Genomic DNA, 115343 nt, shown 5'->3' with positions numbered 1-115343 from the left:
TTATAATCCCGCCCATCAACGACTACTGCGGTAGTATTGTTATTCTCTAACAGGATGGCACCATCACTGATAACACCCTGCGCACCACCGGTAACTTTTACCCCTACCGCCTGTTCCCCTTTAACGTGAATTTGAGCATCACCGGTTAGCAGTCTTGAGGCCGTTGAACCATCCCGTCCATTCGTGTGTACCGCAACAGACCCTACTCCGCTGACAGTCAGGTCATAAGGGTTTGCCAGACTACCGGTAGAGGTACCGGTAAAACTGGCCCCATGGTCGATAGCAAACAGAATAGTTCCCGCTTGCCCATTATCACCCAAGGTAGCGGTAGCCAGATCGATCTCTGCCTGTGGACCATAGGCGTAATAGTCGATCTGATTTTCACCGTTAAACTGAATAGTGGCTGAGGGTTGAACATTAATCAGTGCATTACCCCGGGCGTGAACCCCTACCGCACCATTAGCATTCAGAATTATTTGTGAGGCGATATTTGCACTGGCTCGATAACCATTGTCCCCTTCAACGAAGGCGGCAAAATTACGGTAATTCAGATCGCCAGAGCCATCCACGGTTATCGTGCCGCTTAAAGACTAGACATCCGCATTGGCTTTATTTGCCAACACGTTTAATGCAACGTTGTTATCCCCGTTGACATAAATATCGCCGTTATTTCTCACCGTAGTGGTATCAATCGCCGACAGACCAAAGTTCTGTGCGACATAGCCAAGTACCTTCGAGCCCAGAACTTCAATACGCCCGTTATTGACCACCAGACCACTGGCACCGTTGACCAACATGCCAACCGCATTACGAACTTTCGACCCCAGAATAATGGTACCGTTATTGGTTACGTCACCACTACTACTGGTACGAACACCGGCAGCTTGAGAGGCACCACCAATCATATTGACGTCGGAATACCCATCGGTCATCGAAGTTTGCGCCTGAGTACCTACATAAATCTCGCCGCTGGCACTGTTTACAAAGGTTGAGCTACCGCTGATATCCGCACCATAACCAGAGGCTTTACCTGTGGGATTATGGCTATTGCTGACAATGTTAATTCGACCATCGTTAGTCGCCTGAGTATTCCCCTCTGCCAGCATACCGGCGGCGCTGTCGCTATCACCATTGGTTAATGCGACATTGATAAGTGAGCTATTACTTAAAGTACTATTGCCCTTACCATGCATAGCATAAGAGCCATTGTTATTAACGTTCTGATTAGTGCCATTCTTCTCTATAAACAGGCCGGCGTTAATCGTACCGAGGTTAGTCGCTCTGGAATCTTCTGCCAGCATGCCGTCAGACAGCGGGCTGCTGCCGCTTTCGCGCCAGGCGTTTAAAGCACCTTGGTTAATTAACGTGGCGTTATCTTTAGCATGCATCACCGAACTTGCACCGCTAACTGCCAGGCTGCCTTCAGAAGTAATGATCCCTGACGCATTAGAACCGGTCGCCAGAATGACATTCAGCTCACCGGTATCCAGAGTGCCATTATTACTGTGTGCCAGTCCGTCCTGCCAGATATGGTATTCCCAATCAACTCTGTCGGTTTCCCGCAGGGCCAGAACAGATAAGAGCAGGGAGTTGTAAGCATCCTGCGCAGTTTTGGCAGAGTTAATCACCTTACCGTCGCTGCTGGTAACTTCGCCATCTAACCAAAGTTGAACCTGACTGGGAGTAGTGCCATCATCTTGAATTAACCAGTCATTCAACGTGGCAATATCGGCGGCGGATTGAATGGTAAACGTTTTGTCCGCCAGACGAACCACGTCACCGGACGCATCCAAACCATAAGCAGGTACACTAATTTCCTGACTGTATTTAGTGCTGCTTACCGTTCCGGTTTGAGTATCTGAAGGGAGAACGATCGCCGGTGCAAAATTAATACGGTTATCGGAATACCAGTTAACATCGCTGGTTGCGGATCCGGTACCTTCAGCGGCTGCCAGTGTCGTATGTTTACTGAGCAATGAGATAGTGTTAGACGCATCAGAAATTGCAGTGGCGCTGTTAGTATCTGCACCTAAATAGACATTAACTGTCCCGCCTACCGGAGCAATACGGGCAATGCCCAAATTGTTATAAATCTTAATGGAAGAAGGATCATAAGTTGGCAACTGAATAGCACCAACCTGTTCAGAAGTATTGGTACCAAAAGTCGAAGAATCATACACTTTTAGTACCGACTGGCTCCCTTCCAGACCGGGAATGGTTACATTGACTTCCTGATTTTGTTGCGGCTGCCCCGCAGAAGTAGAATAGAAAAAACTATCTATATTATCTGCAGTGATCTGCTCAGTCTGCTGGCTACTTGACAGGGCCTGAATGGTTTTTATTCTGCCCTGAAGCAATAAATCTTTTAGCGTTGCATTAATAATGTTGCCATTGCTACCCGTTTCCAACACCGGTATTGGCCCTACAATATTCAGTACCGTACCTGCCAGATAATGCTGATCGTTAGCGGTATTATCATTCTGATCTATACCATCAATATTAAAATGCACCCCAGTTTGAAACTGTTGGTCAGGGCTTTGTGCAGGAAAGGTGTAATTACCTATCCATGATTGGTTAATGGTAGCACTATGGGAAATAAGCGGAAACATGCTCAGAGCTAGTATTAGTGCGGCTTTCAGTGTTGTTCGTCCAGAACCTTTCTTTCTTCCTTTTGTTGTTTCAGGGGCTACCACCATGGCATTAAGAGCGTCACTCCAGACCAGTCTATAAATGGTGTTCATATATTATTACCTATTGGACAAACAAATACTCACAAATACAGGGGGTATTCAATATAAATATTATATTCAACAACCCATTCCCATTAGTCATAAAGAAAAAGAGGTTTAGTTATTAAGGTCATACTATAAAAAATAGCCTATGTATTTTATACAACAAGTTTATAGATATTAAATATTAAGAGAATTCTTTTTAAATAAAGTATTTTCTTCATAGTATCGTTATTGATACTTCACCAACAAGAAAGTGTAATAATTTGTTTTTTATGAATTTTGATGAGAAATAAGAATAAACAAATACGTGTTTTTTATACATACAACCATAATATAAACATGGTTTATTTATAATAAAAATACACTCACAGCTCAAAAAACAACCTGATTATATAAGTCCATTATTATTTTTTAATAAAAAATAGTTTTTTAGTAACCATACAGTCTATTTTAATTTATTGACTTTATTAACCATATTATATTCAATGAATTAACAACCAAATTAAAATAATACCAGGTGTAAACTAATATTTACCCCTCCAAAAAAAGCCTTAGAATCACTAAGGTAACTCGAGGCTCTTTCTGTAAATGACCAAAATTTCAGCGTTATCATGTTGCCTGATAATTAAATAAAGCACTTATTTCTGAATCACCGACTGAGTATTGACGTTTTAATCGAGCTACGTAATAGTCATAAATAAATCATTTCGCAAATATTCAATATAAAAAGATTGCCCATATGATTAGCACGATCATTATTTGTATATTTACTTAATAGGATCACATGCAAAGCTTCCTTCTTCCTCTCTGGCATCAAATTGTCCTTTCTGCACCGCTGTTTATTCTGGCCATATTGGGATATGCCCTCATTCGCTGGGCAAAATGGAGCAAAAACGTAGCTGATGGCCTGACTAAATTCGTTTTCTCCGTGGCCCTACCCGCCATGTTATTTCGTATGATGTGTAACTTCTCTAAGCAACCGCCGGTCGATGCACGTTTGCTTATTGCCTTTTTTGGTAGTTGTCTGATTGTTTTTGTGATTGGACGAGTACTGGCTGCAAAGATGCTGAAACTGGACGGAACCTCGGGTTCAGTATTTGCACTGGGTGGAATCTTCTCCAACAACGTCATGTTGGGTATTCCGGTGGCGACGGTGGCACTTGGCGAGGCTTCTCTGCCTTCTGTCGCACTGGTATTAGTATTTAACGGTTTAATCCTCTGGACTCTGGTTACCGTATCGGTTGAATGGTCGCGCAGTGGTTCTCTCTCTATCAATGGTTTTGCCAAAACCGCCGCCAACGTGCTGAAAAATCCACTAATTATTGGCATTATCTCCGGCACGCTGTTCAGTTTGACCGGCTATGATTTACCTGCAGTTGTTGATCAACCGGTAAGCATGCTCGGGCAAATTGCTGCTCCCATGTCACTGGTTGCTTTGGGTATGGGATTAGCTGAATATCGCATTCGTGATGGCTGGCAAATCAGTTCCGTGATTTGTACCTTAAAGCTTATCGTACAGCCCTTTATTGTCTGGCTGCTGGCGGTAGCGCTTAATCTTCCCCCCATGGAAACGCAGGTTGTCGTGTTGTTAGGATCAATGGCGGTTGGCGTTAATGTCTATCTGATGGCGCGTCAGTTCAACGTTATTGTTGGTCCGGCTGCATCCAGTATGGTGATCTCCACCATTCTGTCAGCCATTACCACACCGCTGATTCTGACGCTGATTGGCGTTCGGGTTTAACCAACGGAAAAAAATTTAGCCTACAATGAAATACTGAAGTGTTTAATTATTCATTGATAATCAGGAGAAGCTCATCATGTATCAGCTGTATATTGCCAATAAAAATTACTCCTCATGGTCGCTTCGCCCCTGGATTTTACTCAGTCAGTTAGGCATTCCTTTTGAAGAACGTATCGTTCCATTTGATACCGGCTCTAACTGGGAGAAATTTCGTCGCTTCTCGCCGTCAGGAAAGGTACCTTGTCTGGTTGACGATCAAACCATCGTCTGGGACTCTCTGGCTATTGCCGAGTATCTTGCAGAGTCTTATCCTGAAGCCTGGCCAGACTCTCGTGAAGCTCGCGCCTGGGCCCGCTGTGCCAGCGCAGAAATGCACTCCGGGTTCGGTGTACTACGCAACAGTTGTCCAATGAGTGTAGGCATACGAATCCGCCCGCATCAATTATCAGAGCAATTAATCACTGAACTGGCTCGACTAAGCGAACTGTGGGAACAAGGACTAAATCAATTTGGCGGCCCTTTTCTGGCAGGTAAAAAATTCACCGCCGTAGATGCCTTTTTTGCACCGGTCGCTTTCAGAATCCAAAGCTACGACTTACCGGTTTCTCCAACCGCTAAAGCCTACGCTGAACGTCTGCTAAACCTTCAGTCAATGATGGAGTGGGAAGAAGAGGTACTAAAAGAAGTCTGGCGATAGGCATACTGCTAAATGATTTAAGAGCCAGATAAATTCAGAAACAATACGACCAGCATCAATGCTGGTCGTATCATTGATGACAAACTCTGATAGATCAGTTTAGCACCTTAAGATAGCTAATCGTTGGGAGGGACGGGTGTTGGGGTCGACTTGGCGTAAGCCAACGAAGCGCCCCTAACCCGGCCAGGCCCAACGCACACCACTGCTAAGTACAGATGGTTTACCGACCGTTACCGATAGTGGATATAAGCACGGTGTTTTTACGGTCGGAATATTTTCAGGTGCTGATTTATTAAGTTTGTCAGCAGATAAAATACTACTCTCCGCGCTGGCGCACAATCTCAAACAGGCATATGCCGGTCGCCACCGATACGTTTAGCGATGACACACTTCCCGCCATTGGAATACTAATCAGTTCATCACAGTGTTCACGAGTCAGGCGGCGCATGCCCTCACCTTCAGCCCCCATAACTAAAGCCACCGGACCGGTACACTTGGTCTGATACAGTGTATGGTCAGCTTCTCCGGCAGTTCCCACAATCCAGATATTTTGCTCTTGCAGATAACGCAAAGTACGAGCCAGATTAGTCACCCGAATTAAAGGAACGGTTTCTGCCGCGCCGCTGGCGACTTTTTTCGCCGTTGCGTTTAGTTGGGCTGAACGGTCACGAGGAACAATTACTGCATGGACGCCGGCGGCATCAGCACTACGCAAACAAGCCCCCAAATTATGAGGATCGGTAACGCCATCCAGTACTAACAGGAATGGTTTCTCCAGTCCTTCAAGCAGGTCCGGCAGATCGTTTTCCTGATACTGGCGCCCCTCTTTAACTCGAGCGACAATTCCCTGATGTACTGCCCCTTCGGCCTTATTATCCAGCCACTGACGATTAGCTACCTGAACCGAAATACCGTTTTGTTCAATTTGCTGAATCAGCGGCAGCAGGCGACGATCTTCACGACCTTTAAGAATAAATACTTCAATAAAACGTTGAGGATCGCGCTCTAACAGCGATTGAACAGCATGGATCCCGTAAATAATTTCACTCATGTCTCAGTTCTTCTTCAATACCATATAAAAGCAGGGCGACACTCTGGCCGCCCTGCGATAATGACCGGACAGATTAAAGATCGGCGGCTTTCTTAGCCCGTTTACTCTTTAATGCCGCAGTTATCTTTTTAGTTTTTGCTGAAGGTTTAACCTTCGCTTTAGTTTTAGATTTAGCCGGAGCTTTAGCTTTGCTTCCCGCCTCTTCCTGCTTAGGCTTACTTCTTCTTGGCGCTTTTACCCGCACATTACTGTCAGCAGCAAAGCTATCAGCTTTAGAACGGGCCGCTTTTTTGCCCCGCTCTTTTTCCGTTTTACCTTCACCACGCGGACGACGCTCACTGGAAACCAGAGAAAAATCTATTTTGCGCTCATCCAGATGAACAGCCTCGACTTTTATCTCAACTTTATCGCCAAGACGGAAGGCCTGACCAGAAGACTCACCAATTAAGCGCTGGCCGACATTATCAAACCGATAGTAGTCATTTTCCAGCGTAGATACATGCACTAAACCATCGATATACAGATCGTCCAGACGGACAAAGAAGCCGAAGCCAGTCACGCTGGAAATAGTACCTTTAAATACTTCACCCACGTGATCCTGCATAAAGTCACACTTCAGCCAATCGGCTACGTCACGCGTGGCTTCATCAGCACGACGTTCAGTCATAGAACAGTGCTCACCCAATTGCAGCATCTCTTCCATGGAGTAGTGCCAACCGCCGCTGGAAGTTGAACCGCCTTTCTTACCGGACAGTACAAACTTGATTGCCCGGTGTAAAGAGAGGTCCGGATAACGACGAATTGGCGAAGTAAAGTGAGCGTAAGCATCCAAGGCTAAACCAAAGTGACCGCGATTTTCCGGGTCATAAACCGCTTGTTTCATCGAACGCAGCAACATGGTTTGCAACATTTCACGGTCCGGACGATCGGCCACCGCATCCATCAGCTTGGCATAGTCTTTCGGTGCCGGTTCTAAACCACCACCCAGAGTTAATCCCAATTCAGACAGCACGCTGCGTAACGAACCCAGATTGTCACCTTTAGGACGATCGTGAATACGGAACACGGCTGGCTCTTCTGCGCGCTCAACAAAACGAGCAGCAGAAATGTTTGCCAGAATCATGCACTCTTCAATGATCTTATGCGCATCATTACGCACCAGAGGCTCAATGCGTTCGATACGACGTTCAGCATTAAAGATAAACTTCGGTTCTTCAGTTTCAAACGAAATACCACCACGCTGTTCGCGAGACTTATCCAGCACTTGATACAGCTTATGCAGCTCTTCCAGCATAGGAACCAACGGTTGATAATGCTGGCGTAGATCCGCATCACCCTCCAGAATATGTGCAACCTTGGTATAGGTCAGACGAGCATGGGAATTCATCACCGCTTCATAGAATTCAAATGACGTCAGCTTACCGGTTTTGGATACCGTCATTTCGCAAACCATACACAGACGGTCGACCTGAGGGTTCAGCGAGCAGAGGCCGTTAGATAATACTTCCGGCAACATCGGAATAACCTGTGACGGGAAATAGACGGAGTTACCGCGGCTACGCGCTTCTGCATCCAGCGAGGTTCCCGGTCGCACGTAGTAACTAACATCAGCAATGGCAACCCACAGGCGCCAACCTCCGCCACTTTTTTTCTCACAGCATACCGCATCATCAAAGTCGCGGGCATCTTCGCCATCGATGGTAACCAGCGGTAAATCACGCAGATCAACCCGCCCTTTTTTGGCTTTTTCTGGTACCTGTTCTTTCAAAACTTCAACTTCACTCAATACCGCTTCAGGCCAGACGTAAGGAATTTCATGGGTACGCAGAGCAATATCTACCGCCATTGAAGTACCCATATTGTCGCCCAGTACTTCAATAATATTACCGATAGCTTTGGTACGACGGGTTGGTCGCTGAGTCAGTTCCACCACCACTACATAGCCCATGCGGGCACCCATAATGCTTTCTGGTGGAATCAAAATATCGAAGTTCAGACGGCTGTCGTCCGGCACCACAAAACCTATTCCGGCATCAGTGAAATAGCGTCCGACAATATGGCTGGTTTTTGGTACTAAAACTCGTACCACACGTGCTTCGCGACGGCCTTTACGGTCTAATTCCATCGGCTGGGCTAAAATCACATCCCCGTGGATGGTGAGTTTCATCTGTTCAGGTGAAAGGTATAAATCGTCTTTGCTCCCTTCAACCCGTAAAAATCCATAGCCATCACGATGGCCGATTACCGTACCTTTCACCATATCTAGGCGTTCCGGCAGGGCATAACATTGGCGACGGGTGAAAACCAGTTGGCCATCACGCTCCATCGCTCTTAAACGGCGACGCAGCGCCTCTTGTTGTTCTTCGCTTTCCAGTCCCAGCGCTTCTACCAGTTCATCACGACTGGCTGGCGTCTGACGCTTTGATAATAAATCGAGAATATATTCGCGGCTGGGAATGGGATCCCCGTACTTTTCAGTTTCACGGGCTAAGAAAGGATCTTTTGTCATTATTTATCCTTATTATTTATTGACCGATATGGCAGGATGCTCCATAAACAGCAGTGTTTGCAGTCCAGTATTATCAACCACCATATCAGCGAGAGTATGACTATCAAGTTCGTGTAAAAAAGCCTTTACCGCATTATCCAATACTATTTTTAAGCGGCAGGAAGGCGTGATATGGCAGAATTGCGGACTACAGTTAACCAGAGCCAATGGCTCCATGGCTCGAACCACATCACCAATTCGGATATCTTCTGCGGCCTTACCTAAACGAATACCACCATTTTTTCCGCGCACGGCATCCACCAGGCCGACACGACTCAACTGATTAATAATCTTCACCATATGGTTACGCGAAACGCCATAGACTTCGGTGACCTCAGTAATATTGGTCAACTCACCCTCTGGTAACGACGCCATATATATTAAGGCCCTCAGGCCATAATCGGTAAAACTGGTTAATTGCACAAACACCTCATAACAATAATTACGTTCCAGACAGCCATTAGCATCCTGTCGGCTGTATATCGCGGGTTTAACGATTCACCCGCATTTCTGGCGCTTTTTTCTCCTTGCGCCAAATAAAAGAACTCACTTCTCTCTTTTTAGAATAGCAAACATGTTGACTATGCGCTTGAAAATTATCCGGTTTGCATATTATGCATACAAATGTCGTTGTTCATTATCGGCATATAGTAAACGATAGCTGGCAAAGCGGATAACTTTCCTGATAAAAAAACCGGGCTGATTAGCCCGGTTTTTACCTGTACATCAATAATGAAACTTACGCATCGAATGGATCGCGTAAAATCATGGTTTCAGTACGGTCAGGACCGGTAGAAACGATATCTACAGGTACACCGGTTAACTCCTCAACGCGCTTAATATAGTTACGCGCGGCCTGAGGCAGTTTATCAAACTCTTTAACACCAAAAGTGGTTTCAGACCAGCCAGGCATGCTTTCATATACTGGTTCGATACCTTCCCAGGCGTCAGCATCCAGCGGCGTAGTTTCAACAACCCGACCATCTGGCATGCGATAACCAACACAGATTTTCACTTCTTTCAGGCCATCCAGCACGTCCAGTTTGGTCATACAGAAGCCGGAAAGAGAGTTAAGCAGTACCGCACGACGAACGGCGATAGCATCTAACCAGCCGGTACGACGGCGACGACCAGTCGTTGCGCCAAATTCATTGCCTTTCTGGCAAAGGAATTCACCCACATCATCAAACAGTTCTGTCGGGAATGGACCAGCACCAACGCGAGTCGAATAGGCTTTTACAATACCTAATACGTAATCGACATAACGAGGGCCTAAGCCAGAACCGGTAGCAACACCACCAGCGGTGGTATTCGAAGAGGTCACATACGGGAATGAACCGTGGTCAATATCCAGCAGTGTACCCTGGGCCCCTTCAAACATCATCAACTCGCCTTTTTTGCGCGCGTTGTCCAGCAGGTCAGATACATCAACCACCATAGAGGTCAAAATATCTGCAACTGCCATGACATCATCCAGAACGGTTTGATAATCAACAGCGTCAACTTTGTAGTAATTCACTAATTGGAAGTTGTGATATTCCACTACTTCTTTCAGCTTAGCTGCGAACGTCTCTTTGTTAAATAAGTCGCTGACGCGCAGAGCACGACGAGCAGCCTTATCTTCATAAGCAGGCCCGATACCACGTCCTGTGGTGCCAATCGCTTTTGAACCGCGTGCTTTCTCACGAGCTACATCGAGAGCGACATGATAAGGAAGGATCAGCGGGCAAGCGCCTGACAGGAGCAGACGCTCGCGCACAGGAATACCGCGTTCTTCCAATTCACGCATCTCTTTCATTAAAGCTTCTGGAGATAACACCACACCGTTACCAATGACGCTGATAACGTTTTCGCGAAGAATACCGGAAGGAATCAAATGAAGAACGGTTTTTTCACCGTTGATAACCAGAGTATGACCTGCGTTGTGTCCGCCCTGATAGCGTACAACATACTTAGCCCGTTCAGTCAGCAGGTCAACGACCTTACCCTTACCTTCGTCACCCCATTGAGTGCCCAGTACGACGACGTTTTTGCCCATCTCACTATTCACCAAGTCAGTTAAAAAAGAATTCTACCATTACATTTCGTTGCTTTCAGTATTTTTTAACACACTTATTCAAACTCGGACCAGATAAAAACCTGAGTAGCTTAAAAGATCGCCATTTCTTTGTTCTGGCGCAAGTAATCGATTGCCTGATAACCCTCTTCCATGAAGGTTTTTCATCAGGCGGTTCTTTTAATAAGAAAAATGAATAAAGCAGACTTGGCGTCAGCAAATCCCATATCTTCTCTCCGTTTCGTTATAAATAAGTTAAAAAATGTGCGTAATGTCAAAAAAATGAAATCAGGTCATAAAGAAAACTTGCATAAATAGCGAACAGCGAAGATATTTCACGAAAAGATTCAGCATTGATAAACCAATAAGTTATGGTAAGTCAGTGCTTATTTTTCGATTAAAAGCTGAAACGATTCAGTCATTTGTGAGGGAAATATGTATCAATTACCGATTAAGAACATCCATTTAAATGCATCCGCAGCCAATAAACAGCAGGCCATTGAACAAATTGCATCTGCACTGGCTCAATCTGGCTATGTGACTTCAGAATATCTTAACGGCATGTTACAGCGGGAACAGCAAACATCGACCTATTTGGGGAATGGTATCGCTATTCCCCATGGCACAACGGATACCCGTCATCTGGTATTAAATACGGGTGTACAGGTCTTTCAATTTCCTCAGGGAATTGAATGGGGAGAAGGTCAGACAGCTTATATTGTCATTGGTATTGCGGCCTGTTCTGATGAACATTTGTCTCTGCTACGCCAGTTAGCTCATGTCCTGAGCGATGAAAGTCTGGCACACCAACTTGCCAACACAGATTCAGCAGAGCAACTTCGCAGTTTATTAATAGGAGAGAAGCAATCAGCGGAGTTCCGGTTTGATGCCTCGATGATTGTGCTGGATATAGATGTGGATAATATCGTTACGCTACAGGCACTCAATGCAGGACGGTTACAGCAAATTAATGCTGTTGATCACCATTTTATCGCCGATGTTCTCAGCCATCCGCCGGTTAGTTTAGGGCAAGGTATTTGGCTATGTGACAGCCTTAAGGGCAATCTGCTCAGTGCAGCAACCGTCAGCCGCCCCATCCGCACGTTTAATCTCAACGGTGAACCTGTAGGAATGTTACTGACCATCTCCGTTGCCGATCGTCAACCAAACCCATTACTAAATCGACTGGGTAGCCTGTTAATCGCACAACAGGCAAAACGTCTGCTAACCGCAGATACAGCAACACTATTAGCGCTGTTAACCAGCGACACCATGCCTGATGAACAAGCGCTTAGTGCTGAATTTGTCATCCACAATGAACATGGACTACATGCTCGCCCCAGCACGGTGCTGCTTAATACCATCAAACAATTTAATACTGAAGTGACCGTCGCTAATCTAAACGGCAGCGGCAAACCCGTTAATGGACGCAGCATGATGAAACTGGTTTCTCTGGGGGTGCAAAAAGGCCACCGGTTACGTTTTACCGCCACTGGTAAAGATGCACAAAATGCACTCTCCGCTATTGGTAATGCTATCTCTGCGGGTTTAGGGGAAGGTGTATGAGCAGAAAAGTTGCAACCATTACCCTCAATCCTGCCTACGATTTAGTAGGAAGCTGCTCCGCCCTGGAGTTGGGTGAAGTGAATCATATCCAAACCACCGGATTACACGCCGCAGGGAAAGGGGTAAACGTTGCTCGAGTTCTGAAGAATCTGGGTATTGATGTCACTGTTGGTGGCTTTATCGGGCGGGACAATCAGGATGGCTTTCAACAACTATTTAGTGAATCGGGTATTGCCAATCGTTTTATGGTGGTTCCCGGACGTACCCGGATTAACGTCAAGCTGACAGAAAAATCGAGTGAAGTAACCGATCTGAATTTCTCTGGTTTTAACGTTCCACCACAGGATTGGGAGCGTTTTGTCACAGACTCACTCTCCTGGCTGGGGCAGTTTGACATGATTACTGTGAGTGGCAGTCTGCCTTCAGGTGTTTCTCCGGATGCTTTTACAGAATGGATGCTTCGATTACGCAGCCTCTGTTCCTGCATTATTTTTGACAGCAGTCGTGAAGCGCTGATTGCCGGTCTTAAAGCCTCGCCATGGTTGATTAAACCTAACCGTCGTGAACTGGAAATCTGGGCAAATCGTCCATTACCAACGATGAGTGACATCGTTAATGCTGCCCATGAACTTAGGGCACAGGGTATTGCTCACGTGGTTATCTCCCTCGGTGCGGAAGGGGCGTTATGGGTCAACAACTCCGGCGCATGGCTGGCTAAGCCGCCAATTTGTGAAGTGGTTAGTACCGTTGGTGCCGGTGACTCCATGGTTGCTGGTCTTATCTATGGTTTGCTGATGCGTGAATCCAGTGAACATACATTACGTTTAGCGACTGCGGTTGCGGCTCTCGCGGTTAGCCAAACCAGCGTTGGCATCGGAAATCGTCTTGAATTAGCCGCCATGATGTCGCGAGTTAATTTGATACCCTTTAATTAGAGGCAGGATGCATCATGAAAACATTACTTCTATCAGATAATTCACTGGGTCAGGCCGTTAGCCATCTGGCTAAATTCGCTTTGACTGCAAATATGGAAAAGGCAGGGCTAATTCAGGTAGACATTCTGGATGAGGCCGAACTGGTGATTGTGGTTGGCGATGCCATTCCTGAATCCTATTCGTTGGAAGGTAAAAAAATCTGGCTGGGAAATGCGCAGTTAGCTATCAGTCATCCTGAAGATTTCCTTTATCAGGCGATAACCAATGCCTATTTCCATCATAACAATCAGGCAGCCAGTAGCATCCCCAGTCAGGCTAAACGAATCGTAGCGGTCACCGCCTGCCCTACCGGCGTTGCCCATACTTTTATGGCCGCTGAAGCTATCGAAACCGAAGCTAAAAAACGCGGCTGGGAAGTAAAAGTCGAAACTCGCGGCTCGGTTGGTGCCGGTAATACCATTACGCTAGAAGAAGTAGCACAGGCTGATTTGGTCATAGTTGCGGCTGACATTGAAGTGGATTTAAGCAAGTTTGCCGGTAAACCTATGTATCGGACTTCAACCGGTCTGGCGTTGAAAAAAACCGTTCAGGAACTGGATAAGGCCGTTGAACAGGCACAAATTTTCACTCCACAACAACAAAGTAAGAGCACAGCCAGTAATAAAAAAGAGTCAGCAGGTCCCTATCGCCACCTGCTGACGGGGGTATCTTATATGCTGCCAATGGTAGTGGCTGGAGGATTGTGTATTGCCCTTTCATTCGTTTTTGGTATCACCGCGTTTGAACAACCGGGTACGTTGGCGGCGGCTCTGATGGATATCGGTGGTAAATCTGCTTTTGCCCTGATGGTTCCGGTATTAGCAGGTTACATCGCCTTCTCTATTGCCGATCGCCCCGGACTCACACCGGGTTTAATTGGTGGTATGTTAGCGGTTAGTACTGGTGCCGGATTTCTCGGTGGTATTATCGCGGGCTTTCTTGCTGGCTATATCGCGTTGTTTATCAGCAACAAGTTATATCTGCCGAAAAGCCTGTCAGCCCTGAAACCCATTCTGATTATTCCACTGGTTGCCAGTCTGGTAACAGGTTTGGTAATGATTTATGTGGTAGGTACACCAGTAGCAAAAGTTCTGGCTGCCCTAACCCAATGGCTGAAAGATTTAGGAACAGCCGACGCTGTTATGTTAGGCGCCATTCTGGGTGCCATGATGTGTACCGACATGGGTGGCCCTATTAATAAAGCGTCTTATGCCTTTGGAGTGACTTTGTTAAGCACCAAAATTTATGCTCCTATGGCCGCGATTATGGCTGCGGGGATGGTTCCACCATTGGCTATGGGACTGGCAACTCTGCTGGCAGCACATAAATTCACTAAAAATGAACAGGATGGTGGTAAAGCCGCTCTGGTACTGGGGCTAAGTTTTATTACAGAAGGCGCAATTCCTTTTGCAGCCAAAGATCCGATACGCGTTATCCCTTGCTGTATGGCAGGCGGAGCCCTTACTGGTGCTTTATCGATGATGTTCGGTGCTGAGCTGACGGCACCACACGGTGGCTTATTTGTACTACTGATTCCTGGTGCAGTTCATCCTGTCGTGGGTTATCTGATTGCTATTATCGCTGGCGCGGTGGTAACAGGGGTAACTTATGCAGTGATAAAACGCCGGGATGTTGTGGTGTCGGATGGGGTGATGCAGGTGGCGTAGTGGATTTAGTTTTGAGATGCTCTGGTGTTGGATCAGGGGCATTGCCCCTGACAACCCAAGATTTAACCACTGTTATTGTTTTGGGTTCTTTTTAGTTCTGTGTATATTTCGCCGCCTCAAATTCTGTGACTAACTCAGCCCCGCAGCCCGCGTCGAGTCAGGGGTGTTGAGGGGCGAACACCCCTGACAACCCCCGCCCTTTTTAATCGCCGCTGCCTTCGCAGACTGGTTCTGCGTTTGTACATTAGTCACTGCCTATATGGGCATGCGTGATTCGAGGTTGCGACTTGTGCTTTGATTTGCTTTTCTGAGAAGCATTGAGTAAGACATTTGTCTTTTGTCTTTTGTCTTTTGTCTTTTGTCTTTTGTCTTTTGTCTTTTGTCTTTTGTCTTTTGTCTTTTGTCTTTTGTCTTTTGTCTTTTGTCTTTTAAGTTAAAACATCCGAATGTTGCCGAAGGAAGCAAAAAAATAGCACGACCCGCAGGGATGCGGGTCGAGGCGCAGCGACGTCTGGAGCGGCTCTGCGCCGGTGCGTCATTTTTTTGCTGACTGAGGTTGCCGCCGCAACGCGGCTGTCAACAGTCGGCTGCGCAGGCGCGGGGAGTGCAGAGGGGCGTTCGCCTCAACGCCCCTTTGCTCGACGCAAACTCCACTGCCGAGATAAACACAGCACTTAAAGCGGCGAAACCTACACCGAACCAAACAGCATCAGCTTTTTTATTGTCTGAGGTTGCCGCCGCAACGCGGCGGTCAACAGTCGGCTGCGCAGGCGCGGGGAGTGCAGAGGGGCGTTCGCCCCAACACCCCTTTGCTCGACGCAAACACCATTGCCGAGATAAACACAACACTCAAAGCAGCGAAACTGTCACAAAACACAAAAACCAAACCTCCAAATACAAAAAGGGCCCGGAGTTACCCCCGAGCCCTTCTCAATCCAAAACAAAACTTACTGCTTCAATCCAACCGACGGCGACTTCATATACCGGAAGAACTCACTATCCGGACGAAGTACCATCACATCGCTTCCGCTATTAAAGCTGGTTTCATACGCACGTAAACTACGAATGAAAGCATAGAAGTCAGGATTTTGACTAAAGGCATCAGCAAACAGCTTAGCAGCAGTAGCATCACCAGAACCGCGAGTCATACGTGCTTCACGTTCTGCTTCCGCAATCGTCTTGGTTACACGATAGTCAGCCAGAGCGCGGATTTTTTCAGCCTCTTCCTGACCTTGTGAACGGTGACGACGGGCAACAGCTTCACGCTCTGCACGCATACGCTGATAAATCGCGTCCGACACTTCCGTTGGCAGGTTGATTTGTTTAATCCGCACGTCAATAACCTGAATACCCAGCTCAGCCATACTGTTGGCATTCACTAACGGTAACTTGTTATCAACCGGTAAAGTATCCGCAGTTGCCGGGGCCTTTCTTTCTTCTTGTGAAGAAGCTGAGGCTTCAGTCGCTGCTGGCGCAACTTCAGATGGTTTATCTTCATACCCATTGTTTAATGCATTACGAACGTCCTGCATTAATTGACCACGGGAGTCAGTCACCAGATCTTTAATGTCGCGTTGACCAATTTCAGAACGTAAACGGTCACTCAGTTTACTGTTCAGGATACGCTCTGCGTTGGCGCGGTTACCATCACCGGTTGCCAGATAGTAGCGGCTGAAGTCAATAATCTTCCACTTAACGTATGAGTCAACAATCAGGTCTTTGGTCTCTTTGGTTACAAAGCGGTCAGCCTGGTTGTTCATAGTCTGAATACGTGCATCTAACAGTTTTACCGAATCAATCAGAGGCATTTTAAAATGCAGACCCGGTTGGTAAACCTTTGGATTATCCTGAGAGTCACGTAACACTTTACCGAAGCGCAGAACAATACCACGGCTTCCTTCTTCCACGACAAACAGGGAAGTAAAGATACCGACAACAACAATAACGATAATAGGAATAAGTAATTTACGCATCGGTGATTATCCTCTTCCTAAGCCAAATGAATTAAGACGCTCGTTGTAAGCATCGTTACGCTCTTGCGTAACTTTATTGGTGCTCTGTGATGCCGTTGAACGTCTGGTCGTTTCTGGCTTACTGTTGGTTACTGTCGCGGCCTGAGGTGCTTCAGTTGGCGTTTCAGTACTTGCCTGTGGAGCTACAGGTTGTTGTACTGCTGCGCCACCTTTACCACGCATCAGTTGGTCCAGCGGTAGAACCATCAGGTTATTACTCTTATCATCCACCAATACTTTATTGGTTTTACCCAATACTTTTTCCATGGTTTCAATATACAGACGTTCGCGGGTAATATCCGGAGCGGCTTTATATTCAGGCAATAGCTTGGCAAAACGAGAGACTTCACCTTCTGCTTCCAGAACGGTACGAGCCTCATAAGCTTTGGCATCTTCAATCAGACGCTGAGCTTTACCATTCGCGATTGGCTGTGCTGCGTTAGCATAAGCTTCAGCTTCACGGATATAGCGTTGTTCATCTTCGCGAGCGTTAATCACATCATCAAACGCGGCTTTTACTTCTTCCGGCGGACGAGCTGCCTGGAAGTTAACGTCCAGCACCTTCAGACCCATATCATAAATCTGAATGGTTTTTTCCAGCTCTTGCTTGGTGTCATCACGGACAATGGTACGACCCTGGGTCAGAATACGGTCCATGGTGTACTTACCAATAACAGAACGTAATGCACTGTCGGTCGCCTGACTCAAGCTGTCATCAGCATTGGTCACACGGTACAGATATTTAATCGGATCGGAAACCTGATACTGTACGTTCATCTCTGCACGTACTACGTTTTCGTCAGAAGTCAGCATAATGCCTGATGCTGCCAACCCACGAACCGCTTTGGTATTGACGGGTTTAACCGAGTCGATAAACGTTGGTTTCCAGTTCAGACCCGGCCCAACCATCGCTGGTTGTACCTGACCAAAACGGGTAATTACACCTAATTCACCTTCTTTGATGGTATAGAAACCACTGGCGGCCCAGATAACAACCACAACCACAGCAAGAATGCTGAACAGGCGACCACCCATAACAGGTACGCCAGAATTGCCGCTGTTACCACCACCGCTACCAGATTTACCCAGTAACCCACCTAACTTACTAAAAATATTGTCCAGATTCAGCGACTGCTGGCCACGACCTTTATTCGGTCCACCGCTGTTGTTCCCCCCGGGGTTGTTATTGTTACCACTCCCCCACGGATCGCGGTCCTGGCCATTATTACCGGGCTGATTCCACGCCATGTTTTTGCTCCACTCATTTACGATCGTTTTATCGGGCACAATCTAACAGGTCTCATTCAACAATGAAGTTTTCCAGAGCCTGCTCTTGTTTACAGAGGCGACGCCAGTCAACGATTGGCATCCTAATAACCAAACCGATGCTTCCATCCTCTTCAATCCACTCTTTAATAATGGCCTGAAGCTGATAAAAACGACTGCGTAACCGACCCTGTTCTACAGGCAATTTCAGTTCGTATTGCGCAATCTCACCGGAAAGACGTTCCGTCAATGCACGGAACAATAATTCAATACCATCACCAGACTCGGCTGAAAGCCAAACCCTGACGGGTAAATTGCTTTCATCTCTATCAATACGCGGAGCAAAATCCTCCAGCATATCAATCTTATTCATTACCAGCAGAACTGGTATTTCATGGGCTTCAATTTCAGTTAAAACTTCATTGACCGCTTCAATATTCTCATCGACCCGACCATCTGCCGCATCAATCACATGCAACAATAAAGACGCCTGACGTGTTTCCTGCAAAGTTGCTTTAAACGCGGCCACTAAATCGTGGGGTAAATGGCGAATAAAACCAACGGTATCAGCCAGAACAGTTGCACCCACATCTTCCACCTCAATACGGCGTAAGGTTGGATCCAGTGTCGCAAATAGCTGATCGGCTGCATAAACACCGGCAGTCGTAATACGATTGAAAAGGGTAGATTTCCCTGCGTTGGTATAGCCCACCAGCGATACGGTTGGAATATCGGCTCGCATGCGAGCCCGCCTTCCTTGCTCACGCTGCTTTTCAACTTTTTCAAGTCGGGCAAGGATCTGGCGTATTCGGTCCCGAAGCAAACGACGGTCAGTTTCTAACTGCGTTTCCCCCGGACCGCGTAAACCTATCCCACCTTTTTGACGTTCAAGGTGAGTCCAGCCACGAACTAAGCGGGTTGCCAGATGGCGCAACTGAGCCAACTCAACCTGCAACTTACCTTCGTGAGTTCTTGCGCGTTGGGCAAAAATATCGAGAATCAACCCGGTACGGTCAATTACCCGACACTCACAAAGCCGCTCAAGGTTACGTTCCTGAGCGGGCGAGAGGGAGTGGTTAAACAACACTACCGAAGCACCTGTAGCCTGTACCGCATCAGCAATTTCCTGAGCTTTACCTTCGCCTACAAAGTATTTGGCATGTGGGGCTTTACGGCTGCCAGTAACGACCTGCAACGCCTCCACTCCCGCAGAAGAAACCAGAGATTCAAACTCACTGAGATCTTCCGTATCTTTTTCCTGGGAGAAATAAACATGCACCAGTACCGCCTGCTCACCAGCATCATATCGGTCAAACAAGTGCATGACTCCTCAAATAGAAATAACTGAGTAACTTATTCAGATACATCATCTTCCTGTTGTGACTGCATACCACCCTGGTAATTACCCACGCTTCCAGTTGGCGCATTGCTATGATGCGAAACTGGACGAGAAGGAACTACCGTAGAGATAGCGTGCTTATAAACCATTTGGCTAACCGTATTTTTCAACAGGATAACGAATTGATCGAAAGATTCGATTTGGCCTTGTAACTTAATACCGTTTACCAGATAAATAGAAACTGGAACACGTTCACGCCGCAGTGCGTTTAAAAACGGGTCTTGTAAAGATTGCCCCTTAGCCATTTTTCTTTTCCTTATCTCTTTGTATATATTTGTTGTTTGTTACCAAGAGCCAGAGGCCCTAAAATAAACTGCGTAAAAATGATACATTTCGTACAAAACAAAGCCATTGAGTACATTAAAGTATATAACCTATTAATTGTACACAATCATAAGCCTATACACTAATAGCACGTGTAACTCTTTCCATGGCATTTTTCAGTTGTTCACTATCTAACCAATCGACGTTTTCCCAACCGCGCAACCATGTCATTTGCCGTTTAGAAAGTTGCCGCGTTGCACAAATTCCCCGATAAACCATCTCATCGTGGTCTATCTCTCCATTCAGGTACATCCACATCTGCCTGTAACCCACGCAGCGCATGGAGGGAAGGTCAGTATGTAAGTCGCCACGAGCCATCAATTGTCGAACTTCACCTTCAAAACCCGCTGTAATCATCTGCTGAAAACGTGCTTCAATTCTCTGATGTAACAATTCTCGGGAAGATGGCGCTATAGCAAATTGGTGTACACGATATGGTAACGTTTCACCAGCAATTTGTGTCAACTCTGTTAAAGTTTTACCTGAAATGTAAAAAACTTCCAGTGCTCTGCTTAATCGTTGCGGGTCATTTTGATGAATTCTGGCTGCCGCTATCGGATCAATCTGTTGTAAGCGTTGGTGTAAAACCGCCCACCCCAGCTGCATTGCTTCACTTTCTATTCGTTCACGTACTTCAGGATCTGCTGAAGGCAAAGGCGATAATCCTTCCAGCAGTGCCTTAAAGTACAGCATGGTTCCACCCACCAACAGAGGAATACGCCCACGATTAACAATATCGGCCATCTCGGTTAACGCATCGGCACGAAAATCTGCGGCGGAATACGCTTCTGATGGATCGCGAATATCAATCAGTCGGTGTGGCGTCTCATCCAGTTCTTGCCGGGTTGGTTTGGCAGTACCAATATCCATACCACGATATATCAAAGCGGAGTCAACACTCACTACTTCAACAGGTAAATGTTTGTAAAGCTCTGCCGCTAAAGCTGTTTTTCCTGAAGCCGTTGGCCCCATAAGAAAGATAGCAGTAGGTAATGTATTCATATCGCTATTCACCCTGTAAAGCCTCCAGGGCGAGCTGCAGGTTAATTGGCTGTAGCATATTGGCCGGAGGATTTGCTATCAGCTCAGGGCATAAACGCTCCAGATCTGCCAATAGCTGTATGGCATGGGCCTGAGTCCACTGGGTATTCTCACTGGTAAGTTTACTCGCCAGCCAGTGAGTTAACATTTGCTTATCTACCGCCTCATTTTCCCCCAAGTAACGTAACAGCGCAGGCAGTAACTGCTGTAAATTCTGTTGGCGCAGAGGCAGAGGCACTCCGTGAACCTGAAGGCGGTTACGTTCAATCGAAAGATCGATACCAAAATGATTCAGTAGCGCTTTGTGATTAGTCATCCCCAGCTTCTCTTTATCACCCAGTGTTAATGCCAGTGGAATCAATAAAGGTTGCGGTTTAAGCGGTTCCGACGACAGTAGCAGTTGAGTCTGACGTAAATAATGTTCCGCTATCGGCAGCGATAATAAAGCCAGTACCGTGCCCCGTTCTACAATGGCATGGCAAGGCTGCCATACTGACAGCACGCGCCCAAAACTATGAGCCGCGCCTTTATCCAGCATTGAGGCGGGAATTGGCGATGTTGGCTGTGAGCGGGAAGTAAACTGCGGCATTTTCAGCGTGGTTGCCACATCCGGCAATGGCGCACTTTTTTCTGGAAACAATGATGGTTTAGCCGAGTCAGATGAAGTGTCTGATAAGTTATCATCCGAATTAGCATCGGTTTGCAACAGACGGCGATAAAGCTCGTTTTCACGGGCTACCAATGTCGGTGAGCGTGTAGCTCCCGGGGTATAAGGTGCGGGACTATTACCGCTACCCTGCCCTGAAGAAGACTTATCTCCCGCTGAACGCCTGGCTTCATTTGGCGAATTATTGCTGTCTGCCGGACGATTAAAACGATTCTCCCCGGCAGAGGCGCGATTTTCGGGCTGCCAGTTAACGTCGTCGGCTGAATTATCGCTCAGTGGCAAGGCCGGAGCACCGGACTGTTGCAAAACCGTAACCACTGCCTGATAGATAAAATCATGCACCAGTCGGGATTGATGGAACCTGACCTCATGTTTAGCCGGATGCACATTGACATCCACCTGATGTGGGTCAATCTCCAGATATAAAACATAAGCCGGGGACTGATCTTCAGCCAGTTGGGTCTGATATGCCTGACGTATCGCATGATTTAATAAACGATCGCGCATCATGCGGCCATTAACATAACAATATTGCATATCGGTCAGTGTACGAGCACCAACGGGATCGACAACCCACCCATCGATTTTCAGATCGCCGTGTTGCCATGAGATAGCCAGTGCATGTTGTAAAAACTGAGTACCGCAAATACTACCTAACCTACGCTCACGAGGCTCATTCTCTTTTATTGCCCGATACTGACGGATCATTTTGCCATTGTGCTGCAGGTTAATACTGACATCAAAACGTGCCAGTGCAATACGACGAATCACTTCATCAATATGGGTGAATTCTGTTTTTTCAGTACGTAAGAATTTGCGGCGTGCGGGAGTGTTATAAAACAGATCCAGGACTTCCAGCGTCGTTCCGACAGGGTGAGCGGCTGGCTTAAGCGTGACGTCCATATCCCTGCCTTCCGCATAAGCTTGCCAGGCTTCATTTTGTTCTGCGGTGCGGGAAGTCAGGGTTAAACGAGAAACGGAGCTGATACTGGCTAGCGCTTCACCACGAAATCCGAGGCTGATAATCGCTTCCAGATCGTCAAGAGTGGCAATTTTACTGGTTGCATGGCGAGCCAGTGCCAAAGCGAGTTCATCTTTGTTAATTCCACAGCCGTTATCTCGGATGCGGATAAGTTTAGCGCCGCCTTTCTCAATATCGATATCAATGCGAGTTGCTCCGGCATCCAGGCTGTTTTCAACCAGCTCTTTCACCACGGATGCCGGCCGCTCAACAACTTCTCCAGCGGCAATTTGGTTTGCTAACTGTGGTGGCAAAACCTGAATCGGCATGACAACTCCTGATAATAAACCCGATATTTATGAACTTGATATAGTCAGAACCTGCCCTAAACGAACTTCATCTGACGTCATTTTATTATGCTGCTTTAAATCTGCGATGCTAACGCCGTATTGACTACTGATACCTGACAGAGTATCACCCTGAACCACCTTATGCTTGCGGATATCAGTTGTCTTTTTAACAGATTTAGTCTCTTTTTTACCTACAGAAGCCGCTACCTGATTAGTTATGGGGGCCGTTGCCGGTACTTTCAAGCGCTGACCAACCCAAACTCCCGCTTTTTTCAATGAATTGAGTTCTGTCAGCATTTTGGTGGTTGAACCATAGCTTACTGCAATTTGTGATAAGGTTTCACCGCGTTTCACCACATGAACTGATGTTTTACCGCTATTTTCCTTATTTTTATTGCTTGCCAGTGCTTTGGTTTGCTCAGTTGGTGCTTTACCTTTCTGGATAGCACTGGTCTTTTTCACCGGAGTTGCTGAATCTAGTGGATGGGCCTGAAAATAACTGCGAATACCTTTATAGATAGCCTGTGCCAGTTTATTCTGGAAATCTGCACTACCTAATAAACGCTCTTCACCGGTATTCGAAATAAATCCTGTTTCTACCAGCAAAGAAGGAATATCTGGCGAGCGCAATACGCCTAAACTGGCGTGTTCCGGACTGCGTTTATGCAATGAACCAATACGTCTCATTTCAGTCAAGACTTTCACCGCCACGTCATAGCCCACGCGTTGCGAATGACCAAATTGTAAATCCAGCACTGCCTGACTTAAATAGGGGTTATCTTCGCTGTTTGCCAATACATCTCCTGCGCCACCCAGTAACTCAGATTGCTTTTCATGCTGTTCCAGCCAGCGCCCCAGTTCTGTATTAGCCCGGCGATTAGATAACACCCAAACGGAAGCACCTGTCGCATTGCGGTTAGGTGCCGCATCCGCATGAATAGAAACCAGCAGATGGGCATTTTTATTACGAGCTACGTCGGAACGCCCCATAACAGAAATAAAGTAGTCACCATCGCGGGTTAATACCGCTTTGTAGTCAGGATCGTTATCCAACAGCGCCTTTAGCTTACGGGCAACGGAAAGCGTAACCGTCTTTTCCTGCAGCCCATTTAAACCAACCGCTCCGGAATCTTTTCCACCGTGGCCGGCATCGATAGCAATCACAATCTTTTCACCACTACTATTTCTAACCCGGGCAGGACGACTCTCGGTTTTAACAATCACATCATCTTGTGGTGCCATGGCATCACCAGAGAAAGGATTACGCCCGGTAGTAGCGGTTGAAGTTTTAGACTGGTTAGTTTTAGTGGTAGACGTTTTAGCAGGAGTAGCCTTATTGCTGGTATTGGTCGCCGCTGTTTTTGGTACCGCCTGTTTTTCAGCCTGAATAGTAAACACCACCCAATATTGAGCACCCTGCTTACTGGAACTGGCTTTTACCGTGGCATTCTGTTTGAGTTCAAAAACCAGCTGAATACTGTTGTTGTCTTTTGGGGTACCAGAGCTAATGCGATTCACAATATTTTGACCGCTAAACTTCAGCGGTAATCCCTGAACGGCACGCCCACTTTGACGCACATCGATCAACACTCGGGCCGGGTTTTTCTGGCTGGAATAGGCATATATTGGCTGGCTATCAAACGCCAGCGTCACTTTGGCCTGCGAAGCACTGTTATTCACCTGTACGTCAATTAAAGAGGCTGCTCCGGCAGGCCAGGCGATCACCAACCACACCAGAGTGAGTAATTCAATCCAGATTTTTTTCATTATGCTACTTTCCCTGTAAACCAGACTGGTGAATATCATTAAGACGCGCCAGCATCAGCTCACCTTGTGCGGTCCCCGCTGACAATACCACCTGTCGACCGTCATCATGATAACTGAAGTGTAACTCCAGATCTGGCTGAGGAAACATACCGCTCCCTCGTTGTGGCCATTCAACCAGACACAGACTGTCTGATTGGAAGTAGTCGCGGATCCCCATAAACTCAAGTTCTTCCGGATCGGCCAGGCGATATAAATCAAAGTGATAAACATTGAAATTGCCTAAGTCATAAGGCTCTACCAATGTATAAGTAGGACTTTTTACGTTCCCCTGATGGCCTAAAGCCTGTAGGAAACCACGGCTAAAGGTAGTTTTTCCTGCACCAAGATCGCCCTGTAAAAAAATCACACCTGATTTATCACAGGCACCCGCCAGTGCGGCACCTAAAGCAACCGTAGCTGCTTCGTCGGCTAATGTTAAAACCAATTCTTTCATGTATTCCTGAATATCATTCAATTAATCAAGGGTTCACCAGCTTTGGAATTTCCCGCAGTAAATCCGTTGCTATCATACCTCTTTCCCCCTGTCGCCATGCGACAATATCTGCTGCACCGCCGTGAATAACACAGCCAGCACAGGCAGCATCAAACGGAGAAAGACCCTGTCCGGACAGGCTGGCAATGATACCTGATAACACGTCACCCATGCCGCCAGATGCCATACCCGCATTACCTACGTCGGCAACGGCCAGATGAAGGTTTTCGTCAGCAATAACCGTTCCCGCACCTTTCAGTACTACTACACCACCATAACGTTCAGCCAGCTTCTGAGCTGAAAGTAAGCGGTCGCTTTCAATCTGTTGAATATTACACTGCAAAAGCCGGGCGGCTTCCCCTGGATGGGGCGTAATGATGCGATTTTGCCGTTTATCGGGACTGATTGCCAGCAAGTTAAGCGCATCAGCATCCCAAAGCATTATCTTTTCACTGGCACTCACCTGCTTTATGGCTGCTTTAGCCCATTCAGAGGTACCTAATCCCGGTCCTATCGCGATGACATCAGCCCAGGCGATACCGGCATCCAGACTCTCTTCCGTCAGTTCCTGAACCATCAACTCAGGGCGAGCGGCTAAAACAGGCGCAATATGCTCCGCACGGGTCAATACTCTCACCAATCCTGAACCGGTACGTAACCCAGCTTCTGCCGCCATTCGTATAGCACCACCGGTTCCAATCTCTCCGCCAATCACCAACAGCTTGCCATGGTCGCCTTTATGGGAACAGGGACTACGGGGCTTAATCCACCGTTGAAGATCGGTAACGGTAAGACGTTGAATCGGGGCCTTTTGTTCCCTGATCCAGTCAGATAATCCTAAAGCATCATAATACAGCGCTCCGGTAACGTTTCTGGCTTGTCCGGTTAGCAATCCTGATTTTAGTGCAACAAAAGTTAATGTTTGACTGGCCTGAATAACTGCCCCATTTGCCGAGCCGGTATTAGCATTCAAACCGGAAGGAACATCCAGCGCAACAATAGGAGCAGGATACTGATTGGCTCGATGAATTAAAGTGGAGTAAGGCTCCCACGGTTCAGACTGAATTCCGGTACCTAATAAACCATCGATAATTAGATCGTAATTCTCTGGCCATGCCGCATTCTCTGGCAATACAGAACCATAATTATTGCTCCAGTTATCCCTCGCCTGACGCGCTTCCGGCGGCAATGTGTGCATATCGCCACAGCCAACCAAAGCCACCTCAATACCATATTGTCTGGCATAGCGCCCAATAACATAACCATCGCCACCGTTATTGCCGTGCCCGCATAATATTAACCAGCGCCGGGCATCGGGATAAAGTTTACGACATAAAAGAAATGCCGCTTCACCTGCCCGTTCCATCAGTTGATAGAGAGAAACACCAACGTGCCTGGCACCTGACTTTTCATTTTCACGTACCCAGTCGGCGCTGAAGACAGAATGTGGTAAACTTATGCTGTTCCGTTTCTGCTGATGGTCTGTCATGTCACATCCTCTCGATTTCAATCTATTAGCCCAACATATCAAGCAATGGGGGCAAGCACTAGGTTTTCAACAGGTTGGTATCTGCGACACTGACCTGACGCTGGAAGAACCTCGATTGCAAGCCTGGCTTGATAAACAATACCATGGCGATATGGCGTGGATGGCTCGCTATGGCATGATGCGGGCCAGACCTCATGAACTGGAACCCGGAACGCTGCGCGTTATCAGCGTACGTATGAACTACCTTCCCCCCCATGCATCGTTCGCAAAATCGCTTGCCGATCCGAATATTGGTTACATCAGCCGATACGCGTTAGGCCGCGATTATCATAAAGTATTACGCCAACGATTAAAAAAGCTGGGAGAGAAAATTCAGCAACATTGCGAAAATTTACATTTCCGCCCTTTTGTCGATTCCGCACCTATTATGGAACGGCCTTTAGCGGCTAAAGCAGGAATTGGCTGGACAGGTAAGCACTCACTCATTATTAACCGCGAAGCGGGCTCCTGGTTTTTCCTTGGGGAATTACTGGTTGATCTCCCGCTCCCCATTGACCAGCCGGTAGCTGAAGAATGTGGGCGCTGTATCGCTTGCATGACCTTATGCCCCACCGGTGCCATTGTTGAGCCCTATACGGTAGATGCCCGACGCTGCGTCTCTTATTTAACTATCGAACTGGAAGGCGTCATTCCTGAAGAATTACGTCCGTTGATGGGGAATCGAATATATGGTTGTGACGATTGCCAATTGGGATGCCCATGGAATCGGATAGCACCGCTTACTGAAGAACAAGATTTTCTTCCCCGACCAACGTTGCACCACTCGTCGCTTTTAGAACTATATGCCTGGGATGAGGCTACTTTTCTATCTAAAACCGAGGGTTCTCCTGTTCGCAGAATTGGTCACATGCGGTGGCTAAGAAATATCAGCGTTGCGCTGGGAAATGCACCTTATCAGCCTGAAATTATTGAAGCTTTAAAACAGAGAAAAGGCCTCTACCCGATTGTTGATGAACATATAGAGTGGGCACTTGCTCGCCAATGGGAAAAGCGGGAACAACAAGGTACAGAGGTGCTGGCACCGAAACAGTTAAGGCTTATTCGTTCCGTAGAAAAAGGATTACCCAGAGATGCATAATCCACCTCATAAGAGGGAGAAAAAAGCATAATATAAAACTCCAGTGGTTTGTGCATAAAAAAATCAAAAGGCTTTATCTATCAATCGCGAAAAAAACGTCAAGCGATCAAAACAACAATTTTAAAATTAAAAATCCTTTTAATTTCAACTTATAAAGTTTCTGAAATTTTTAGCTCATTAAGTAATAATCTTATCCCCTGATGGAATAAATCTGTGGATAACTCTGTTGACAATAATGAAAAGGCGTATAAATAAAGACTCACAGAGGTATTTAAAATACCTCTGCAAATAACGAAGAAAAGAGCACTAATAATATTAAAACTAAAAAATAGAATTATTCGCTACCGGCTTTAAATTAAAAACTGTCAGTAGTCGTAAATTTACCGCCACCGCTTGAGGAAGAAGAACTAAAACTCCCACCACCGGATGAAGAGGAGGAACTATATCCTCCACTCCGGGATGAAGACGAGCGACTGGAACTGCTTCGGGAAGACGATGAACGGCTGGAACTCGAGCTGGATGTAGACCAAAAACCCCCGGAAGAACTTGAGCTGGAACTTGAACTCGAGCTGTAGCTGGAAGAACTGGAACTATTATTGCTCGGCACATACCGGACGCTTTTTAATATTTCTAACAGATGGCGGGAACCAAAATCACCGCTAAAAATTGAAACTAAAATAGTTTCGATTTGATTCATACCAATATCATAGTGGTATTTACTACGATTCAAGTCGCTATTAATAAAACTCTGCGCCATTGCATGAATACGATCGTATTCCGTACCAACCCTTACCCATTCCGGATAGAGGGTAGCAATATCATTCTCAAACGAAGCAATACTATTTTTCGTTGCCAGTACTCTTTTTAATAATTCATCATCTAAAGATGATTCTGTTTTTAAGGTCAATGTATTTAATCTATCAAGCGGCAGTGTTTGCATAACCTCAGCAATCTTAGCGGTAACAGATTCAAATAATACCCCGTCCCCGGTGATATTTTTGCGCAGCTCTTCATGCAGCTTTTTAATATTAATGTGGCCTTCATCAAGCACTTTTTCTAACCGGGCCAACTGCTGATTGACCTCCGCCAGACCTACGTTTTGTGCAGCACCGGCAATCATCGTATCGCGTTCAGCAGATAGCGCTTCAAGTCGCTGATTCATCGTCAGTTGACGTTTAGCGATTTCCTGTTTCATCGCATGTAGCATATTGTAATTACGGAAATTACGTGGGAAATCAATCTGACGAGCCAGCCAGTTATCAAGATTACGGAAGATCCACTTTCCCCGATAATCAGGCTGGCCGAACTTACGCTGGATTAAATAATGAAACGAAGCGTTTGAATCATATTCAGTCAACTTGTTATCCGCTTCTTCCTGTATTTGATGACTCAGTTCATCAATTGATAATGCCTCATTATCAACCTGGGTATATTTATTATTCAGGGAGACAAAGGCCGGATCTTGCGACAGCAGGTCGTCACGACGTTTTTCTAACTCTTCGGCTTCCGCCGTTAGCTGGTTATAGTTCTGCTGATCCTTTTCTGCTTTTTGTTTTAACGAACTTAACCGATTATTTAAATCCGCTATCTGGCTTTTCAGTTGGTCTATCAATTGATTGATCTGGTTAATATCCTGAACGTTAGGACTCTCCAGCAGCAGCACTTTAGCCATTTGCTGGTAGATACTCATCAGTTCTCTTTTTAACTCCACGATCTTTTCGCGACTGAACATAATATTGGTATTCAGTTCACGAGATCGTCTTTCCAGCTCAACCTCATGGTTATAGATAAGGTTTGATACTTCAGAAGCTTTCATAACTTACCACTCCATGATGATTTTGCCGTTACTGGAACGAGCATAGCTGAAATTCAGCGAACCAACCGGTTTTCTGCCCGCCAGATTACTTTGAATATGGCCGTCATCCATCTTATCTTTTCTGACTTTCAGATATTCACTTTGCGGTACTTGTAGCCCAAAGATGGTCACCTGTCGGAGTTTGCCGGTTTCAGAATCCGTCAGCCACAGCGGGAAAGGTCTCCCTTGCGGAGTCAATGCTTCGACCACCACATACCAAGTTTTACCGCCACTATCGTCATAGGTTCTTTCCACGCCAGACTTTTCACCAACGCGATCAACAATAGTTAAAGTCAGATTGGTCTGAGCTAGCTGCTTCAAATACTCTAACTGTTGCAGCGCTTCTTTAGCCTGCGCAACACGGAACAGGCTCAGGTCGTTCTGAATTGCATCCGCATAGCCTTTAACCGTCTCTTTATCCTGCTGGGATTTAACCAAGCTATTCAATGAACTCACTACACTATCGGCCTGCAATGCGAGCTTATGGATATCGAGTGCATCTCTGTAGCTGGTTTCCAGTGAAGTGATATCAGCGCCGAGAGTAGGTGTGTTATTAGCCACTGCATAGGTTGCGGTATCAAACGCTTTACGAACCGGCTGATATTTTTGATACAGCTGTTCGAAACTCTTAGCATCAGCAACCTGCTGAATACGCCCGTCATTAGTTGCTACCGATTGATAACGGGTTAGCGTATCGCCCAATGAGCGATAGTCTTTCTCCATCATCTGGTAAATAGCCACCAGATACTCTTTTTGATCCAACAGGGCAGGACGAGAAGATTCGCTCAGATTCAGCGTACGATCGAAAGCAACCTGCTTCTCGCGCAGCTGTGCTATCAGCTTAATCCCCTCGTCTTTCAAAGACTGGCCTTGCGATGTAGCATAGCGCAATGGTTTCTGACTTAGCGAATCAAACTCACGCTGATAACCAGCGATGCTCTTAATAAGCTGCACTTCAGCTTCTTGCTGTTTAACAATCGAATCTTTTACTACCCGAGTCATCATATAACCGGCGCTGAAATAGACGCCCAGCGCAATTAATACAGCGATAAATAGGTAAACAAAGATTCGACGCTTAAGGTAAAGCTTAGCCAGCAGGCGCTGATGCCATGCAGGCTTAATCATTTGAAAACGCAGTCGATCGGAGAACCATTCATTTACGCCCTGTTCTATCAGTTCGTCCTGAATGTTCATGCCTCTCGACTGGTAATACTCTTTGATTTTTTCGGCAATTTTACGGCGTAGCCCGGCAGGATTAAGTTGCTCTTCTAACGCAATCTGCTGCTGATAGAGGTCATCAATAATCGCCATTGCACCTAACTGATCGCTAAGCTTTACTTCACTCATTCAACGGCAGCCTTCAGCACAATTTCAGAGAAACGACGTTTTCCGTCTTCTACGATATTTTCCAGCTCTTTAGCATTGTTGGTTGACTCAACCCGCAGCTCTTCAATTAGCTTATGGCTGGATTCCTGATAGCTGGTAATCGCATTAACCAGCGAGCGAATAGATTCCGCTTTAATAGTAGAACCGTAACCCGCGCGCAGCCCTGCTTCCAGATGCTTGTTACCGGCTTCAGCAATAGTTTCCAGACCTTTGTTGATGCCTTCTTTCATAGCTTCCAGCGTTTTAGTGCTTTCAGACAGGCCGCTTAATGATGTCATCGAGGCTGACAGTGCAGTAAATACGATTTCATTAGTAGAGAAAAACACGACGCTCTGGCGATAAACTCGCTCTTTTACTGATGAAGTTTGCTGTAAACGGGCAAATACTGCTTCCGCAGAGTTATAAGCCACCAGTAAGTTTTCAGTCAGATCTTTTACGATCTGGTAGCGCTCATCTTCTTTTTGCATCAATCGCAGTGCTTCATCGCGGCTTAGCTCTAAACGAGCCAGTTCAGCGGCATCAGTGGTAGTTGCACTCTCTCTGGCATCATGGGCTGCCTGAAGCTGAGTCTTGCACTGTTCCAGACTCTTTTCCGCCAATGTCAGTAGTTCCTGAGCGTCAATCTGCGCCTGTTTTAAACCGAAACGGAAATCCTGATAGGCATCCAGAATGGTACGTTCACGGCTGATTTGCTCAGATGAGGCTTTGGCAACCTCCATATAGGTTTCTTTGATCTTATTGAAACGATCGGGAATTGAACCTCTGACTAATACCATCCAGCCATTCTTCACCCGTTCAACCAGATCCAGCTTACCGTCATCCAGCCAGGTCACCATATTTTGAGCATCATTACGAATCGAATCGAATGCTGCCACAATTGTGCCCTGACGGTTAGCGATATCCATACCCATAATGTTGTCACGCACGATAGCGTTGAAGCTGCTTTGTTGTTGTAGAGTACGGGCAATGGCAACTACACGATTATTATCAAGGTTAGAAATAGCATCCAACAGTGTCATGACCGGTGCTTCAGGCTCTCCGGCAACAATAATGCCAAGTTGTTTAAGTTTTTGAACTGCGCGGTCAGTATATGAAACGATAGAATTCATCAGGTTATCCTTGCTTTAGTGCGATATAAGTACGCTAACAGAGTGTGTTTTTCTGACTGCTCCCCGAAGTATCCCTTTCAGTACATTATCGGAGCTGGTTCCCCAGCATAGTGTCAGCAATCTGATCTGCCGGATGTTATACCATTCCTGAACTTCTATGCCAATAAAAGAGTAAACACCAGAAACAACAAATTCATTATTAATCATTTAGTTATGATTATATATCGGCATGGCATATCTGAATGTTTTCTTTGGAAAGCGTTGTATTTCGATAAATCGATTCACCTCTCCTTTTTGTACTAGTCTTAATAGTTGGGAGGAAAATCACTTAATTTTCCTCCTGCAGGAAATGATTGAGCATAAAAACTCAATGTCATTAGCATCTCTAATATCATGATTTTGAAAGTCAATCTTTAGCAAAGACGTATAAGGAACGAAAAGATGTCAACAACAAATACGATTAAGCTCAAAGATGGAACGACGCTGTACTATAAGGATTGGGGTTATGGTCAACCTGTAGTATTCAGTCATGGCTGGCCACTCTCTTCTGACGCCTTCGAAGATCAAATGTTGTTTCTCGCCTCCCATGATTACCGGGTAATAGCTCACGACCGCCGGGGACACGGGCGCTCTTCGCAGCCATGGGGAGGCCACAATATGGATCAATATGCAGACGATCTGGCTGAATTAACTAAAGCGCTGGATTTACGTGATGCCATACATGTAGGGCATTCAACCGGGGGTGGTGAAGTTGCCCGTTATATAGGGCGTCATGGTACTCAAAGAGTATCAAAAGCGGTATTAATTGGTGCCGTTCCCCCCATTATGTTGAAAACCGACTTCAATCCGGCGGGACTTCCCAAAGAAGTGTTTGATGGTATCCGTAAAGGCGTCCATGACGACCGTTCGCAGTTCTTTAAAGACCTGTCTGAAACCTTCTATGGTTTCAATCGTTCTGATTCAAAACCTTCGCAGGGCCTGCGCGACAGCTTCTGGCTACAAGGGATGTCTGGTTCTATTAAAGCACTTTATGACTGCGTAAAAGCCTTTTCTGAAACCGATCAGCGGGAAGATCTCAAGAAGATGACCATCCCGACACTGGTCATTTATGGTGATGACGATCAGATTGTGCCACCAAAAAGCTCCAGTGAAGCGGCAATCAAGTTGCTGCCAGACCCGCACGTTAAAGTGTATAAAGGTGCATCACACGGCCTTTGCAGCACGCACAAAGACCAGATTAATAAAGATTTACTGGAGTTTATCAGAGGGAAGTAACATTCCTTATTAATTGATAACGAAAGAATTATAGCCCCGGAACACTGGGGCTTTTATTTAGAACTGGCTGTCACTCTCTGACCGACTTGCTACGTTGCCTTTACGTTTAGTGAATAACATCCCGACGCTACCAATTATCAAACCACCTGTTGAGGTTGCGGGATGTAAGATGACTATGGTCTGACACAAGCGTTCCCACAAGGATCCTGCGAATCAATGGCTAAAAGAATATATTGCAAATTCGGTATGACGAAACATCAACAGAGATTGTTGGGAGCGTAGTAAAAAAGTAGGATCGTACGAAGAAAAATTTGGAGCGGGAAACGAGACTCGAACTCGCGACCCCGACCTTGGCAAGGTCGTGCTCTACCAACTGAGCTATTCCCGCATTAGAGAGGTAAATCTGATGCTGTTATCTGAAATTTGGAGCGGGAAACGAGACTCGAACTCGCGACCCCGACCTTGGCAAGGTCGTGCTCTACCAACTGAGCTATTCCCGCATCTCAATGCAGATAACTCCTTACGCAAGATAACTTGTTGTTATAACGCTATGATTATAAAAACAAAATAACTACACCCTGCGTTTGGATGCGCTGCATTATGTACTAAACTCATAACGCTGGCAAGACTTTTAACGAAAATTTTTACTGGTCAAAATAACCGCAAAGCCAACTGTAGCAACCAATGCAGACGATTTTTTCACCAATTGACCAAAATCAGTCCATAGGGATTGTCTGAGTTTGGATATCGTTTTCCTGACGATTACAGAATAGACCAAAGCGCCATTGCATCATTTGTATTGGTAAGTCATCTCTACTCTGGTGTGTATACCGGCTGATGTTTTAGCTCTCCACTAATTTTAACCTGAGTTGGAAATTCATTAAGCCAATACCTTACTCTACTTAATGGATGGTCAGGGAACATGGCATCGTATTCCCTGCTATCTGAAGGAATTTTTCTAACCTCATGGCTACACAGTTTATCAAATAATTCTTCAGCTGAAACTAGTTCAGTGTCCTGCTGTTCAGGCAATCCAGGTTTTTCTGTCGCAACAAATACAGCAGCTTCTCTTATACCTGTAGTTCCTTTTTCCAGCGCTTCATAGTTAATTTGATATAATGCATCCTTAAATGGTATCCAAATAATGCCTAGGTAATACATAGCTAATGAGCCAGTTTCCGGGCTACGATATTTAAAAACTCCTCGTAAAGCCGGGATACCTTCTACTTCGAAGCAATCAATTTCAATCAACACTCCATTTTGCTGTTTTGCACCATCCTGCCAGTAAGCCTCGGCCTGACTGATATCATGACAAAAAAATGGCCAACTACATGGCGGAAATAGCCTTAGCAATGCCGCTTCTCTTTGCTGCGTAAACCATGATGCGCTATTTTCATCCTGACGATAAAGCTCCCAGTCAGGGAGTGCAAAATTAATATGGGAGATATTGTGAATAAATAGCTTTGAAGAAGGCTTATTTTTTTGACGAAAGAAATTGAATAACATGCTATCAGTCCATGATGACAAATAATGAACAATCCGTAACAACCATAAAAATATCAACTTTTCTTTGCCAGATAGTCAACACCGCTATCTCTGTCAGATTGGTTGATATACAAGATGAGTATCTAAATCAATAACATAATCTACCGTTATATTCTCATCATAAGGATAAACATCATAACCATAGCGGATACAAAAGACAGCGACAAAGTCATTTTCACTCACGTCACTTAAAACCGCTATCATTCGTTGTTTTAGTTGCCCGACAGATGCTACTTTGCCTGAAAGTAGTACATCACCGTTTATGCTCTCTATTCCAATTAACATATATCGGCTTTATTTATCTTTTAAAAAATACAGACTGATAGCTTATCTCAAATCTAACGAGACTGACGTTATGATAATACCTAAAGAATCAGACTTACCAATGGTTGTTACCCAAGATAAGGAAGCCAAAGCGGTAATACAAGATGTTACTTCTTATGAGCAAAAACTGGGAGTGCCGACGTTATTAAAGATACTCATCCTCGGTCAGCAGCAAGTTGAAACCAACCAGTTAACATCTGTAGAAGAAATAGTTCAACGCTTAAAAAGCAAAAATAAAAAAGATTAACGACTAAGAAATTAGAAAAACCTGGAGCGGGAAACGAGACTCGAACTCGCGACCCCGACCTTGGCAAGGTCGTGCTCTACCAACTGAGCTATTCCCGCATTTGGAAGGCCGTACGTCATACAGATAACAACGTGACGGGGAGCGCATTATACGAAAACTAATTCGCCCCGCAAGCCCTGTTATCGAAAAAATCGCACATTATTTTTTGTCTGCTTATTAAAGCGACAAAATGCTCTAATAAGCAGCAGACATTAACTATCTGGCCTGATTTTAGCCAGTTTACAGCTTAATGAAATTCTCACGGTAATAAGCCAGCTCGGCAATGGAATCACGAATATCATCCAACGCCTGATGAGTACTCTGCTTGGTAATACCGGCCAATACTTCCGGTTTCCAGCGACGCGCCAGCTCTTTTAACGTGCTGACATCCAGATAGCGGTAATGGAAATAGCGCTCCAGCTCTGGCATATAACGATACAGGAAGCGACGATCCTGACCAATACTGTTACCACAAATAGGCGAACAGCCATGAGGCACCCACTGCTGTAAAAACTCAATGGTCTTTTGCTCGGCAGCCTGTTCATCAAAAGTACTCTGCTTAACCCGCGTCACTAATCCACTTGCAGTATGGGTAGTAGTGTTCCACTCGTCCATCAACGCCATATGTTCATCCGTTTGATGGATAGCGAAAACCGGCCCTTCAGCCAGAATATTCAGGTTAGCATCCGTGACTATCGTGGCGATTTCGATGATGCGATTAATTTCAGGATCTAAACCGGTCATTTCCAGATCGATCCAAATCAGGTTATTCTCATTCCCGGACATGATGTTTCCTGCGTGATTAACTGAACATCAGTGTATCATAGCCGTTTGACGCGTTCCCGGCGACTGTCACTGCTGCTAAAAGGTATTTTTGTGAGTAAGAATAAACTGTCTAAAGGTCAACAACGACGCGTTGCTGCAAACCATCAGCGACGTTTACAGACAACAAATCAAAAACCAGAGCCTGATGACTCGCTGTTTGGCGAGCCTCAGGAAGGCATCGTCATTAGCCGTTTTGGTAAGCACGCCGATGTTGAAGCTCCGGATGCAAGCCTGCACCGCTGCAATATTCGCCGTACTATTGGCTCGTTAGTCACCGGCGATCGTGTCGTATGGCGAGCGGCCATCACAGCACAAGCAAAAGGCGTGATAGAAGCAGTACACGATCGTATTTCTGTCCTTACCCGGCCCGATTTTTATGACGGCATAAAACCCATTGCTGCCAATATCGATCAAATTATTATCGTCTCAGCCATATTACCTGAGCTTTCCCTGAATATTATCGACCGCTATCTGGTGGCTTGCGAAACGTTATCTGTTGAACCGATCATTGTGTTGAATAAAGTCGATTTACTGGATGAGGAAGGCCGTGAGTTTATCAATCAGACCATGCAAATCTATCAGCATATTGGCTATACCGTACTGCAGGTTTCCAGCTATACCGGTGAAGGAATGGTGGAGTTAAAATCTCACCTCGATCATCACATAAGCATTTTTGCTGGTCAATCCGGCGTGGGTAAATCCAGCTTGCTGAATGCCCTGTTGCCTGCCGATGAAGCTAATATCCATGTAGGCGAAGTATCCGATAACTCGGGGCTTGGTCAGCACACCACTACCGCGTCTCGCCTGTATCACCTGCCTGATGGTGGTGACATCATTGATTCACCGGGAGTACGTGAATTTGGCCTGTGGCATCTGGAGCCGGAACAGGTTACAGAAGGTTATATTGAATTTCGTGACTATCTGGGTCACTGTAAATTCCGCGATTGTAAGCATATTGACGATCCCGGTTGTGCTATCCGTGAAGCGGTAGAGCAGGGAAAAATTGCCGAAGAACGTTATGATAACTATCTAAAAATTCTGGATAGCATGGCGGACGTAAAAGTTCGTAAAAACACATTAGAAACTAAAGATTAATAACATATTATTCCCGGAATCGAACCATTAGCGAAATCCGGAGATCCATTGCCTGAAACATTGCCAGTTAGCTGTGGTCATAATCAGGATGAATAACAATGAATAGCGGTATGCGGCAGGTGAATGACTTTATATTTCCGCCCCGCTACAATGCGCGACTTTGATTTAACAGTCATACAGATAATGCAAAGAGGATACCCCGTGCTGGATCGTATAAAAGTACAGTTACAATATTTACTCCCTAAGCAGGGGCTTACTCAACTGGCGGGTTGGGGAGCCAGTAAACAGGCAGGATGGCTAACCCGTCTGGTCGTCAAAGGGTTTGCCAAATATTACCGCGTGGATATGCAGGAAGCTCAACAGCCTGACCCTGAGTCATATGCCACATTTAATGATTTCTTTGTTCGTCCGCTGAAAGAGGGAGCACGCCCGATTGTTGAGGGTGAACGTCAACTGGCGTTGCCTGCCGATGGCGCGGTCAGCCAGTTAGGCGCAATTACTGAAGGCAAATTACTTCAGGCTAAAGGACATGACTATACGTTGGAAGCCCTGCTGGCCTGCAACATGCCAATGGTAGAAAAATTCCGCAATGGTCAATTTGCCACTATCTACCTTTCTCCTCGCGACTACCACCGGGTACATATGCCGTGTAATGGTGTGCTACGTGAAATGCTGTATGTTCCTGGCGATTTGTTCTCGGTCAATCCATTAACGGCAGAAAATGTTCCTAATCTGTTTGCCCGCAATGAACGGGTTATTTGCCTGTTTGATACCGATTTCGGTCCAATGGTACAAATTCTGGTTGGCGCCACTATTGTTGGCAGTATTGAGACCGTATGGGCAGGTACTATTACTCCACCTCGTCAGGGAGTGTTGCAACGCTGGACTTATCCAACCGAAGGTGAAGGATCGGTCATACTGAAAAAAGGCGATGAAATGGGCCGATTTAAATTAGGCTCTACGGTTATTAACCTGTTTGCTGAAAACAGCATCACCTTTTCTCCGGCTCTGCAGTGTAAAACACCAACCCGAATGGGAGAGTTATTCGCGGAAGCCCGTGAATAATAGAGGTGAACTTCACTAACCACTGTAACTTAACCAAAAGCTGAGTAGATGATGAAGCTGACCCGTTTATTATTCACCCTGTTAATAAGCCTGCTGTATCTGGCCCCACTTCAGGCTGCTCCACAGCTTGATGCCGGACAGATCAAGCAGGAGATAAAACTGGTCGAAGCCGATAAGGATATGCCGAATCAAAAAGAGATTCTGGACGCCTATCAAAGTGCCCTGAATTGGGTAACCGAGCGTTCAGACTCTCTTTCTCGCAGCCAGCAATACCGTAAAGCCATTGATGAGTTTCCTAAACTCACCAAAACCCTGCGCGCTCAACTCGAGGCCGATAATGGCGAAGCTCAGCCCCCATCTGAAAATCTGACGCTGGCCGAGCTGGAACAGTTGTCTATTCAGACGAATAGCCAACTGCTGGAACTCAGCCGCCAGCTTCAACAAGAACAAGATCGCGCACGGGAAATCAGTAACTCACTGACTCAACTCCCGTTGCAGCAGGCGTCGACTCGTAAAGCACTTGGCGATCTTGAACGTCGTCTGCCAGAACAAAATAACCAAACTACGCCGCTTAATCAGGCCAAGTCACTGCAACTTCAAGCCGAACAGGCATTCTACAAATCCAAAGCGGATGAACTGGAACTAGAGCAGCTCTCCGCCAGTAACCGACAAGAAATTTCCCGCTTACAGATTGAAGTGGTAAAGAAAAAACAGGCTAAAACTGACAGCCTGCTACAGTTGATAAATAATCAGCTAAACACCCGCCGCCAGTTGGAAACCAAGCAAACGCTGGAACACACCACTCAGTTGGCTGAACAGCATGGCGATTTGCCACTTTCCATCCGTAAACTATTACAAGAAAATCAGGAATTGTCTGAACGCTTAAGCCGGCAGGCAGTACGTTTAGATGAGATCTCAACTGAGCAACGGGCCACGATTTCTAAAATTTTACAGGTTCGTCAGGCGCTCACCTCCCTTAGTGAACAGGCTCAGTGGCTGGGCATGTCTACCGCATTAGGTGAAAGTTTGAGGATGCAGGTTTCCCGCCTGCCAGAAATGCCAAAACCTCAGCCGCTGGATAGCGAAATGGCTGAAATTCGGGTACAGCGTTTAAGTCTGGATGAACAACGCGATAAATTGACTCACATGGCACCCTTGTTACAGGATGACGGACAACCCCTCACCGCTCAACAACAAGAACTCGCCAAACAACAGATCAAAATGCAGCAAGAGCTGCTGTCATCATTGCTTGCCGGGGATGATTCATTAATCCTTGAACTGACTAAGCTTAAAGTCTCCAATAATCAGCTAATCGATGCTCTGGTAGAAATTAAAGATGCCTCCCACCGCTATCTGTTCTGGGTGGCCGACGTTAATACACTAAACCTGAGCTATCCAATTCAGGTTCTGCAAGATCTGAACAAACTGGTATCGCTGGATACGCTTTCTGAGCTTAGCGGTGCTTTTGGCATGATGCTAACCACCAAAGAGTCCGTGGTGCTGATTTTGGCGGCATTGGTGTTGGTGGGCTTTGGCTTTAGTTCCCGTCGCCACTATCAGGCATTTTTGGAACGAGTAGCATCACGCATTGGTAAAGTGACTCAGGACCAATTCTCGTCAACCATTCGTACCGTATTTTGGTCAGTGATTGTTGCAGTTCCGCTGCCGGTACTCTGGTGGGCACTGGCTTATGGTTTACAACATGCCTGGCAATATCCTATCGCGGTAGCCATTGGTGAAGGAGTTAACGCTACCGTACCGCTGATGTGGGTATTTATGATCAGCGCCAGCTTCGCTCACCCGCAAGGGCTATTTATCGCCCATTTCCGCTGGTCGCAAAACCGGGTAGCACGCGCCATGCGCTATTATCGCCTGTCGCTCTGGCTGGTTGTCCCCCTGATTATTGCCTCCATTAGTTTTGATAACTTTAACGATCGTGAGTTTTCAGGCACATTAGGCCGTATTTGCTTCCTTTTACTATGTGGTGCATTAGTCATGATGACCACTAACCTGAGACGAGCCGGCATACCGCTCTATCTCGACCGTAAAGGTTCCGGGGAGAATATGGTTAATCAGGCACTATGGACCTTCCTGATTTGTGCCCCCATTGCTGCTGCGCTATCAGCCACTTTTGGCTACCTGGCTACGGCACAAGCGCTGTTGTTACGGCTGGAAGCCTCCGTTGCCATTTGGTTTGGCTTGCTGGTTATTTATCATATCATCCGCCGTTGGATGCTGATTCAACGACGCAGAATCGAGTTTGACCGAGCCAAACAGCGCCGGGCTGAACGACTGGCACAGCGAGCCAAGGGTGAAGAAGAGAGCCTGCCTACCAGCACTGAAGGACTATTGGATAACGATGATTCGGTGGTGGTCGATCTGGATGCCATTAGTGCCCAGTCGCTACAGTTAGTGCGCTCTATTTTGACCATGGTGGCTCTGGTTTCGCTGATCATCCTCTGGTCAGAAATTCATTCGGCGTTCGCCTTCCTGGAAAATATCCGGTTATGGGATGTGACGTCATCGGTGCAGGGAACAGAGAGCATTCAGGCTATTACTTTAGGTTCTGTGCTGATTGCCGTATTAGTATTTATTGTTACCACCCAGTTAGTTCGTAACTTACCGGCACTGCTGGAGCTGGCGATCCTTCAGCATTTAGATCTGACACCCGGTACCGGTTATGCCATTACCACCATCACCAAATATATTCTAATGCTGATTGGCGGCATGGTGGCCTTCTCAATGATTGGTGTTGACTGGTCTAAACTCCAGTGGCTAGTTGCAGCATTGGGTGTGGGGCTTGGTTTTGGTTTACAACAAATCTTCGCCAACTTTGTCTCTGGCCTGATCATTCTGTTTGAAAAACCTATTCGTATTGGCGACACGGTGACAATTCGTGAATTAACCGGTTCGATTACCAAAATCAACACCCGGGCAACCACCATTGTTGACTGGGATAGAAAAGAAATCATCGTTCCAAATCAGGCATTTATTACCGAACAGTTTGTTAACTGGTCACTGTCTGATTCCGTTACCCGTATTGTTTTAACCGTTCCGGCAACGGCGGAAACCGATCCAAATCTGGTGAAACAGTTACTGGAAGATGCGGCACATAAATGTCAGTTTGTACTGGAAACGCCTGCACCAGACGCCTTCCTGGTAGATATTCAACAGGGTATCCAAATCTTTGAACTGCGGGTATTCGCTGCTGAGATGGGTATGAGAATGCCATTACGTCATGAAATGCATTCGCTGATTCTTAAAGCCTATGCAGATCATGATCTGACGCTGCCATTCCCGCCATTCCAAATGCGCGCCGACGCGCTCTCCCGCGCTGGCCTCAGACCCCGGTTTAAAACCGGAGAAATCTAACCTGATAAAGGTTTGATCCGGACATCAAAAAGGCGCCTAAAGCGCCTTTTTCTATTCAAGCAAATATAAATCATCGGGAGAGGCCGCTTGGGGGGTACTCTGACCCCAAGTACAGATGCCCTTCCGGCCGGGCACAACGTTGATATAGGCAATCTGCCATTACGGGTGGAATATCCTCAGAAGCTAATTTAATAACTTCTCAAAAACCTCAATCTAGGCTCTATCCACCGGAAACGCCATAACCTCACTGATCGACTGCGCTGAGAGCGCAATCATAATCAGACGATCTACACCCAGCGCTACACCGGCACACTCTGGCATACCATAGGTCAAAGCAGCCAAAAAATTCTCATCAATCGGATGAATCGGTAATCCGCGCGCCTCTCGCTTACGGTTTTCCTGCTCAAAACGCTGACGCTGCTCACCGGCATCGGTCAACTCACGGAAGCCGTTTGCCAGCTCAACACCTTTATAATAGACCTCAAAGCGTTCCGCCACGCGGTGATCTTCAGAGCTAATCTCTGCCAGAGCCGCCTGGGATGCAGGAAAGTGATAAACAAAAGTTGGTTTTTCCTGACCGATATGTGGCTCAACACCAAACGCAAACAGCATCTGCAACAAGGTGTCGCGATCCTCTTCCCGGTTAGCCAGCTCTTCCATATCTAATTTAGCCGCCGCAGCTCTTAACTGAGGCTTATCCGCAGAGAGTGGATCAATTTCCAGATGACGAATAAAGATCTGCTGATAAGAGACCACTTCACTGGCTTCGCAATCTAAAATCTGTTGTAACAGATCATCCACCTCGTTCATCAAACGGTACATATCAAAGTGTGGGCGGTACCACTCCAACATGGTGAATTCCGGATTGTGATAACGACCCGCTTCTTCATTACGGAAGCTTTTTCCCATCTGATAGATAGGACCGCTACCCGCAGCCAGCAAACGCTTCATATGAAACTCTGGACTGGTCATTAAAAACAGCGTCATACCATCTGCAGCACCCGGCCCGACAAAACGGGTCTGAAAAGGAAACAGATGAATATCCGTAACCGTTGCCTGACTCATTGCCGGAGTTTCCACTTCCAACACGCCGCGCTCAGAGAAAAACCGTCTGATTTCACTGACAATTTTCGCACGCTTTAATAATTTAGCGATAGAAGCGCTGGGCTGCCAACTGGCCAGGTCGCTCATTTTTTCTACTCCAAAATTAATTTAGTCCGGCAGTCTACCCTTATCTCTTCCGACAGACAAATTTACCCACGGTTTTCTGATTTCAACCATCACCGTTTCCATTAGTTAGGAATGAAATAATATGAAAATACATTTATTTAATATATTGATCACATTTTATTAATATAATCATTTTCAAAAAAAATGAATGGATTATCCTGACTAACTATAAAAAAAATCGATCTCGTCAATATTCGTCTACGCAAGATTAGGTAGAATAGACGTCCTATACTGGATTCATCAACATTTTCGGTGGCTCCAAAGGTTAACATCAGATTTTCCTAACGCTATAGATCTGACTGGCTGGTATAAGACTTACTTTTTTTTATTAAACTGGAACATTTGGAGGAATGCAGTGCAAACCTTTAACGCAGACATTGCTATCATCGGTGCAGGTGGTGGCGGTCTTCGTGCAGCCATTGCCGCTGCCGAAGCGAATCCCAACAGTACCATTGCGCTGATTTCTAAAGTCTACCCCATGCGCAGCCACACCGTGGCCGCCGAAGGCGGGTCCGCTGCCGTTATCAAGCCTGAAGACAGCTTCGAATCTCACTTCCACGACACCGTCGCCGGTGGAGACTGGCTCTGTGAGCAGGACGTCGTTCAGTACTTCGTGGAAAACAGCCCACGTGAAATGGTGCAGATGGAACAGTGGGGATGCCCGTGGAGCCGTAAAGATGATGGCTCCGTCAACGTCCGTCGCTTCGGCGGCATGAAAGTTGAGCGTACCTGGTTTGCCGCCGATAAAACCGGCTTCCATATGCTTCACACCCTTTTCCAGACCTCCCTCAAATACCCTAACATCAAGCGTTTTGATGAACACTTCGTTCTCGACCTGCTCTCTGATGAAGGTCATGTCCGTGGTTTAGTCGCCATGAACATGATGGAAGGCACCCTGATTCAAATCCGTGCCAATGCCGTGGTGATGGCCACCGGTGGTGCCGGACGCGTTTACCGTTACAACACCAACGGCGGTATCGTGACCGGTGACGGTATGGGTATGGCGTTCCGTCACGGCGTTCCGCTACGTGATATGGAATTCGTTCAGTATCACCCGACCGGCCTGCCGGGCTCCGGTATCCTGATGACCGAAGGTTGTCGTGGTGAAGGCGGTATTCTGGTCAACAAAGACGGTTACCGTTATCTGCAGGATTACGGCATGGGTCCTGAGACTCCGCTGGGCAAACCTGAAAACAAATACATGGAGCTGGGTCCGCGTGACAAAGTTTCCCAGGCCTTCTGGCATGAATGGCGCGCCGGTCGTACCATTCCTACTCCGCGCGGCGATGTGGTCTATCTGGACCTGCGTCATCTGGGTGAGAAGAAGCTGCTTGAGCGTCTGCCGTTCATCTGTGAACTCTCCAAAGCCTATGTCGGCGTTGACCCGGTGAAAGAGCCTATTCCGGTTCGTCCTACTGCGCACTACACCATGGGTGGGATTGAGACCAACCAGCAGTGTGAAACCCGTCTGGCTGGTCTGTTTGCCGTGGGCGAATGTTCCTCTGTGGGCATGCACGGTGCTAACCGTCTGGGCTCTAACTCTCTGGCAGAGCTGGTGGTATTCGGTCGTGTGGCCGGTGAACATGCCATTGAGCGTGCCAAATCTGCCGCACCGGCTAACAGCAGCGCGCTGGATGCACAGGTGGCGGACATTGAAGGCCGTCTGCATGCCCTGCTCAAGCAGGAAGGCACCGAGAACTGGTCGAAAATCCGTGATGAGATGGGCCTGAGCATGGAAGAAGGTTGCGGTATCTACCGTACCGAAGAGTTAATGCAGAAGACCGTCGATAAGATTGCTGAACTGAAAGACCGCTTCAAGCGCGTCAGCATTACTGACCGCAGCAGCGTATTCAACACTGACCTGCTGTACACCATTGAGCTGGGTCATGGTCTGGATGTGGCTGACTGTATGGCTCACTCGGCGCTGTTACGTCGTGAATCCCGTGGCGCGCACCAGCGTCTGGATGAAGGCTGTACCGAGCGTGATGATGTGAACTTCCTGAAACATTCACTGGCCTTCTACAGCCCGGACAGCACCACCCCGCGCATTGAGTACAGTGATGTGAAAATTACCACCCTCCCGCCGGCCAAACGTGTATACGGTGCCGAGGCGGAAGCCCAGGCTAAAGAAGAGGCATTAAAGAAGGAGCAGGCGAATGTCTGAGATGAAAACCCTCAAAGTTGAAGTCATGCGCTATAACCCGGAGCGCGACAGTGAACCCCACTTCGAGGCGTATGATGTGCCTTATGATGCGTCCACTTCCCTGCTGGATGCTCTGGGCTATATTAAGGACAACCTGGCTCCGGACCTGTCTTACCGCTGGTCCTGCCGGATGGCGATTTGTGGTTCGTGCGGCATGATGGTGAACAAGGTGCCTAAACTGGCCTGTAAAACCTTCCTGCGGGACTACACCGATGGTCTGAAGGTGGAAGCGCTGGGTAACTTCCCGATTGAGCGCGACCTGGTGGTGGACATGACTCACTTTATTGAGAGTCTGGAAGCCATTAAGCCTTATATCATTAATGACAGTCTGAAGCCGGAGAACGGTCCGACCATTCAGATGCCGGCACAGATGGAGAAATACCATCAGTTTTCCGGTTGTATCAACTGCGGTCTGTGTTATGCCGCCTGTCCTCAGTTTGGTCTGAACCCGGAATTTATTGGTCCGGCAGTGATTACCCTGGGACACCGTTACAACCTGGATACACGTGATAAGGGTAAAGCGGCCCGTATGCCACAGCTTAACGGCAAGAATGGCGTATGGAGTTGTACCTTCGTCGGTTACTGTTCTGAAGTCTGTCCGAAACACGTTGACCCGGCTGCGGCTATTCAGCAGGGCAAGGTGGAAAGTTCGAAAGACTTTATGATTGCCATGCTGAAACCTCAATAAAGGGAGAGGGATACTATTATGATGACCAAACGTAAACCCTATGTCCGCGAGGTGAAAGCTGACTGGTGGAAGAGACTCGGGTTTTATAAGTTTTATATGTTCCGTGAGAGCACGGCGGTACCTGCCGTGTGGTTCAGTCTGGTGCTGATTTTCGGTGTGTTTGCCCTGAGAAGTCCGGAGAGCTGGTATGGCTTTGTGGGCTTTTTAGCCAACCCGGTGGTGATGGTGATTAATATCATTACGCTGATTATGGCGCTGGTTCATACCAAGACCTGGTTTGACCTGGCACCGAAAGCGGCGAACATTGTGGTGGGCACAGAGAAGCTGAGCGCGAAGCCGATTGTGATGTTCTTCTGGGGCGTAACGATTGTGGCGAGCCTGATAATTCTGGCCGTGGCACTGATTTAAGGAGTCGACTGACATGATTGAACAAAATCCGAAGCGCTCTGACGAGCCGGTATTCTGGGGCCTGTTTGGTGCGGGCGGTATGTGGGGAGCGATTATTGCGCCGGTGATTATATTACTGGTGGCGATAATTCTTCCGCTGGGCTGGGCACCGGAGGCGCTGAGTTATCCGCGCATTCTGGCGTTCTGTCAGGGCTTTATTGGCCGTGTGTTTTTACTGCTGATGATAATCCTGCCGATATGGTGTGGCTTACACCGTATGCACCATATGACGCATGACCTGAAGTGGCATGTACCTGCGGGCAAGCTGGTGTTTTACGGTCTGGCGACCGTGCTGAGTGTGATTGCGGTGATTGGGGTGTTTATGCTGTAAGTGGCATACCCCGTTTGACTGTAGTGATACATGTTGTTAAGAAGCGCCCCTGTCGGGGGCGCTTTTTTCGTATAGGGGAAAGGTTTTAGTTTTAAAATTGGCGATTGTGGGTATTCCGGCCGTGGTGGCGATGTACCTATATGGCCTACAGTGTAAGGCCGGAAGGGCATCTGTACTCAGCCACAGAGTGCGTCGGGCCTAGCCGGGCTACGGGCACTTCGTTGGCTCACGCCAAGTCGCCCCCCACGCCCGTCTCTCCCGACGATTGGCTTTGTTGAAAACCAAGACCAAGACCAAAGGCTAACGGCTAACGGCTAACGGCTAACGGCTAACGGCTAACGGCTAACGGCTAACGACCAGAAAAGGATACAAAAGCCAATTTTCATTAAAACCTTCAATCAACCTCCTCCAGATTCAAACGACTAAAAAACCACTATGACATTCAAATCAGATTAGTCCCCTATTCAGGGGCCGTACCCCTGAATACTAACCAATCCCCTGACCTTTAGGAGCACTGGAATTCAGCTGACGACTGAGAGAGGGTAGCACGCCAAACAGGGATGTTTGGCGAGGCGCAGCGACGTAGGGAGCGGCTCTGCGCCGGTGCGTAAGCCCGAAGGAAGGAGGAAGGTAGTCGCCGCAGGCGACCTGAATTCGTGTGCGAAGGCGCGGAGGTGCAGGAGGCGTTCGCCTTAACGCCTCCTGCTCGGCCGCCGCACAACAATTGAGTCAGACTCAACACCATTAGCGGACGAAACCTGCTCAAAACTCAATAAGTACGGAGTACATAGAATTAAGTGAGGACACAGACGAAATACACTCTGTACCAAACACCCTACTTCCCAACACAACAAAAGCCAGCACTTTACCCCAAAATAAAATCAACAAACCAGCTGAAAAAACCGCAATAATCTGAAATAATCAGCACACCAACCCACCCATCAATCAAAATAAGAAGCATCATGCTTTTCTATCTATACATCATCGGTATCACCGCAGAATCAATGACAGGAGCGCTCGCTGCGGGTAGAAGCAAAATGGATATTTTTGGCGTCATCATTATCTCTGCCGTCACTGCCATCGGTGGTGGAACCGTGCGGGATATCATTTTAGGTCACTATCCTTTAGGTTGGGTGGCTCATCCGGAATATGTGTTGATTGTTGCCGCAGCATCAGTGATGACTGTAGCTACCTCGCGCATCATGATCTATTTGAGAAAGTTCTTTTTAGTATTGGATGCCGTAGGTCTGGTGGTGTTCTCTATCATCGGAGCGCAGGTTGCTATGAGTATGAATCTGCCGGTTCTGATCGCAGGAATCGCAGGATTAATTACCGGGGTATTTGGCGGAGTATTGCGGGATATCTTCTGTAATCGCATCCCGTTAGTATTTCAAAAAGAGCTGTATGCCAGCGTCTCTTTTGCTTCAGCTATGTTGTATATTGGATTGATTTATCTGAATATTATGCCGGATGTTGCCGTAATCGCTACGCTAATTTTTGGTTTTATCTTCAGAATGTTAGCCATCTTCTTTAAAATTGGGTTGCCGGTTTTCAGCTATCAGATTGATGACTAACGATGGTATTGACCAATACCGTTTTAATGTAAGAAACGGTATTGGTTGAGTTAACACACGCCAACAGAATCACGTTCCACTAATTCAGGAGTCAGCTCCAGCGTACGCGGTTCGGTGATTTGTTTTTCTAAGCGTTGCAATAACGTATCAATGGCCAGTTTACCCAATGCATCAGTTGGCTGATGGATGGTCGTCAGCGGCGGTGACATAAATTTTGCCAGTTCAATGTCATCGTAGCCAATAACCGCAATATCCTGCCCTACTTTTAATCCTGCCTGATTTATTGCCAGATAGACACCCACCGCCATCGCATCATTGCAGGTAAATATAGCTTTCGGTGGTTCCGGCAATTTGAGCAACTGCTGCATCGCCTCAAGACCACCGGAGAACTCAAAATTACTAAAGATCTGATAGGATTCCGGCGCAATCAACCCGGCATTTTCCATCGCCTGCTGGTAACCCTGTAAACGACGGCGAGCCTGAGTGTTATCCTGCGGTCCGGTAATGCAGGCAATGTGATGATAGCCTCGGGAGATAAGATACTCCGTCGCCAGTTTACCGCCGATCAACGAGTTATCCTGAATGGTATCGCAAACCCCATTAAACGGCGCCCAGTCCATCATGACTACCGGTAAATTAGGATAATGGCAAAACAGCACTTCAGAAATAGGGTTACGGTCATTACACATCAAAATCAGCCCATCAACCCGGCGTTGTAACAGCGTTTCCAGACTGCTTCCCATCCGTTCGGTATTACCTTCGGTGTTGCACAGAATCAGGCTATAACCACGTTCATAACAACTCTCTTCCACGCCCCTGACCACCTCTGCATAAAACGGGTTATTACTGGAGGTCAGAAGCATGCCGATAGTACGAGTTTCTTTAGCCTTCAGGCTACGGGCCACCGCCGAAGGTGAGTAATTAAGTTCAGCAACGGCAGAAAGAATCTTATCCCTGACGGGTTGGCTCACAAACCGGTTATTGTTAATAACGTGAGACACCGTTGATGTCGAGACTCCCGCCAGACGGGCTACATCTTTCATCGTTGCCAAAACACTACTCCTGTCTGGTTGCTAAGAAAGCATCAATCTCTTTACGCCATGGCACGGAAGGCTGTGCACCCCGACGTGTTACCGCAATAGCCGCTGCCGCATGACCAAACTTAACGGCCTGGTACAGTTCCTGGCCTTCAAGCATTGCAGTAATCAAAGCGCCGTTAAAAGTATCTCCCGCAGCAATAGTATCAACAGGTTCAACCTTATAGCCTTCAATCAGGCTACCAATTCCATCAATGCTTACCCAGGCGCCGCGGCTACCCAAGGTGATAATTACCGTGCGAATGCCTTTCGCATGCAATAATCCGGCAGCTTTGTTGGCATCGTCACTGTTAACAATGGTGATACCCGTTAACTGCTCCGCTTCTGTTTCATTAGGCGTAATAATATCGATATTAGCCAGCAGTTCGTCGGATAGTTCACGAGCCGGAGCAGGATTAAGGGCAACCAAGGTGTCGTTCTGCTTCGCCAGTTTGGCGGCTGCCAGAATGGTTTCCAGCGGAGTCTCCAACTGCATTAGCAGCACATCAGCATCAATAACCTGCTGACGGTATTTATTCAGATAGTCAGGAGTAACCGCTGCGTTAGCGCCGGCATCAATAGCAATGACGTTTTCGCCTTTGCCGTTAACAAAAATCATGGCAACACCGGTATTCTTACCGCTGATGCTCTCAATTGGTTGGATATCAATATTATCCAGCTTTAACTGTCGGCACACTTGCTTGCCGATATCATCATCACCTACACAGGCAATAAAGGTAATATTGGCACCGCTGCGGCCTGCAGCTACAGCCTGGTTAGCACCTTTACCACCAAACGAAATTCGGTAATCTTTGCCGGTAATCGTTTCACCCGGGCGGGGAAATTCATTCACATTGAGAATGTGGTCTGCATTAATACTTCCCAGCACCACCAGTTTATTCGCTGACATCATCGCCCCCTTGGGAAAGATCACGCGGTAAATGCGACTTTACCGCGTGTACTACGTACTGATAACGTTCTGTCTGTACAGACTTATTCAGTGATCAGTTTTAATGCTACCGGGTTGCTTGCTTCGACTTTCTCGCCTTTCAGGATCTTGTCAGCAACTTCAACACCCATGCTACCAATCAGCTCTGGCTGTTGAGCAATAGTGGCGCTCATACGGCCACTTTTCACCGCTTTAATACCGTCGTTAGTGCCATCAAAACCGACAATCAGCACATCTTTCTTACCGGCAGTTTGCAGCGCACGCATTGCACCCAGTGCCATTTCGTCGTTCTGAGCAAACACCGCCTGAACATCAGAATGAGCAGTTAACAGGTTTTGCATAACGTTCAGGCCCTTAGTACGGTCGAAGTCTGCTGGTTGGCTGGCTAACAGTTTGAATGGATGTTCAGTCATAGATTGCTTAAAGCCTTCACCACGCTCACGTGCAGCAGAGGTTCCGATGATTCCTTCTAACTGAATGACTTTAGCATCATTGCCTAATTTCTTAGCGATGAACTCACCAGCCATTTTACCGCCAGCAACGTTATCAGAAGCGACATGACTGGCAACTTCACCTTTGTTAGCCGCGCGGTCCAAAGTCACTACAGGGATCTTGGCTTTGTTCGCCATCAATACGGCGTTACCTACCGCATCAGAATCCGTTGGGTTGATCAGCAGCAATTTGGTGCCGCGAACGGTCAGATCCTGCACATTACCTAACTCTTTAGCCGGGTTATTCTGTGAATCCAGCACGATCAGGTTGTAACCCAATTCGTCAGCTTTTTTCTGAGCGCCATCCTTCATGGAGACGAAGAATGGGTTATTAAGAGTGGAGACTACCAGCGCAATGTTATCCTTCGCCATCGCACCAGCACTGACAGAAAGGGTTAACGCGGTAGCAGAAACTAACATAGCCAGCTTTTTCATATTCATCTTCATTATTCCTGTATAAAAAGGTTATTTACTGCTTCTGTTTTCTACTAATACCGCCAGTAAGATGACGGCGCCTTTCACTATCATTTGGAAGTAAGCAGATACGCCTAACAAGTTGAGCGCATTGCTCAGGAATCCCAGAATCAGAGCACCAATCAATGTACCGGTGATCCGTCCTTTTCCTCCAGCCAGACTGGTTCCCCCCAACACTACCGCAGCAATGGCATCTAACTCATAGCCAAGACCTGCCGTTGGTTGCGCTGAGGATAAACGTCCAACTTCAATAATGCCTGCCAGCGCGGTTAACATACCACACAGCGCATACACTATAATTTTAACCCGATCGACACTAATACCCGACAAACGCGTTGCCGATTCATTACCGCCCAGCGCATAAATATAACGCCCCAGGCGAGTATGATTCAGTAAGTACCAGGCGCCAATAAATACGATAACCATAATCCAAATCGGAGCCGGAACACCCAGCGGACGGCCTACACCGAACCATTCAAAAGCTTCTGCCGAGTCGGTAAAGCCCAGGTTTATCGGGCTGCCTTCCGAGTAAACCAGTGTTGCTCCACGCAGCATTAGCATCATCACCAGCGTGGCAATAAACGCTTGTACTTTGCCTTTGGCTACAATCACACCGGTGATGGTACCAATACCAGCACCCAGCACCAGTGCGCCAGCCAGAGCGACAAAAACGTTTAGCTCAAGACCAACCAATGATGCGGCAACGGCACCGGTTAACGCCAATATTGAACCCACCGACAGGTCAATACCTGAAGTTAAGATCACCAGCGTCATACCCACTGCAATAATGGCGTTTACCGACGTCTGCTGCAAAATATTGAACAGGTTATCGATAGTAAAGAAGTTAGGGCTAAGAAAGGAAACCACAATGATCAAAACGATCAAAGCAATCAGCGATTTCTGTTCAAGCAACCACTCCTTATTGAAGCGACTGGTTGAAGGTGTTTTTGAGGTATTCACTGTGTCTTACTCCTGCGTAACACCGTACTGTTTGCCGACCGCCGCCGCCATCAGTACTTCTTGTGTTGCCTGTTCAATAGGGAATTCGCCGCTGATACGGCCTTCATGCATAACCAGAATACGATCGCTCATGCCGATAACTTCCGGCATTTCAGAAGAGATTAAGATGATGCTTAATCCCTCACGTTTGAACTGGTTAATAAGTTGATAGATCTCTTTCTTGGCACCGACATCCACACCGCGCGTTGGCTCATCCAGAATAAGAACGTTTGGACGCGTCATCAGGCCACGGGCAATAGCAATCTTTTGCTGATTACCACCGGACAGCAGGCCAATGGTCTGCATCATTGATGGCGTTTTTATATTGAATAACTTGATGAAATCACTCACAGCCTGCTGCTCTTCGGCATGCTTTAGCGACCCCCACTGCTTGCTGAAATAGCGTAATGCGGTAAGGGACATGTTCTCTTTAACCGACATGCCCAGAACCAAACCATCACCTTTGCGATCTTCGGAAATATAGACGATGCCATTTTTCAGGCCATCCTGCGGGCTATGAACTTTTATAGCATGACCATCAAGAACCACACTGCCAGAGGTATGAGGCAGCGCACCGTAAATCATTTTCATTAATTCAGTACGACCGGCACCCATCAGGCCGGAAACACCCAGAATCTCACTGCGATAAAGATCGAAGCTGACATCATGGACGCCTTTACCGGAAAGATTTTTCACCTGTAAACGCAAATTGCCGCGAGGCTGATCCAGACGAGGATAAAGATCCTCAAGTCGACGACCCACCATCATTTCAATCAGTCGGTCTTCATCTAAATCGGCTACCGGGCGTTCGCCAATGAAAGCACCATCGCGCAGCACCGTCACATCATCACAAATCTCAAAGATCTCTTTCAGACGATGGGAAATGTACACAATACCGCAGCCCTGGGCCCGCAGCTCATTAATCACATTAAACAGCGAAGCGGTTTCGGTATCCGTCAGTGCATCCGTTGGTTCGTCCATAATGATAACTTTGGATTCAAAGCTCAGCACTTTGGCGATCTCCACCATTTGCTGATCGCCAATAGACAGCTCGCTAACCAGACGGCGACTGCTGTAGTCCACATTCAGGCGACGTAGCAGACGGTCAGCTTCCGCATAGGTTTTCTTCCAGTCGATACGGCCAATGGCATTAACGAATTCCCGACCAAGAAAGATATTTTCAGCAATACTCAGCTGTGGAATCAGGTTTAATTCCTGATGAATAATACCGATTCCCGCCTCCTGAGAGGCTTTAGGACCGCTAAAGGCTACGTCTTTACCAAGGTATTCGATAGTTCCGGCATCTTTAGTGTAAATACCCGTCAGTACTTTCATCAGTGTCGATTTACCGGCACCGTTTTCGCCCAGCAATGCCATGACTTTGCCGGGATAAACGCTAAGGCTGGCACCAGATAACGCCTTCACACCGGGGAAGGATTTATCAATGCCGTTTAGTTTAAGCAGAGGTTGCATAGGAGTACCTCAGAACACAACGCCGGAGCACAAAATAATATTGGCGTAAGGGGAACATTCACCCGTACGGACAATGGCCCGGCTGCTATGGGATAAAGCCTTAAACTGTTCATGGGTAACATACTCCAGCGCAATAACATTGCCCTGACACTGTTCCAGTTGTTTAAGACGGGTCAGCAACTCTTGATGAATATGCTGGTTTTTTTCTTTGATTTCACTGGCAATAATCGCTTTTTCAACCTGCATTTCATCCGTTACGGTATCAAATACCTGCAAGAATGAAGGCACTCCAAGCGTTAGTGCTAAATCAATACGCTCAACGGATGCAGGAATGGGTAAACCCGCATCGCCGATAGTCAGCGTATCGGTATGCCCTAACTGCGAAATCACGGAAGAGAGCATGGAGTTAAGCAGCTTACCTTTTTTCATTTATCCCACCTTCTGTTGAACTGATTTGGCGGTTTTACCGTCATCGAAACGTTTCGTTGTTATCGGGAGTATTAGAAAATTCGTCGGGGAAAGCAAAAGGATTTTGGAAAAATTGTGACCTTCATCGAAACGTTTCGATTTATAGCCAATGCCCACTGTGGCTGAAACGGTTAAGTCTAAATTGCGTTATTTCACCCCAAAGTCAGGGTTACCAGAAGTATAGTTGGATAATTTATGTTCAGGACTTAAAAAAGAGTGGTGGGGTCTATTACAGGGTTTATTACACGAAAGATTCGAAAAAAAGTACCATCCGGCTACGCAGGAGGAGAAGCTTTGCCGGATGGTACAAACGGGTAATCAAGGAGTTATTTTGTTAGCTGTCTTATTATAATTTTCAGGCAGTGAGAGACTCTGCAACCACTATCGGTTTGAGTTGCTCATCGATAACAAACTCAGCGTCTGTTTTTGCCCTAATCTCTTCTACCGATACTTCCGGCGCATGCTCAGTGAGCACCAACTGACCATCTTTGAAGCGAAATACCGCCAGTTCGGTAACTATCATCGATACACAGTTTTCTGCGGTTAGCGGCAATGCACACTGTTTAAGAATTTTCGCTGTACCGTTTTTAGCGTTGTGTTCCATGGCAACAATCACTTTGCGCGCTCCGGTGACTAAGTCCATAGCGCCGCCCATACCGGGTACCATCTTGCCCGGTATCATCCAGTTCGCCAGATTGCCTTTTTGATCGACTTCCAGCCCCCCCAAAACACAGGCGTCCACATGACCACCGCGGATCAGGGCAAAAGAAAAAGAGCTGTCAAACGTCGAGCCTCCGGAAATAATGCCGCACGGTTGCCCTCCCGCATTGGCCAAATCAGGGTCAGGATTTGCTTCATCCACCGGGCAGATACCTAAAAAACCGTTTTCCGATTGCAGAACAATATCCACATCATCAGGCAGATAATGGGCCACCAGCGTGGGTAAACCGATACCCAGATTCACAATGTCACCGTCTTTTAGCTCTTGCGCCACGCGACGGGCAATAAACTCTTTTGGACTCATGACTCATCTCCTTTTATCAGGCCGCTGACTAACATACCGGGCGTCATCACCATATCCGGGTCGAGATCGCCAACGTTAACCAGCTCCTCTACCTCAGCAAACACCTGCTCTGCCGCCAGCGCAATAATCGGATTAAAGTTTCTGGCGGAGCGTCGATAGTAGAGGTTACCCGCGGTATCGCCGCGTTTAGCATGAATAACCGCCAGATCGGCTTTCAACGGCATCTCCAATAGATAGTCACGACCGTCAATGGTCATACGCTGCTTACCCTGCTCCACGACAGTTCCAACCCCGGTTGGCGTCAGAAAACCACCTAATCCGGAACCGCCAGCCCGAATACGCTCCACCAGCGTTCCCTGTGGTACCAGTTCGACCTCCATCTCCCCTGCCATCATTTGACGTCCGGTTTCCGGATTAAGCCCGATATGAGAGGCGATCACTTTCTTCACTCGTCCCGCTTCAATCAGAGGTGCCACACCAATACCCGGTATAGCAGTATCGTTGCCAATCAGCGTTAAGTCTTTCACGCCTGATTCAAATAGCATTTTCATAATGGTTGGCGGGGTACCACTCCCCATAAAGCCACCAAACATTACGCTCATACCATCACGGAAATGGCGGGTAATATCATCCTTGCTCATCACTTTGGATTTCATTGCCCTTTCTCCTTTTATATCCGCTCGACAATGACAGAAACACCCTGCCCGCCACCAACACATAGGGTTGCCAGTCCGAAGGTTTTATCCCGTGCCTGTAACGCATGCAGAAGCGTCACCAGAATACGTGCACCAGAGGCACCAATTGGATGGCCCAGCGCAATAGCGCCACCATTGACGTTGGTTTTTTCGACGTCAAAACACAGCTCTCTGCCAACCGCGATAAACTGTGCGGCAAAAGCCTCATTTGCCTCAATCAGATCAATATCGGAAATACTCAGGCGAGCTTTTTCCAACGCCTTAAGCGTTGCCGGAACCGGCCCCATCCCCATAAACGCGGGATCAACACCACCGGAGCCATAGCCGCGAATACGCGCCATTGGTTTTAAACCGAGCGCTTTTGCTTTTTCAGCGCTCATCACTATCAACGCTGCTGCGCCATCATTGATACCGGAGGCATTACCAGCCGTCACGCTCCCATCCGCTTTAAATGCCGGACGTAATTTCGCTAACGCTTCCGCTGACGCGTCAGCCCGTGGGTATTCATCCTTATCAAACAGAATTTCACTTTTTTTCTGACGGATGGTTACCGGCGTAATTTCTTTACCAAAAGCACCGCTGTTAATTGCAGCAATCGCACGCTGCTGGGAACGCAGGGCGACTTCATCCTGCTCAGCGCGACTGATTTGATAGCGTTCGGCAATATTCTCTGCCGTCATTCCCATATGGTATTGATTAAAGGCACAGCTCAATCCGTCATGTACCACCGTATCGACCAAAGTGCCGTTACCCATGCGATAGCCCCAACGAGCCTTATCTAACAGATAGGGGGCTGCTGACATATTCTCCATACCACCAGCCAGAACAGTTTCGGCATCCCCTGCGGCAATCATTTGCGCCGCCATGATCACGCTCTTCAGGCCTGAACCACAAACCACGTTAATGGTGGTTGCCGGTACTCTTTCAGATATTCCTGCATTTAATGCGGCCTGACGAGCGGGGTTTTGACCAAGGCCGGATTGCAGCACATTGCCCAGAATCACTTCATCAATTTCGTTGGCATCAATACCGACACGTTTAATCACATCTTTTGCCACCAATGTACCCAGTTCAGGTGCCGGAACCGAAGCTAAAGCACCGCCGAAACTGCCAATCGCCGTTCTTGACGCGTTAACAATGACGATATCACTCATAATGCTGCTCCTTTCAGGCCCAGAATCTGACGCGCTTCCGCAGGCGTTGCCGTACCCCGGCCAGCCTCATCCGCCAGACGCACCGCACGGGAAACAAACTCTGCATTAGACTGAGCCAGACGGCCTTTACTGTAATAAACGTTATCTTCCATACCGACTCGTACGTGCCCACCTAAAGCCAGCGTTGCCAGCAGAATCGGCATATGGCCTTTACCAATACCAAATGCTGACCAGTGCGCCTCTGGCGGCAACAGATTTTTCAAATACACCAGATTCTCTACCGTGGCAGCCGTACCGCCTGCAGCACCCAGCACTAATTGATAGTAAGCGGGTGTTTTAATCAGGTTTTTCTTGATGTAATAGAGCGAGTTATAGAACATACCGGCATCAAAAATTTCGATTTCTGGTTTTACTCCACTGTCGATCATCACCTGACCAAGCTGCTCTAAAAATTTAGGATGGTTGATAAACAAACCGCTATGGGCCCAGTTCATTGAACCGCAGTCATAAGAAGCCAGTTCAGGTTTCAGGGCCGCCACATGCATCATTCGGGTTTCATCAGTCGCATTCAGATCGCCTGACGTCGTGAGATTAATCACGATGTCGCATTTCTCACGAATCAGGGCTACGGTTTCGGTGAATTTATCGATATTCATCGTCCCTTTTCCCTGATCATCACGCATATGTAAATGCGCAATTGCAGCGCCCGCCTGCCAACACTCATAAACATCATTGGCAATCTCTTTTGGCGTCAGAGGAATATTCGGATTGTCTTCCTTAGTTGGAAAAGCTCCGGTAGTCGCAACGGTAATAATAGTTTTGTTGTTCATGTTAATTTCCTTCCTGCGCTTCAAGATTCGACTGTGCTGCTGTCGGCTGTTTTTTGCCGTCGATATTAGGGAGAGCAAACATCATGAATCCTGCCAGACAGAAGAACACTGCGCAGATCATAATGCCGGTGACTAAGCCATAGCTTTGAGCAATAAAGCCCATGGCAAATGGTGCGAATGCAGATACGCCGCGGCCAATATTGAAACAGAAGCCAGCGCCAATGGTACGTACTCGGGTTGGGAATAATTCAGGGAAATAGGAGCCCATCAATCCGACGAAAGCGGTAAAGAAGGCGTATACCGGCCCCATAATAAGCAGAGCCATTTCCCCGGTCATACTGACATAAATGGGTAAAGTAATAGCGGTACCGATAAACGACCAGATTAAAGCCGTACGACGGCCGACCTTATCTGCCACTACGCCAAAAACGTTATAGCCAACAAACATGCCAACGTTGAGCACCACGAAGAACAGAGACATGTTCTCCAGACTCAGTCCACGATCCTGAGTTAAAAACAGCGGTAACCAGGTGGTACAGCCCCAGTATCCAATCAGACCAAAGCTGGCAACGATAGTGGCAAGTACGGTATTACGCGCCAGTTCTGGTGAGAAAATCTCTGAAATAGATACGCGTTCGCTCTTATTTTTACGTGACTCTTTTTCCTTCTTCCAGGTTTCTGATTCCGGAACAAAAATAAGGAAATAAACTGCCGCAATGATGGCACCCGCGCCACACAAGAAAAGTGCTCTCCAGCCGTAGCTGGGAATGATCAGATATGACAGGAATGCAGCTAGCCCGGCACCAACCGGAAATGAACTCAGTACGAAAGAGGCCGCACGCCCACGCTGTTTCGCCGGCCAGGTTTCAGATATATAAGCAACGATAATGCTCCATACCCCACCCAGCCCCAGACCAGCCAGAAAACGCAGGACTAATATTTCAAACCACGTGCTGGTAAAAGCAATCGCCGCCGTCAGGATGCTAAATAGCATCAGACTCCAGAACAGCGTTTTACGCCGACCATAGTTGTCCGCACACCAGCCAACAACAATACTACTCAGGCCAATACCCACCATGGTTGAGGTCGCCAGCAATCCGCCATCCGCCTTAGAAATACCCAAGTCGGCAATAATCACCGGCATAGAAACCGCAAGCAGCAATATATCGACTGCATCAAACATGTAACCAAAGAAGCCACCAAACAGTACGTGCCATTTGGTATTTTTCTTGCCCGTTGTGGTACTACTGGAATTCGTCATGATGTCGTCTCCCTATCAGAGGTCGAACATGGCAACCGGCCGGCACCAACCGGCGCTGGCGGCCTTAATCTTCACAGGGAAGCAGGCGATCTTGAAACCAAATGGTGGTAACTGGTCAAGATTGTTCATTTTTTCCATGTGGTAATATTCGCGTTCAATACCGGCAAAGTGACCTTCCCATATCAGCGAGGAATCACCGGTTTTCTCAAACTCTTCGGCAATCAGCGATAAAGGACGGTCCCAACTCCAGGCATCGGTTCCCACTACTTTGATGCCCCGTTCCAACAGATATAACGTTGCCTCACGGCTCATGCCACAACCGGCACTGGTGTATGCCGTTGTTCCCCAGTGCTTCATCGCTCCAGTATGAATCACTACGATATCCAGCGGTTTTAAACTGTAACCAATACGCTCCAGCTCAGCCTCCAGATGAGCTACGGTAATTTTGCCGCCCTCACCAGGAACTTCAGAAAAATCGAGTTTGACGCCGTCAGAAAAACACCATTCCAGAGGGATATGGTCAATCGTTCGGGCTGGCTCACCTTTATTCATCGTTGGATGGTAATGCCATGGCGCATCCAGATGGGTGCCGCTATGAGTGGTTAGCTGCACATATTCAATTGACCAGCCAAGGCCTTCTGGTAAATCTTTGTCTGTTGCCGTCGGAAAAAACTGACGCATATGTTCAGCGCCTTTTTCATGGCCCCAATAATCAATTTTGGTAGGCATTGAAGGCGGATCGCAAGGGGTGCTGTCTTCAATAGTTACGCTAAGATCGATAATTTTCATATGACACACTCACTTTTTATTTATCTAAACGGGTATCCACTGCTTTTCTTTAAATCAGGAATTATTATTTGGTCGTACGTCCAACCTATAGATTATTTAGACAGTCGTCCAACCCATTTTTAAAAGATCGTGAAGTGGATCCTGAAAAATCGTTATCAGGTAAATAAAGGGTTTCTAATGTGTTAAAAAATAGGATGATAGAGAGAGGTAATTAAAGCCTGCCCTGAGAGTCAGAATCTGTGAGCAGGTATAGTTGAAGACGGTAAGCGGATAAAATTAGATGTATTTCTGCTATGCGGCTTTATAATGATCAAACGTTTAGCCAGGAAGCCACTGGTCGCCTCTTTGATGGTATCAAAATACGACATGCAAATATCAACATCAGAAAAAATTCTTAATGCCGCCGAAGAACTCTTCGCCCTGAGTAGCTATGATGCCGTATCTATCCGTCAGATAACTCAAAAAGCCGATGTAAAACTGGCTCTGGCCCACTATCATTTTGGTACTAAAGAAGCGCTGTTTGATGCGGTAATTAAACGCAGAATTGGCCTGTTAAGTGAATCTCGCTTGCAGCTTCTTGATTACTTCAGCAATGAAAATGGCGGCAAACCGCTTTCCATTGAGCAAATTGTTCATGCTTTCGTGACGCCCTACCTGTTCTGGCATTTAAACGGCGGTGCAGGTTGGCGCAGCTATGCACGTATCGTATCAACCCTACTGGGTTACAACCTGTCACTATTGCAGGAGCAATTTGATTCTGGTGCTGCACGCTTTCAACAGGAAATGCGTCGTGCTATGCCTGATGCCGATGAAGCCAGTATTCAGTGGGGCTTTGATTTTATGGTAGGTGTAATGTGTAACACTTTCTCGGAAGTCGATCGTATCGGTGGGTTGTCGCAACAGCTCTGTTCAGTGGAAGACAAAGAACAGGCATGTGAATACTTACTCTCATTCATTGTTGCAGGTTTGGAGCGTTTAGCTGCCAACAATAAACAGAACCTTAACCATAGCCTGTCGGTGCTTAAATCTCTTAATCCACTGGATAATACCGCCGAAAAATAAACCCACCCGAAATCAAGAGGTCAGGTGGGTTTATATTATTACGAACTAAACTTCAGGCCGATAATACCGCCAATAATCAGACACAGGCTGATTATTCTCATTACGCTGGCAGACTCTCCCAACAAAACGATCCCAGTTACCGCGGCGCCAACAGCACCAATACCGGTCCAGACTGCATATGCGGTTCCTACAGGTAGCGTTTTCATTGCATTTGCCAACAGAAAAACGCTGGCAGCCATTGCCACTGCGGTAATAATGCTGGGGGTTAAACGGGTAAATCCGTGGCTATATTTCAAACCAATTGCCCATACGACTTCCAGTAAACCGGCAATAAACAGAATAATCCATGCCATAACAGGTACTCCCCTGATACTTTGGGGTCGTCCCCTGAAATGATGATGCGTGATTGGGTCGTCCCAACCAGCCAATAAGCAGATGCTGCTAACCTTATTTCAGTAAATCCTGAAGTAAAATAGTACAGCTTGGTAATTATACCATGATTTTATTCCTGAACATAAAGAACACCGCACCCAGCAGGCACAAGCCAGCCCAAATATAGTCAGTACGAAAAGGTTCTTTAAGTATGTACATGGAAAAAGGAATAAATACCGTCAGGCTAATCACTTCCTGAATAATCTTTAACTGGCCTGCGCTGGCAACTTCATACCCTATTCGGTTGGCCGGCACTTGCAACAGATATTCAAACAGCGCAATGCCCCAACTGACTAACGCGGCAATCACCCAGGTTTTACTATGAAAATATTTTAAATGCCCATACCAGGCAAAAGTCATGAACACGTTGCTCAGCGTCAACATGCAAACAGTGATAATCAATGATGACATGACGGCTATACCCTGATAACAGAATAACCTGAGAAATTAACTTCAGCTGGCTCCACGTTCAATTGCACTACCAACATGGCGGATATCTTCTCCGAAGCCACGGACAGTATTACTGCTGAAACCACAACCAGTGATAAAAAGATAGCACTAATAGCCTTAAACATGCAGCACTCCTTATCGTCAGAATTGTTTTGGAAGGCAGAACAGATAAGGCCGTAAAACGGCCTTATACTGGCGATTAAGATAATTACTTAACGCGGGATACATATTCACCAGAGCGAGTGTCAACTTTAATCACTTCGCCTAACTGAACAAATAATGGAACTTTAACTACCGCGCCGGTAGATAAGGTTGCTGGTTTACCACCGGTACCTGCTGTATCACCTTTCAGACCCGGATCGGTATCAACGATTTCCAGTTCAACAAAGTTAGGTGGAGTTACGGCGATTGGAGAACCATTCCACAGAGTCAGAATACATTCTGCCTGTTCAACCAACCATTTAGCGTTATCACCAACGGCTTTTGCATCCGCAGCTAATTGCTCAAAGGTTTCGTTGTTCATGAAGTGCCAGAAATCGCCGTCGTTATATAAATAAGTCAGGTTCATATCCATAACGTCAGCACCTTCAGCGCTGTCGGTAGATTTGAAGGTTTTCTCTAATAACTTACCAGAAATCAGTTTACGCAGACGAACACGGGCAAAGGCCTGACCTTTACCTGGTTTCACAAATTCACTTTCAATAACGGCACAAGGTTCGCCGTCTAGCATGATTTTAAGACCCGGACGGAAATCGTTGCTAGAATAAGTCGCCATGATGGTCCTCTTTCTTGATTAATTTAGGTAGCTCAGCTAAAAATGGCGCACATTGTAACCTATAACACCGCAACTAGAGAAGGATGGTTGCAACAGTTATCGGATGTTATTACCGATCCTGAAGAATTATTACGTTATTTATCTCTTGAGAATCACCCTGAACTACGTGCAGGTATCGACGCTCGCCGTCTGTTTGCCTTGCGTGTTCCCCGGTCATTTGCAGCCAGAATGAAAAAAGGCGACGCCACTGACCCATTGTTACGGCAGGTCATTACCCTACAGGATGAGTTTTATGAAACGCCAGGTTACAGTGTAGATCCTTTAGAAGAGCAAAGTGCAGCCGTTCCTGGTTTATTGCATAAATATCATAACCGGGCTCTGCTGTTGGTTAAGGGTGGATGCGCCGTTAACTGCCGGTACTGCTTCCGTCGCCATTTCCCTTATCATGATAATCCTGGCAATAAAGAGAGCTGGAAGAACGCGCTAAATTATCTCAGCCAACATACTGAACTGGACGAACTTATCTTTTCCGGTGGCGATCCGTTGATGGCCAAAGATCATGAACTGGACTGGCTGATAACAGAAGTAGAAAAAATCCCTCATCTGCAACGCTTACGCATTCATTCTCGCCTACCTGTAGTTATCCCGGACAGAATAACCGATGAGTTGTGCCAACGTTTTGCCCGTTCGCGCTTACAAATTGTCCTGGTTACCCATATTAATCATGAGAATGAAATTGATTCTGATGTAAAAAACAGCATGCAAAAATTAAAAAATGTTGGAGTAACCTTATTAAATCAAAGCGTATTACTGAAAGGAATTAACGATAATTGCAACGCGTTGGTTAACCTGAGCAATGCATTATTTAGCTCAGGAATATTACCTTATTATCTCCACGTTTTAGATAAAGTTCAGGGGGCGGCTCATTTTATGGTAGATGATAACCAGGCTCGCCATATTATACGAAAAATGTTGGAAACAACGTCGGGTTATCTGGTTCCTAAACTGACCCGTGAAATTGGTGGGCAACCCAGTAAAACCCCATTGGATTTGAATATAATTCCTTTATAATCAATTAAAAAGCATAGATAAATTCATCTAATACAATTAGATGGCAGATGGATTTTTCTATGCAACATGACAATTAATTACCTATTGAAATAATTTACTTTAATATATTTAAATTTAGTAACCATAGTTACTACCTTATACAGATAAATAAAAAACCACTTTTTTCTAATAAATATAACGCCCTATTCCCCACATAAGTTTTACTTATTTACCATTCGGAAATAAAACCGTACTATAGCCATTGGTTGATGGAATAAATATACATTGGATAGGCTGGGATGAATATCATCAATATTTATGAACCTGAATATGTACGCCGGTTTCAATGTAATGGCGGTGGATGTTTATGTACCTGTTGTATTGGTAAAGAGATCCCACTGGATAAAATCAGTACTCAGGCTTATCTGAAAAGTTCTGATGAAGATATCCGCACCGTAGCCCAGCAAAGTATTCAACTGGCAAAAACCGATCTGGAAAACTGGGGCACCATTCATCTAACCAAAGATAATTACTGCCCGTTTTTTGATAAGGGCCGCTCCTGTACTTACTGTCTGATTGGCCGCAGGGACGATCTCCATACCCGTCCTAAATTCTGCCTTGATTACCCTTATGTGGATATTCGCTGGCAAAATGAGGTGCGTAAAAGTTTGGCTATTGAATGTCCGGAAGCTTGTGGTCAGATCCTGATGAGCCAGACATCTATCTGGTTGGAATCTAAAAAAATGATTTCATCCCGAAGCCAATCGCCTCTCACCGATATCTATCACCGAGTTAACGCCGAATGTATTGCTATTGCGCTGCGCCCGGAACTCTCACTTTCAGAACGGTTATTGGCAATCGGTGAATTAGTATTGCCAATGACTCGGGATGATTACACCAATAAAAAACAGAAAAATCAGGCTATTGAACAGCTGCATTTGCGAGCCGCATCGTTAACTCATGATGATATTAAACTCCGCATGAGTAACATCCCTGATAATAATGTGGCCCGTTGGCAGCTGTTTGCTCAAATTGGGTCGCAGGTAGCGGAATTAGCCAATGTTGAAACTGTGCCAACGATGGCGTCATTCTGGAAAGAAGTTCATCAAGATATTCTGCAGCAGTCGACTGAAAGCGGTGCGCAAAAAATGGCTGCTCTTGAAAATGCCTGGATGCAAACCGTCGCTCCGGTATTCAATGAGTTCCCTCATGTAGTGACTAACTATTTGTTCTATCGTCTTTATCACGATAGCTTCCCTTATCATGCGAAAATGTCTGAGGCCGAGACCTATTATCAACTGATTACTGACTGCTTTATACTGCGTAATCTGCTTGGCTATTGGGCACTGAAATATTCTCAGCTCAGAAAATCAAAGATGATCGACATTGTGAATATTTATCATCGCTGGCGTCGTCAGTATCCGGAAACATTTAAACTGTCGGCCAACAGTCTGAAAGAAAGTGGGCTTTATCATCCGGAAAATATTCTCCAACTGTTGTTGAATCCTGCATGTTAACTATTTGCCTAATCTGCTTTTAAAAACATAAAAAAACCCCGGTATCAACCGGGGTTTTTACTATTCAGACAGGCTGAATGTACAGGGGAATTACATCATTCCGCCCATACCACCCATGCCGCTCATACCACCAGCAGCACCCATGTCTAATTTGTCATCTTTCGGCAGGTCAGTCACCATACATTCAGTGGTGATCATCAGACCAGCGATTGACGCTGCATATTGCAGAGCAGAACGGGTTACTTTGGTTGGATCCAGAATACCCATATCGATCATATCGCCATATTGTTCAGTTGCGGCGTTATAACCGTAGCTGCCATCACCTGCTTTCACGTTGTTTGCCACAACAGATGGTTCTTCACCTGCGTTAGCAACGATTTGACGTAATGGAGCTTCCATTGCGCGTAATGCAACACGAACACCGACGGTTTGATCTTCGTTATCACCCTGCAGATCGGCAATTTTCGCTGCAACACGAATTAATGCTACACCACCACCAGCAACAACGCCTTCTTCTACCGCAGCACGGGTTGCTTGCAGTGCATCTTCCACACGTGCTTTCTTCTCTTTCATTTCGATTTCAGTTGCAGCGCCTACTTTCAGCACAGCAACACCGCCAGCTAATTTAGCGACACGCTCTTGTAATTTTTCACGATCGTAATCAGAAGTCGCTTCTTCGATTTGTTGACGAATTTGCGTTACGCGACCTTTGATAGCGTCTTCTTCACCAACACCATCAATGATGATGGTAGTATCTTTGTTGATAACAACGCGTTTTGCCTGGCCTAAATCTTCCAGAGTGGCTTTTTCCAGCTCTAAACCAATCTCTTCAGAAATGACGGTACCGCCAGTCAGCGTTGCGATGTCCTGCAGCATAGCTTTACGACGATCGCCAAAGCCAGGAGCTTTAACAGCAGCCACTTTCACGATACCACGCATGGTGTTAACGACCAGCGTTGCCAGAGCTTCACCTTCTACATCTTCAGCGATGATAGCCAGTGGTTTACCTGCTTTTGCAACCGCTTCTAATACTGGCAGCATTTCACGGATATTAGAGATTTTCTTATCTACTAACAGAATGAAAGGACTTTCCAGCTCAACAGCACCCGTTTCTGGTTTGTTGATGAAATAAGGTGAAAGGTAACCGCGATCGAACTGCATACCTTCAACAACGTCTAACTCGTCTTCCAGGCCAGTGCCTTCTTCAACGGTAATAACGCCTTCTTTACCTACTTTCTCCATGGCTTCAGCAATCAGCGAACCAACGCTTGAGTCAGAGTTAGCAGAAATAGTACCTACCTGAGCAATCGCTTTAGAATCAGAGCAAGGTACAGACAGTTTCTTCAGCTCTTCTACTGCTGAGATAACCGCTTTATCGATACCGCGCTTCAGGTCCATCGGGTTCATACCCGCAGCAACGGCTTTCAGACCTTCAGTCACAATCGCCTGGGCCAGTACAGTTGCGGTAGTTGTACCGTCACCTGCAGCATCATTGGCCTTGGAAGCAACTTCCTTAACCATTTGTGCACCCATATTTTCGAATTTGTCTTCCAGCTCGATTTCACGCGCTACGGATACACCGTCTTTAGTGATTGTTGGTGCGCCAAATGACTTATCCAGAACTACGTTACGACCTTTAGGTCCCAGAGTCACTTTTACTGCATCGGCCAGAACATTTACGCCGCGTAACATTTTTACACGAGCATCATTACCAAATTTAACGTCTTTAGCTGCCATTTTCAGGTTTCCCTTAACTTTTCAATTCAGTTCAAAAAAAGAGCGCTCTAAATTACGCTTCAACAATCGCCAGAATATCGCTTTCGGACATAATCAGGACTTCATCGTTATCGATTTTTTCTACTTTCACGCCGTAGCCATCGTTAAAAATAACGACATCGCCAACTTTTACATCCAGTGCTTTCACTTCGCCGTTTTCTAAAATACGACCTTTGCCAACAGCCAATACTTCACCACGGGTGGATTTTGCTGCTGCAGAACCAGTCAGCACAATACCGCCAGCTGACTTAGTTTCAACTTCTTTGCGTTTTACAATTACGCGGTCGTGTAGTGGACGAATTTTCATTGATAGCTCTCCTTTGAGAAGGTCCTTACCAGGTTAGGTTTGAGCGGGTACATTTAATTACCAGCCTCGTGAAAGTGATATTGGGGGCATTCACCTCCCCTTCAAGGGGGAAGGTGAAAAAAATTTACATAAGTTGTTTTGCATAAACAATGAACAGCGATCGGTATGATTGTTTAGAGGTCAGGATCTTTTTTGTCACCAATGTGTTTGCTTGTGTCATCTTCTTTACGCTGAAACTCACCTTCAACAGTATATCCGCCCTGACCTGTCGTTGATGAATTACCGGAAGTTGAACGAAACACATGAATAAATGGCATCACTCTCAGCGTCAGTAGCTTCTGAATCGGTGGCAGCAGCAACAGCAACCCTAAGAAGTCGGTGAAAAAACCGGGGATCAGTAATAAGAAGCCTGCAAGCAACAGCGAAACGCTTTTTACCATCTCGCCAGCAGGATTTTCGCCATTAGCCATCTTCTCCTGCATTTGTATTAATGTTTTTAGCCCCTGATGACGGACCAGTGATACGCCTAAACACGATGTCAGGATCACCAGAATTAATGTCAGTGCCACGCCAAAAACAGCAGCAACTTTAATAAAAATTGTGATCTCGATATAAATCAGTAGAAACAATAGAATTAACGGTAGCCAACGCACATAAGCTCCTTAACATTCAGAAATTAAATGATTTTTTGCATAGTAACATACTGAAGCTATATCAAAAACAAGCATAATTAACATTAAGATGACGTTTTGATAACCTATCATTAAAATTAGCAAAAGCAGTTTAATATACTATATATATAGCCTTGATATAGTGCTGACATCTTAAAAAATCAACTCTGACGACAAAAACAACAACTACCTCTTTAGTGTGATTTAAATCACGTTTATGTCATTAATATTTTTTATGATGCCAATAATCTGATCTAGGTTCATACTTTTAATCAAAAGGAGCTTATGATCTCCACACCAAGGGCGCCAACGCTTTTATAATATTGTAATCATTTAGCAACACAGTTTTTCACTATTTATTCATCTTGGTATATTAAAGAAGGTTTACATGTCAAATAACATCCGTATCGAAGAAGACCTGTTAGGAACACGCGAAGTTCCTGCTGAAGCTTACTATGGTGTACATACTCTGCGTGCCATTGAAAACTTTTATATCAGTAACAGCAAAATCAGTGATATCCCAGAGTTTGTTCGTGGCATGGTAATGGTAAAAAAAGCAGCCGCAATGGCTAACAAGGAACTGAAAACCATTCCTCGTTCAATTGCTGATGCCATCATCCAGGCTTGTGATGAAGTTTTGAAAAACGGTAAGTGCATGGATCAATTCCCTGTTGATGTTTATCAGGGTGGCGCAGGTACCTCTGTCAATATGAATACTAACGAGGTTATCGCTAACATTGGTCTGGAAATGATGGGTCATCAAAAAGGGGAATATCAGTATCTGAACCCGAATGACCACGTCAACAAGTGCCAGTCTACCAACGATGCTTATCCTACCGGATTCCGTATCGCGGTTTACTCTTCGTTAATGAAGCTGGTTGAGTCTATTGAAGTACTGCGTGCAGGCTTTGATCGTAAAGCGGTTGAGTTTAAAGAAGTCCTGAAAATGGGCCGTACTCAGTTACAAGACGCTGTACCAATGACTTTAGGCCAAGAGTTCCATGCCTTTAGCGTGTTACTGAAAGAAGAAGTTAGAAACATTACCCGTACTGCTGAGTTACTGCTCGAAGTTAACCTTGGTGCAACAGCTATCGGTACCGGTCTGAATACACCAAAAGAGTACTCTCCTCTGGCGGTGAAGAAGCTGGCTGAAGTTAGCGGCTTCCCATGCGTAGTTGCAGAAGACTTGATTGAAGCAACGTCTGACTGTGGCGCTTACGTTATGGTTCATGGCGCATTAAAACGCCTTGCAGTAAAAATGTCTAAAATCTGTAACGACCTTCGTTTACTCTCTTCTGGCCCACGCGCTGGTTTAAACGAAATCAACTTACCTGAACTGCAAGCTGGCTCTTCTATCATGCCAGCTAAAGTTAACCCGGTTATTCCTGAAGTGGTTAACCAGGTTTGCTTTAAAGTTATCGGTAACGACATTTGCGTAACTATGGCTGCAGAAGCTGGCCAATTACAGTTAAACGTAATGGAACCTGTTATCGGTCAGGCTATGTTTGAGTCAATTCACATTCTGTCTAATGCATGTCACAACCTGGTTGAAAAATGTGTTGATGGTATCACTGCCAATAAAGAAGTGTGTGAAGCCTATGTGTTCGGCTCAATCGGTATCGTTACTTATCTGAACCCATTCATTGGCCACCACAATGGTGACATTGTTGGTAAGATTTGTGCTGAAACCGGCAAAACCGTACGCGAAGTTGTTCTGGAGCGCGGTCTTCTGACCGAAGCAGAACTTGATGATATCTTCTCCATCAAGAACCTGATGCACCCAGAATATAAAGCAAAACGTTACGACGACTAGTTGCGAGAGAACTAAGACTCTGCAATAACCAAACAAAAGGCATGTCATTTGAAAAATAGCATGCCTTTTTAATACTCGTAGGAACTTGTAGTCGTTAACTTTGTGTTATCTATTTTTAATAACACGTATAAAATCAAGGAAATAATATATGTTAGCTGTGCAATTTGTGATTGTCCTGCTGGCCATCTATGTTGGTGCACGACTAGGTGGTATCGCCATCGGTTTTGCCGGTGGACTGGGTGTACTGGTTCTTACTACGGTTTGCCAAATCAACCCTGGTAATATCCCGTTCGACGTTATTCAAATCATCATGTCAGTTATCGCGGCAATCGCAGCAATGCAGGTCGCAGGCGGTATGGACTATCTGGTTAGTTTGGCTGCAAAACTGTTACGTAAACATCCTAAATACATTACGTTTCTGGCACCCATCGTTACCTATGTCATGACAATCTTCGCGGGTACTGGTCACACTGCTTTCTCTACTATGCCAGTTATCGCCGAAGTGGCAAAAGGCCAGGGTATCCGTCCTTCACGTCCATTGTCTATCGCGGTTGTAGCATCACAGATCGCCATCACAGCATCACCAATTTCAGCTGCGGTAGTATTTACTGCCGGTATTCTGGAACCCGTTGGCGTCAGCTACTTAACCCTGTTAGGTATTTGTATTCCAACTACCTTTGTAGCCGTTATGTTGACTGCTATTGTCAGTAACTTCCTGGGCAGCGAGTTAAAAGACGATCCGGTTTATAAAGAGCGTCTGGCTAAAGGCCTGGTTAGCAATACTAAAGTTGCCGACATCGTGATTAAGCCGGGTGCAAAACTTTCTGTTCTGTTATTCCTGCTTGGTATCGTTGCCGTTATGCTGTATGCAACATCGATTAGTAAGTCTGTAGGTCTGATCGAAAACCCTATTTTAGGTCGTGACCATGCAATCGTTGTCTTCATGTTAACTATCGCTACTGCAATCTGTGTTTTCTGTAAGATTGATACTAACGAAATCCTGAATGCGAGTACCTTCAAATCAGGTATGAGTGCTTGTGTCTGCGTACTGGGTGTTGCGTGGTTAGGTGATACCTTCGTTCAAGCTCACATCAACGAAATCAAAGAGTTCTCTGGTAGCCTGCTGCAAGAACACTCCTGGATGTTAGCGATTATTCTGTTCTTTGCTGCTACGCTGCTGTATTCACAAGCCGCAACAGCGAAAGCATTGTTACCAGCAGCTCTGGCTCTTGGCGTAACACCAGTTGGTGTTGTAGCGTCATTCGCCGCTGTTTCTGCTCTGTTTGTTCTGCCAACTTACCCAACTCTGCTGGCAGCCGTTCAGATGGATGATACCGGTTCAACCCGTATCGGTAAGTATGTGTTTAACCATTCATTCCTGGTCCCGGGCGTTATTGCTATTGCCCTGTCAGTTCTGTTTGGCTTTATCGTAGGTAATATGGTTCTGTAATTGCCTTTATAGACCTGAAGTGCTTGCACTTCAGGTCTATTCCTCTCTTTCTCTTCCAGTTACTGACAAACCCCCACTCAACCAGTATAGTGTTTTGCTGAATGCAACATGTTTTCCATCATCCAGAGGTAAACATTATGACAGCAGCAATTTCTGACAATACCGGTACCAACGCCATTGTAATTCTTTGTACTGCGCCCGATGAAGCCAGTGCACAAGAGCTTGCTACTTTAGTATTAGCTGAAAAATTAGCGGCCTGCGTCACAATTTTACCTGGTGCCACCTCCCTCTATTACTGGCAGGGTAAGTTGGAGCAGGAGTATGAGGTTCAGATGTTGCTGAAAACAAACTGTCAGCATCAGGATGCCCTGATGGCAAAGCTGAAACAGCATCACCCCTATGAATTACCAGAACTGCTGGCATTACCCGTCAGCAAAGGCGACAAAGAATATCTATCATGGCTCGACACATCACTAAATTAATTATTCTCTTTTGGCTGACGCTGTTTTGCACCTCGTTTAGTGCACAGGCTTCACTATTTGATAAAACACCCTCTGCAGGAAAATTTGTCAGTGTCGATCAGGCTTTTGCCTTTGATTTTAGCCAGAACAATCAAAATCTGATTCTCAAGTGGGATATCGCTCCTGGTTACTATCTCTATCAACACCAAATAAAAATTGAAGCACAAGATGCCACGATAGCACCCTATACATTCCCCACTGCAGAAAAGCATAACGATGCCTTCTACGGTGATACCTTAATTTATAAGCATTCTTTATCAATACCGTTGACCCTTTCACAAGCTCAAAACAACTCTGTAATTACTGTTAGTTATCAAGGCTGTGCTGAGGCTGGATTTTGTTATCCCCCTGAAACACGTACGGTTCCATTAAGTGAAATAACAACGACCAGTACCAGTAATTCGGTAGCAATAACGGCGTTACCTCCGCAAACCGACGGAACAAAGAGTGAGGAGTCACTTCCCTTCTCCCCTTTGTGGGCCTTAGTTATTGGTATCATTGCCGCGGCAACCCCTTGCGTGCTGCCGATGTATCCGTTGATTTCCAGTATTATTTTAGGAAATAAGCAAAGCTATAGCCTGAAGCGCACCTTTTTTCTGGCCTTTGTTTATGTGCAGGGAATGGCGTTAACTTATACCGCACTGGGCATTGTTGTGGCTGCTGCTGGTATGCAATTTCAGGCTTATTTTCAACATCCTGTGGTTCTAATTGGACTATCAGCGTTATTCATTCTGCTGGCACTCTCTATGTTTGGGGTCTACACCCTACAACTCCCTTCGTCATTACAAACCAAAATGACCGGCTGGAGTAATAACCAAAAAGGCGGTTCTCCTTTAGGCGTCTTTATTATGGGAGCGTTGGCAGGGCTTATCAGTTCTCCATGTACCACAGCACCATTAACAGCAATCCTGCTTTATATTGCCCAAAGCGGCAATCTGCTTGCGGGTGGCGGAACGCTATATCTGTATGCCCTGGGAATGGGGATTCCCCTAATACTGGTTACATTATTTGGCAACAAGGTATTACCGCGTAGTGGCCCATGGATGCAGTATGTTAAAGAAGGATTTGGCTTCCTGATTCTGGCACTTCCGGTGATCTTATTAGGCCGCCTGTATGGCGAAATTTGGGAGCTGCGAATGTGGTCAGCGTTGGGATTAGCTTTCTTTGGCTGGGCTTTTATTGTCAGCTTACGTTCCCAACAAGGATGGATCAGACTCCTTCAGCTATTATTACTGGCCGCTGCGCTTATTGTTACCCGCCCATTACAGGATTGGGCATTTAGCCCCGCAATCCCACAGGCCCAAACTGATACACATAGCCTGTTTACGCCGGTTAGTGATAGTGATGAACTACACCGGGTTCTGGCTAATGCCAAAGGTAAGATCGTTATGTTGGATCTGTATGCTGACTGGTGTGTGACCTGCAAAGAGTTTGAGAAATATACCTTTAGCGCCCCTTCAGTACAAAATGCACTGTCTGATGCAGTTTTACTTCAGGCGGACGTAACGGCGAATAATAAGCAACATATCGCGCTGCTGAAGGAGTTTCAGGTACTGGGCCTACCCACTATCCTTTTTTTCGATAAAACGGGCAGAGAGCTTACTGAGCTGCGTGTATCCGGGTTCATGAATGCAGAGCAGTTTGTTGAGCATATTGAAAAAATCAAAAAATATAACACCCAGGCAGAATAACCCTGCTCCTATTTCGCTGAATATTTAGGCATAACGATAGAATTCGAGTGAAAAAACAGCGGTTGATCGGAATTTACTGCTTAAAAGACAGAAAGCCATTGACGATAAGGCGTAGATCCGGTTTAATGCGCCCCGTTGCCCGGATAGCTCAGTCGGTAGAGCAGGGGATTGAAAATCCCCGTGTCCTTGGTTCGATTCCGAGTCCGGGCACCATCATTCAGAAAACCCGCCTATGGCGGGTTTTTGCTTTTGTAGCAATTCGAAATATATTATCCATGTAAATATTATTTGAATGAAACCATTTCATTACAAAATTATTACATCATCATAACTGTTGTATCCTAAATACAAGACCAACGTAATTTCAGATCATCTCAATTAGCAAGTTATGATTAACGAATATTTATTACCTGGCAAGCTCTTAACTATTTTGCTAACAGCTATGTTGATTGGGTCTATAAAAATAATCATCCTCTTAAAAATCACTCAAAAAATCTCATAAAGCCCTACGACAACTTAATTAAACTCATTACTTTATAGTTAGTTACTCTTTACAATCATATTATCCAATTTAATAAATCATATTGATTATCAACTAATGACTAATGATGCAACATACTAATATTAAGACCTTTTAATATTAGCATGTAGATATTATAAACAAGTTCAGAGACGAACAAACAATAACTGCCCGTTGCTTTAATTCATCTACTCCTTTAGAATTCATTTATACGTATTACTGAAATTAGAATCAGTATATAAAGTCGTGCAAGTAAACAAACATGAATGCTCTTGTTGTTTCATAATTGTTTAAAATAGATGCAAAACAGAGATAGAAAACTGACAGGAAGTCATGTAACGCCTATTCCCACTGAATATTCCTTTCATTAACTATCTATTTTATATGATGCATAGTTTCTATTTATTAACTAGAACTATTTATTTTATATATATGAAATAGCATCAAATAAATTATCAACTTAATTAATTCAGCAAAATGGCAGCTGTAAGTCATGGGCGGTAGCCTGCTCTAAACCCTGCAAATTTGCAAAAGGGCTAAAGGTACACTGTGTTTCTCTTTTTATTCTCGGCATCAGCCTGCTGTCTAATCATATTACTAATAAGCCGAATTATCGCTATTCAATTTGGCCTTGTAGATAAGCCAAATAACCGTAAGTTGCATAAAGGACATATTCCACTAGTTGGTGGGATTGCTATCTATCTCTCTATGTGTATTATGTATATCTTTTCAGATGAATATCTTCCACATAGTACAGCCTACTTAGTTGGCGCATCAATCTTACTCATTGTTGGAATAATAGATGATCGTCTCGATTTACCGGTTTATCCCAGAATAATTCTTCAGGCTCTAGTTATTACTCTATTAATGATAGATGGAGCCTATCTTTATTCATTAGGTCATTTATTACCTAACAATATACTGATATTAGGTGAAATTGGATACATTATCACTCTATTCGCCATGTGGGCCTCAGTTAATGCTTTTAATATGACCGACGGCATTGACGGTTTACTTGGTGGGCTTACATGTATTTCATTATTAGGAATAAGTATCTGCTTCTATTTAGGAAACCAAAAGAATTTAGCTGTATGGTGCCTTACTCTCATCGCTATTATTATTCCCTATCTATTGCTTAATTTAAGTATCCCATTCGGTAAGAAGTTTAAAGTTTTTATGGGAGATGCAGGTAGTACACTAATCGGTTTTACTATTCTTTGGTTATTATTATTAGCAACCCAGGGCGATAATGCAGTTATTGCTGCAGTAACAGGTTTATGGTTGATTGCAATTCCTTTAATGGATATGGTCACAGTAATGCTTAGTCGCATTCTTAAGAAAAATAGTCCTTTCAAACCAGACCGAAACCATTTACATCACATTCTAATGGCTCAGGGGTTAAGTTCACGCCAAACGCTTCTTATTATAGTAACAATGGCTCTATTATTGGCTCTTTTTGGCATTGCATTAGAACAATTTAAAGTCAAAGAACTAATTTCGCTTCTCCTGTTTCTGGGCGTATTCTTCATCTATTTCTATTTAATAAAAAAATTAAAATTATTAGCATCTAACCTGCAAAAAACAAAAGAGCAGCAGACACATGATAATAATATTAATCAAGTAATATATAAGTGATCTTAATAATAGCCTTAGTTTTCCATCTTGAGTACACAACAATGCACTCATCAGTAATTGCTCTATCACTAATTATCGGATTACTAATGTATTCCTAATATGACCTAAACTTTATGGCAGTATATGAAATGAAAATATCTATAATAATACCATCATTAATAACCATGGTCTTTCTAAGTGGTTGTACTCTGGAGCCCGGTAGCCATCTTTCAACTTCTAATAAGACAATTCAGGAGCAGGAAGATGAGAACTTTGATATTAACCAGATGGTTAATGTTTATACTATTACACCTCAATTAGTTGAACAACAAAGAGTTCATCCCGCAGTTGCTCAGCCTAATCCCGATCTGGAGAAAGAACTACAGAATTACGAATATCGTATCGGTATTGGTGATGTACTCATGGTAACCGTATGGGATCATCCTGAGTTGACGACACCTGCGGGTCAATATCGCAGTGCTAGTGATACCGGTAACTGGGTTCAATCTGATGGTACTATTTTTTATCCCTACATTGGGAAAATATCAGTCAAAGGTAAAACCATGGCTCAAGTACGAACAGCGATAGCGAATCAGCTTGCTCAGTATATTGAGTCACCTCAAGTCGATGTCAGCATTGCCTCCTTTCGAGCTAAAAAAGCCTATATTACTGGCGAAGTAACCAAATCCGGCAAACAACCTATTACTAATATTCCATTGACCATAATCGATGCGCTTAATCAGGCAGGCGGACTTACGGAAAATGCTAACTGGAACAATGCAATACTCACACGTAATGGTGAAAAGTATCCTATTTCGTTAAATGCATTAATGCAACATGGTGATTTGACCCAGAACCGTTTATTGCATGATGGTGATATTTTATACATTCCACGCAATGATGATTTAAAAGTCTTTGTTATGGGCGAAGTCAAAAAACAAAGTACGTTACGCATGGATCGCAGTGGTATGACATTAACTGAAGCTCTGGGTCATGCCGATGGTATTGATCAAGCGATGAGTGACGCCAGTGGAATATTTGTTATTCGCTCTACTCGTAACTATGTTGATAAAACAAAAGATAATACTGTTATTGATTCGAGTAACGACACAGAAGATAAGCCATTATTGTTTAACTCTCTGGAAGAAGAAAAAAGCATTAAATCTGATGACGACACTGATAAAAAACTGGCCAATATTTATCAACTAAATGCAAAAGATGCCTCTGCCCTGGTTTTAGGCACTGAATTCCAATTGCAACCTTATGATATTGTTTACGTCACAACAGCCCCTGTCGCCCGTTGGAATCGTGTGATTAGTCAACTAGCTCCAACAATAACCAGTATTAACAGTATGACTGAGTCGACTCGTTGGATTAGAAATTGGCCAAACTAATGTTTAACTCCATACTGGTGGTTTGTATAGGTAATATTTGCCGTTCTCCAATAGGAGAACGGCTCTTAAAAATACAATTTCCTAATAAGACGATAGAATCTGCGGGGTTAAAAGCTGTCGTGGATCACCCAGTAGAAAAAACAATTACAGAAATTGCACTACAACATGGAATATCAGTCTCAGGCCATAAAGCCAAACAATTTAATGCTCAACTATGCCACCAATATGACTTAATTTTAGTCATGGAAAAAAGGCATATGGAAATGATAAATCACCTGTCTCCAGAAACCAGCGGCAAAACAATGCTATTTGGTCACTGGAATAACCAAAGTGATATTGCCGATCCTTATGGAAAGAGCAGAAGAATGTTTGAATTAATTTATCAACAGTTATCTGAGTCCGCGGATATGTGGGCAAAAGTGCTTAGACACTAAAAATATCAATAAAGATAGCATGAGAATAAGTAGGGATAAGTATGTCAGAAATTCGTAGTGCCTCATATAAGAATTCTAAAGAAGAAGATGAGATTAATTTAGGCAAGATTTTAGGAACCATCATAGATAAGAAATGGTTACTAGTATCTATAACAATAATATTAACCCTTATTGGAGCTTTTTATGCTCTATTTACTACGCCTATTTATCGAGCCGACGTACTTATTCAGATAGAAAAAAATTCCACTAATAACCTCTTAAATAATGTATCAGAGATTTTATCAAACAATATAATGCCATCAACAGCAGCAGAAATAGAGTTAATAAAATCACGGATGGTCATAGGGAAAACAGTTTCTGACTTAGGATTAAATATTGAAGTATCAGAAAAATATTTCCCAATTATTGGTGAGAAATTATCTAACTTACTGGGAATTAAACCAGGTCAAGTGGCTATTTCCAAATTTGACATTCCCGAAACGATGTATAATTATGATTTTATTCTTACAGTCTTACCTGATAATCAATACTCTTTAAAAGGAAATGATATTGATATAATAGGTAAAATAGCATTGATAGAAAAAAGCAATAATATATCTATTTTGATCAGTGATATTATTGCCCCTGTAGGAACCATCTTTAAGATAAAGAAAAAAGATTATCTCACTACAATTAATAATGTGTTATCCGATTTATCAATTCAGGACACCACTAAAGATGGTGGGATACTCAGACTTTACGTAACTGGACAAGACAAAGATAAAATAAGAAAAATTGCAGATAGTATTAGTAATAATTACCTACAACAAAATGTCGAGAGAAAATCAGAAGAAGCCGCTAATAGCTTAGCATTTCTAAGAGAACAGTTGCCGCTGATAAAACGCCAGCTTGAAGAAGCTGAAATCAAATTAAATACTTTTAGACAAACTAACGAATCTGTTGATTTAACTTTAGAGGCAAAATCTATTCTTGACTCTATGGTTTCAATCACCTCTCAGTTAAATGAAGTAACATTTAAAGAAGCTGAAATATCAAAATTATATACTAAAGAGCATCCTGCCTATCGTTCTTTATTAGAAAAAAAGAATACATTAATACAAGAAAAAGAACGCTTAAATAAAAGTGTCACTAATATGCCTAAAACACAACAAGAGATTTTAAGATTAACCAGAGACGTACAATCTGGTCAGGAAATCTATATGTTGTTATTAAATAAGCAGCAAGAACTAAGCATTAACAAAGCAAGTACTGTTGGAAATGCCAGAATTATAGATAAAGCTATTACTCAACCAAATAAAATAAAACCGAAATCATCATTAATAATATTATTATCATTTATTGCAGGAGTATTCCTTTCAATTTTAATAATCTTCATTCAGGAGCTTTTCAGAAGAACTATTAACGATTCATCACAGCTTGAAAGTATAGGTATAAATGTTTATGCCAATATCCCACTATCTAAAAACTTAAAGAATAGAAATAGAAGACTCATAAAACAACCGCTAGAAAATCACACAAAATTGTTAGCATTAGAGCAAGAAACCGATTTAGCAGTCGAAGCCATACGAAGCCTGAGAACCAGCCTGCATTTCGCTATGCTCGATGCCAGCAACCGGATTCTGATGATTACCGGTGCTACATCAGGTATAGGAAAAAGTTTTATCAGTAGTAACCTTGCTGTTGTGGTCGCACAATCAGGAGTCAGGGTTCTTCTGATTGATGCAGATATGAGAAAAGGCGGGCTACATAAACTATTCAAAATAACGATGGGTAATGGACTCTCTGATATCTTGTCTAATAATAAAGAAATAGAAAAGTGTGTTTATAAAACACCAGTTGATGGTTTAGATTTTATTCCGAGAGGTTCTATTCCACCTAACCCATCAGAATTACTAATGAATAAATATTTTTCCTCATTTATTGAGTGGGCCGGTGCAAATTACGACCTGATCATTTTTGATACCCCACCAATCCTGGCCACGACAGACTCAATGATCATTGGTAGATATTCAGGTACCAATCTGCTGGTTGCTCGATTTGAACATAGTTCTGTCAGGGAAGTCGAAATGTCACTTAAGCGTTTTGAGCAGAATGGCCTGACAATAAAAGGACTCGTTCTTAATGCCGTCCAACAAAGAGCATCCAAATTCTACGGTGACGGAGTCTTTGAGTATTACTCTTATCAATCAGAAAAATAACGCTTAACTTTATAACTTTATAACTTTATAACTTTATAACTTTATAACTTTATAACTTTCACAAACTAAACAACTTCAGCTCCGGTACACCCCGGAGCTGAAATCATCAGTCAATCAATTTGGGCAACGATAAACTTGTCCGCTGACTTTACTGTCCAGAGGAACAAACTCAGATAAGAAGCTTTGCCCTTGTCCACTAATGCCATAAATAACATTGCCACCCATGGCCGCCGCTTTATTACGCAGATCGTTCGTTGCGCTAGCAACTGAATCATATTCACTGCTGGCACCGGACAGCCAGTTACTCTGACTACCTTCTGCTGAACCTAATAACTGGCATGTAGCACCTGGTTGCTCATCAACTATTCTGACTTGCTGCCCGGCACCGCTTAACGTATTAGTACTGGAACAACCCGCCAATAATAATGCTGCCACAAGGCTTAAACACAATTTAACCCGCATGTTTCCCCCATATCATATTGAGAATCTGACTGATTCTAACAAAAAACTACAGGCCGCTTTAAGCATCCCCTGTCACATTTACCTGAATCATGCCCTTGTCTCGAGTTACCAACCCAGCTTACCCTATTCTTTTTACCCGTGCCCGAAGTAAATAACTGATGACATGATGAAAAATCAGGCAACTTTCTTCGCCAGCAACGTAGCAAACCGTAGCTTGATACGATTACCATCGCTATCTGTTTTATGCAACTCTCCCACGTCTTCGTTATATTTAATAATTTCCCAACCTTGATAATAATCTTTCAATTCTCCCTGACTAAAGGTGAAGGAAAAGGGTACTGAACAAGGGTAGTCTTCTGTCGACATGGCAGAAACAATCAGGTTATAGCCATTACTCTCAGTCTTATCCTGCATATTTTTTATAATGGCAGGCACCCTTCCTCGCTCCAAAAACATAAATACTACGGTAGACAGAATAAAACCGTATGTATCATTAATCGTCTGTTCATTGATATTGAAAACATCGGCCTGAATACCGCTTAATGATTCGGAATGAATAATCTCCTGAAGCGCACTAATATTCTGCTCGTTTTTATCTAATGCCCTGACATCAAAGCCAAGCTTATTTAAGTAGAGGGAATTTCTGCCTGAACCACATCCTAAATCCAGCGCCTTACAAGATGTAACGTAACGCGTTGCATTGAGTACTTCAGAATGTGTTTTCGTCATACCGTACTTCTTATTGGTATAGTCTTCCGGCTGACAATAAAACTCTAACTGACATTCAATATCTGAAGAACAGCTGGCAATCTTATGCCACTCCTGTGGCTTAATCAGCTCGGGCTGATGATCAACCGAATACTGTTCGGTACGAATAATCTCGCCATCTCCAGTTAAAAAAGCAAATGTCATTTCACCTTTAAATAGCGTCAATTTTGCCCAGGTTCCTTGCTGAGTATTATGTTTTTCCTGAAACATAGCAGGTAACGTTTCGCTGTTCCAACTAGGCAGCTGTTTGTAACAAACAAGGTTTTCCATATTAAATCTCTTATGCTCGAATTAATTGACCTAAAAACAGTGTTCACATTCGTTATAGCATCGATAGTAACGCAATTCAGACTGAAGGGCTGAATAAAAGTGTGAGCTTTAAATTTACTTTCGTTCATTCCTGTTAGTAGATGATTGAGTTCCGCCACTGTTTTGTTTCTTGTTTATCCTTCCCGTCATGAACCTCTTCCCATTGGACAAATTTATTTCTATCTCATCACATCAAATACTCAGAACTGGTGATTTCTCACCTCATCTCTTCTATCTTTTACAGATAACGCTATGATATGTCCGCCCTCCAAAAAGTTGGGGAATGTAAGCCATCACTCACTCCAGTGAATTAACAGGCAAATATTTTATGAATCATCAGATTAGCACCCACTCTAACGCACGTTTTTTTGCCTTACGCCTCTATCCCGGACAAGAGCTATTAAGCACGCTAAAGACGTTTATTACAGAACAAAACTTGCAGGCTGCATTTATTGCCGGATGCGTAGGTAGCCTGACAGATGTTGCACTGCGCTTTGCCGGAGAGTCGGATACCACAATATTCAGTGGTAAATTTGAAGTAGTTTCGCTGATCGGTACTTTGGAACAACAGAGGGAACATCTTCATTTATCGGTTTCTGATCGAACGGGGAAAGTCACTGGCGGCCACATCATGCCAGGGTGCACGGTCAGAACGACACTGGAGTTAGTTCTGGGAGAATTGGAACAATTGCGTTTCAGTCGACAGCCTTGCTCACTTTCAGGTTATGAAGAACTGGTTATTAATCAGCGCTAATCACACTGATTATTTTGAATTTATTTCGTTATCGAGGTTTCTATGGCAAGTAATGCCGTTTCCAGTCGTACTCTGGTACTCATGGTTATGTCCATTGCAATTAATATGATTGGCGGACAAATTGTTTCCATGCTCAAACTCCCTATCTTCCTTGACTCTATCGGCACGATGTTATGTGCCTTATTGGCAGGCCCCTGGGCTGCGATGTTCACTGGATTATTGACTAATTTACTGTGGGGATTAATTTCCGGCCCGATTGCTGCAGCCTTCGCACCTGTGGCCATGGTGATTGGTCTGGTTTGCGGCATTATGGCTCGCATTGGCTGGTTCCGCTCATTACCAAAGGTTATTGCCTCAGGCATCGTTATCACGCTGGCATTAACGTTAATAGCAGTACCGATTCGTACATACCTGTTTGGTGGTGCTACCGGTAGTGGCGCAGATTTCTTCGTTGCCTATATCAATGCAGTAGGACAGAACTTAGTTGAATCTGTCGCTATTACGGTGATCGGGGTAAATCTGATCGATAAAATTCTGACCGCCATTATCGCCTGGCTATTAGTCAGAGGGTTGCCACAAAGAACGCATAACAGCTTCCCTAATATGGCAGCTGTTCGCTGATATGCATCCATTTACCTCATTCATGTTATGGGGATGGCTGGCCCTGACGGCGCTCCTTTTGCCGTTGGGGTATGCCTTATTAATCTACAGTGCAAGTCTATTTGCCCTGCTTTTGATATTGCCAGACACTCGCCACCGCTGGCGCTATGTCGTCTGGTTTATGGCTCCAATGGGATTAGGATTATGGCTGGTACACAGCGGTTGGCTGGCACACTGGATAAATGGAGTGCCACTGGATCAGCAAAGAATGCCAATGGCTACAGCACTCTGGCTAAAACTATTGGCAATCATCAGTAGCGCTCAAATCTGGCTACAGAAAGTCCCGACTCGTCAGTTTGTACGAGCGCTATTTGCCAGTCGATTACCCATCAGCTTTGCTTATGTTTTAGCAGGGCCGCTGCTAATTGTGGAGCAATTGCGTCAACAATTACACACCATAAGAGATGCACAGTTAGCCCGTGGAATTCCTCTGGATGGCTCCTGGCACCAGCGATTGCGCGCTATTCCGGCCCTGTTGCTACCATTAACCAGCAATGCAATTAATGAGCTGGCAATACGAGGTGCTGCACTGGATATGAAAGCTTTCAGAGCACGTGCTCACCGGACAACATTGTGGGCACCGCCAGACAGCAAGCTACAGCAAATAAGCCGTTACGCTTTGCTTCTGCTTTGTCTGGTTCAAATCGGAGGGTATATCTGGTGGTTATATTAAAAGATGTCACCTTTACATCACGTGGAGATGAAAAACCTCTGCTTGGACCGCTCAATCTTACGCTGCCAGACGACCCCTTTTTTGTTATCTATGGTGGCAATGGCAGTGGAAAAAGTATACTGGCCCAACTGCTGGCAGGATGGTTTCCTGAACAACTGACAGGCCATCTGAGCGGCTCGCTGCAAATATCGGGTGAAGAGATCGGACAAGCCCCACTATCAACTCATGCGACACGGATACAGTTAGTTCAACAATCCCCCCAGCTCCAACTTTCTGGTTGCACATTCAGTGTTGAAGAAGAGATCGCATTCGGTCCTGAGAACTTGGCTTTACCACCCGCTGAAATCCTGCAACGTATTGATGAGGCATTGGATAATACCCATAGCCAGCACCTACGTACGCGACATCCCTCAACCCTGTCTGGCGGAGAGGCTCAGCGAGTCGTTCTGGCTTGTGCTTTAGCAATGCATCCTAAGTTACTGTTGCTAGATGAGGCCTTTAGCCGATTAACGCCCAAAGCAACAACCCAACTGTTATCCGAGCTCAGAAACTATGCTTTACGTCACGACTGCAAAATCATTTTGTTTGAACGAGCGTTTTTACCCGCTGCAAAATATTGTTCTCAGGCTTTAGTACTCAAACAAGGCCAACCGTTGATTCAAGGGTCTATCTCACAGATTTTTCAGATGGCGATGACTCACATTAATGCTCCCGATGCCTGGCAGGTCATTCATTTACTCTCAACCCATCATGCCTGGTCTGAAGATATTCCACGTACGGAAAATGAGCTCATCAGCGCGTTTAAGGATCAATATGCTAGCCTTTAATAATGTCTCCTTCCGTTGGCCAAAGGCTTCGACATATTGTCTGAATAATCTTAATTTAAGCCTGAGTCAGGGAGAATGTGTCGCACTGGTTGGTGATAATGGTGCAGGAAAATCAACATTGCTACGTCTGGCAGCAGGTTTATTAAAAGCAGATGAAGGCCAGATTACGCTGAACGGTATAGATCTTTCACAACAAAAAGCCCGGCAAAGAGCCATGGATATCGGCATCCTGTTTCAGGAAGCGGAGAAGCAGATATTCCATAGCAGCGTCAGAGATGAAGTTACCTTTGGCTTAAAACAACGAAATCTAACGCGAACACAAATAGAACAGCATACGGAACAAGCCTTGATGCTGTGTGAACTAACCGAACTGGCAGACAAACATCCGTTAGATCTTCATGCCGGCCAGCGAAGAATGGTCGCCGTTGCCTGTCTGGCTGCCTTATCGCCACCATTGTTGCTATTAGATGAACCAAGTCGTGATTTTGACGCTTACTGGCTTAAGATTTTTGAGAAATGGCTGGCCCATTGCCAGCAGTCCGGCACTACGATTTTAACCATTAGCCACGATTTAGATTTTGTGTCTCGTCACTATTCACGAGTTATACATCTGTCCGGTGGGAATATTGTAAATGATGGTCCTCCGTCACGCGTTCTTCGTACCGAAGAGTTGCAAGAACCCGGAGAACTACCATCACCAACGCTATACGCTCTTAATCAGGCACTGTCTCTTGATTATCCGGAGACACCAGAGCAATGGAGCCATGCCTGGCTAAACAGAACACGATAAACCGGAAATTATTGTTGATGAGACCTCTGATAAGCCAACGCCTTCGCCAGCTTCGAGTCTGGCTCTGATAATTTTTTCAGTTTTTTCTTATGTATCTTATCCAACTTACCCAACTCAGCCGCACTCTTTCCTGAATCACCTACCCGTTGCTCCGGTGATAATTCAGTCATTATTTTAGCTGCATCTTTCAATGCGTTAATATACCCATCCAGCTCGGATAGTGAGTACTGAGCCAAATTCATTTTGCTGTTTAGCAATTGCCCCCAATAAAACTCAAGAAAAGGCACTTCCGGATAAGGCTGACCGGTTTTTGGATCCAGATTATTATCTGACTTATCATAAGAAATGCCCCTTAAATAGTAGAGCATTGAACGCCAGGGATCGTCCTGAAATAATTTCAATCCAAGAGACGATGGCAATTGTGCAAACGTAATGGCATTACCTTTAGCATCAATGGGCAAAAAATGTTTTAGCTCCGCCATTTTCTGCTCAAATTGAGCCTGAGTAACAGGGTTTCCTGTTGCATCACGGCTCAAATTTTGCCCGACTAATACGCTTAAACTGATATCGCCACCGCTGGCTTCCCAAAAACTATTAAAAGCATGATGCCCATCAGTCAGATAAATTTTTCCACCTGGGCCAATATCAACAGTATTCATTGCTGATTTATCGGTTCCTGCGGGTAACGAACAGCGATATGAAGAGGGGTCCTCAGGAGAAGAGAATTTAGTTTGTTGTTTCAGTTTACCCGCACCCTGAACTTTACAGAGCTCGGCAAATAGCTTCTCAGGTTTTCTTGTATATTCGTCTAAATCACCAGCAATTTGCAGCTTACCCACAGCAATTTGTGTTGGATGTAGCTCATCAAGGCGTACCTGAATAATGTCTCCGGTTTTAGCTAACATTCGGTTATCAGAAGTCTGTGTTGCCATAGCCATTGCACTCAGCAGGATGCCAGAAAAAGCCCCGATAACGGGCACAATAAAAACAGATAATCGACTGATGAACATCAATGTCACCCTTTATTGGCAAATAATTACCGATAATAACTGATTATAGTCAGATAGATATGAATTGCTTTATTACAGTAGCAAGTACGGGCGGGTAAATTGATTAATCGATATAAGTTAACGGAAATACCATAGAAAACTACAACTAACCAATTGAAGACAGATGAGAAAAGTATGAGTTGGTATTTAGCAAATACACTTTTAGATAACAGAAAAACACAAATTGTGCTGCTATCCTCGCGCTATTAATTCATCCCTGATGATAATTTCCTTAAAGATAAAGTACTTCAATATAAATACTATTTTTCTGCACCAATCAACCACCAGTGCAATGGGTAGCCCTTTTTCACACCGGTTTTTAATACTCGTCCTTCTTCCATCAATTTCAGCAGATAATAACGAGCCTGATAAACATTTATCACACAAATTTCCGCAATATCATTGGTTGTAGGACCTATCAGGCGCAGCGTCTCGTCGCTAATTTCACCGGTAAGGGAAACCTTTTCTTTTACTGCTGCATATTTTTCAGCACATTGTACGGCTAAAGTGTCCAATATTTCCTGAGTAATCATTGCACCTTTTGTCACTTTTTCATCCGATTTATTATTATTTATCATTCAGCCTCCAACTCTGTATAACCTAAATAGAAAATTGCCTGTCCGGAGTATACACCAGTCACAAATCTTTCATCTATCAGTGAGTAATAGAGACCACTGTTTTTTTGACCCAAGCTAACCATTGAAAAATTAACTATTTGATTAGAAACTGCATCCCACAACCCAAAGCGTTGCAGAAATCCAAAAAAGATCTTGGTAATTATTAAAAAGAAACACCCCATCGTTTATTATGAGGTGTATTTACAGAAAAAATTTTTAATAAACTTAGCTCAATTGGCGAATCGGCTTTTCTGCAAGATAAGCGAGGATATCTTCAACCGCTCCCTGAAAATAACCCTGATAGTTACTGTCAGAAACATATCCTAAATGAGGTGTTGCCAGGACGTTGGGTAACGTACGCAGAATATCGCCTTCAGGTAATGGTTCGATTTCAAATACGTCCAGTCCTGCACCAGCAATACGCTGATGACTCAAAGCATCAATAAGTGCCTTCTGATCGACAATTGCTGCCCGAGAGGTATTAATCAGAAATGCTTTTGACTTCATTCTGTTTAACTCGGCTTCACCAATTAACCCTCGAGAGCGTTCTCCCAGTACTAAATGAATAGAAACAAAATCGCTGCTCTCCAGCAGAGCTTCTTTTGATGGAGCCAATTCAACCCCAACTTCATTTGCTCGTTCAGCCGTTAAATTTTGGCTCCAGGCAGAAACCTCCATCCCAAACGCTTTGGCAACCTGAGCAACACGCCCACCAATTTTACCTAACCCCAACAGTCCGAGGCGTTTACCGCTGAGTGTTACCCCTACGGTACTCTGCCATGCCCCATTTTGGCGGAAGGCATTATTCTCCGGCACAATATGACGAGCCAGCCCCAAAATCAGTGCCCAGGTCAGCTCCATCGGTGGCTCAGAACCGCTTGGTGTACCGCAAACAGTAACGCCTTGAGCCGTTGCCGCTTTCACATCGATAGCGGCATTACGCATACCTGAAGTAATCAGTAGTTTCAGTTTAGGTAACTTAGCCAATAACGAACGGGTAAACGGGGTACGTTCCCGCATAATGATAACAATTTCACAATCACCAATTCTGTCTGCCAGTTCCTGCTCATCAGAAATATGTTGAGAGAGAGAAAATATCTCAACCCGGTCTCGTAGTGAAGACCAGTCAGCCATAGATAAAGCAACGTTCTGAAAATCATCAATAATTGCACATTTCAATTTCATAAACCGAATCCTGTCAGAGAGTAATATCCGATTGATATAAAGTTATTTTCCTAAAATACTGGCTGAAATGTACACGCATATATGACAAAAAACTTTGTCTGGTGTCTGACTTTTGTTGCGTGGAGTAATTAATACGTTTGAAAGTGGGTAATATATTGCAGGAGAATGCATTGTTGATGGTAACAAAAGGGGACTAAAGCCCCCTCACTACCTGTAACTTAAAACGGATAGTTGTGATAACCCATTTGTGAAGAGATATTGCGAGCCGCATCATGCAGCATCTTAATAATTTCAGGCTTGTTCTCTTCAGAGAAGCGAATAGTCGGCAATGAGATACTCAAACCAACGGTAACAATACCGAAACGGTCGAATACCGGTACGGCGATGCAACGCAGTCCTTCTTCTTGCTCTTCAATATCTTCCGCATAGCCATGTTCTTTAGCCTGCTCTAACACAGTGATAAAATCTTCGGCACACAGGATGGTATTATCTGTGCTGCGAGTAAAAGTAATCTTACTTAACGTTTCCTGTACTTCCTGTGGATCGCTCCATGCCATCAATACTTTACCAATCGCCGTAGTATGAATTGGGTTACGGCGACCAATGCGCGAGTACATTCTCAGGTTATACAACGAATCAATTTTATGAATGTAAATAATGGCATCATCATCCAAAGCCCCCAGATGAATAGCCTCTTTAGTTTGTTTAGATATTTCACGCATTTGAACGTTGGCATAGCGAATCAAATCAACATTCTGTAATGACTTTGAACCTAACTCAAATAGCTTCAAGGTAAGGGAATATTTATCGGATTCTCCCTCTTGCGTAACATACCCTAATGTCTTCATAGTTTGCAGGAAGCGATATACCGTACTTTTTGACATCATTACCTGCTGGGCCAGCTCAGAGATTCCCATCTCACGCTCTTCACCTAACGCATTCAATATACCAAAAACTTTCAGTACCGATGAGACTGAGTCTGGTTGTTTATCTAAATCATCCGCGGCCATTTGGTTGCCACCTTATGCTGGTATTCGTTTCAGAAAAATTGGAACAGTGTTTTTATTATAATGTTAAAGACCAGCAATTGACAATCAATGATGATATCAATCTGTGTTACGCCTCAGAATTACATTAATTAAATATAATTAACTATTATCTTAATGCTTATAACCTCTATTGTTTTAACCAAGAGAAAGTTATCGAAACAGATAGTTCCATATAGATATTATTAACCACACTAATCGTCAAAAATAATATGAATAATAAAATACCCATATCATCAAAATTAGATAAAAAGATTAATATTTAATCACCGTTTAAATATATCAATGTAGCATATTAGGATTCATGGGAAAGAAGGGGATACGACTTGGTCTTGAGATAATATAGAGCTCGCTTTGCTCATCAGGAGCGATCACCGTCCAACCTCGGGAAACATAATAAGTAATACTCTCATCTGCCGCTAAATAGACATTCGAAAAACCATTAGTACGGGCTCGCTCTAATGCATTCTCAATCAGCATTGAACCAAAACCAAGCTTTCGGTATCCAGGCAAAACATATAAACCACTCAGGCAGGGGAAAAAGGGATTGATATCATGCTCTCTTCCCATCAGATGTACTGAACCTACAGGCCTCCCATCACACAATGCAACTAAAGAGCAGGGAATTTTATTCTTCTTGAGATGTTCATTCAAAAACTCTTTGAGTTCAAAATTATCGGTTCTTGGTCCTTCCCAAAACTCCCGGTAGCACCACTCCATTACATCATCAAAGTACTGAGGGTGCTCAGCTAGTGAAACAACCAATTTACTGTACATAACATTCTCTGATTTATATTAGAATGCAGAATATTACCAACTAATAAAATATTTTCATCTGTCATAAACCACAAAAAGCATTATTTTTATAGAATTGTTAATCTGAGCATTATTTTTCCAAACAGGGATGTTAAATAATAATTTAAAAATAACAAATTGGAGACACGCTACATATATAACAACTAATTAAAACGCTCAAAAACACTCATTAACTTATAAAAACAAACACTCCGATTGATATTGTTATATTCATCAATCTGCCATAAATAATAATCAAAACTGTATATTCTACCGATGAGCATAATCAGGTATCTGCACAGCAGATACCTGATTAGTTAACTAAAGTGCAAATACCGCTAAGTCGCTGGCCATCTCAGTTGATGGGAAGATCGCCTGACACTCAGCCAGCAAACGTAAGCTCTCTTCTGTTCCATAACGAGCGCTAAAATGAGTGATTATTAAGCGTTTGGCTCCGGCCGTTTTTGCTAATTCAGCAGTCTGTTGAGTTGTAGAATGTCCCCGGTTGTTAGCCTGCTCGGCCATTGATGCTTCCAGTGTGGCTTCATGAACCATTACATCGGCATCTTTAGCCAACACTAATGAATTCTCACCGGGAGCGGTATCACCGAATATTGCTAACACACGCCCCTTCTGAGCGGGGCCAAGGTAATCCTGACCGTTAATCACTCTTCCATCATCCAATTGAATCTGTTCACCCGCTTTCAGACGCTGAAAAACTGGGCCCGCAGGTACTCCTTCAGCCAGCAGCCGGGAAGCATCTAATGTACCGGGTCTATCCGCTTCTTCAATTCGATAACCAAAACTTTCTATACCGTGCACCAACGGTAAGGCAGTGACGCAAAAATGTTGGTCATCCATTACTTTCCCCGGTTGAATCTCTATAATCTCCAATGGGTAAGTCAGATAAGAACCGCTGAGACTCAAGGTTGTCTCAACAAACGCTTTAATCCCCGGTGGACCGTATAGCGTTAACGGGTCCTGAGACCCACCCATTGAGCGGCTGCTGAGCAGCCCGGGCAGGCCAAAAATATGATCCCCATGCAGATGAGTGATAAAAATCTTTTCCAGACGCCCCATCCTTATGGAAGAATGCAGAATCTGATGCTGGGTTCCCTCTCCACAATCAAACATCCAAAAACTATTGCGTTCACTAAGCAGATTCAGTACCAGACTGCTCACATTTCTTTCTTTACTTGGCGTACCGGCACCGGTACCTAAAAAAATCAGTTCCATAATCAATTAATTCTGAATCAAATATTTAATAGCTCTGTCATTACGTTTCAGCTCAGTCAGGCTTTCTGGTAACTGTTCAAAGCTCCCTAACTGAAATTTAGGTAAAACCAGCGCTCCACGACCAATGTCAGCCAGAAGTGACTGCCCGGCGGAGACTAATTCAGCCCATTGAGCATCACTACCATGTTGATGCATCGCCCCTAAAGCAATTTCATGCAGAGAGATACAGGTAGTAAATGGCCCTACCGGTGAGTGTTCAAGTCTGTCCTGTACACAAACCAGATGTCCATAATATCCCAGCAATGCTCCCAACGTAGCTGCATGTTCACCACTTACCAGATCAAATGCTGCATATAATGCATGAGAACCCAACTGCTGTCTTAGCTGTTGCCGCCAGTCATCATCTTTATAATCAAAGGATTGAATTACCCCCCAATGTCCTAAACGGGCATGATTAATTGAACTGGCGGTTGCATAAACCAAAGCCCCCTGACGAATCAGTAACTGGGTAAGAATAGAACCTACCGCACCACCCGCTCCGCTGACCAACACGCGCTTCCCTTTGAGTTCAGGTACTTTTTTCATCGCTTGCCATGCGGTCAATCCAGGACAAGGTAATGCGGCCGCAGATTCATCGCTAACCCCATCCGGGACGGGAATAACCGCTTTCGCTGATACCATCGTGTGATGACTGAAACTGCCATTAGTACGTAAATTGGTGTGGTAACACACTCGCATTCCAATACGCAGGTGAGTTACCCGTGAACCTTTAGCGATAATAACGCCCATTCCATCAACACCAGGAACATGGCCTGGTTGCCATAAATCAAAAGGCTGCTCAATAAACTTCCAGTCCACCGGATTGAGTCCGGTTACACTGTTGGCAATCAATACCTGATCGTCTTCCAGATAAGGAATCGCGGTATGATTAAGTTCCAGTTCATCAGGTCTGCCGGGTTGTGACCAACACCATGATAAGGTCTGTTTTTGCATTTTTACGCCTCTCAAAACTTTTCAAGCAAGATACTATGGTCGCTTCATCCAGACGCTATCGTCAGTTATCTGCCCGTTGCAGCCTGAATTATCAACCAAAATCCCATCATCAATAATACCGCACCCGCTGAGCGTTCAATCCAGTGAATACTGCTACCTAATCGCAGCTGCACCAGCGGTAAACTAATCACGGCTGCCACAAATAAATCCCAGATTAACACGGCCAAAAACATCCAGATACCGCTACTAATCTGTTGAACTAATGTCACCTGACTACCGAGAATAACCGTCATCAGACTCATATAAAATAAGGCATTTTTAGGATTCAATAGCGCTGAAGCTAACCCCAAAGCCAGTTGCTTCACGGGTGCTACCGGGCCCGCGTCTTCGATACCAATTTCCAACACTCTCGGCTTACTGCGCCACAACATAATCCCCAGATAAATAAGGTAGAATGCCCCCACTATTTCAATCGTGTTAAACAGCCAGGTATAGTGGCGTAGCCCACTCCACCCCACGATGGCAATCGCGATATAAATGGCATTCCCCAATGCAATACCAACACAAATCAACGCGCTTCCCTTCAATCGGTAGCGCACGGCATAGCCCGTCAAAAGAAAAAAATCAGGCCCCGGACTTAGCAGAGCCACACCATGAGCCAAAACCAATAACGGAAACGCTTCTGGCAACCAATACGCTATCGTTGTCATACTTTATCTTCCAGTAGAAATAGATACGGAAGACTCTATCGATAGCAATCGGCTAATGATTGTCAGAAATTGATCGGCTCAGTTGATACTGGCCGGGTGTTGCCGCCGTATTGGACACAAAAAGCTTATGAAAATGGCTCTGATCGCTGAATCCGCTTGATTGCGCCACATCGACAATCTCTTCCCCTTGTCGTAGCAGCTGTTTGGCATACTCAATGCGTAAATTATTCACAAAGGCTTTTGGCGTAATGCCAACATCATGGAAGAAAATACGAATTAAGGTTTCTGGTCGCAGGCTGAGTTCTTCAGCCAACTGAGATAATGAAGGGGGAGCAATCAAGTTTTCCTGCAGCCTCTGGCGCATATAGAGAGTCACCGCTCGATCGGGCTCACCGGAGGCTGTTGATGAGCAGTAGCGGCTAAATAGCGTGAACGTAAAACGATCGAGAAGCTCAGGTATTGACTCAACGTTTCCCTGTTGTATTAGATTAACCAGCGCCAAATATTGCATAAACAGTGTCGAATCACGAACGGCAAAGCAGTCACAATAGATATGCTCTACCGGGAAAGATAACAGAGAAGAGAGGCGCTCCAGACACCATGCCGTATCCAGATAAAGCATATGATAACTACGGCTTCCACCTTCTATCGGATTACAACTATGTACAGCTTCGGGTTCAATCAGTACCAGTTCACCGGCACCCGCTACATACTCACGGCCAGCGTAATTAACACGAGTACAGCCCTCTTCTATTGCGCCAACAGAGAGAGCCTGATGCAGATGGGCTTTATAACCAATACGGCTCTGATGAGTCGAACGCAGCTCAATATGGGGTAATGCATCATACCGCCAATATTCCTGTTTCACTGACTTAACCTGCTGAACCATCACCACTGTTCCTTTGTGCTATCGTCTTGCTATCTTACCCTTGATATAAAAAAACGGTCACTATTGATGACCGTTTTTTAGACAACCAGACAAAATCAGGCAAAAACCGTCGCCAGATGTTCACGCAAACGCTTAAGGTTATTCTCTACATCAGGCTGTTTCATCACATCAACACACAAGAAGGTGGGAAGTGGCTTCATACCTAAAAACTGATTCGCCTTGTGGAACGGCAGGTAAACGCCATCAACACCTACACCTTCAAAAAATTGTGACGGGTCGTCGAAGGCTTCTTGTGGAGCATTCCAGGTAACTGACAACATATACGTTTTTCCCTGAATCAAACCACCTGAGCCATACTTTTTATTAGTGTCTGAACGAGAACGACCATCGCTGGCATACAGGCGACCATGACCTTCAGTGAACACTTCATCAATATACTTTTTAAGTATCCATGGCGCACCCATCCACCAGCCTGGCTGTTGGTAAATCACCGTATCAGCCCAAAGATATTTTTCAATCTCATCTTCCACAATATAGCCGTGATCGATAATGGTCTCTTTTACCTCATGTCCAGCCTCGCGTAAAAAATCGGCTGCGGCATGATGCAGCGTCAAGTTCAACTCACCATTAGAGTGAGCAAATTTTTTCATTGCATTGATAATCAGAATCTTACTCATAATTTCGTTTCGCTTAATTAATTTGATGTTGCACCAGCCGGAAACTACCTGATGAGTACCCTAATTGAATATGGATAGTGTACTTGTTTTATTCATTAATAAAATCGCAATAAATTCATAAGATAATTGATTAATAATCAACAATAATAATCTGACAATAAATATCTCCATCAGAAATAGTTTATCGAATCATAGTTATCCCCAGTTTGTGGTATAAAAACAACACAAGAAATAAGTGAAATATACGGATAAACAGCATCATCATGAGTGAATTAATATCAGAAAATAAGCATCCAACGGGGTGGAGCAGCTTTCTGAGAGGTTGTATTGCAATATTACCGTTAAGTCTGGCGGTATTACCCTGGGGAATTTTGGCGGGTTCAATGGCAATTGAAAGCGGTATGACACCCGCTGAAGGCGTTGGCATGTCTGCCATCATCTTTGCTGGCGCCACTCAACTGGCAGCAATGGGAATGATAAAAGCCGGTGCCGGAGTCATGGCAATTATGGTCTCGGCCTTCTTTATCTCTTCACAACACCTGCTTTACAGTTTAACCCTGCGAGATCGCATCGCACCACTGCCGTTAAGATGGCGTCTGATTTTAGGGTTTCTGTTAACAGATGAACTGTTTGCATTGATTGGAAAGCACAGTGCCGCTGAGTTTGACCGCTGGTATGCCCTTGGGGTTGGGCTGTTTTTCTATATTTTTTGGCTACTATCAACGCTGGCTGGCGTGTTAGCCGCGACTCAAATAGAAAATTTAGGTAGCTACGGATTAGATTTTTCCATTGCGGCAACCTTCATTGTGATTGTGGTTCCGTTGATCAAAAACATTCCGACTATCGTTTGCGTATTTACAGCACTAATACTGTCCATCGTTCTGGGCTATTATCATGTCCCCAGTTCATTAATCATTTCTGGGGTAACCGCTATGTTTGCCGGATTAATCACTTCGCTGGTTATGGGAGATAAAGAATGATCTGGTTGGTTATTTTTACTACGGCATTGGTTGTATTTGTAAACCGTTATCTGTTTTTAGAACCCAGTCTGCCAATTAAACTCAGTCCCACTATCAAAAAACTGCTGGGATTTTCGATACCGGCAATTTTAACTGCTATTTGTGGGCCAATCATTTTTCTGGATGACCATGGATTTCGGGAGATTCCTCTTAATCCTTATTTTATTGGTGCTGTTATTTCTGTTTTACTGGCGTTGTTTATTCGTAATACGCTGGTCTCAGTGATTCTTAGTCTGGTGATATTTATGTTGCTGAAACAGGTGATACTTTCCTGAGAAGTAATACAGGAATCATTTCAATTGCTTGCCTGTAAAGCACAAATTATTGTCTATACTTAAAAGGTATATATAACAATGAGAACGCGCTAATGATTCCTGTACGGCTACCCAATACTGAAAAACAACGGATTGAAATACTAAAGTCACTTCAGATACTGGATACTCCGCCTTCAGAGCAGTTAGACCGTGTGACCCGCTTAGCGGCAGACTTTTTTAATGTACCTATCGCGCTGGTCACCCTGATTGATAGTGACAGACAGTGGTTCAAATCCTGTTTTGGTTTATCGCTAACTGAAACTCCGCGAGATATTTCGGTATGCAGCCACGCTATCATGCAACGATCGGTATTCGTCGTTCCTGATCTGCGTAAAGATCCGCGTTTTTGCCATATTCCGCCGGTAGTAAAAGCCCCTCATCTGGTGTTTTATGCCGGCTGCCAGATTCACTCTCGTCAGGGAATTCCTCTGGGTACGTTGTGTATCATCGATTCCCAAAAACATAAGTTTAGCCATGATGATGAACGTAAACTGAGTGATTTTGCCAAAATTGTTGAGCAATACTTCCACAGTCTGGAGGAGACCACCTATACCCGCAAAGTTGAAGATAACCTGAGTAATACTGAATCTATGTTTGCTCAAACCTTCAATCAGGCTGCCGTGGGGATGGCTAATGTCTCCTTAACCGGACAATGGTTACGGGTAAATCCAAAACTTTGTGAACTGTTGGGCTATCCTGAATCAGAATTGTTAAATAAGACCTTTCAGGAGATCACTTATCCTGACGATTTGAATACCGACCTCGGTTTATTACAAGATGTATTAGATGGAAAGATAGAAACCTATACCATTGAAAAGCGCTATATCACTAAACAAAAGCATATTTTCTGGGTGTTACTGACGGTCTCAATGGTGAAAAACAGTCAGGGAATGCCCCACCACTTTATTTCCATCATCGTAGACATTAACGATAAAGTGTCCATTGAGTATGAACTTAAAAAATTAACCGATGAATTGGAAACCAGAGTCAAAGACCGCACAGAGCAACTGGAAAGAATGTTGCATCTGGTCAATGAAGAGGTGGAACAGCGGATTGAGACTCAAAATTTACTGAACATTGAAAAAGAGCGTTTAAAAGAGATTACGGATAACGTCCCTGCTTTAGTCAGCTGCGTTAATCATCAGCTTCACTACACGTTTAATAATAAAACCTATGAAGACTGGTTTGGTTTGGAGGTCAAAAGTATTGTCGGAATGTATATGCCTGACGTTATCGGCAAAACCAGCTTTCGGGCAGCTCAACGTTATATTGAAAAAGTGATTGCTGGTCAAAAAGTCTCGTTTGAAAATACCTTGCCCACCAAAGAGGGCTTGAAGTATGTTCAAACCACGTTGATCCCTAACAGAGATCGTGAGCAGGGTGAATTCTACATTCTTTCCCTTGATATCACCGAGCTTAAACAATTACAGCAAACTCTGATTTTTGAAGCATCCCACGATATGCTGACGAATTTGCCAAACCGCAGATCGTTTATTGATACCTTAAACAATATGCTGCTCGATCCGGAACAACACACATGGCTGGCGTTGTTTTTCCTGGATTTGGATGGATTTAAAGGAATCAATGACAGCTATGGTCATGAGTTTGGCGATAAAGTTTTACAGACCGTCGCTGAAATTATTGGTAAATCGGTATGGCAAAACGATATGGCCGCGCGTCTCGCCGGTGATGAGTTTACTATTCTGTTTAGCCACCCGGATAATCCTCAGCACATCGTGTCGGCAATTAGCCAACGGTTACTACAGGGGCTATCTGAAGTTACCCATATTGACCAAACCCCCGTCAAGCTTAGTGCCAGTATAGGTATTGCGATTGCGTTAAATGACGACCTGCTCAAGCCGGAAACCTTACTATCGTTAGCGGATAAAGCAATGTATCAGGCTAAACAGCTGGGTAAAGGTACGTTCTGCATTGAATATCACTCCTGACCGTACCAGATACCGGAACGGTCAGGAAAGTCATTACACAATGATAGTTTGATCCATCTGCTTAACCTGTTTTATCAACAAAAACAGCACCGGGACCATCAGGAATATGGCGGAAAGCGGCATCGCCAGCCAAATGCCATCGGTACCCAAATAGCGCGGTAAAATAAACAAGAACGGTAGTTGAATCAGGATATTACAAATCGTAATTATCAGTGCTTTATGCCCTTCTCCGATCGCCTGAAAAAACGCTTCAGTGACAACAAAAAAGCCCTGAATAAACAGCACGAATAGAGAGATTCGGATCGCGTGGATAATTACCTGCTGCAAACTTTGATTATCACCGGCAAAAAAGCCAGCAAACAGGGAAGGGAATAGCAATAGAGCCAGGGTAAAAAGCACCCCACCTCCAACGCTAAACATCATAGCCAGCTTTAACACATGCTTAGCGGAATCAATCTGCTTTTCACCATAAAAACGGCTAACAATTGGCTGCATCCCATGAGCCAACCCTTCGGACAATAAGTAGTAAAACGTTAGTAAATAACCAGTTACGGCATAAGCCGCCACTTCAATAGCACCGCCATATCTCATAAACATAAAATTATACGCAACAACCGTTGCCCCTAAATAGAGATACATAAACAGGCTTGATGAACCATTTTTACTAATCTTCCAGCTAAGGTCCATACGAGGTTTAAAGTGACGTCGTTGTACTCTTACCGGGCTGCGGCGACTAAAGATATAAATCAGTGCCAATATCATTGCCGTAGTCTCCGCAATCACCGTTGCCAGAGCTGCACCCACCAGTTCCATTTCCAGCAGTACAATAAATACGTAGTCCAACAGAATATTGATTAACGCTCCGACCACCATAAATGTCGTAGCAAGGCGAGGCGCATTCAGATTACGCATTAGATAAGGTGCTGCAATACTGCCCAATACCAGAGGCGTTGCACAGGTCACGACGATCAGAAAGTCATTTCCGTACTCCAGTACTTTTCCGGTAGCCCCCTGAAAAGCCAGAATCTTATGCCCAAAGAGAAACAGAATAATACTCAACAAAATGCCGGGGATAATCATCAGTAACGGCAACTGACCAATATACGATGATGCAATTTCACGGTCTCCGGCTCCGCGAGACAGAGAAACATGACTACCAATACCGATACCTACCATTAGTCCCACCGCTAACATGACACCAATTAACGGCCAGGCAAGATTAATCGCGGCTAACCCATCACTACCGATATATCTCCCAACGAAGATGCCATCAATAATTTGATAGGTACCACTCACTAACATCGCAATTAATGCCGGAATCGCATAGCGAGCAAAAAGCGCTCCAATACGCTGGTTTTGCATAAAAATACCTGAATAGCCTTAATCAATAATAAATCAACGTTCAAAACACATGACAGCAATATCATTTTTGTAAAACAATGAGCTACGCCAGAAGAGAGTTAGTCAGGCCGATAACCTAATTCATGCTGAATGCTATTTTTGAGTAGCTCAGCAGCAGATACCGGCTGCATAATCGACGGATTAATATATGAAATGGTAATGGTACCGAAGCTAATGGACATTAGCCGCCATGCTTTCAGTTCAATACTTTCCTGCCCTGCCTCATGGTGAAAAAAGCCGCTCTGGCATCCTGATTGAATAATACTGACCGCCTCACCATGTAACATCAGCATAGAATCGCTGTATACCTCTCCCAGCGCTTTATCACGTACCGCCTCTGCCCATGCATCGTTCCAGAGCTTATTCACCGGATCGTTTGGGGATGATGTGGAATAATCCAACAGTTGAAATAACTGTTCTGGCGGCGCTAACTCAGCAATCTGCTCACAAATTGCCTGATGATCCCGCTTGGTAAACTGGCGGAACACCTCACGACGCAGCTCAGAGGTCGATGAAAAGTGATGATGAATAATCCCTGTCGCAGCACCCAGCTCAGCGCTGACTTTTCGCGTAGTCACATTCATAAAACCATCTCTTAATGCGACTTTAATTGCAGCATCCAGAATCGCATTTCTGCGCTCATCTTTTGCCATATAGGACATTGTTCACTCTCTGCTTCTGTTTCAAAACTGAGTTGATCATATGTTCAAATTGAACGCATGTCCATTTTTTTGTACTTATATTATTATCAAAAAGGGATACAAAAACAGCCACGCTAAGGTGGCTGTTTATCAGATGACGAAAGTGCTATCAGGCTATTTTTGTTTTACCAAAAATCTCTTCTTCATAAGCACGCGCTTTATCTTTATCAAACTGTCTTTCCCACTTAGCGATAACCAGTACCGCCAAGGCATTACCCACAACGTTCAGAGCAGTACGAGCCATGTCCATGATACGGTCCACACCAGCAATAAACATCAGACCATCCAGAGGGATACCAACGCTACCTAATGTGGCCAATAGCACCACAAAGGATACGCCAGGCACGCCTGCAATGCCTTTAGAGGTCACCATCAGGGTTAATACCAGCGTAATTTCCTGCATTAGCGACAGCTCAATGCCATACAGCTGAGCGATAAAGATAGCCGCAATACTTTGATAAAGCGTAGAGCCATCCAGATTAAAAGAGTAACCGGTAGGAACAACAAAGCCAGTAATAGCTTTAGGTGCTCCATAGGCTTCCATCTTTTCGATAATTCTCGGCAATACTGTTTCTGAGCTGGCGGTTGAATAGGCCAAAATTAGCTCATCTTTCAGAATGCGGATTAAAGTCCAGATACGTAAACCACATATACGCGCAACGGTACCCAGAACTACTAATGCAAAGAAAATAATCGCGCCATAAACCAGCGCAACAAGCTTCACTAAAGGAATTAATGAAGAGAAACCAAAGGTTGCAACAGTCACTGAGATCAATGCGAACACCCCAATAGGTGCATAACGCATAATCATATGGGTCACTCTGAACATCGTTTCAGACATCGATCTGAACACATTCAATAAAGGTGCCCGAGTCTCTTTAGGCAGTGACGATAACCCTAATCCAAACAACACGGAGAAGAAAATGATCGGTAGCATCTCGCCTGATGCTAATGCTTTAAAGATGTTGGTTGGAATTAACGACATAATCGTGATGACTAAGCTATGAGCCCCACTCTGCACTTCTGCCGTTGTTGCCTTATATTGGGATATATCCACCGCATTAAGCTGGGACATATCGATACCGTGACCGGGTTGAAAAACATTAGCCGCCACTAAACCAATCACAATGGCTACCGTGGTGATAATCTCAAAATAAATAATGGTTTTCAGTCCGATGCGGCCCAACTTTTTAGCATCGCCGACACCGGCAATACCGACCACTAATGTTGATACCACAATCGGTACCACAATCATCTTAATCAGACGGATAAAAATGTCGCCGGCAGGCTTAAAGAAGTTAACAACTAACCAATCGGTTGATTCACTCCCATGCATTACAGAACCAACAATGATCCCAAGTACCAGAGCAATCAAAATCTGCCAGGCTAAAGTAAATTTAAAACCTTTCATATATCAAAAATCCTTCAATCTCGTTAAATGCCTGCTTACAGGCTCGCCTTAAGTAAGGCTTTTCATTATTTTTATGCGGGTCTTCAAACAGATAACACCCCGCCAGAATGGTCAACACTCCCCGGTTTTATGGTCAAAAAGCACCATAGAAAAAATACAGGCGCTCTTTTTAGCATCTTATGCAGCAAAATTACATTTTTCTTTACATAAATACTGAAATTCAGACGAATTCACTAGCTGAAACCCTACAAGATAGCATTGTGAATTGCGAAAAAAGAAAGAGAGATTTACCGCTATTTTCTGATTTTATTGAGTGAAATTAATTTACTCTTTATTAAAAAAAATGACATCTAATCAATTGATATAAATAACTTATAATAGAGAACTGAAAGGAATAATAACTCATTTTAAGTATGAAAAGATAGAAGTGGTAGAAACCCAATAAGTGACAGTATTAGTATATTAGTTCCGATTTTTAAAGCTAATGGTCAAAATGCAGATAAAAGTGGGGGATAAAGCGTGTCTTTTACTGAATTGATGTGTCATCCGGCTACTTTATATTCAACTCCTTTTTGTCCGGAACCATGTTGTTTAATTTTATCCTCTTACCATTCCTTTTTTAGCGCATAGAAATAGTATCCATTCTCATCCTGTCAGAATAAATAATCGTGATTAAGTCCATGGCAGCCTATTCATTTGTCTTTTAAAGCAATTTTATACCTCTTCACCATTATCCACTGTAATGAAGCGTGATCTTCCGCGCAAAAAACAAACATAAAATGTGCGCAATGTTTGCATAACAACTACATTACATAATGTTAACAAAAATAAAGGGGACAATAATGAGCACTGTTCATAAACATCCCGTTCCTGCTGCTATAGCAGAAAACGCGCTGATCAATAAACAGCAATATCAGGCTATGTATCAGCAGTCAGTAGAAGATCCTGACACGTTTTGGGATACGCAAGGGAAAATTATTGATTGGGTGAAACCTTACACTAAGGTTAAAAATACATCATTTTCTCCTGGCAATATCGATATTCGTTGGTTTGAAGACGGAACGCTGAACCTGTCAGCTAACTGCCTGGATCGTCATCTGGAAACTCGCGGTGACCAGACGGCAATTATCTGGGAAAGCGACGATGGCAGCGAAACGCAAAAAATTACCTATCGTCAGCTCTATCATCGGGTCTGCAAATTTGCCAATGTGCTTAAATCACTGGGCATGAAACAGGGCGATGTCGTTGCGATTTATATGCCAATGGTGCCGGAAACTGCTGTTGCCATGTTGGCTTGTGCACGCCTGGGGTTGATCCACTCCGTTATCTTTGCTGGTTTTTCTCCGGAAGCTATTGCCGGACGCATTATCGATTCCAGCTCTCGTCTGGTAATTACCGCGGATGAGGGACTACGTGCAGGTAAGACCATCCCGCTGAAAAAGAATATTGATGACGCGTTAGCAAATCCTAACGTGAATAGCGTGGAACATACCATTGTTTTCAGACGAACCGGTAATACCATCAACTGGAAGCCTAATCATGACTTGTGGTGGCATGAGTTAGTTGATGCAGCAAGTGATGAGTGTGCTCCGGTAGAGCTTCCGGCCGAAAGTCCGCTGTTTATTCTCTACACCTCCGGCTCAACCGGCAAGCCAAAAGGCGTGCTACATACCACCGGTGGTTATCTGGTTTATGCTGCGCTGACATTCAAGTATGTCTTTGATTATCATGATGGCGAAATCTATTGGTGTACCGCCGATATGGGTTGGGTCACTGGCCATAGCTATGCGCTGTATGGACCATTGTGCAATGGGGCGACTACCCTCTTTTTTGAAGGATTATTGACCTACCCCGGCCCTAACCGGATGTCACAGCTGATAGATAAATATCAGGTCAATATTCTGTATACCGCCCCTACGGCCATTCGCTCTCTGATGGCGCAAGGCAATCTGGCTGTTACAGATACCACACGTAACTCCCTGAGAATCATGGGCAGCGTTGGTGAACCTATCAACCCGGAAGCCTGGGAATGGTATTACTACACGATTGGTAACGGTAAATGCCCCATTGTTGATACCTGGTGGCAAACAGAAACCGGCGGTTTTATGTTAACGCCTCTTCCTGGTGCTACAGAGCTAAAAGCAGGTTCTGCGACCTTACCTTTCTTTGGTGTTCAGCCCGCATTAGTCGACAATGATGGAAACCTGTTAAGCGATGCCTGTGAAGGTAATCTGGTTATAACCGATTCGTGGCCTGGCCAGGCACGTACACTCTATGGCGACCACGCACGATTTGAACAAACTTACTTTGCTTCATTCAAAGGTTTCTATTTCAGTGGCGACGGCGCTCGCCGCGATGAAGATGGATATTACTGGATAACAGGCCGGGTAGATGATGTTCTAAACGTATCAGGACATCGTCTGGGCACTGCTGAAATCGAATCCGCGTTAGTTGCTCATCCTAAAATCGCCGAAGCTGCCGTTGTCGGTATTCCTCATTACATCAAAGGGCAGGCTATTTATGCCTATATCACGCTAAATTACGGTGAAGAACCCAGCGATGAACTTTATGACGATGTTATTAAATGGGTGCGTAAAGAGATTGGGCCGATAGCCACGCCTGATATCTTGCACTGGACCCAAACCCTTCCTAAAACGCGTTCGGGTAAAATTATGCGGCGCATTCTACGGAAAATCGCCGATGGCGATACCAGTAATCTGGGAGATACCTCTACCCTGGCCGATCCAGGCGTAGTTGAGAAACTATTGCAGGAAAAAGAGTTAATGAAAGCAGCCTCATAACCTACGCCGCCTTGCGCGGCGATATTCAATCTTTATCTCACAGGAGACGCTCTGATGAATGATCACATTTATCAACGGATTGAAAATAACCCGCGCTTCAAAGATCTGGTGCGCAAAAGGGACATCTTTGCCTGGACGCTCTCGTTTATTACATTAGCCCTGTATGTTGGTTTCATTCTGCTCATCGCTTTTGAACCACAGTGGTTGGGAACGCCTGTCACAGAAGGGACCAGTATTACCCGCGGAATTCCAATTGGCATTGGACTGATCCTTGCCTCATTTATTTTAACTGGAATCTATGTCTATCGGGCGAACAGAGAGTTCGATGAACTCAATGCGCAAATTCTGAATGAGGCACACCAATGAAAACTCGTCTTTTCTCTGCCTTAGCGCTACTGGCAGCCTCCCCAATAGCTTTTGCTGATGCCATTGGTGGCGAAGTCAAACGCCAGCCGCTAAATCGCTAAATATTGAAGCGATAGTCATGTTTGTCCTGTTTGTTGGACTAACGCTATATATTACTTACTGGGCCTCCAAACGGACGCGTTCCCGCTCCGACTACTATACTGCTGGCGGCAAAATAACCGGACTACAAAACGGCTTAGCTATTGCCGGTGATTTTATGTCTGCTGCATCTTTTCTTGGTATCTCTGCGCTGGTCTATACCTCCGGTTACGATGGCCTGATTTACTCTATCGGGTTCTTAATTGGCTGGCCGATTATTCTATTCCTGATAGCCGAACGTCTGCGTAATCTGGGCAAATATACCTTTGCCGATGTTGCATCATATCGCCTGGGACAAAAAGAGATCCGTACTCTGTCAGCCTGTGGTTCACTGGTAGTAGTGGCTTTATATCTGATTGCTCAAATGGTCGGTGCTGGAAAACTAATTCAATTGCTGTTTGGTCTGAACTACCATGTTGCAGTCGTTCTGGTAGGTATTCTGATGGTGATGTACGTATTGTTTGGCGGCATGTTGGCCACAACATGGGTGCAAATCATCAAGGCCGTCTTGCTGCTTGCCGGAGCCAGCTTTATGGCCATCATGGTGATGAAGTCTGTTAACTTCAATTTTAATGAGCTCTTCGTACAGGCCATTAAAACCAGTCCGAAAGGTGCCGCAATTATGAGTCCGGGTGGATTAGTTTCCGATCCTATCTCCGCGCTCTCATTAGGTTTAGCACTGATGTTTGGTACTGCCGGATTACCGCATATCATTATGCGATTCTTTACCGTGAGTGATGCCAAAGAAGCACGTAAGAGCGTATTTTATGCCACTGGCTTTATTGGTTATTTCTATATTCTTACCTTTATTATCGGATTTGGAGCCATCTTCCTGGTAGGTGGAAATCCAGCGTTTAAAGATGCGGCAGGAGCCCTGATTGGTGGAACTAACATGGCCGCAGTTCATCTTGCGGATGCGGTTGGTGGTAGTTTCTTCCTTGGATTTATCTCTGCTGTTGCGTTCGCCACTATTCTTGCCGTAGTTGCTGGTTTAACTCTGGCGGGTGCTTCAGCTGTTTCTCACGACCTCTATGCAAATGTTATCAAGCAAGGTCAGGCGACTGAACGCGACGAGTTGAAAGTCTCGAAAATAACTACAGTAGTGTTAGGATTTGTTGCTATTGGGCTGGGTATTCTGTTTGAAAAGCAAAACATCGCTTTCATGGTTGGTCTGGCATTCTCTATCGCGGCAAGCTGTAACTTCCCTATCATTATTCTGTCAATGTATTGGAAAAAGCTAACCACCCGAGGAGCTATGATTGGCGGTTGGTTAGGATTGCTCAGTGCAGTAGGACTGATGATTCTCGGCCCAACCATCTGGGTGCAAATACTGGGACATGAAAAAGCCATCTATCCTTATGAGTATCCGGCGCTGTTCTCCATGATAATTGCCTTCATGGGAACCTGGTTCTTCTCTATCACAGATACATCGACAAATGCAGTTCAGGAAAGAGAGCTGTTCTACTCTCAATCTATTCGTTCGCAGACGGGTTATGGCGCCTCAGGTAGCGTATCCCATTAATTCGAAAAGTTAGCTATGTTAAAGGCGCCAATGGCGCCTTTAATGTTATTTGATAGCAGACCAGGGATCGTCAGCCAGTAGAAATGCTTTCAATCGGTCTTTCTGTGAATGTTGGTGCAACCACACCCGTATTGACTTAATTTTTTGATAGTCTTCCTCGCCAAATTGCGTTAGATAAAGCGCATCAAATTGCTCTCGGGCCGCTGATTCACGAATTTGGCGCTGCCAAACATCGGTGAATATACTATTGAGCTTGTCAGCAAGACCATGCGCTTTCAGCAACTCCCATTCGCCTTTATCCATCCAGATACCATTAACTTTTGGGCTTAAATCCAGGCGGTGATCGGTATCTTTAGATATTCGAAATTTAAGCATCAGCGTTCCAGTCACCGGGCAGAGTAATGCTAAACGACTCTCTTCACTCTCAACAACAACATGGTCAGAATATTTATCTGATACTGGCAGTTGCTTCTTATGATTTAGATAATCCTCCAGCATCAGCCAATCACCACTGCAACTCTTGCATGTTTGGCACGGAATCACATTATCCAGAGTTGAAGGTTGTAGCGTATCGGTTTTACATTTAGGACATTGCATTTTTTTCACTCCCTGAAAACAACTCATTGATAAGTAATAACTACTTCATATTAAATATATTCACACGAAATACTACAGTGCATAAACCAAGAACAATAATAAATACTAAATTAAAAAATAAAGCGATATAAACAATCGTATAAAATCATAATATTGTATTCGGATAATCAGCACATGGTCACCCCATAGTTAATAAGACCTAAAAATACTTATATATCAATAAATTATACCCATGAATTCCTTAAGTAATAAAAGTAACGTTTCTTATGTGACTAATATCGCACATTTGAATAAAAACCACTGCTCGGTATACACTCTGGCCCGTCAGTCGTAATGGACTATATTCATAGGATAGGCGTATTAATTGTTGGTATGCCTGTTTATTCTTTTAAGGAAAATTTCATCATGTTAAGAAAACTCTCAGCTGAGTTCTTTGGTACTTTTTGGCTAGTCTTCGGTGGTTGTGGTAGTGCTGTTTTAGCTGCTGCTTTCCCCGGCTTAGGCATTGGCTTTGCTGGCGTCGCGCTGGCATTCGGTCTTACCGTATTAACCATGGCTTATGCTGTCGGTCATATTTCTGGTGGGCATTTCAACCCAGCAGTAACTCTTGGTTTATTTGCAGGTGGTCGTTTTCCTGCTAAAGACGTTGTTCCATACATCATTACACAAGTTATTGGCGGTATTGCTGCTGGTGCCGTGTTATACCTGATCGCCAGTGGCAAAGCAGGCTTTGACGCCAGCGGTTTTGCGTCTAACGGCTATGGTGAGCATTCTCCTGGCGGTTTCTCTCTGCAAGCTGCTATTGCTGCTGAATTCGTATTGACCGCATTCTTCCTGATCATCATCCATGGTGCGACAGATAAGCGTGCTCCTGCGGGATTTGCACCTATTGCGATTGGTCTGGGCCTGACTCTGATTCACTTAATCAGCATTCCAGTGACTAATACCTCGGTTAACCCTGCGCGTAGTACTGGCGTTGCGATTTTCCAGGGCGGTTGGGCGTTAGAACAACTGTGGATTTTCTGGCTGGTGCCTATCATTGGTGGTATCGTCGGTGGTCTGATCTACCGTGGTCTGCTGGAATGTAAAAAAGCAGACTAAGTACTATCTGATTTGATACTAAACCCGCTAATTTATGGCGGGTTTTTTTATTGCCATTTTCCTATCTTCTTTCGAATGTCTTCACAATAGGAGGTGTACTAATACGACACTTATAAGTAAATCTCTTATCGGTAGAATAAAGGATCCATACATAACCCTATTAGCCTCAAATCCTCCCTGAACAGGCCGTAGAGACGTTTTTATCAGGTATACATGACACATTGTCCGTATACGCCTCACGGTTTAATATCTGCCTCCGTTCGGATTTACATCTGGAAAGCGTTCAGGTTACAGAGACAAAAATACCACTGACTCAGCATTACAAAGAGCAGGAAACGCTACACCTGTAATGAACCCATACAGCCCGGTTCTCACCAATCATTCTTATAAGAAGCAATCTGTTTTACTTAAACCCACTGTACAGGTCTATATTGATCTCAATCGTGTAGCGAATTGCATCACCACCAAAGTAAAAAACCTCAGCTTTCGCTGAGGGTTTCTCTTAATTAAAGTCTGGCAGTTCCCTACTCTCGCATGGGGAAGCCCCACACTACCATCGGCGCTACGGCGTTTCACTTCTGAGTTCGGCATGGGGTCAGGTGGGACCACCGCGCTATCGCCGCCAGACAAATTCTTTCTATGTCTAACATAATTAAGTGGTGCTGATACCCAGAGTCGAACTGGGGACCTCACCCTTACCAAGGGTGCGCTCTACCAACTGAGCCATATCAGCGCCAAAACCGGTTTTATCAGATACAAATCTGATAACAATATCTACAGTCTAGTAGTTTAAATGACTTTGTCATTTAACCATCGGACAAGATTTGTACCGTTCCGTGGTTTCAGCTACTTATACTGCTAACATCAAATTTAAAGCCTGGCAGTTCCCTACTCTCGCATGGGGAAGCCCCACACTACCATCGGCGCTACGGCGTTTCACTTCTGAGTTCGGCATGGGGTCAGGTGGGACCACCGCGCTGTCGCCGCCAGGCATATTCTGTACATGAACCGTTGTATGTCAATATCACTATCCACACAACCATCCATTTCAATCCTGAACATTCGCTGAAATTCGACTTCTCTCTCTCAATCTCATCTCACCAAAACACCTTCGGTGTTGTAAGGTTAAGTCTCACGGTTCATTAGTATCGGTTAGCTCAACGTATCGCTACGCTTACACACCCGACCTATCAACGTCATAGTCTTTAACGTTCCTTCAGTGGACTCTGGGTCCAAGGGAAGACTCATCTCGAGGCAAGTTTCCCGCTTAGATGCTTTCAGCGGTTATCTTTTCCGCACGTAGCTACCGGGCAATGCCATTGGCATGACAACCCGAACACCAGTGGTGCGTTCACTCCGGTCCTCTCGTACTAGGAGCAACCCCTCTCAATCTTCCAGCGCCCACGGCAGATAGGGACCGAACTGTCTCACGACGTTCTAAACCCAGCTCGCGTACCACTTTAAACGGCGAACAGCCGTACCCTTGGGACCTACTTCAGCCCCAGGATGTGATGAGCCGACATCGAGGTGCCAAACACCGCCGTCGATATGAACTCTTGGGCGGTATCAGCCTGTTATCCCCGGAGTACCTTTTATCCGTTGAGCGATGGCCCTTCCATTCAGAACCACCGGATCACTAAGACCTACTTTCGTACCTGCTCGAGCCGTCACTCTCGCAGTCAAGCTAGCTTATGCCTTTGCACTAACCTCACGATGTCCGACCGTGATTAGCTAACCTTCGTGCTCCTCCGTTACTCTTTGGGAGGAGACCGCCCCAGTCAAACTACCCACCAGACACTGTCCTCAACCCGGATCACGGGCCAAAGTTAGAACATCAAACATTAAAGGGTGGTATTTCAAGGTTGGCTCCACGATGACTGGCGTCACCGCTTCAAAGCCTCCCACCTATCCTACACATCAAGGCTCAATGTTCAGTGTCAAGCTATAGTAAAGGTTCACGGGGTCTTTCCGTCTTGCCGCGGGTACACAGCATCTTCACTGCGAGTTCAATTTCACTGAGTCTCGGGTGGAGACAGCCTGGCCATCATTACGCCATTCGTGCAGGTCGGAACTTACCCGACAAGGAATTTCGCTACCTTAGGACCGTTATAGTTACGGCCGCCGTTTACTGGGGCTTCGATCAAGAGCTTCGCTTACGCTAACCCCATCAATTAACCTTCCAGCACCGGGCAGGCGTCACACCGTATACGTCCACTTTCGTGTTTGCACAGTGCTGTGTTTTTAATAAACAGTTGCAGCCAGCTGGTATCTTCGACTGGCTTCAGCTCCATGGGTAAACCACTTCACCTAATGCCAGCGTGCCTTCTCCCGAAGTTACGGCACCATTTTGCCTAGTTCCTTCACCCGAGTTCTCTCAAGCGCCTGAGTATTCTCTACCTGACCACCTGTGTCGGTTTGGGGTACGATTTAATGTTACCTGGAGCTTAGAGGCTTTTCCTGGAAGCAGGGCATCAACTACTTCACCACCGTAGTGGCTCGTCATCACGCCTCAGTGTTAATAAGCAATCGGATTTACCTAATCACTCCACCTACACGCTTAAACCGGGACAACCGTCGCCCGGATAGCCTAGCCTTCTTCGTCCCCCCTTCGCAGTAACACCAAGTACAGGAATATTAACCTGTTTCCCATCGACTACGCCTTTCGGCCTCGCCTTAGGGGTCGACTCACCCTGCCCCGATTAACGTTGGACAGGAACCCTTGGTCTTCCGGCGAGCGGGCTTTTCACCCGCTTTATCGTTACTTATGTCAGCATTCGCACTTCTGATACCTCCAGCAGACCTCACAGTCCACCTTCGCAGGCTTACAGAACGCTCCCCTACCCAACAATATTTTCATATCGCTGCCGCAGCTTCGGTGCATGGTTTAGCCCCGTTACATCTTCCGCGCAGGCCGACTCGACCAGTGAGCTATTACGCTTTCTTTAAATGATGGCTGCTTCTAAGCCAACATCCTGGCTGTCTGTGCCTTCCCACATCGTTTCCCACTTAACCATGACTTTGGGACCTTAGCTGGCGGTCTGGGTTGTTTCCCTCTTCACGACGGACGTTAGCACCCGCCGTGTGTCTCCCGTGATAACATTCTTCGGTATTCGGAGTTTGCATCGAGTTGGTAAGCCGGGATGGCCCCCTAGTCGAAACAGTGCTCTACCCCCGAAGATGAGTTCACGAGGCGCTACCTAAATAGCTTTCGGGGAGAACCAGCTATCTCCCGGTTTGATTGGCCTTTCACCCCCAGCCACAGGTCATCCGCTAATTTTTCAACATTAGTCGGTTCGGTCCTCCAGTTAGTGTTACCCAACCTTCAACCTGCCCATGGCTAGATCACCGGGTTTCGGGTCTATACCTTGCAACTTGACGCCCAGTTAAGACTCGGTTTCCCTACGGCTCCCCTATTCGGTTAACCTTGCTACAAAATATAAGTCGCTGACCCATTATACAAAAGGTACGCAGTCACACCCCAAAGGGTGCTCCCACTGCTTGTACGTACACGGTTTCAGGTTCTGTTTCACTCCCCTCGCCGGGGTTCTTTTCGCCTTTCCCTCACGGTACTGGTTCACTATCGGTCAGTCAGGAGTATTTAGCCTTGGAGGATGGTCCCCCCATATTCAGACAGGATGTCACGTGTCCCGCCTTACTCATCGAACTCACAATCTGTGCATTTTGGTGTACGGGACTATCACCCTGTACCGTGCGACTTTCCAGACGCTTCCACTAACACACAAACTGATTCAGGTTCTGGGCTCCTCCCCGTTCGCTCGCCGCTACTGGGGGAATCTCGGTTGATTTCTTTTCCTCGGGGTACTTAGATGTTTCAGTTCCCCCGGTTCGCCTCATACGACTATGTATTCATCGTATGATAGTGCAACGAATTGCACTGGGTTTCCCCATTCGGGTATCGCCGGTTATAACGGTTCATATCACCTTACCGACGCTTATCGCAGATTAGCACGCCCTTCATCGCCTCTGACTGCCTAGGCATCCACCGTGTACGCTTAGTCACTTAACCTCACAACCCGAAGGTGTCTCGAAAGACAACATTCTAAAGTTGCAAACAATTGAGAGACTCGCTCAGTCCACTACATGTCAGTGTATTACTCATGTATGGCTGAGGATTCAAATTTCAGCTTGTTCCGGATTGTTAAAGAGCATAATACTTCACAGCATACTGTTGCCAATATACTCTGAAGTATTGATTTACAGGACTAAATGGTGGAGCTAAGCGGGATCGAACCGCTGACCTCCTGCGTGCAAGGCAGGCGCTCTCCCAGCTGAGCTATAGCCCCATGTAGTCACGTACAGATACCTTTTCAGTTACCACTCGTAAAAGAGTTAATTCTTTCTCAGGCAAGGCATGCGACCGGGAAGTTTACATCAGTAAACGACCGCGAGCATAACGCAGCATGAGGAAGAATTTGGTAGGCCTGAGTGGACTTGAACCACCGACCTCACCCTTATCAGGGGTGCGCTCTAACCACCTGAGCTACAAGCCTATAAAGGTATTTCTGCTCGTTATTCTTCATCAGACAATCTGTGTGGACACTGCACGCAACTGCATATCTTTCAGGTAAGGAGGTGATCCAACCGCAGGTTCCCCTACGGTTACCTTGTTACGACTTCACCCCAGTCATGAATCACAAAGTGGTAAGCGCCCTCCCGAAGGTTAAGCTACCTACTTCTTTTGCAACCCACTCCCATGGTGTGACGGGCGGTGTGTACAAGGCCCGGGAACGTATTCACCGTAGCATTCTGATCTACGATTACTAGCGATTCCGACTTCATGGAGTCGAGTTGCAGACTCCAATCCGGACTACGACGTACTTTATGAGGTCCGCATGCTCTCGCGAGGTAGCTTCTCTTTGTATACGCCATTGTAGCACGTGTGTAGCCCTACTCGTAAGGGCCATGATGACTTGACGTCATCCCCACCTTCCTCCGGTTTATCACCGGCAGTCTCCTTTGAGTTCCCACCATTACGTGCTGGCAACAAAGGATAGGGGTTGCGCTCGTTGCGGGACTTAACCCAACATTTCACAACACGAGCTGACGACAGCCATGCAGCACCTGTCTCAGAGCTCCCGAAGGCACTAAAGCATCTCTGCTAAATTCTCTGGATGTCAAGAGTAGGTAAGGTTCTTCGCGTTGCATCGAATTAAACCACATGCTCCACCGCTTGTGCGGGCCCCCGTCAATTCATTTGAGTTTTAACCTTGCGGCCGTACTCCCCAGGCGGTCGACTTAACGCGTTAGCTCCGGAAGCCACTCCTCAAGGGAACAACCTCCAAGTCGACATCGTTTACAGCGTGGACTACCAGGGTATCTAATCCTGTTTGCTCCCCACGCTTTCGCACCTGAGCGTCAGTCTTTGTCCAGGGGGCCGCCTTCGCCACCGGTATTCCTCCACATCTCTACGCATTTCACCGCTACACATGGAATTCTACCCCCCTCTACAAGACTCTAGCTTGCCAGTTTCGGATGCAGTTCCCAGGTTAAGCCCGGGGATTTCACATCCGACTTGACAAACCGCCTGCGTGCGCTTTACGCCCAGTAATTCCGATTAACGCTTGCACCCTCCGTATTACCGCGGCTGCTGGCACGGAGTTAGCCGGTGCTTCTTCTGTGGGTAACGTCAATACATGGTGCTATTAACACCACATCCTTCCTCCCCACTGAAAGTGCTTTACAACCCTAAGGCCTTCTTCACACACGCGGCATGGCTGCATCAGGGTTTCCCCCATTGTGCAATATTCCCCACTGCTGCCTCCCGTAGGAGTCTGGGCCGTGTCTCAGTCCCAGTGTGGCTGGTCATCCTCTCAGACCAGCTAGGGATCGTCGCCTAGGTGAGCCATTACCCCACCTACTAGCTAATCCCATCTGGGTTCATCTGATGGCGCGAGGCCCGAAGGTCCCCCGCTTTGGTCTTGCGACGTTACGCGGTATTAGCTACCGTTTCCAGTAGTTATCCCCCTCCATCAGGCAGATCCCCAGACATTACTCACCCGTCCGCCGCTCGTCACCCAAGGAGCAAGCTCCTCTGTGCTACCGCCCGACTTGCATGTGTTAGGCCTGCCGCCAGCGTTCAATCTGAGCCATGATCAAACTCTTCAATTAAAAGCTTGATGCTCAAAGATTACTTTCAATAATTCAAATGAATTACTGTCTGGTCACTCTTTAAGACTTGGTATTTTTTTGTGTCGTTACACCGAAGTGTAATGACGTGAGATACCGTCTTGTGAGTGCCCACACAGATTGTCTGATAAATTGTTAAAGAGCGATGTTGCGGCGAAAAACTTCCCGCAACACGGGCTGCGCATACTACGCTTTCCCGCGTCAGAGTCAAGTGTTAAATCACAGATTTATGCACGATAACGTCTGAACTGAAGCGGCTGTTGCCGTGTCAGTGGCGGCGCATTATAGGGACTCAGAATCATCTGGCAAGTGCTAATTGATAAAATAATTTTAACCGCTTTATTTTTCGCCACAATGTCGTCATAAACAGGCTATTTGCTGATTAAACGTTCGAATTCCCCGGCAAACTGCTTCACTTTATCCCAGTCGGTATATTCTACGTCTTTGCTGCTATCCGTTTCCCCTTTGGTCATTTTCATAATTAACTGAATCATGACTCGATCTAACCAGGTGTAGCGAGGGTAACGTAATGCGCCGGCAAAAACACCGCAAAGGGTCGGATGCCACTGAGTAGCCGCCAGATATTTACGGGTGTAGCTGTTGGTTTCCGCCGTTTGCTTTTCCACTTTTCGGGCAATCAGTGAAACGGAAACGAAGGCGCTCGGCATTTGGTTTAATGCCTGATAGTGACGCTCCACAAACGTGCGAAATTCTTTATGGAAGTGACCGTAGCGAATAGCAGCACCAATCAGAACACCGTTATAGTCTGCAAAATTAATTTGCGGTACATCATCCACATTATACAGGTCAACCTGGATATCCTTTCCCCGCAATTCATCAGCAATGCTGGAAACAATGGTTTTCGTTTGCCCTTCGCGACTTGAATAAATAAGCAGTGCTTTCATGGGTTATTCCTTTCTTATTGTTTGTTTCCCGTTATTCACGCCAGAAAATCGGCGTGAGCAGAACCAGAAGCGTAAACACTTCAAGACGACCAAACATCATGGTCACAATCAGGATCCACTTGGCGGCATCATTAACCTGCGCATAGTGGCTGCCAAAATCGCCAATACCAATCCCTACGTTGTTTAATGCAGAGACAATGCCGGTGAAGGCAGAGAATGCGTCCAGCCCGGTAGCCATCAATGCCAACATACCAATGATAAACACCAGCGCGTAAGCAGAGAAGAAGCCCCAAACGGCTTCAATAACGCGTTCCGGTAAGGCCCGATTTCCCAGTTTAATGGTATATACCGCGTTAGGGTGAACCAGACGTTTCAGCTCACGTACCCCCTGCAAGAACAGTAACAGTACGCGAATAACTTTAAGCCCACCACCGGTTGAACCTGCACAGCCACCAACAAATGTCGCCATCAGCAACATCACCGGTAAGAAGGTCGGCCAGGTGGCAATGGCCTCTGTAGAGGAACCAGTGGTGGTGGTCATGGATATTACGTGGAAAAACGATTGATTCAGCGATTCCAACAATG

The 115343-nt window shown here is 45.3% G+C and carries 96 protein-coding genes, 7 tRNA genes, 4 rRNA genes and 2 pseudogenes (2 of these 109 running past the window's edge); 40 read left to right on the top strand and 69 right to left on the bottom strand.

The window, feature by feature from the left end; translation table 11 throughout:
• Together EKN56_RS01695 and EKN56_RS21070 are read right to left on the bottom strand one after the other, a co-directional pair.
• On the bottom strand, positions 1–569 hold the beginning of the coding sequence (locus EKN56_RS01695) for an autotransporter outer membrane beta-barrel domain-containing protein (protein WP_246019930.1). It extends 6904 nt beyond the left edge of the window; only the first 569 of its 7473 coding nucleotides appear in the window; it begins with the start codon at positions 567–569; its stop codon lies off the left edge, out of view.
• A 21-nt stretch (positions 570–590) separates the two neighbouring features.
• Positions 591–2741 carry an ESPR domain-containing protein gene (locus tag EKN56_RS21070; protein ID WP_246019928.1) on the bottom strand — a complete coding sequence of 717 codons (2151 nt, stop codon included), beginning with the start codon at positions 2739–2741 and terminating at the stop codon, positions 591–593.
• 775 nt (positions 2742–3516) lie between these two features.
• On the opposite strand from EKN56_RS21070, the gene EKN56_RS01690 reads away from it, so the two are divergent.
• A complete protein-coding gene (locus EKN56_RS01690) occupies positions 3517–4473 on the top strand; it encodes an AEC family transporter (RefSeq protein ID WP_130590226.1) in 957 nt (318 codons plus the stop codon).
• 76 nt (positions 4474–4549) lie between these two features.
• A complete protein-coding gene (locus EKN56_RS01685) occupies positions 4550–5170 on the top strand; it encodes a glutathione S-transferase family protein (protein WP_130590225.1) in 621 nt (206 codons plus the stop codon).
• Between the two features lie 316 nt (positions 5171–5486).
• Here EKN56_RS01685 and rlmB read toward each other — a convergent pair whose 3' ends face one another.
• The 4 genes from rlmB to EKN56_RS01665 all read right to left on the bottom strand — a co-directional run bounded on the left by rlmB (position 5487) and on the right by EKN56_RS01665 (position 10807).
• On the bottom strand, positions 5487–6221 hold the full coding sequence (rlmB, locus tag EKN56_RS01680; protein WP_130590224.1) for a 23S rRNA (guanosine(2251)-2'-O)-methyltransferase RlmB: 735 nt from the start codon (positions 6219–6221) through the stop codon (positions 5487–5489).
• A 73-nt stretch (positions 6222–6294) separates the two neighbouring features.
• Positions 6295–8730 (bottom strand): ribonuclease R, encoded by a 2436-nt coding sequence (rnr, locus tag EKN56_RS01675; RefSeq protein WP_130590223.1) that lies wholly within the window; start codon positions 8728–8730, stop codon positions 6295–6297.
• 12 nt (positions 8731–8742) lie between these two features.
• Complete coding sequence (nsrR, locus tag EKN56_RS01670) at positions 8743–9192, bottom strand: nitric oxide-sensing transcriptional repressor NsrR (protein ID WP_130590222.1); 450 nt, start codon at positions 9190–9192, stop codon at positions 8743–8745.
• A 316-nt stretch (positions 9193–9508) separates the two neighbouring features.
• Entirely contained in the window at positions 9509–10807 is a 1299-nt protein-coding gene (locus tag EKN56_RS01665; RefSeq protein WP_130590221.1) for an adenylosuccinate synthase, read from the bottom strand.
• A gap of 453 nt (positions 10808–11260) precedes the next feature.
• Between EKN56_RS01665 and fruB the strand changes: the two genes are divergently transcribed.
• The 3 genes from fruB to fruA are packed head-to-tail and all read left to right on the top strand — an operon-like array spanning position 11261 to position 15032.
• Positions 11261–12391, top strand: a complete 1131-nt coding sequence (fruB, locus tag EKN56_RS01660) for a fused PTS fructose transporter subunit IIA/HPr protein (RefSeq protein WP_130590220.1) — start codon at positions 11261–11263, stop codon at positions 12389–12391.
• The gene (fruK, locus tag EKN56_RS01655) at positions 12388–13326 is read left to right on the top strand and encodes a 1-phosphofructokinase (protein WP_130590219.1); all 939 of its coding nucleotides are present in this window, start codon (positions 12388–12390) and stop codon (positions 13324–13326) included. The genes fruB and fruK overlap by 4 nt, the downstream gene beginning before the upstream one ends.
• Before the next feature lie 14 nt (positions 13327–13340).
• Positions 13341–15032, top strand: coding sequence for a PTS fructose transporter subunit IIBC (fruA, locus tag EKN56_RS01650; protein ID WP_130590218.1), 1692 nt, complete (start codon positions 13341–13343; stop codon positions 15030–15032).
• A gap of 947 nt (positions 15033–15979) precedes the next feature.
• Here fruA and hflC read toward each other — a convergent pair.
• The 9 genes from hflC to nnr all read right to left on the bottom strand — a co-directional run bounded on the left by hflC (position 15980) and on the right by nnr (position 26840).
• The gene (gene hflC / locus EKN56_RS01645) at positions 15980–17005 is read right to left on the bottom strand and encodes a protease modulator HflC (RefSeq protein ID WP_130590217.1); all 1026 of its coding nucleotides are present in this window, start codon (positions 17003–17005) and stop codon (positions 15980–15982) included.
• A gap of 6 nt (positions 17006–17011) precedes the next feature.
• Positions 17012–18292, bottom strand: a complete 1281-nt coding sequence (gene hflK, locus EKN56_RS01640; RefSeq protein ID WP_130590216.1) for an FtsH protease activity modulator HflK — start codon at positions 18290–18292, stop codon at positions 17012–17014.
• Positions 18293–18344: 52 nt separating this feature from the next.
• Positions 18345–19628 carry a ribosome rescue GTPase HflX gene (gene hflX / locus EKN56_RS01635; RefSeq protein WP_130590215.1) on the bottom strand — a complete coding sequence of 428 codons (1284 nt, stop codon included), beginning with the start codon at positions 19626–19628 and terminating at the stop codon, positions 18345–18347.
• Between the two features lie 35 nt (positions 19629–19663).
• Complete coding sequence (gene hfq / locus EKN56_RS01630) at positions 19664–19954, bottom strand: RNA chaperone Hfq (protein WP_130590214.1); 291 nt, start codon at positions 19952–19954, stop codon at positions 19664–19666.
• A 154-nt stretch (positions 19955–20108) separates the two neighbouring features.
• The gene (miaA, locus tag EKN56_RS01625) at positions 20109–21035 is read right to left on the bottom strand and encodes a tRNA (adenosine(37)-N6)-dimethylallyltransferase MiaA (RefSeq protein WP_130590213.1); all 927 of its coding nucleotides are present in this window, start codon (positions 21033–21035) and stop codon (positions 20109–20111) included.
• Between the two features lie 4 nt (positions 21036–21039).
• Positions 21040–23031, bottom strand: a complete 1992-nt coding sequence (mutL, locus tag EKN56_RS01620; protein WP_130590212.1) for a DNA mismatch repair endonuclease MutL — start codon at positions 23029–23031, stop codon at positions 21040–21042.
• A 27-nt stretch (positions 23032–23058) separates the two neighbouring features.
• A complete protein-coding gene (gene amiB / locus EKN56_RS01615) occupies positions 23059–24819 on the bottom strand; it encodes an N-acetylmuramoyl-L-alanine amidase AmiB (RefSeq protein ID WP_130590211.1) in 1761 nt (586 codons plus the stop codon).
• Positions 24820–24823: 4 nt separating this feature from the next.
• On the bottom strand, positions 24824–25312 hold the full coding sequence (tsaE, locus tag EKN56_RS01610) for a tRNA (adenosine(37)-N6)-threonylcarbamoyltransferase complex ATPase subunit type 1 TsaE (protein WP_130590210.1): 489 nt from the start codon (positions 25310–25312) through the stop codon (positions 24824–24826).
• A gap of 25 nt (positions 25313–25337) precedes the next feature.
• On the bottom strand, positions 25338–26840 hold the full coding sequence (gene nnr / locus EKN56_RS01605; protein WP_130590209.1) for a bifunctional ADP-dependent NAD(P)H-hydrate dehydratase/NAD(P)H-hydrate epimerase: 1503 nt from the start codon (positions 26838–26840) through the stop codon (positions 25338–25340).
• On the opposite strand from nnr, the gene queG reads away from it, so the two are divergent.
• A complete protein-coding gene (gene queG, locus EKN56_RS01600; protein WP_130590208.1) occupies positions 26839–27978 on the top strand; it encodes a tRNA epoxyqueuosine(34) reductase QueG in 1140 nt (379 codons plus the stop codon). The two genes, nnr and queG, sit on opposite strands and share 2 nt — an antisense overlap.
• 355 nt (positions 27979–28333) lie before the next feature.
• Here the strand turns inward: queG and EKN56_RS01595 are convergent, their stop codons facing one another.
• Genes EKN56_RS01595 through EKN56_RS01585 form a run of 3 tightly spaced genes read right to left on the bottom strand, consistent with a single transcriptional unit; the run spans position 28334 to position 32328 of the window.
• Positions 28334–29794: a coiled-coil domain-containing protein gene (locus EKN56_RS01595; protein WP_130590207.1), complete on the bottom strand. Its 1461-nt coding sequence runs from the start codon at positions 29792–29794 to the stop codon at positions 28334–28336.
• A 3-nt stretch (positions 29795–29797) separates the two neighbouring features.
• A complete protein-coding gene (locus tag EKN56_RS01590) occupies positions 29798–31180 on the bottom strand; it encodes a DUF6384 family protein (RefSeq protein WP_130590206.1) in 1383 nt (460 codons plus the stop codon).
• On the bottom strand, positions 31177–32328 hold the full coding sequence (locus tag EKN56_RS01585) for a merozoite surface protein 3b (protein ID WP_246019926.1): 1152 nt from the start codon (positions 32326–32328) through the stop codon (positions 31177–31179). Before EKN56_RS01585 ends, EKN56_RS01590 begins: the two co-directional genes overlap by 4 nt.
• 441 nt (positions 32329–32769) lie before the next feature.
• Here EKN56_RS01585 and EKN56_RS01580 point away from each other — a divergent pair, with 441 nt between their 5' ends.
• Complete coding sequence (locus EKN56_RS01580) at positions 32770–33603, top strand: alpha/beta fold hydrolase (RefSeq protein ID WP_130590204.1); 834 nt, start codon at positions 32770–32772, stop codon at positions 33601–33603.
• A 312-nt stretch (positions 33604–33915) separates the two neighbouring features.
• On the opposite strand, the gene EKN56_RS01575 is transcribed toward EKN56_RS01580, so the two are convergent.
• From EKN56_RS01575 to EKN56_RS20815, 4 genes are all read right to left on the bottom strand, one after another.
• Positions 33916–33991: transfer RNA gene (locus EKN56_RS01575), tRNA-Gly, on the bottom strand.
• Positions 33992–34027: 36 nt separating this feature from the next.
• Positions 34028–34103, bottom strand: a tRNA-Gly gene (locus EKN56_RS01570).
• A 313-nt stretch (positions 34104–34416) separates the two neighbouring features.
• Positions 34417–35109, bottom strand: coding sequence for a hypothetical protein (locus EKN56_RS01565; protein WP_130590203.1), 693 nt, complete (start codon positions 35107–35109; stop codon positions 34417–34419).
• A gap of 93 nt (positions 35110–35202) precedes the next feature.
• Positions 35203–35433 carry a hypothetical protein gene (locus EKN56_RS20815; RefSeq protein ID WP_168189565.1) on the bottom strand — a complete coding sequence of 77 codons (231 nt, stop codon included), beginning with the start codon at positions 35431–35433 and terminating at the stop codon, positions 35203–35205.
• A gap of 70 nt (positions 35434–35503) precedes the next feature.
• Between EKN56_RS20815 and EKN56_RS01560 the strand changes: the two genes are divergently transcribed.
• Entirely contained in the window at positions 35504–35719 is a 216-nt protein-coding gene (locus EKN56_RS01560) for an antitoxin, Phd family protein (protein ID WP_246019924.1), read from the top strand.
• A 22-nt stretch (positions 35720–35741) separates the two neighbouring features.
• On the opposite strand, the gene EKN56_RS01555 is transcribed toward EKN56_RS01560, so the two are convergent.
• A tRNA-Gly gene (locus tag EKN56_RS01555) sits at positions 35742–35817 on the bottom strand.
• A gap of 181 nt (positions 35818–35998) precedes the next feature.
• Positions 35999–36544: an oligoribonuclease gene (gene orn, locus EKN56_RS01550; RefSeq protein ID WP_130590202.1), complete on the bottom strand. Its 546-nt coding sequence runs from the start codon at positions 36542–36544 to the stop codon at positions 35999–36001.
• Positions 36545–36634: 90 nt separating this feature from the next.
• Between orn and rsgA the strand changes: the two genes are divergently transcribed.
• The 3 genes from rsgA (at position 36635) to mscM (ending at position 42115) form a co-directional block, all read left to right on the top strand.
• Positions 36635–37678, top strand: coding sequence for a small ribosomal subunit biogenesis GTPase RsgA (gene rsgA / locus EKN56_RS01545; RefSeq protein ID WP_130590201.1), 1044 nt, complete (start codon positions 36635–36637; stop codon positions 37676–37678).
• 201 nt (positions 37679–37879) lie between these two features.
• Positions 37880–38743: an archaetidylserine decarboxylase gene (gene asd, locus EKN56_RS01540; RefSeq protein WP_130590200.1), complete on the top strand. Its 864-nt coding sequence runs from the start codon at positions 37880–37882 to the stop codon at positions 38741–38743.
• 48 nt (positions 38744–38791) lie between these two features.
• The gene (gene mscM, locus EKN56_RS01535; RefSeq protein ID WP_130590199.1) at positions 38792–42115 is read left to right on the top strand and encodes a miniconductance mechanosensitive channel MscM; all 3324 of its coding nucleotides are present in this window, start codon (positions 38792–38794) and stop codon (positions 42113–42115) included.
• 213 nt (positions 42116–42328) lie between these two features.
• Here mscM and epmA read toward each other — a convergent pair whose 3' ends face one another.
• On the bottom strand, positions 42329–43306 hold the full coding sequence (gene epmA / locus EKN56_RS01530) for an elongation factor P--(R)-beta-lysine ligase (protein WP_130590198.1): 978 nt from the start codon (positions 43304–43306) through the stop codon (positions 42329–42331).
• A 394-nt stretch (positions 43307–43700) separates the two neighbouring features.
• Here epmA and frdA point away from each other — a divergent pair, with 394 nt between their 5' ends.
• The 5 genes from frdA (at position 43701) to EKN56_RS01505 (ending at position 48588) form a co-directional block, all read left to right on the top strand.
• On the top strand, positions 43701–45509 hold the full coding sequence (gene frdA / locus EKN56_RS01525) for a fumarate reductase (quinol) flavoprotein subunit (protein WP_130590197.1): 1809 nt from the start codon (positions 43701–43703) through the stop codon (positions 45507–45509).
• The gene (locus EKN56_RS01520) at positions 45502–46236 is read left to right on the top strand and encodes a succinate dehydrogenase/fumarate reductase iron-sulfur subunit (protein WP_130590196.1); all 735 of its coding nucleotides are present in this window, start codon (positions 45502–45504) and stop codon (positions 46234–46236) included. Before frdA ends, EKN56_RS01520 begins: the two co-directional genes overlap by 8 nt.
• Positions 46237–46254: 18 nt before the next feature.
• Positions 46255–46644: a fumarate reductase subunit FrdC gene (frdC, locus tag EKN56_RS01515; protein WP_130590195.1), complete on the top strand. Its 390-nt coding sequence runs from the start codon at positions 46255–46257 to the stop codon at positions 46642–46644.
• 13 nt (positions 46645–46657) lie between these two features.
• The gene (frdD, locus tag EKN56_RS01510; protein ID WP_168189576.1) at positions 46658–47014 is read left to right on the top strand and encodes a fumarate reductase subunit FrdD; all 357 of its coding nucleotides are present in this window, start codon (positions 46658–46660) and stop codon (positions 47012–47014) included.
• Positions 47015–47973: 959 nt separating this feature from the next.
• Positions 47974–48588: a trimeric intracellular cation channel family protein gene (locus EKN56_RS01505; RefSeq protein ID WP_130590194.1), complete on the top strand. Its 615-nt coding sequence runs from the start codon at positions 47974–47976 to the stop codon at positions 48586–48588.
• Between the two features lie 50 nt (positions 48589–48638).
• Here EKN56_RS01505 and rbsR read toward each other — a convergent pair whose 3' ends face one another.
• The 12 genes from rbsR to EKN56_RS01445 form a co-directional block, all read right to left on the bottom strand.
• Complete coding sequence (rbsR, locus tag EKN56_RS01500; RefSeq protein ID WP_168189575.1) at positions 48639–49640, bottom strand: ribose operon transcriptional repressor RbsR; 1002 nt, start codon at positions 49638–49640, stop codon at positions 48639–48641.
• Positions 49641–49644: 4 nt separating this feature from the next.
• Positions 49645–50574 carry a ribokinase gene (gene rbsK / locus EKN56_RS01495; protein WP_130593553.1) on the bottom strand — a complete coding sequence of 310 codons (930 nt, stop codon included), beginning with the start codon at positions 50572–50574 and terminating at the stop codon, positions 49645–49647.
• 83 nt (positions 50575–50657) lie between these two features.
• Positions 50658–51545, bottom strand: coding sequence for a ribose ABC transporter substrate-binding protein RbsB (gene rbsB, locus EKN56_RS01490; RefSeq protein WP_130590193.1), 888 nt, complete (start codon positions 51543–51545; stop codon positions 50658–50660).
• A 24-nt stretch (positions 51546–51569) separates the two neighbouring features.
• Positions 51570–52538, bottom strand: a complete 969-nt coding sequence (gene rbsC, locus EKN56_RS01485) for a ribose ABC transporter permease (RefSeq protein ID WP_130590192.1) — start codon at positions 52536–52538, stop codon at positions 51570–51572.
• A gap of 6 nt (positions 52539–52544) precedes the next feature.
• Positions 52545–54050 carry a ribose ABC transporter ATP-binding protein RbsA gene (gene rbsA, locus EKN56_RS01480; protein WP_130590191.1) on the bottom strand — a complete coding sequence of 502 codons (1506 nt, stop codon included), beginning with the start codon at positions 54048–54050 and terminating at the stop codon, positions 52545–52547.
• A gap of 9 nt (positions 54051–54059) precedes the next feature.
• Positions 54060–54479 carry a D-ribose pyranase gene (gene rbsD, locus EKN56_RS01475; protein WP_130590190.1) on the bottom strand — a complete coding sequence of 140 codons (420 nt, stop codon included), beginning with the start codon at positions 54477–54479 and terminating at the stop codon, positions 54060–54062.
• 394 nt (positions 54480–54873) lie between these two features.
• Entirely contained in the window at positions 54874–55542 is a 669-nt protein-coding gene (locus tag EKN56_RS01470) for a 3-oxoacid CoA-transferase subunit B (protein WP_130590189.1), read from the bottom strand.
• Entirely contained in the window at positions 55539–56198 is a 660-nt protein-coding gene (gene atoD / locus EKN56_RS01465) for an acetate CoA-transferase subunit alpha (RefSeq protein WP_130590188.1), read from the bottom strand. Before atoD ends, EKN56_RS01470 begins: the two co-directional genes overlap by 4 nt.
• Positions 56199–56212: 14 nt before the next feature.
• A complete protein-coding gene (locus EKN56_RS01460) occupies positions 56213–57391 on the bottom strand; it encodes an acetyl-CoA C-acetyltransferase (protein WP_130590187.1) in 1179 nt (392 codons plus the stop codon).
• Entirely contained in the window at positions 57388–58221 is an 834-nt protein-coding gene (locus EKN56_RS01455) for a BKACE family enzyme (protein ID WP_130590186.1), read from the bottom strand. The genes EKN56_RS01460 and EKN56_RS01455 overlap by 4 nt, the downstream gene beginning before the upstream one ends.
• A gap of 1 nt (position 58222) precedes the next feature.
• Positions 58223–59482, bottom strand: coding sequence for an MFS transporter (locus EKN56_RS01450; protein ID WP_130590185.1), 1260 nt, complete (start codon positions 59480–59482; stop codon positions 58223–58225).
• A 15-nt stretch (positions 59483–59497) separates the two neighbouring features.
• Positions 59498–60271 (bottom strand): cyclase family protein, encoded by a 774-nt coding sequence (locus EKN56_RS01445; protein ID WP_130590184.1) that lies wholly within the window; start codon positions 60269–60271, stop codon positions 59498–59500.
• Between the two features lie 306 nt (positions 60272–60577).
• Between EKN56_RS01445 and EKN56_RS01440 the strand changes: the two genes are divergently transcribed.
• Complete coding sequence (locus EKN56_RS01440; protein WP_130590183.1) at positions 60578–61333, top strand: TetR/AcrR family transcriptional regulator; 756 nt, start codon at positions 60578–60580, stop codon at positions 61331–61333.
• Positions 61334–61371: 38 nt separating this feature from the next.
• Here the strand turns inward: EKN56_RS01440 and sugE are convergent, their stop codons facing one another.
• The 4 genes and pseudogenes from sugE to efp all read right to left on the bottom strand — a co-directional run bounded on the left by sugE (position 61372) and on the right by efp (position 62990).
• Positions 61372–61686 (bottom strand): quaternary ammonium compound efflux SMR transporter SugE, encoded by a 315-nt coding sequence (gene sugE, locus EKN56_RS01435; protein WP_130590182.1) that lies wholly within the window; start codon positions 61684–61686, stop codon positions 61372–61374.
• 136 nt (positions 61687–61822) lie between these two features.
• Positions 61823–62176, bottom strand: coding sequence for a DMT family protein (locus tag EKN56_RS01430; protein WP_108901218.1), 354 nt, complete (start codon positions 62174–62176; stop codon positions 61823–61825).
• 42 nt (positions 62177–62218) lie between these two features.
• Positions 62219–62311, bottom strand: a pseudogene (locus EKN56_RS01425) (entericidin A/B family lipoprotein); the annotation flags it as partial.
• 112 nt (positions 62312–62423) lie between these two features.
• The gene (gene efp, locus EKN56_RS01420; RefSeq protein ID WP_130590181.1) at positions 62424–62990 is read right to left on the bottom strand and encodes an elongation factor P; all 567 of its coding nucleotides are present in this window, start codon (positions 62988–62990) and stop codon (positions 62424–62426) included.
• 42 nt (positions 62991–63032) lie between these two features.
• Between efp and epmB the strand changes: the two genes are divergently transcribed.
• Positions 63033–64061, top strand: coding sequence for an EF-P beta-lysylation protein EpmB (gene epmB, locus EKN56_RS01415; RefSeq protein WP_130590180.1), 1029 nt, complete (start codon positions 63033–63035; stop codon positions 64059–64061).
• 278 nt (positions 64062–64339) lie between these two features.
• Positions 64340–65557, top strand: coding sequence for a flagellin lysine-N-methylase (fliB, locus tag EKN56_RS01410; RefSeq protein ID WP_130590179.1), 1218 nt, complete (start codon positions 64340–64342; stop codon positions 65555–65557).
• Between the two features lie 90 nt (positions 65558–65647).
• On the opposite strand, the gene groL is transcribed toward fliB, so the two are convergent.
• The 3 genes from groL to EKN56_RS01395 all read right to left on the bottom strand — a co-directional run bounded on the left by groL (position 65648) and on the right by EKN56_RS01395 (position 68293).
• Entirely contained in the window at positions 65648–67294 is a 1647-nt protein-coding gene (gene groL, locus EKN56_RS01405) for a chaperonin GroEL (RefSeq protein ID WP_130590178.1), read from the bottom strand.
• Between the two features lie 52 nt (positions 67295–67346).
• Positions 67347–67640, bottom strand: coding sequence for a co-chaperone GroES (locus EKN56_RS01400; protein ID WP_108901213.1), 294 nt, complete (start codon positions 67638–67640; stop codon positions 67347–67349).
• A 173-nt stretch (positions 67641–67813) separates the two neighbouring features.
• Positions 67814–68293, bottom strand: coding sequence for an FxsA family protein (locus EKN56_RS01395; RefSeq protein ID WP_130590177.1), 480 nt, complete (start codon positions 68291–68293; stop codon positions 67814–67816).
• Between the two features lie 406 nt (positions 68294–68699).
• Here EKN56_RS01395 and aspA point away from each other — a divergent pair, with 406 nt between their 5' ends.
• The 9 genes from aspA (at position 68700) to EKN56_RS01350 (ending at position 79946) form a co-directional block, all read left to right on the top strand.
• The gene (gene aspA, locus EKN56_RS01390; RefSeq protein WP_130590176.1) at positions 68700–70124 is read left to right on the top strand and encodes an aspartate ammonia-lyase; all 1425 of its coding nucleotides are present in this window, start codon (positions 68700–68702) and stop codon (positions 70122–70124) included.
• Between the two features lie 148 nt (positions 70125–70272).
• On the top strand, positions 70273–71574 hold the full coding sequence (locus tag EKN56_RS01385) for an anaerobic C4-dicarboxylate transporter (protein ID WP_130590175.1): 1302 nt from the start codon (positions 70273–70275) through the stop codon (positions 71572–71574).
• Positions 71575–71711: 137 nt separating this feature from the next.
• Complete coding sequence (gene cutA, locus EKN56_RS01380; RefSeq protein ID WP_130590174.1) at positions 71712–72056, top strand: divalent cation tolerance protein CutA; 345 nt, start codon at positions 71712–71714, stop codon at positions 72054–72056.
• Positions 72032–73786, top strand: coding sequence for a protein-disulfide reductase DsbD (locus tag EKN56_RS01375; RefSeq protein ID WP_130590173.1), 1755 nt, complete (start codon positions 72032–72034; stop codon positions 73784–73786). The genes cutA and EKN56_RS01375 overlap by 25 nt, the downstream gene beginning before the upstream one ends.
• A 137-nt stretch (positions 73787–73923) precedes the next feature.
• Positions 73924–73999, top strand: a tRNA-Phe gene (locus EKN56_RS01370).
• A gap of 856 nt (positions 74000–74855) precedes the next feature.
• Positions 74856–75941 carry a UDP-N-acetylglucosamine--undecaprenyl-phosphate N-acetylglucosaminephosphotransferase gene (wecA, locus tag EKN56_RS01365; protein ID WP_130590172.1) on the top strand — a complete coding sequence of 362 codons (1086 nt, stop codon included), beginning with the start codon at positions 74856–74858 and terminating at the stop codon, positions 75939–75941.
• 113 nt (positions 75942–76054) lie between these two features.
• Positions 76055–77314 carry a polysaccharide export protein gene (locus tag EKN56_RS01360; RefSeq protein WP_130590171.1) on the top strand — a complete coding sequence of 420 codons (1260 nt, stop codon included), beginning with the start codon at positions 76055–76057 and terminating at the stop codon, positions 77312–77314.
• Positions 77314–77748 carry an arsenate reductase/protein-tyrosine-phosphatase family protein gene (locus EKN56_RS01355; protein ID WP_130593551.1) on the top strand — a complete coding sequence of 145 codons (435 nt, stop codon included), beginning with the start codon at positions 77314–77316 and terminating at the stop codon, positions 77746–77748. The genes EKN56_RS01360 and EKN56_RS01355 overlap by 1 nt, the downstream gene beginning before the upstream one ends.
• A 41-nt stretch (positions 77749–77789) precedes the next feature.
• Entirely contained in the window at positions 77790–79946 is a 2157-nt protein-coding gene (locus EKN56_RS01350; protein WP_130590170.1) for a polysaccharide biosynthesis tyrosine autokinase, read from the top strand.
• 114 nt (positions 79947–80060) lie between these two features.
• Here EKN56_RS01350 and EKN56_RS01345 read toward each other — a convergent pair whose 3' ends face one another.
• Together EKN56_RS01345 and tehB are read right to left on the bottom strand one after the other, a co-directional pair.
• Positions 80061–80408, bottom strand: coding sequence for a DUF4156 domain-containing protein (locus EKN56_RS01345; protein ID WP_130590169.1), 348 nt, complete (start codon positions 80406–80408; stop codon positions 80061–80063).
• A 174-nt stretch (positions 80409–80582) separates the two neighbouring features.
• A complete protein-coding gene (tehB, locus tag EKN56_RS01340) occupies positions 80583–81446 on the bottom strand; it encodes an SAM-dependent methyltransferase TehB (RefSeq protein ID WP_130590167.1) in 864 nt (287 codons plus the stop codon).
• 367 nt (positions 81447–81813) lie between these two features.
• Between tehB and EKN56_RS01335 the strand changes: the two genes are divergently transcribed.
• The 5 genes from EKN56_RS01335 to EKN56_RS01315 are packed head-to-tail and all read left to right on the top strand — an operon-like array spanning position 81814 to position 85189.
• Positions 81814–82239, top strand: coding sequence for a PPC domain-containing DNA-binding protein (locus EKN56_RS01335; protein ID WP_130590166.1), 426 nt, complete (start codon positions 81814–81816; stop codon positions 82237–82239).
• 42 nt (positions 82240–82281) lie between these two features.
• On the top strand, positions 82282–82860 hold the full coding sequence (locus EKN56_RS01330) for an ECF transporter S component (RefSeq protein ID WP_130590165.1): 579 nt from the start codon (positions 82282–82284) through the stop codon (positions 82858–82860).
• Between the two features lies 1 nt (position 82861).
• On the top strand, positions 82862–83572 hold the full coding sequence (locus EKN56_RS01325) for an energy-coupling factor transporter transmembrane component T (protein WP_130590164.1): 711 nt from the start codon (positions 82862–82864) through the stop codon (positions 83570–83572).
• Positions 83560–84399: an energy-coupling factor ABC transporter ATP-binding protein gene (locus tag EKN56_RS01320; protein ID WP_246019921.1), complete on the top strand. Its 840-nt coding sequence runs from the start codon at positions 83560–83562 to the stop codon at positions 84397–84399. The genes EKN56_RS01325 and EKN56_RS01320 overlap by 13 nt, the downstream gene beginning before the upstream one ends.
• Entirely contained in the window at positions 84386–85189 is an 804-nt protein-coding gene (locus EKN56_RS01315; RefSeq protein WP_130590163.1) for an energy-coupling factor ABC transporter ATP-binding protein, read from the top strand. The genes EKN56_RS01320 and EKN56_RS01315 overlap by 14 nt, the downstream gene beginning before the upstream one ends.
• Before the next feature lie 8 nt (positions 85190–85197).
• Here the strand turns inward: EKN56_RS01315 and EKN56_RS01310 are convergent, their stop codons facing one another.
• The 10 genes from EKN56_RS01310 to EKN56_RS01265 all read right to left on the bottom strand — a co-directional run bounded on the left by EKN56_RS01310 (position 85198) and on the right by EKN56_RS01265 (position 94386).
• A complete protein-coding gene (locus tag EKN56_RS01310) occupies positions 85198–86199 on the bottom strand; it encodes a ParB-like protein (protein WP_130590161.1) in 1002 nt (333 codons plus the stop codon).
• 299 nt (positions 86200–86498) lie between these two features.
• Positions 86499–86816 carry a FaeA/PapI family transcriptional regulator gene (locus tag EKN56_RS01305; RefSeq protein ID WP_130590160.1) on the bottom strand — a complete coding sequence of 106 codons (318 nt, stop codon included), beginning with the start codon at positions 86814–86816 and terminating at the stop codon, positions 86499–86501.
• Positions 86817–87080: 264 nt separating this feature from the next.
• Entirely contained in the window at positions 87081–88040 is a 960-nt protein-coding gene (locus EKN56_RS01300; RefSeq protein ID WP_130590159.1) for a D-2-hydroxyacid dehydrogenase family protein, read from the bottom strand.
• Positions 88041–88258: 218 nt separating this feature from the next.
• Positions 88259–89050: a DNA-binding transcriptional regulator KdgR gene (kdgR, locus tag EKN56_RS01295; protein ID WP_130590158.1), complete on the bottom strand. Its 792-nt coding sequence runs from the start codon at positions 89048–89050 to the stop codon at positions 88259–88261.
• A gap of 318 nt (positions 89051–89368) precedes the next feature.
• The gene (locus EKN56_RS01290) at positions 89369–89863 is read right to left on the bottom strand and encodes a GNAT family N-acetyltransferase (protein WP_130590157.1); all 495 of its coding nucleotides are present in this window, start codon (positions 89861–89863) and stop codon (positions 89369–89371) included.
• Positions 89864–90202: 339 nt separating this feature from the next.
• Complete coding sequence (rnz, locus tag EKN56_RS01285) at positions 90203–91117, bottom strand: ribonuclease Z (RefSeq protein WP_130590156.1); 915 nt, start codon at positions 91115–91117, stop codon at positions 90203–90205.
• Positions 91118–91123: 6 nt separating this feature from the next.
• Positions 91124–92110: a zinc-binding dehydrogenase gene (locus tag EKN56_RS01280; RefSeq protein WP_130590155.1), complete on the bottom strand. Its 987-nt coding sequence runs from the start codon at positions 92108–92110 to the stop codon at positions 91124–91126.
• A 65-nt stretch (positions 92111–92175) separates the two neighbouring features.
• Entirely contained in the window at positions 92176–92820 is a 645-nt protein-coding gene (locus EKN56_RS01275; protein WP_130590154.1) for a LysE family translocator, read from the bottom strand.
• A 52-nt stretch (positions 92821–92872) separates the two neighbouring features.
• Positions 92873–93709, bottom strand: coding sequence for an AraC family transcriptional regulator (locus EKN56_RS01270; protein WP_130590153.1), 837 nt, complete (start codon positions 93707–93709; stop codon positions 92873–92875).
• A gap of 95 nt (positions 93710–93804) precedes the next feature.
• Positions 93805–94386, bottom strand: coding sequence for an NAD(P)H-dependent oxidoreductase (locus EKN56_RS01265; protein WP_130590151.1), 582 nt, complete (start codon positions 94384–94386; stop codon positions 93805–93807).
• Between the two features lie 263 nt (positions 94387–94649).
• On the opposite strand from EKN56_RS01265, the gene EKN56_RS01260 reads away from it, so the two are divergent.
• From EKN56_RS01260 to EKN56_RS01250, 3 genes are all read left to right on the top strand, one after another.
• Entirely contained in the window at positions 94650–95366 is a 717-nt protein-coding gene (locus tag EKN56_RS01260) for an AzlC family ABC transporter permease (protein WP_130590150.1), read from the top strand.
• The gene (locus EKN56_RS01255) at positions 95363–95680 is read left to right on the top strand and encodes an AzlD domain-containing protein (protein ID WP_130590149.1); all 318 of its coding nucleotides are present in this window, start codon (positions 95363–95365) and stop codon (positions 95678–95680) included. The genes EKN56_RS01260 and EKN56_RS01255 overlap by 4 nt, the downstream gene beginning before the upstream one ends.
• 92 nt (positions 95681–95772) lie before the next feature.
• Positions 95773–97668: a diguanylate cyclase domain-containing protein gene (locus tag EKN56_RS01250; protein ID WP_130590148.1), complete on the top strand. Its 1896-nt coding sequence runs from the start codon at positions 95773–95775 to the stop codon at positions 97666–97668.
• A gap of 33 nt (positions 97669–97701) precedes the next feature.
• Here the strand turns inward: EKN56_RS01250 and EKN56_RS01245 are convergent, their stop codons facing one another.
• The 3 genes from EKN56_RS01245 to gltP form a co-directional block, all read right to left on the bottom strand.
• Positions 97702–99030: an MATE family efflux transporter gene (locus EKN56_RS01245; RefSeq protein ID WP_130590147.1), complete on the bottom strand. Its 1329-nt coding sequence runs from the start codon at positions 99028–99030 to the stop codon at positions 97702–97704.
• Positions 99031–99128: 98 nt separating this feature from the next.
• Positions 99129–99731, bottom strand: a complete 603-nt coding sequence (locus EKN56_RS01240; RefSeq protein ID WP_130590146.1) for a TetR family transcriptional regulator — start codon at positions 99729–99731, stop codon at positions 99129–99131.
• Positions 99732–99879: 148 nt separating this feature from the next.
• Complete coding sequence (gene gltP, locus EKN56_RS01235; protein WP_130590145.1) at positions 99880–101181, bottom strand: glutamate/aspartate:proton symporter GltP; 1302 nt, start codon at positions 101179–101181, stop codon at positions 99880–99882.
• 842 nt (positions 101182–102023) lie between these two features.
• Here gltP and acs point away from each other — a divergent pair.
• From acs to EKN56_RS01220, 3 genes and pseudogenes are all read left to right on the top strand, one after another.
• A complete protein-coding gene (acs, locus tag EKN56_RS01230; protein ID WP_130590144.1) occupies positions 102024–103982 on the top strand; it encodes an acetate--CoA ligase in 1959 nt (652 codons plus the stop codon).
• A gap of 54 nt (positions 103983–104036) precedes the next feature.
• Positions 104037–104348, top strand: coding sequence for a DUF485 domain-containing protein (locus tag EKN56_RS01225; RefSeq protein ID WP_130590143.1), 312 nt, complete (start codon positions 104037–104039; stop codon positions 104346–104348).
• Positions 104345–106008, top strand: a pseudogene (locus EKN56_RS01220) (cation acetate symporter). The gene EKN56_RS01225 and the pseudogene EKN56_RS01220 overlap by 4 nt, the downstream one beginning before the upstream one ends.
• 45 nt (positions 106009–106053) lie before the next feature.
• Here the strand turns inward: EKN56_RS01220 and EKN56_RS01215 are convergent.
• Positions 106054–106605: a TFIIB-type zinc ribbon-containing protein gene (locus tag EKN56_RS01215; RefSeq protein ID WP_168189574.1), complete on the bottom strand. Its 552-nt coding sequence runs from the start codon at positions 106603–106605 to the stop codon at positions 106054–106056.
• A 405-nt stretch (positions 106606–107010) separates the two neighbouring features.
• On the opposite strand from EKN56_RS01215, the gene aqpZ reads away from it, so the two are divergent.
• The gene (aqpZ, locus tag EKN56_RS01210) at positions 107011–107706 is read left to right on the top strand and encodes an aquaporin Z (RefSeq protein ID WP_130590140.1); all 696 of its coding nucleotides are present in this window, start codon (positions 107011–107013) and stop codon (positions 107704–107706) included.
• A 511-nt stretch (positions 107707–108217) separates the two neighbouring features.
• Here aqpZ and rrf (EKN56_RS01205) read toward each other — a convergent pair.
• From rrf (EKN56_RS01205) to trkH, 9 genes are all read right to left on the bottom strand, one after another.
• Positions 108218–108333: ribosomal RNA gene (gene rrf, locus EKN56_RS01205) — 5S ribosomal RNA — on the bottom strand.
• A gap of 30 nt (positions 108334–108363) precedes the next feature.
• Positions 108364–108439: transfer RNA gene (locus EKN56_RS01200), tRNA-Thr, on the bottom strand.
• Positions 108440–108581: 142 nt separating this feature from the next.
• Positions 108582–108697, bottom strand: a 5S ribosomal RNA gene (gene rrf / locus EKN56_RS01195).
• Between the two features lie 130 nt (positions 108698–108827).
• A 23S ribosomal RNA gene (locus EKN56_RS01190) occupies positions 108828–111733 on the bottom strand.
• 201 nt (positions 111734–111934) lie between these two features.
• A tRNA-Ala gene (locus EKN56_RS01185) sits at positions 111935–112010 on the bottom strand.
• Positions 112011–112140: 130 nt separating this feature from the next.
• A tRNA-Ile gene (locus tag EKN56_RS01180) sits at positions 112141–112217 on the bottom strand.
• A gap of 75 nt (positions 112218–112292) precedes the next feature.
• Positions 112293–113835: ribosomal RNA gene (locus EKN56_RS01175) — 16S ribosomal RNA — on the bottom strand.
• The 16S, 23S and 5S rRNA genes sit together here with 3 tRNA genes alongside, the layout of an rRNA operon.
• 389 nt (positions 113836–114224) lie before the next feature.
• Positions 114225–114758 carry a menaquinone-dependent protoporphyrinogen IX dehydrogenase gene (hemG, locus tag EKN56_RS01170; RefSeq protein ID WP_130590139.1) on the bottom strand — a complete coding sequence of 178 codons (534 nt, stop codon included), beginning with the start codon at positions 114756–114758 and terminating at the stop codon, positions 114225–114227.
• A gap of 31 nt (positions 114759–114789) precedes the next feature.
• A protein-coding gene (gene trkH / locus EKN56_RS01165; RefSeq protein ID WP_130590138.1) for a Trk system potassium transporter TrkH crosses the window boundary here: on the bottom strand, positions 114790–115343 show its end. It continues 898 nt past the right edge of the window; only the last 554 of its 1452 coding nucleotides appear in the window; the start codon falls outside the window, past its right edge; its stop codon occupies positions 114790–114792.

Origin of the sequence: Limnobaculum zhutongyuii, assembly GCF_004295645.1 — a bacterium.
Taxonomy (GTDB): domain Bacteria; phylum Pseudomonadota; class Gammaproteobacteria; order Enterobacterales; family Enterobacteriaceae; genus Limnobaculum; species Limnobaculum zhutongyuii.
The sequence above is the reverse complement of the archived record's forward strand: the minus strand, read 5'-3'. Positions and strand labels throughout refer to the sequence as shown.

What these genes read in the sequence shown, in the direction of transcription:
- EKN56_RS01300 (WP_130590159.1), bottom strand. Translation starts at nt 88,040, where the DNA reads ATGAAATTGAAATGTGCAATTATTGATGATTTTCAGAACGTTGCTTTA.
- EKN56_RS01305 (WP_130590160.1), bottom strand. Translation starts at nt 86,816, where the DNA reads ATGATAAATAATAATAAATCGGATGAAAAAGTGACAAAAGGTGCAATG.
- nnr (WP_130590209.1), bottom strand. Translation starts at nt 26,840, where the DNA reads ATGACAGACCATCAGCAGAAACGGAACAGCATAAGTTTACCACATTCT.
- mutL (WP_130590212.1), bottom strand. Translation starts at nt 23,031, where the DNA reads ATGCCGATTCAGGTTTTGCCACCACAGTTAGCAAACCAAATTGCCGCT.
- EKN56_RS01470 (WP_130590189.1), bottom strand. Translation starts at nt 55,542, where the DNA reads ATGAGTCCAAAAGAGTTTATTGCCCGTCGCGTGGCGCAAGAGCTAAAA.
- fruB (WP_130590220.1), top strand. Translation starts at nt 11,261, where the DNA reads ATGTATCAATTACCGATTAAGAACATCCATTTAAATGCATCCGCAGCC.
- EKN56_RS01255 (WP_130590149.1), top strand. Translation starts at nt 95,363, where the DNA reads ATGATCTGGTTGGTTATTTTTACTACGGCATTGGTTGTATTTGTAAAC.
- EKN56_RS01335 (WP_130590166.1), top strand. Translation starts at nt 81,814, where the DNA reads ATGAATCATCAGATTAGCACCCACTCTAACGCACGTTTTTTTGCCTTA.
- EKN56_RS20815 (WP_168189565.1), bottom strand. Translation starts at nt 35,433, where the DNA reads ATGTTAATTGGAATAGAGAGCATAAACGGTGATGTACTACTTTCAGGC.
- EKN56_RS01590 (WP_130590206.1), bottom strand. Translation starts at nt 31,180, where the DNA reads ATGAGTGAAGTAAAGCTTAGCGATCAGTTAGGTGCAATGGCGATTATT.
- aspA (WP_130590176.1), top strand. Translation starts at nt 68,700, where the DNA reads ATGTCAAATAACATCCGTATCGAAGAAGACCTGTTAGGAACACGCGAA.
- EKN56_RS01275 (WP_130590154.1), bottom strand. Translation starts at nt 92,820, where the DNA reads ATGACAACGATAGCGTATTGGTTGCCAGAAGCGTTTCCGTTATTGGTT.
- EKN56_RS01350 (WP_130590170.1), top strand. Translation starts at nt 77,790, where the DNA reads ATGTCAGAAATTCGTAGTGCCTCATATAAGAATTCTAAAGAAGAAGAT.
- hfq (WP_130590214.1), bottom strand. Translation starts at nt 19,954, where the DNA reads ATGGCTAAGGGGCAATCTTTACAAGACCCGTTTTTAAACGCACTGCGG.
- rlmB (WP_130590224.1), bottom strand. Translation starts at nt 6,221, where the DNA reads ATGAGTGAAATTATTTACGGGATCCATGCTGTTCAATCGCTGTTAGAG.
- queG (WP_130590208.1), top strand. Translation starts at nt 26,839, where the DNA reads ATGTCACATCCTCTCGATTTCAATCTATTAGCCCAACATATCAAGCAA.
- EKN56_RS01430 (WP_108901218.1), bottom strand. Translation starts at nt 62,176, where the DNA reads ATGTCATCATTGATTATCACTGTTTGCATGTTGACGCTGAGCAACGTG.
- fruA (WP_130590218.1), top strand. Translation starts at nt 13,341, where the DNA reads ATGAAAACATTACTTCTATCAGATAATTCACTGGGTCAGGCCGTTAGC.
- EKN56_RS01345 (WP_130590169.1), bottom strand. Translation starts at nt 80,408, where the DNA reads ATGCGGGTTAAATTGTGTTTAAGCCTTGTGGCAGCATTATTATTGGCG.
- EKN56_RS01375 (WP_130590173.1), top strand. Translation starts at nt 72,032, where the DNA reads ATGGCTCGACACATCACTAAATTAATTATTCTCTTTTGGCTGACGCTG.
- mscM (WP_130590199.1), top strand. Translation starts at nt 38,792, where the DNA reads ATGATGAAGCTGACCCGTTTATTATTCACCCTGTTAATAAGCCTGCTG.
- EKN56_RS01520 (WP_130590196.1), top strand. Translation starts at nt 45,502, where the DNA reads ATGTCTGAGATGAAAACCCTCAAAGTTGAAGTCATGCGCTATAACCCG.
- EKN56_RS01215 (WP_168189574.1), bottom strand. Translation starts at nt 106,605, where the DNA reads ATGCAATGTCCTAAATGTAAAACCGATACGCTACAACCTTCAACTCTG.
- EKN56_RS01585 (WP_246019926.1), bottom strand. Translation starts at nt 32,328, where the DNA reads ATGAATTCTATCGTTTCATATACTGACCGCGCAGTTCAAAAACTTAAA.
- atoD (WP_130590188.1), bottom strand. Translation starts at nt 56,198, where the DNA reads ATGAAATCCAAAGTGATGAGCAAGGATGATATTACCCGCCATTTCCGT.
- EKN56_RS21070 (WP_246019928.1), bottom strand. Translation starts at nt 2,741, where the DNA reads ATGAACACCATTTATAGACTGGTCTGGAGTGACGCTCTTAATGCCATG.
- rbsA (WP_130590191.1), bottom strand. Translation starts at nt 54,050, where the DNA reads ATGCAACCTCTGCTTAAACTAAACGGCATTGATAAATCCTTCCCCGGT.
- acs (WP_130590144.1), top strand. Translation starts at nt 102,024, where the DNA reads ATGAGCACTGTTCATAAACATCCCGTTCCTGCTGCTATAGCAGAAAAC.
- EKN56_RS01270 (WP_130590153.1), bottom strand. Translation starts at nt 93,709, where the DNA reads ATGGTTCAGCAGGTTAAGTCAGTGAAACAGGAATATTGGCGGTATGAT.
- EKN56_RS01400 (WP_108901213.1), bottom strand. Translation starts at nt 67,640, where the DNA reads ATGAAAATTCGTCCACTACACGACCGCGTAATTGTAAAACGCAAAGAA.
- fliB (WP_130590179.1), top strand. Translation starts at nt 64,340, where the DNA reads ATGAATATCATCAATATTTATGAACCTGAATATGTACGCCGGTTTCAA.
- rnz (WP_130590156.1), bottom strand. Translation starts at nt 91,117, where the DNA reads ATGGAACTGATTTTTTTAGGTACCGGTGCCGGTACGCCAAGTAAAGAA.
- hflC (WP_130590217.1), bottom strand. Translation starts at nt 17,005, where the DNA reads ATGCGTAAATTACTTATTCCTATTATCGTTATTGTTGTTGTCGGTATC.
- rbsK (WP_130593553.1), bottom strand. Translation starts at nt 50,574, where the DNA reads ATGTCAGCGAATAAACTGGTGGTGCTGGGAAGTATTAATGCAGACCAC.
- EKN56_RS01580 (WP_130590204.1), top strand. Translation starts at nt 32,770, where the DNA reads ATGTCAACAACAAATACGATTAAGCTCAAAGATGGAACGACGCTGTAC.
- EKN56_RS01260 (WP_130590150.1), top strand. Translation starts at nt 94,650, where the DNA reads ATGAGTGAATTAATATCAGAAAATAAGCATCCAACGGGGTGGAGCAGC.
- rbsB (WP_130590193.1), bottom strand. Translation starts at nt 51,545, where the DNA reads ATGAATATGAAAAAGCTGGCTATGTTAGTTTCTGCTACCGCGTTAACC.
- hflK (WP_130590216.1), bottom strand. Translation starts at nt 18,292, where the DNA reads ATGGCGTGGAATCAGCCCGGTAATAATGGCCAGGACCGCGATCCGTGG.
- orn (WP_130590202.1), bottom strand. Translation starts at nt 36,544, where the DNA reads ATGTCCGGGAATGAGAATAACCTGATTTGGATCGATCTGGAAATGACC.
- EKN56_RS01355 (WP_130593551.1), top strand. Translation starts at nt 77,314, where the DNA reads ATGTTTAACTCCATACTGGTGGTTTGTATAGGTAATATTTGCCGTTCT.
- EKN56_RS01310 (WP_130590161.1), bottom strand. Translation starts at nt 86,199, where the DNA reads ATGTTCATCAGTCGATTATCTGTTTTTATTGTGCCCGTTATCGGGGCT.
- EKN56_RS01245 (WP_130590147.1), bottom strand. Translation starts at nt 99,030, where the DNA reads ATGCAAAACCAGCGTATTGGAGCGCTTTTTGCTCGCTATGCGATTCCG.
- EKN56_RS01595 (WP_130590207.1), bottom strand. Translation starts at nt 29,794, where the DNA reads ATGAAAGCTTCTGAAGTATCAAACCTTATCTATAACCATGAGGTTGAG.
- EKN56_RS01385 (WP_130590175.1), top strand. Translation starts at nt 70,273, where the DNA reads ATGTTAGCTGTGCAATTTGTGATTGTCCTGCTGGCCATCTATGTTGGT.
- tsaE (WP_130590210.1), bottom strand. Translation starts at nt 25,312, where the DNA reads ATGAAAGAATTGGTTTTAACATTAGCCGACGAAGCAGCTACGGTTGCT.
- EKN56_RS01240 (WP_130590146.1), bottom strand. Translation starts at nt 99,731, where the DNA reads ATGTCCTATATGGCAAAAGATGAGCGCAGAAATGCGATTCTGGATGCT.
- miaA (WP_130590213.1), bottom strand. Translation starts at nt 21,035, where the DNA reads ATGAATACATTACCTACTGCTATCTTTCTTATGGGGCCAACGGCTTCA.
- fruK (WP_130590219.1), top strand. Translation starts at nt 12,388, where the DNA reads ATGAGCAGAAAAGTTGCAACCATTACCCTCAATCCTGCCTACGATTTA.
- EKN56_RS01665 (WP_130590221.1), bottom strand. Translation starts at nt 10,807, where the DNA reads ATGGGCAAAAACGTCGTCGTACTGGGCACTCAATGGGGTGACGAAGGT.
- EKN56_RS01225 (WP_130590143.1), top strand. Translation starts at nt 104,037, where the DNA reads ATGAATGATCACATTTATCAACGGATTGAAAATAACCCGCGCTTCAAA.
- efp (WP_130590181.1), bottom strand. Translation starts at nt 62,990, where the DNA reads ATGGCGACTTATTCTAGCAACGATTTCCGTCCGGGTCTTAAAATCATG.
- EKN56_RS01440 (WP_130590183.1), top strand. Translation starts at nt 60,578, where the DNA reads ATGATCAAACGTTTAGCCAGGAAGCCACTGGTCGCCTCTTTGATGGTA.
- rbsD (WP_130590190.1), bottom strand. Translation starts at nt 54,479, where the DNA reads ATGAAAAAAGGTAAGCTGCTTAACTCCATGCTCTCTTCCGTGATTTCG.
- kdgR (WP_130590158.1), bottom strand. Translation starts at nt 89,050, where the DNA reads ATGGCCGCGGATGATTTAGATAAACAACCAGACTCAGTCTCATCGGTA.
- epmA (WP_130590198.1), bottom strand. Translation starts at nt 43,306, where the DNA reads ATGAGCGACCTGGCCAGTTGGCAGCCCAGCGCTTCTATCGCTAAATTA.
- groL (WP_130590178.1), bottom strand. Translation starts at nt 67,294, where the DNA reads ATGGCAGCTAAAGACGTTAAATTTGGTAATGATGCTCGTGTAAAAATG.
- EKN56_RS01690 (WP_130590226.1), top strand. Translation starts at nt 3,517, where the DNA reads ATGCAAAGCTTCCTTCTTCCTCTCTGGCATCAAATTGTCCTTTCTGCA.
- EKN56_RS01455 (WP_130590186.1), bottom strand. Translation starts at nt 58,221, where the DNA reads ATGAACAACAAAACTATTATTACCGTTGCGACTACCGGAGCTTTTCCA.
- frdC (WP_130590195.1), top strand. Translation starts at nt 46,255, where the DNA reads ATGATGACCAAACGTAAACCCTATGTCCGCGAGGTGAAAGCTGACTGG.
- EKN56_RS01560 (WP_246019924.1), top strand. Translation starts at nt 35,504, where the DNA reads ATGATAATACCTAAAGAATCAGACTTACCAATGGTTGTTACCCAAGAT.
- frdD (WP_168189576.1), top strand. Translation starts at nt 46,658, where the DNA reads ATGATTGAACAAAATCCGAAGCGCTCTGACGAGCCGGTATTCTGGGGC.
- cutA (WP_130590174.1), top strand. Translation starts at nt 71,712, where the DNA reads ATGACAGCAGCAATTTCTGACAATACCGGTACCAACGCCATTGTAATT.
- EKN56_RS01565 (WP_130590203.1), bottom strand. Translation starts at nt 35,109, where the DNA reads ATGTTATTCAATTTCTTTCGTCAAAAAAATAAGCCTTCTTCAAAGCTA.
- amiB (WP_130590211.1), bottom strand. Translation starts at nt 24,819, where the DNA reads ATGAAAAAAATCTGGATTGAATTACTCACTCTGGTGTGGTTGGTGATC.
- EKN56_RS01280 (WP_130590155.1), bottom strand. Translation starts at nt 92,110, where the DNA reads ATGCAAAAACAGACCTTATCATGGTGTTGGTCACAACCCGGCAGACCT.
- EKN56_RS01685 (WP_130590225.1), top strand. Translation starts at nt 4,550, where the DNA reads ATGTATCAGCTGTATATTGCCAATAAAAATTACTCCTCATGGTCGCTT.
- EKN56_RS01330 (WP_130590165.1), top strand. Translation starts at nt 82,282, where the DNA reads ATGGCAAGTAATGCCGTTTCCAGTCGTACTCTGGTACTCATGGTTATG.
- hemG (WP_130590139.1), bottom strand. Translation starts at nt 114,758, where the DNA reads ATGAAAGCACTGCTTATTTATTCAAGTCGCGAAGGGCAAACGAAAACC.
- EKN56_RS01450 (WP_130590185.1), bottom strand. Translation starts at nt 59,482, where the DNA reads ATGACGAATTCCAGTAGTACCACAACGGGCAAGAAAAATACCAAATGG.
- sugE (WP_130590182.1), bottom strand. Translation starts at nt 61,686, where the DNA reads ATGGCATGGATTATTCTGTTTATTGCCGGTTTACTGGAAGTCGTATGG.
- EKN56_RS01460 (WP_130590187.1), bottom strand. Translation starts at nt 57,391, where the DNA reads ATGAGTGATATCGTCATTGTTAACGCGTCAAGAACGGCGATTGGCAGT.
- EKN56_RS01250 (WP_130590148.1), top strand. Translation starts at nt 95,773, where the DNA reads ATGATTCCTGTACGGCTACCCAATACTGAAAAACAACGGATTGAAATA.
- rnr (WP_130590223.1), bottom strand. Translation starts at nt 8,730, where the DNA reads ATGACAAAAGATCCTTTCTTAGCCCGTGAAACTGAAAAGTACGGGGAT.
- EKN56_RS01315 (WP_130590163.1), top strand. Translation starts at nt 84,386, where the DNA reads ATGCTAGCCTTTAATAATGTCTCCTTCCGTTGGCCAAAGGCTTCGACA.
- EKN56_RS01290 (WP_130590157.1), bottom strand. Translation starts at nt 89,863, where the DNA reads ATGTACAGTAAATTGGTTGTTTCACTAGCTGAGCACCCTCAGTACTTT.
- EKN56_RS01445 (WP_130590184.1), bottom strand. Translation starts at nt 60,271, where the DNA reads ATGAAAATTATCGATCTTAGCGTAACTATTGAAGACAGCACCCCTTGC.
- EKN56_RS01325 (WP_130590164.1), top strand. Translation starts at nt 82,862, where the DNA reads ATGCATCCATTTACCTCATTCATGTTATGGGGATGGCTGGCCCTGACG.
- EKN56_RS01360 (WP_130590171.1), top strand. Translation starts at nt 76,055, where the DNA reads ATGGCAGTATATGAAATGAAAATATCTATAATAATACCATCATTAATA.
- EKN56_RS01265 (WP_130590151.1), bottom strand. Translation starts at nt 94,386, where the DNA reads ATGAGTAAGATTCTGATTATCAATGCAATGAAAAAATTTGCTCACTCT.
- tehB (WP_130590167.1), bottom strand. Translation starts at nt 81,446, where the DNA reads ATGGAAAACCTTGTTTGTTACAAACAGCTGCCTAGTTGGAACAGCGAA.
- gltP (WP_130590145.1), bottom strand. Translation starts at nt 101,181, where the DNA reads ATGAAAGGTTTTAAATTTACTTTAGCCTGGCAGATTTTGATTGCTCTG.
- epmB (WP_130590180.1), top strand. Translation starts at nt 63,033, where the DNA reads ATGGCGCACATTGTAACCTATAACACCGCAACTAGAGAAGGATGGTTG.
- aqpZ (WP_130590140.1), top strand. Translation starts at nt 107,011, where the DNA reads ATGTTAAGAAAACTCTCAGCTGAGTTCTTTGGTACTTTTTGGCTAGTC.